The organism is Amycolatopsis sacchari, from assembly GCF_900114035.1.
Classification (GTDB): Bacteria; Actinomycetota; Actinomycetes; order Mycobacteriales; family Pseudonocardiaceae; genus Amycolatopsis_E; species Amycolatopsis_E sacchari.
Genome location: NZ_FORP01000013.1, coordinates 54,245 through 166,105 on the forward strand (window position 1 = coordinate 54,245; position 111,861 = coordinate 166,105).

The 111,861-nt window shown below is 71.8% G+C and carries 108 protein-coding genes and 1 pseudogene (2 of these 109 only partly in view); 52 read left to right on the forward strand and 57 right to left on the reverse strand.

The annotated features are described in order from the left end of the window. Together BMZ92_RS21430 and BMZ92_RS21435 are read right to left on the reverse strand one after the other, a co-directional pair. Positions 1-752: the 5' portion of an aldo/keto reductase family oxidoreductase gene (locus BMZ92_RS21430; protein WP_091510808.1), read on the reverse strand. The gene continues 118 nt to the left of window position 1, outside the view; 752 of the gene's 870 nt are visible here — the first part of the coding sequence; the start codon lies at positions 750-752; its stop codon lies off the left edge, out of view. Positions 753-856: 104 nt separating this feature from the next. Beyond that, the gene (locus BMZ92_RS21435; RefSeq protein ID WP_091510498.1) at positions 857-1,312 is read right to left on the reverse strand and encodes a MarR family winged helix-turn-helix transcriptional regulator; all 456 of its coding nucleotides are present in this window, start codon (positions 1,310-1,312) and stop codon (positions 857-859) included. Between the two features lie 107 nt (positions 1,313-1,419). Between BMZ92_RS21435 and BMZ92_RS21440 the strand changes: the two genes are divergently transcribed. Further along, positions 1,420-1,854, forward strand: coding sequence for a nuclear transport factor 2 family protein (locus BMZ92_RS21440; protein WP_091510500.1), 435 nt, complete (start codon positions 1,420-1,422; stop codon positions 1,852-1,854). 18 nt (positions 1,855-1,872) lie between these two features. Here BMZ92_RS21440 and BMZ92_RS21445 read toward each other — a convergent pair whose 3' ends face one another. Continuing rightward, positions 1,873-2,685, reverse strand: coding sequence for an SDR family NAD(P)-dependent oxidoreductase (locus tag BMZ92_RS21445; RefSeq protein ID WP_091510502.1), 813 nt, complete (start codon positions 2,683-2,685; stop codon positions 1,873-1,875). Positions 2,686-2,876: 191 nt separating this feature from the next. On the opposite strand from BMZ92_RS21445, the gene BMZ92_RS21450 reads away from it, so the two are divergent. After that, complete coding sequence (locus BMZ92_RS21450) at positions 2,877-3,134, forward strand: YrhK family protein (protein WP_091510505.1); 258 nt, start codon at positions 2,877-2,879, stop codon at positions 3,132-3,134. 15 nt (positions 3,135-3,149) lie between these two features. On the opposite strand, the gene BMZ92_RS21455 is transcribed toward BMZ92_RS21450, so the two are convergent. Further along, positions 3,150-3,590, reverse strand: coding sequence for a MarR family winged helix-turn-helix transcriptional regulator (locus BMZ92_RS21455; protein WP_245783184.1), 441 nt, complete (start codon positions 3,588-3,590; stop codon positions 3,150-3,152). Between the two features lie 37 nt (positions 3,591-3,627). Here BMZ92_RS21455 and BMZ92_RS38260 point away from each other — a divergent pair, with 37 nt between their 5' ends. The 5 genes from BMZ92_RS38260 to BMZ92_RS21480 all read left to right on the forward strand — a co-directional run bounded on the left by BMZ92_RS38260 (position 3,628) and on the right by BMZ92_RS21480 (position 9,928). Beyond that, the gene (locus BMZ92_RS38260) at positions 3,628-6,018 is read left to right on the forward strand and encodes an enolase C-terminal domain-like protein (protein WP_091510510.1); all 2,391 of its coding nucleotides are present in this window, start codon (positions 3,628-3,630) and stop codon (positions 6,016-6,018) included. Positions 6,019-6,031: 13 nt separating this feature from the next. Beyond that, the gene (locus BMZ92_RS21465; RefSeq protein WP_091510513.1) at positions 6,032-6,382 is read left to right on the forward strand and encodes a DUF6292 family protein; all 351 of its coding nucleotides are present in this window, start codon (positions 6,032-6,034) and stop codon (positions 6,380-6,382) included. After that, positions 6,370-7,428 (forward strand): glucose 1-dehydrogenase, encoded by a 1,059-nt coding sequence (locus BMZ92_RS21470; protein WP_091510515.1) that lies wholly within the window; start codon positions 6,370-6,372, stop codon positions 7,426-7,428. Before BMZ92_RS21465 ends, BMZ92_RS21470 begins: the two co-directional genes overlap by 13 nt. A gap of 4 nt (positions 7,429-7,432) precedes the next feature. Beyond that, entirely contained in the window at positions 7,433-9,241 is a 1,809-nt protein-coding gene (locus tag BMZ92_RS21475; protein ID WP_091510517.1) for a glycoside hydrolase family 15 protein, read from the forward strand. 63 nt (positions 9,242-9,304) lie between these two features. Continuing rightward, positions 9,305-9,928: a VOC family protein gene (locus BMZ92_RS21480; RefSeq protein ID WP_091510520.1), complete on the forward strand. Its 624-nt coding sequence runs from the start codon at positions 9,305-9,307 to the stop codon at positions 9,926-9,928. Positions 9,929-10,068: 140 nt separating this feature from the next. Here the strand turns inward: BMZ92_RS21480 and BMZ92_RS21485 are convergent, their stop codons facing one another. From BMZ92_RS21485 to BMZ92_RS21505, 5 genes are all read right to left on the reverse strand, one after another. Next, positions 10,069-11,067 carry an ABC transporter ATP-binding protein gene (locus BMZ92_RS21485; protein WP_091510811.1) on the reverse strand — a complete coding sequence of 333 codons (999 nt, stop codon included), beginning with the start codon at positions 11,065-11,067 and terminating at the stop codon, positions 10,069-10,071. A 14-nt stretch (positions 11,068-11,081) separates the two neighbouring features. Beyond that, positions 11,082-12,086 carry an ABC transporter ATP-binding protein gene (locus tag BMZ92_RS21490; protein WP_091510522.1) on the reverse strand — a complete coding sequence of 335 codons (1,005 nt, stop codon included), beginning with the start codon at positions 12,084-12,086 and terminating at the stop codon, positions 11,082-11,084. Continuing rightward, complete coding sequence (locus BMZ92_RS21495; protein WP_091510524.1) at positions 12,083-13,096, reverse strand: ABC transporter permease; 1,014 nt, start codon at positions 13,094-13,096, stop codon at positions 12,083-12,085. Before BMZ92_RS21495 ends, BMZ92_RS21490 begins: the two co-directional genes overlap by 4 nt. A 66-nt stretch (positions 13,097-13,162) precedes the next feature. Continuing rightward, positions 13,163-14,911, reverse strand: coding sequence for an ABC transporter substrate-binding protein (locus tag BMZ92_RS21500; RefSeq protein WP_091510527.1), 1,749 nt, complete (start codon positions 14,909-14,911; stop codon positions 13,163-13,165). 54 nt (positions 14,912-14,965) lie between these two features. Next, on the reverse strand, positions 14,966-15,901 hold the full coding sequence (locus tag BMZ92_RS21505) for an ABC transporter permease (protein WP_245783185.1): 936 nt from the start codon (positions 15,899-15,901) through the stop codon (positions 14,966-14,968). A 384-nt stretch (positions 15,902-16,285) separates the two neighbouring features. Here BMZ92_RS21505 and BMZ92_RS21510 point away from each other — a divergent pair, with 384 nt between their 5' ends. The 5 genes from BMZ92_RS21510 to BMZ92_RS21530 all read left to right on the forward strand — a co-directional run bounded on the left by BMZ92_RS21510 (position 16,286) and on the right by BMZ92_RS21530 (position 20,322). After that, positions 16,286-16,918 carry a quinone oxidoreductase family protein gene (locus tag BMZ92_RS21510; RefSeq protein ID WP_143249909.1) on the forward strand — a complete coding sequence of 211 codons (633 nt, stop codon included), beginning with the start codon at positions 16,286-16,288 and terminating at the stop codon, positions 16,916-16,918. Next, positions 16,819-17,136, forward strand: coding sequence for a zinc-binding dehydrogenase (locus BMZ92_RS21515; protein ID WP_091510533.1), 318 nt, complete (start codon positions 16,819-16,821; stop codon positions 17,134-17,136). The genes BMZ92_RS21510 and BMZ92_RS21515 overlap by 100 nt, the downstream gene beginning before the upstream one ends. Before the next feature lie 31 nt (positions 17,137-17,167). Continuing rightward, positions 17,168-17,761, forward strand: coding sequence for a TetR/AcrR family transcriptional regulator (locus BMZ92_RS21520; RefSeq protein ID WP_091510538.1), 594 nt, complete (start codon positions 17,168-17,170; stop codon positions 17,759-17,761). Positions 17,762-17,862: 101 nt separating this feature from the next. Further along, positions 17,863-19,605, forward strand: a complete 1,743-nt coding sequence (locus tag BMZ92_RS21525) for a cation:proton antiporter (RefSeq protein ID WP_091510541.1) — start codon at positions 17,863-17,865, stop codon at positions 19,603-19,605. Positions 19,606-19,761: 156 nt separating this feature from the next. After that, a complete protein-coding gene (locus BMZ92_RS21530; protein ID WP_091510545.1) occupies positions 19,762-20,322 on the forward strand; it encodes an ester cyclase in 561 nt (186 codons plus the stop codon). Between the two features lie 11 nt (positions 20,323-20,333). Here the strand turns inward: BMZ92_RS21530 and BMZ92_RS21535 are convergent, their stop codons facing one another. The 9 genes from BMZ92_RS21535 to BMZ92_RS21575 form a co-directional block, all read right to left on the reverse strand. Next, entirely contained in the window at positions 20,334-21,428 is a 1,095-nt protein-coding gene (locus tag BMZ92_RS21535; RefSeq protein ID WP_091510549.1) for an alpha/beta hydrolase family protein, read from the reverse strand. A 75-nt stretch (positions 21,429-21,503) separates the two neighbouring features. Then, positions 21,504-22,178 (reverse strand): GntR family transcriptional regulator, encoded by a 675-nt coding sequence (locus tag BMZ92_RS21540; RefSeq protein WP_091510552.1) that lies wholly within the window; start codon positions 22,176-22,178, stop codon positions 21,504-21,506. A 20-nt stretch (positions 22,179-22,198) separates the two neighbouring features. Next, positions 22,199-23,158 (reverse strand): 2-hydroxyacid dehydrogenase, encoded by a 960-nt coding sequence (locus BMZ92_RS21545; RefSeq protein ID WP_091510557.1) that lies wholly within the window; start codon positions 23,156-23,158, stop codon positions 22,199-22,201. Beyond that, entirely contained in the window at positions 23,155-24,036 is an 882-nt protein-coding gene (locus tag BMZ92_RS21550) for an HpcH/HpaI aldolase/citrate lyase family protein (protein ID WP_091510560.1), read from the reverse strand. Before BMZ92_RS21550 ends, BMZ92_RS21545 begins: the two co-directional genes overlap by 4 nt. Before the next feature lie 6 nt (positions 24,037-24,042). After that, positions 24,043-25,584, reverse strand: coding sequence for an aldehyde dehydrogenase (locus tag BMZ92_RS21555; protein WP_091510566.1), 1,542 nt, complete (start codon positions 25,582-25,584; stop codon positions 24,043-24,045). A gap of 22 nt (positions 25,585-25,606) precedes the next feature. Next, positions 25,607-26,725, reverse strand: a complete 1,119-nt coding sequence (locus BMZ92_RS21560) for a zinc-binding dehydrogenase (protein WP_091510569.1) — start codon at positions 26,723-26,725, stop codon at positions 25,607-25,609. Then, positions 26,722-28,062 carry an MFS transporter gene (locus tag BMZ92_RS21565; protein WP_091510574.1) on the reverse strand — a complete coding sequence of 447 codons (1,341 nt, stop codon included), beginning with the start codon at positions 28,060-28,062 and terminating at the stop codon, positions 26,722-26,724. The genes BMZ92_RS21560 and BMZ92_RS21565 overlap by 4 nt, the downstream gene beginning before the upstream one ends. Before the next feature lie 43 nt (positions 28,063-28,105). Next, entirely contained in the window at positions 28,106-29,392 is a 1,287-nt protein-coding gene (locus BMZ92_RS21570) for a CaiB/BaiF CoA transferase family protein (RefSeq protein ID WP_091510577.1), read from the reverse strand. Positions 29,393-29,457: 65 nt separating this feature from the next. Further along, positions 29,458-30,336: a LysR family transcriptional regulator gene (locus BMZ92_RS21575; protein WP_091510580.1), complete on the reverse strand. Its 879-nt coding sequence runs from the start codon at positions 30,334-30,336 to the stop codon at positions 29,458-29,460. Between the two features lie 165 nt (positions 30,337-30,501). Between BMZ92_RS21575 and BMZ92_RS21580 the strand changes: the two genes are divergently transcribed. Continuing rightward, positions 30,502-31,620 (forward strand): MFS transporter, encoded by a 1,119-nt coding sequence (locus BMZ92_RS21580; protein ID WP_245783186.1) that lies wholly within the window; start codon positions 30,502-30,504, stop codon positions 31,618-31,620. Position 31,621: 1 nt separating this feature from the next. Here BMZ92_RS21580 and BMZ92_RS21585 read toward each other — a convergent pair whose 3' ends face one another. The 5 genes from BMZ92_RS21585 to BMZ92_RS21605 are packed head-to-tail and all read right to left on the reverse strand — an operon-like array spanning position 31,622 to position 37,295. After that, positions 31,622-32,563 carry an MBL fold metallo-hydrolase gene (locus BMZ92_RS21585; protein ID WP_091510584.1) on the reverse strand — a complete coding sequence of 314 codons (942 nt, stop codon included), beginning with the start codon at positions 32,561-32,563 and terminating at the stop codon, positions 31,622-31,624. Then, complete coding sequence (locus BMZ92_RS21590) at positions 32,560-33,522, reverse strand: MBL fold metallo-hydrolase (RefSeq protein WP_245783187.1); 963 nt, start codon at positions 33,520-33,522, stop codon at positions 32,560-32,562. The genes BMZ92_RS21585 and BMZ92_RS21590 overlap by 4 nt, the downstream gene beginning before the upstream one ends. Further along, the gene (locus BMZ92_RS21595; protein ID WP_091510589.1) at positions 33,519-34,763 is read right to left on the reverse strand and encodes an MFS transporter; all 1,245 of its coding nucleotides are present in this window, start codon (positions 34,761-34,763) and stop codon (positions 33,519-33,521) included. The genes BMZ92_RS21590 and BMZ92_RS21595 overlap by 4 nt, the downstream gene beginning before the upstream one ends. Positions 34,764-34,813: 50 nt before the next feature. Further along, entirely contained in the window at positions 34,814-36,271 is a 1,458-nt protein-coding gene (locus tag BMZ92_RS21600) for a class I adenylate-forming enzyme family protein (protein ID WP_091510591.1), read from the reverse strand. Next, positions 36,261-37,295: a fumarylacetoacetate hydrolase family protein gene (locus BMZ92_RS21605; protein WP_091510594.1), complete on the reverse strand. Its 1,035-nt coding sequence runs from the start codon at positions 37,293-37,295 to the stop codon at positions 36,261-36,263. Before BMZ92_RS21605 ends, BMZ92_RS21600 begins: the two co-directional genes overlap by 11 nt. Before the next feature lie 113 nt (positions 37,296-37,408). Between BMZ92_RS21605 and BMZ92_RS21610 the strand changes: the two genes are divergently transcribed. Together BMZ92_RS21610 and BMZ92_RS21615 are read left to right on the forward strand one after the other, a co-directional pair. Next, entirely contained in the window at positions 37,409-38,026 is a 618-nt protein-coding gene (locus BMZ92_RS21610; RefSeq protein ID WP_091510596.1) for a TetR/AcrR family transcriptional regulator, read from the forward strand. A 45-nt stretch (positions 38,027-38,071) separates the two neighbouring features. Next, entirely contained in the window at positions 38,072-38,602 is a 531-nt protein-coding gene (locus BMZ92_RS21615) for a CGNR zinc finger domain-containing protein (protein ID WP_091510598.1), read from the forward strand. A gap of 15 nt (positions 38,603-38,617) precedes the next feature. Here BMZ92_RS21615 and BMZ92_RS21620 read toward each other — a convergent pair whose 3' ends face one another. Further along, entirely contained in the window at positions 38,618-39,481 is an 864-nt protein-coding gene (locus tag BMZ92_RS21620) for an alpha/beta fold hydrolase (RefSeq protein ID WP_091510600.1), read from the reverse strand. 98 nt (positions 39,482-39,579) lie between these two features. Further along, positions 39,580-39,894, reverse strand: a complete 315-nt coding sequence (locus tag BMZ92_RS21625) for a hypothetical protein (RefSeq protein ID WP_143249910.1) — start codon at positions 39,892-39,894, stop codon at positions 39,580-39,582. Positions 39,895-39,935: 41 nt separating this feature from the next. Here BMZ92_RS21625 and BMZ92_RS21630 point away from each other — a divergent pair, with 41 nt between their 5' ends. Together BMZ92_RS21630 and BMZ92_RS21635 are read left to right on the forward strand one after the other, a co-directional pair. Beyond that, a complete protein-coding gene (locus BMZ92_RS21630; protein WP_091510813.1) occupies positions 39,936-40,220 on the forward strand; it encodes an alpha/beta hydrolase fold domain-containing protein in 285 nt (94 codons plus the stop codon). Next, a complete protein-coding gene (locus BMZ92_RS21635) occupies positions 40,202-40,801 on the forward strand; it encodes a hypothetical protein (RefSeq protein WP_091510605.1) in 600 nt (199 codons plus the stop codon). Before BMZ92_RS21630 ends, BMZ92_RS21635 begins: the two co-directional genes overlap by 19 nt. An 11-nt stretch (positions 40,802-40,812) precedes the next feature. Here BMZ92_RS21635 and BMZ92_RS21640 read toward each other — a convergent pair whose 3' ends face one another. Continuing rightward, entirely contained in the window at positions 40,813-42,258 is a 1,446-nt protein-coding gene (locus BMZ92_RS21640; RefSeq protein WP_091510607.1) for an amidohydrolase family protein, read from the reverse strand. 130 nt (positions 42,259-42,388) lie between these two features. On the opposite strand from BMZ92_RS21640, the gene BMZ92_RS21645 reads away from it, so the two are divergent. Further along, positions 42,389-43,276, forward strand: a complete 888-nt coding sequence (locus tag BMZ92_RS21645) for a LysR family transcriptional regulator (protein WP_091510610.1) — start codon at positions 42,389-42,391, stop codon at positions 43,274-43,276. Here the strand turns inward: BMZ92_RS21645 and BMZ92_RS21650 are convergent. The 4 genes and pseudogenes from BMZ92_RS21650 to BMZ92_RS38270 form a co-directional block, all read right to left on the reverse strand. Next, positions 43,266-44,198, reverse strand: a complete 933-nt coding sequence (locus BMZ92_RS21650; RefSeq protein WP_091510612.1) for a quinone oxidoreductase family protein — start codon at positions 44,196-44,198, stop codon at positions 43,266-43,268. The genes BMZ92_RS21645 and BMZ92_RS21650 overlap by 11 nt on opposite strands. Then, positions 44,195-45,091, reverse strand: a complete 897-nt coding sequence (locus BMZ92_RS21655) for an NADP-dependent oxidoreductase (protein WP_091510615.1) — start codon at positions 45,089-45,091, stop codon at positions 44,195-44,197. Before BMZ92_RS21655 ends, BMZ92_RS21650 begins: the two co-directional genes overlap by 4 nt. Before the next feature lie 5 nt (positions 45,092-45,096). After that, entirely contained in the window at positions 45,097-45,567 is a 471-nt protein-coding gene (locus BMZ92_RS38265) for an ester cyclase (protein ID WP_245783188.1), read from the reverse strand. Between the two features lie 17 nt (positions 45,568-45,584). After that, positions 45,585-45,875 (reverse strand): annotated as a pseudogene (locus tag BMZ92_RS38270) (NADPH-dependent FMN reductase); the annotation flags it as partial. An 86-nt stretch (positions 45,876-45,961) separates the two neighbouring features. On the opposite strand from BMZ92_RS38270, the gene BMZ92_RS21665 reads away from it, so the two are divergent. After that, positions 45,962-46,426: a MarR family winged helix-turn-helix transcriptional regulator gene (locus BMZ92_RS21665; protein ID WP_091510616.1), complete on the forward strand. Its 465-nt coding sequence runs from the start codon at positions 45,962-45,964 to the stop codon at positions 46,424-46,426. Here the strand turns inward: BMZ92_RS21665 and BMZ92_RS21670 are convergent. The 3 genes from BMZ92_RS21670 to BMZ92_RS21680 all read right to left on the reverse strand — a co-directional run bounded on the left by BMZ92_RS21670 (position 46,423) and on the right by BMZ92_RS21680 (position 50,083). Then, complete coding sequence (locus tag BMZ92_RS21670) at positions 46,423-48,309, reverse strand: FtsX-like permease family protein (protein WP_091510619.1); 1,887 nt, start codon at positions 48,307-48,309, stop codon at positions 46,423-46,425. The two genes, BMZ92_RS21665 and BMZ92_RS21670, sit on opposite strands and share 4 nt — an antisense overlap. A gap of 3 nt (positions 48,310-48,312) precedes the next feature. After that, positions 48,313-49,047 (reverse strand): ABC transporter ATP-binding protein, encoded by a 735-nt coding sequence (locus BMZ92_RS21675; RefSeq protein WP_425425844.1) that lies wholly within the window; start codon positions 49,045-49,047, stop codon positions 48,313-48,315. Positions 49,048-49,147: 100 nt separating this feature from the next. Further along, positions 49,148-50,083, reverse strand: coding sequence for an MBL fold metallo-hydrolase (locus BMZ92_RS21680; RefSeq protein ID WP_091510623.1), 936 nt, complete (start codon positions 50,081-50,083; stop codon positions 49,148-49,150). 90 nt (positions 50,084-50,173) lie between these two features. Here BMZ92_RS21680 and BMZ92_RS21685 point away from each other — a divergent pair, with 90 nt between their 5' ends. After that, positions 50,174-51,061 carry an AraC family transcriptional regulator gene (locus BMZ92_RS21685; protein WP_091510626.1) on the forward strand — a complete coding sequence of 296 codons (888 nt, stop codon included), beginning with the start codon at positions 50,174-50,176 and terminating at the stop codon, positions 51,059-51,061. Between the two features lie 44 nt (positions 51,062-51,105). Here the strand turns inward: BMZ92_RS21685 and BMZ92_RS21690 are convergent, their stop codons facing one another. Genes BMZ92_RS21690 through BMZ92_RS21715 form a run of 6 tightly spaced genes read right to left on the reverse strand, consistent with a single transcriptional unit; the run spans position 51,106 to position 57,997 of the window. Continuing rightward, on the reverse strand, positions 51,106-51,843 hold the full coding sequence (locus BMZ92_RS21690; RefSeq protein WP_091510630.1) for an SDR family NAD(P)-dependent oxidoreductase: 738 nt from the start codon (positions 51,841-51,843) through the stop codon (positions 51,106-51,108). After that, positions 51,837-52,610, reverse strand: a complete 774-nt coding sequence (locus BMZ92_RS21695; RefSeq protein WP_091510631.1) for an alpha/beta fold hydrolase — start codon at positions 52,608-52,610, stop codon at positions 51,837-51,839. The genes BMZ92_RS21690 and BMZ92_RS21695 overlap by 7 nt, the downstream gene beginning before the upstream one ends. Next, positions 52,597-53,988, reverse strand: a complete 1,392-nt coding sequence (locus tag BMZ92_RS21700; RefSeq protein ID WP_091510634.1) for an MFS transporter — start codon at positions 53,986-53,988, stop codon at positions 52,597-52,599. Before BMZ92_RS21700 ends, BMZ92_RS21695 begins: the two co-directional genes overlap by 14 nt. A gap of 21 nt (positions 53,989-54,009) precedes the next feature. Beyond that, the gene (locus BMZ92_RS21705; RefSeq protein WP_091510636.1) at positions 54,010-55,299 is read right to left on the reverse strand and encodes an MFS transporter; all 1,290 of its coding nucleotides are present in this window, start codon (positions 55,297-55,299) and stop codon (positions 54,010-54,012) included. A 58-nt stretch (positions 55,300-55,357) separates the two neighbouring features. Then, positions 55,358-56,473 (reverse strand): NDMA-dependent alcohol dehydrogenase, encoded by a 1,116-nt coding sequence (locus BMZ92_RS21710; RefSeq protein ID WP_091510639.1) that lies wholly within the window; start codon positions 56,471-56,473, stop codon positions 55,358-55,360. Between the two features lie 27 nt (positions 56,474-56,500). Then, entirely contained in the window at positions 56,501-57,997 is a 1,497-nt protein-coding gene (locus BMZ92_RS21715; protein WP_091510640.1) for an aldehyde dehydrogenase family protein, read from the reverse strand. Between the two features lie 195 nt (positions 57,998-58,192). Here BMZ92_RS21715 and BMZ92_RS21720 point away from each other — a divergent pair, with 195 nt between their 5' ends. The 10 genes from BMZ92_RS21720 (at position 58,193) to BMZ92_RS21765 (ending at position 66,742) form a co-directional block, all read left to right on the forward strand. Then, entirely contained in the window at positions 58,193-58,609 is a 417-nt protein-coding gene (locus BMZ92_RS21720) for a Zn-ribbon domain-containing OB-fold protein (RefSeq protein WP_091510641.1), read from the forward strand. Further along, the gene (locus BMZ92_RS21725) at positions 58,606-59,760 is read left to right on the forward strand and encodes a thiolase family protein (RefSeq protein ID WP_218153518.1); all 1,155 of its coding nucleotides are present in this window, start codon (positions 58,606-58,608) and stop codon (positions 59,758-59,760) included. Before BMZ92_RS21720 ends, BMZ92_RS21725 begins: the two co-directional genes overlap by 4 nt. Then, positions 59,757-60,257, forward strand: a complete 501-nt coding sequence (locus tag BMZ92_RS21730; RefSeq protein ID WP_091510646.1) for an SDR family oxidoreductase — start codon at positions 59,757-59,759, stop codon at positions 60,255-60,257. The genes BMZ92_RS21725 and BMZ92_RS21730 overlap by 4 nt, the downstream gene beginning before the upstream one ends. Further along, a complete protein-coding gene (locus BMZ92_RS21735; protein WP_091510648.1) occupies positions 60,254-60,979 on the forward strand; it encodes an SDR family NAD(P)-dependent oxidoreductase in 726 nt (241 codons plus the stop codon). The genes BMZ92_RS21730 and BMZ92_RS21735 overlap by 4 nt, the downstream gene beginning before the upstream one ends. Beyond that, the gene (locus BMZ92_RS21740; protein WP_091510650.1) at positions 60,979-61,977 is read left to right on the forward strand and encodes a CaiB/BaiF CoA transferase family protein; all 999 of its coding nucleotides are present in this window, start codon (positions 60,979-60,981) and stop codon (positions 61,975-61,977) included. The genes BMZ92_RS21735 and BMZ92_RS21740 overlap by 1 nt, the downstream gene beginning before the upstream one ends. Before the next feature lie 47 nt (positions 61,978-62,024). Then, positions 62,025-62,699, forward strand: a complete 675-nt coding sequence (locus tag BMZ92_RS21745; protein WP_245783189.1) for a GntR family transcriptional regulator — start codon at positions 62,025-62,027, stop codon at positions 62,697-62,699. Positions 62,700-62,813: 114 nt separating this feature from the next. Continuing rightward, the gene (locus BMZ92_RS21750; RefSeq protein WP_091510653.1) at positions 62,814-63,971 is read left to right on the forward strand and encodes a thiolase family protein; all 1,158 of its coding nucleotides are present in this window, start codon (positions 62,814-62,816) and stop codon (positions 63,969-63,971) included. Further along, positions 63,968-64,327, forward strand: a complete 360-nt coding sequence (locus BMZ92_RS21755) for a Zn-ribbon domain-containing OB-fold protein (RefSeq protein WP_091510655.1) — start codon at positions 63,968-63,970, stop codon at positions 64,325-64,327. Before BMZ92_RS21750 ends, BMZ92_RS21755 begins: the two co-directional genes overlap by 4 nt. Positions 64,328-64,338: 11 nt before the next feature. Next, positions 64,339-65,901: a class I adenylate-forming enzyme family protein gene (locus BMZ92_RS21760; RefSeq protein WP_091510658.1), complete on the forward strand. Its 1,563-nt coding sequence runs from the start codon at positions 64,339-64,341 to the stop codon at positions 65,899-65,901. Beyond that, the gene (locus BMZ92_RS21765; RefSeq protein ID WP_091510660.1) at positions 65,894-66,742 is read left to right on the forward strand and encodes an SMP-30/gluconolactonase/LRE family protein; all 849 of its coding nucleotides are present in this window, start codon (positions 65,894-65,896) and stop codon (positions 66,740-66,742) included. Before BMZ92_RS21760 ends, BMZ92_RS21765 begins: the two co-directional genes overlap by 8 nt. A 28-nt stretch (positions 66,743-66,770) precedes the next feature. Here BMZ92_RS21765 and BMZ92_RS21770 read toward each other — a convergent pair whose 3' ends face one another. Next, complete coding sequence (locus tag BMZ92_RS21770) at positions 66,771-67,547, reverse strand: SDR family oxidoreductase (RefSeq protein WP_091510661.1); 777 nt, start codon at positions 67,545-67,547, stop codon at positions 66,771-66,773. Between the two features lie 228 nt (positions 67,548-67,775). Further along, on the reverse strand, positions 67,776-67,946 hold the full coding sequence (locus BMZ92_RS37480; RefSeq protein WP_177228812.1) for a hypothetical protein: 171 nt from the start codon (positions 67,944-67,946) through the stop codon (positions 67,776-67,778). Positions 67,947-67,965: 19 nt separating this feature from the next. Here BMZ92_RS37480 and BMZ92_RS21775 point away from each other — a divergent pair, with 19 nt between their 5' ends. Next, positions 67,966-68,355, forward strand: a complete 390-nt coding sequence (locus tag BMZ92_RS21775) for an SDR family NAD(P)-dependent oxidoreductase (protein ID WP_218153519.1) — start codon at positions 67,966-67,968, stop codon at positions 68,353-68,355. Between the two features lie 17 nt (positions 68,356-68,372). Here the strand turns inward: BMZ92_RS21775 and BMZ92_RS21780 are convergent, their stop codons facing one another. Then, a complete protein-coding gene (locus tag BMZ92_RS21780) occupies positions 68,373-69,329 on the reverse strand; it encodes a helix-turn-helix transcriptional regulator (RefSeq protein WP_143249911.1) in 957 nt (318 codons plus the stop codon). 112 nt (positions 69,330-69,441) lie between these two features. Between BMZ92_RS21780 and BMZ92_RS21785 the strand changes: the two genes are divergently transcribed. The 3 genes from BMZ92_RS21785 to BMZ92_RS21795 are packed head-to-tail and all read left to right on the forward strand — an operon-like array spanning position 69,442 to position 71,568. Next, positions 69,442-70,206, forward strand: coding sequence for a hypothetical protein (locus BMZ92_RS21785; RefSeq protein WP_143249912.1), 765 nt, complete (start codon positions 69,442-69,444; stop codon positions 70,204-70,206). A 22-nt stretch (positions 70,207-70,228) separates the two neighbouring features. Then, the gene (locus BMZ92_RS21790; protein ID WP_091510669.1) at positions 70,229-70,783 is read left to right on the forward strand and encodes a hypothetical protein; all 555 of its coding nucleotides are present in this window, start codon (positions 70,229-70,231) and stop codon (positions 70,781-70,783) included. After that, positions 70,780-71,568 carry a hypothetical protein gene (locus tag BMZ92_RS21795; protein WP_091510670.1) on the forward strand — a complete coding sequence of 263 codons (789 nt, stop codon included), beginning with the start codon at positions 70,780-70,782 and terminating at the stop codon, positions 71,566-71,568. Before BMZ92_RS21790 ends, BMZ92_RS21795 begins: the two co-directional genes overlap by 4 nt. A gap of 6 nt (positions 71,569-71,574) precedes the next feature. Here BMZ92_RS21795 and BMZ92_RS21800 read toward each other — a convergent pair whose 3' ends face one another. Further along, complete coding sequence (locus BMZ92_RS21800; RefSeq protein WP_091510672.1) at positions 71,575-73,110, reverse strand: purple acid phosphatase family protein; 1,536 nt, start codon at positions 73,108-73,110, stop codon at positions 71,575-71,577. A 260-nt stretch (positions 73,111-73,370) separates the two neighbouring features. Between BMZ92_RS21800 and BMZ92_RS37485 the strand changes: the two genes are divergently transcribed. The 6 genes from BMZ92_RS37485 (at position 73,371) to BMZ92_RS21830 (ending at position 82,100) form a co-directional block, all read left to right on the forward strand. Further along, positions 73,371-75,551 (forward strand): hypothetical protein, encoded by a 2,181-nt coding sequence (locus BMZ92_RS37485; protein ID WP_177228813.1) that lies wholly within the window; start codon positions 73,371-73,373, stop codon positions 75,549-75,551. Continuing rightward, positions 75,544-76,797 carry a hypothetical protein gene (locus BMZ92_RS21810; protein ID WP_091510676.1) on the forward strand — a complete coding sequence of 418 codons (1,254 nt, stop codon included), beginning with the start codon at positions 75,544-75,546 and terminating at the stop codon, positions 76,795-76,797. The genes BMZ92_RS37485 and BMZ92_RS21810 overlap by 8 nt, the downstream gene beginning before the upstream one ends. Positions 76,798-76,824: 27 nt before the next feature. Further along, entirely contained in the window at positions 76,825-77,343 is a 519-nt protein-coding gene (locus tag BMZ92_RS21815; protein WP_143249913.1) for a hypothetical protein, read from the forward strand. A 9-nt stretch (positions 77,344-77,352) separates the two neighbouring features. Then, the gene (locus BMZ92_RS21820) at positions 77,353-78,636 is read left to right on the forward strand and encodes a hypothetical protein (RefSeq protein WP_091510679.1); all 1,284 of its coding nucleotides are present in this window, start codon (positions 77,353-77,355) and stop codon (positions 78,634-78,636) included. Positions 78,637-78,641: 5 nt separating this feature from the next. Beyond that, entirely contained in the window at positions 78,642-79,910 is a 1,269-nt protein-coding gene (locus BMZ92_RS21825; RefSeq protein ID WP_143249914.1) for a hypothetical protein, read from the forward strand. A gap of 72 nt (positions 79,911-79,982) precedes the next feature. After that, complete coding sequence (locus tag BMZ92_RS21830) at positions 79,983-82,100, forward strand: AfsR/SARP family transcriptional regulator (protein ID WP_091510682.1); 2,118 nt, start codon at positions 79,983-79,985, stop codon at positions 82,098-82,100. 109 nt (positions 82,101-82,209) lie between these two features. Here the strand turns inward: BMZ92_RS21830 and BMZ92_RS21835 are convergent, their stop codons facing one another. The 4 genes from BMZ92_RS21835 to BMZ92_RS37490 are packed head-to-tail and all read right to left on the reverse strand — an operon-like array spanning position 82,210 to position 85,584. Then, positions 82,210-83,406: an ABC transporter permease gene (locus BMZ92_RS21835; RefSeq protein ID WP_091510684.1), complete on the reverse strand. Its 1,197-nt coding sequence runs from the start codon at positions 83,404-83,406 to the stop codon at positions 82,210-82,212. Continuing rightward, complete coding sequence (locus BMZ92_RS21840) at positions 83,403-84,089, reverse strand: ABC transporter ATP-binding protein (protein ID WP_091510685.1); 687 nt, start codon at positions 84,087-84,089, stop codon at positions 83,403-83,405. The genes BMZ92_RS21835 and BMZ92_RS21840 overlap by 4 nt, the downstream gene beginning before the upstream one ends. After that, on the reverse strand, positions 84,086-85,150 hold the full coding sequence (locus BMZ92_RS21845) for a peptidoglycan-binding domain-containing protein (protein WP_177228814.1): 1,065 nt from the start codon (positions 85,148-85,150) through the stop codon (positions 84,086-84,088). Before BMZ92_RS21845 ends, BMZ92_RS21840 begins: the two co-directional genes overlap by 4 nt. Next, on the reverse strand, positions 85,147-85,584 hold the full coding sequence (locus BMZ92_RS37490; protein WP_177228815.1) for a hypothetical protein: 438 nt from the start codon (positions 85,582-85,584) through the stop codon (positions 85,147-85,149). The genes BMZ92_RS21845 and BMZ92_RS37490 overlap by 4 nt, the downstream gene beginning before the upstream one ends. A gap of 98 nt (positions 85,585-85,682) precedes the next feature. On the opposite strand from BMZ92_RS37490, the gene BMZ92_RS21850 reads away from it, so the two are divergent. Further along, the gene (locus tag BMZ92_RS21850; protein WP_091510821.1) at positions 85,683-86,342 is read left to right on the forward strand and encodes a response regulator transcription factor; all 660 of its coding nucleotides are present in this window, start codon (positions 85,683-85,685) and stop codon (positions 86,340-86,342) included. Then, a complete protein-coding gene (locus BMZ92_RS21855) occupies positions 86,342-87,457 on the forward strand; it encodes a sensor histidine kinase (protein ID WP_218153520.1) in 1,116 nt (371 codons plus the stop codon). Before BMZ92_RS21850 ends, BMZ92_RS21855 begins: the two co-directional genes overlap by 1 nt. A gap of 21 nt (positions 87,458-87,478) precedes the next feature. Here the strand turns inward: BMZ92_RS21855 and BMZ92_RS21860 are convergent, their stop codons facing one another. Together BMZ92_RS21860 and BMZ92_RS21865 are read right to left on the reverse strand one after the other, a co-directional pair. Then, positions 87,479-87,904 carry a chorismate mutase family protein gene (locus BMZ92_RS21860; RefSeq protein WP_245783190.1) on the reverse strand — a complete coding sequence of 142 codons (426 nt, stop codon included), beginning with the start codon at positions 87,902-87,904 and terminating at the stop codon, positions 87,479-87,481. A gap of 313 nt (positions 87,905-88,217) precedes the next feature. After that, positions 88,218-89,816: a PucR family transcriptional regulator gene (locus BMZ92_RS21865; protein ID WP_091510689.1), complete on the reverse strand. Its 1,599-nt coding sequence runs from the start codon at positions 89,814-89,816 to the stop codon at positions 88,218-88,220. An 87-nt stretch (positions 89,817-89,903) separates the two neighbouring features. Between BMZ92_RS21865 and hisD the strand changes: the two genes are divergently transcribed. The 4 genes from hisD to BMZ92_RS21885 all read left to right on the forward strand — a co-directional run bounded on the left by hisD (position 89,904) and on the right by BMZ92_RS21885 (position 95,355). Continuing rightward, a complete protein-coding gene (gene hisD, locus BMZ92_RS21870; protein ID WP_091510690.1) occupies positions 89,904-91,217 on the forward strand; it encodes a histidinol dehydrogenase in 1,314 nt (437 codons plus the stop codon). Between the two features lie 109 nt (positions 91,218-91,326). Further along, entirely contained in the window at positions 91,327-92,862 is a 1,536-nt protein-coding gene (locus BMZ92_RS21875; RefSeq protein WP_218153521.1) for an APC family permease, read from the forward strand. Continuing rightward, positions 92,859-93,527 carry a ThuA domain-containing protein gene (locus BMZ92_RS21880; protein ID WP_091510694.1) on the forward strand — a complete coding sequence of 223 codons (669 nt, stop codon included), beginning with the start codon at positions 92,859-92,861 and terminating at the stop codon, positions 93,525-93,527. The genes BMZ92_RS21875 and BMZ92_RS21880 overlap by 4 nt, the downstream gene beginning before the upstream one ends. 40 nt (positions 93,528-93,567) lie before the next feature. Further along, the gene (locus tag BMZ92_RS21885) at positions 93,568-95,355 is read left to right on the forward strand and encodes a thiamine pyrophosphate-binding protein (protein ID WP_091510695.1); all 1,788 of its coding nucleotides are present in this window, start codon (positions 93,568-93,570) and stop codon (positions 95,353-95,355) included. 354 nt (positions 95,356-95,709) lie between these two features. On the opposite strand, the gene BMZ92_RS21890 is transcribed toward BMZ92_RS21885, so the two are convergent. From BMZ92_RS21890 to BMZ92_RS21905, 4 genes are all read right to left on the reverse strand, one after another. Continuing rightward, positions 95,710-97,104 carry an aspartate ammonia-lyase gene (locus BMZ92_RS21890; RefSeq protein ID WP_091510696.1) on the reverse strand — a complete coding sequence of 465 codons (1,395 nt, stop codon included), beginning with the start codon at positions 97,102-97,104 and terminating at the stop codon, positions 95,710-95,712. Next, positions 97,097-98,671: a GMC oxidoreductase gene (locus BMZ92_RS21895; protein WP_091510697.1), complete on the reverse strand. Its 1,575-nt coding sequence runs from the start codon at positions 98,669-98,671 to the stop codon at positions 97,097-97,099. Before BMZ92_RS21895 ends, BMZ92_RS21890 begins: the two co-directional genes overlap by 8 nt. An 87-nt stretch (positions 98,672-98,758) precedes the next feature. Next, positions 98,759-100,336 (reverse strand): GMC family oxidoreductase, encoded by a 1,578-nt coding sequence (locus BMZ92_RS21900; RefSeq protein WP_091510711.1) that lies wholly within the window; start codon positions 100,334-100,336, stop codon positions 98,759-98,761. A gap of 137 nt (positions 100,337-100,473) precedes the next feature. Further along, positions 100,474-101,538 carry a LacI family DNA-binding transcriptional regulator gene (locus tag BMZ92_RS21905; protein ID WP_218153522.1) on the reverse strand — a complete coding sequence of 355 codons (1,065 nt, stop codon included), beginning with the start codon at positions 101,536-101,538 and terminating at the stop codon, positions 100,474-100,476. 115 nt (positions 101,539-101,653) lie between these two features. On the opposite strand from BMZ92_RS21905, the gene BMZ92_RS21910 reads away from it, so the two are divergent. After that, the gene (locus tag BMZ92_RS21910; protein WP_091510715.1) at positions 101,654-102,637 is read left to right on the forward strand and encodes a glycoside hydrolase family 3 N-terminal domain-containing protein; all 984 of its coding nucleotides are present in this window, start codon (positions 101,654-101,656) and stop codon (positions 102,635-102,637) included. Positions 102,638-102,885: 248 nt separating this feature from the next. After that, positions 102,886-103,749 (forward strand): amidohydrolase family protein, encoded by an 864-nt coding sequence (locus BMZ92_RS21915; protein ID WP_091510717.1) that lies wholly within the window; start codon positions 102,886-102,888, stop codon positions 103,747-103,749. Between the two features lie 28 nt (positions 103,750-103,777). Here the strand turns inward: BMZ92_RS21915 and BMZ92_RS21920 are convergent, their stop codons facing one another. The 4 genes from BMZ92_RS21920 to BMZ92_RS21935 form a co-directional block, all read right to left on the reverse strand. Further along, positions 103,778-104,140, reverse strand: a complete 363-nt coding sequence (locus BMZ92_RS21920) for a thioredoxin domain-containing protein (protein WP_091510720.1) — start codon at positions 104,138-104,140, stop codon at positions 103,778-103,780. Between the two features lie 68 nt (positions 104,141-104,208). Next, on the reverse strand, positions 104,209-105,468 hold the full coding sequence (locus BMZ92_RS21925) for a metal-dependent hydrolase family protein (RefSeq protein ID WP_091510723.1): 1,260 nt from the start codon (positions 105,466-105,468) through the stop codon (positions 104,209-104,211). A 26-nt stretch (positions 105,469-105,494) separates the two neighbouring features. Continuing rightward, on the reverse strand, positions 105,495-106,256 hold the full coding sequence (locus tag BMZ92_RS21930) for an alpha/beta fold hydrolase (protein WP_091510726.1): 762 nt from the start codon (positions 106,254-106,256) through the stop codon (positions 105,495-105,497). 16 nt (positions 106,257-106,272) lie between these two features. Continuing rightward, the gene (locus tag BMZ92_RS21935) at positions 106,273-107,157 is read right to left on the reverse strand and encodes a fumarylacetoacetate hydrolase family protein (protein WP_091510728.1); all 885 of its coding nucleotides are present in this window, start codon (positions 107,155-107,157) and stop codon (positions 106,273-106,275) included. Between the two features lie 150 nt (positions 107,158-107,307). Here BMZ92_RS21935 and BMZ92_RS21940 point away from each other — a divergent pair, with 150 nt between their 5' ends. The 4 genes from BMZ92_RS21940 to BMZ92_RS21955 form a co-directional block, all read left to right on the forward strand. Continuing rightward, entirely contained in the window at positions 107,308-107,970 is a 663-nt protein-coding gene (locus BMZ92_RS21940) for a FadR/GntR family transcriptional regulator (protein ID WP_245783191.1), read from the forward strand. Positions 107,971-108,145: 175 nt separating this feature from the next. Continuing rightward, positions 108,146-110,497, forward strand: a complete 2,352-nt coding sequence (locus BMZ92_RS21945) for an FdhF/YdeP family oxidoreductase (protein ID WP_091510730.1) — start codon at positions 108,146-108,148, stop codon at positions 110,495-110,497. Continuing rightward, positions 110,494-111,846: a cytochrome ubiquinol oxidase subunit I gene (locus tag BMZ92_RS21950; RefSeq protein WP_091510733.1), complete on the forward strand. Its 1,353-nt coding sequence runs from the start codon at positions 110,494-110,496 to the stop codon at positions 111,844-111,846. The genes BMZ92_RS21945 and BMZ92_RS21950 overlap by 4 nt, the downstream gene beginning before the upstream one ends. Positions 111,847-111,850: 4 nt before the next feature. Then, on the forward strand, positions 111,851-111,861 hold the 5' portion of the coding sequence (locus BMZ92_RS21955) for a cytochrome d ubiquinol oxidase subunit II (RefSeq protein ID WP_091510734.1). 1,219 nt of this gene lie beyond the right edge of the window; only the first 11 of its 1,230 coding nucleotides appear in the window; its start codon is at positions 111,851-111,853; its stop codon lies beyond the right edge, outside the window.

Genomic DNA, 111,861 nt, shown 5'->3' on the forward strand with positions numbered 1-111,861 from the left:
GGGATGAGCAGGATGTTCGGTGACCGGTGCAGCAACCAGGCCAGCGCGACCGACAGTGGCGTCGTGCCCAGGCGGGAGGCGACGGCCGACAGCGCCGAGGACTGGAGCGGGCTGAACCCGCCGAGCGGGAAGAAGGGCACGTACGCGATGCCCTTGCCGGCGAGCTCGTCGATCAACGCGTCGTCGTGCCGGTAGGCGAGGTTGTACAGGTTCTGCACGCACACGATGGGCGCGATCGTCAGCGCTTCGGCGACCTGCTCCCTGGTGGCGTTGGAGACGCCCAGGTGCCGGATCAGGCCCTGTTGCTGGAGTTCGACCAGGGTGCCCAGCGCCTCGGCGAGCGAGCCCGGCCGCGGCCCCTGTGCGTCACCGAGCCGGAGGTTGACCAGGTCGAGCCGCTCGACGCCCAGGGTTTCCAGGTTCTCGTGCACGGAGCGGCGAAGGTCGGCGGGCTGCCGGGCGGGCGGCCAGCCACCCTGCTCGTCGCGGTCGGCGCCCACCTTGGTCGCGATGAGCAGCGGTTCGGGGTACGGGTGCAGCGCCTCGCGGATCAGCTCGTTGGTGATGCGGGGGCCGTAGGCGGCCGCGGTGTCGATGTGGGTGATGCCGAGTTCCACTGCCTTGCGCAGGACGGCGAGTGCGCCGTCGTGGTCGGCCGGCGGGCCCATGACCCCGGGGCCGGCCAGCTGCATGGCGCCGTAGCCGAACCGGGTGACGGTGAGGTCGCCCAGGGACCACGTGCCGCCGGGCAGGGGAACAGCTTGTGCGTTCGTGCTCCTGCCGCCGATCCTCCGCAGCGGTCGCGAAGACGGCCAACACCGATCCGGTACCTCGTGATACTCCCCAGGTATCACGCTCAGGGGTGCCGGTTGTGGTGGTCCAGCAGCCTGGACAGCAGCTCGGTCAACCGCTGCCGCTCCCTGGGGGACAGCGGGGCCAGCAGTTCTTCCTGCGTTTCGGCCAGCCGCTTCTCCAGCCGCCGGAGCTGCCGCCTGCCCGCGGCGGTCAGCGAGATGACGTTGCGCCGCCGGTCGGCGGGGTCGGGCGCGCGCTCGACCAGTCCGCGCTCGGCGAGGTCGTTGACCGTCGCGACCATGTCGCTGAGGTGGATGCCGCTGCGGCGGCCGAGCGTGGCCTGGCTGGCCGGACCGGACTCCTCCAGCGTCGCCAGCAGGCGGTAGTGGTAGCCGCGTGCCCCGACGGCCGAGAACCCGTCGGCCACCAGGCGGTGCGCGTGCTGGGCGGTCTGGGTGAGCAGCCAGCTGGGCAGGCTCTGCCAGCCGGGGGGCGGGTCCTCGGGCGGGTTCTCCACGGGGCGAGCCTACCAAATCGTTGGACCGGCCAACGATTGTGATATCGTTCGGTAGACAAACGTTAGCCGCCCAAACGGTTATCCGTGGCGCTGCCCGAGGAGGCCCCATGTCCACCACCGAAAACCTGACCTGTGAGCTCGCCGACCGCGCCGAACTCGCCGATCTGGTCGCCCGCCACAGCCTGTGGATCGACGAGAGCCGCTACGACGAGACCGCCCGGCTGTTCACCGAGGACGTCGTCGTCACTTCCCCGCGCGGGGAGGCCCGCGGTGTCACGGCGCTCATCGAACTGGCGCGCTCGGGCCACGACAGGTACGTCCGCACCCTGCACAACAAGTCCAACCTCGTCATCGAGGTCCAGGGCGACACCGCCGCGGTGCGGGCGCACGACGTCGCCGTGTTCGTGATCGACGACGCGACCGAGGCCATCGCGGCCGGGGTGCACCGCTACCGGGCACGCCGCACTGAGCACGGCTGGCGCTTCGACCACCTCGAGATCACCCCGGTCGCGCTGACCGAAGCCCTCGGCCGGGCTCTCTAGCGGGGCCGGGCCTCCGCTTCACCGCGCGGGCAAGCGGCCGGGGTCGAAGACGCGCGTCATCATCAGCGCGGTTCGCCGGCGGCTCAGCAGCCGGGTCGCGAGCACGCCGAACCTGTCCGAACGCCCGTCGATGACGACGGGGCCGGGGCCGCGGCTGTCGAGGTGGTTCAGCGCCGTGTTCACGACGTCGTCTGGCCGGCGTACTCGTCCAGCGGTCAGCACGGCGGCGTCCGGCCCCAAGTCGCGGGTGAATTCGGTGGCGGTGGCGCCGGGGCAAACCGCGAACACGGTGACCCCGGTGCCACGCAGCTCCGTCCACAGTGACTCCGTGAAGCTGAGCGTGAAGGCTTTCGTGGCGCCGTAGACCGCCATCCGGGGAGAGGGCAGGAAAGCGGACACGCTGGCGACGTTGACGACGAAGCCGTGGCCGGCGTGCACCATCGCGGGGAGGAACGCCGCCGTCAGCCGCATCGGCGCCAGTGCGCCGACGGCGATCTCGGCGGAAAGGGTGCCGGGATCGGAACCGGCGAACGGGGCGAACGACCCGGACGCGGCGTTGTTGATCAAGCCCGTGACCTGGATGCCCCGCTGGGCGACCGCTTGGCGGAGTGCGTCCGCGACGTCCGGGCGGGACAGGTCCGCGGGGAGCGCTTCGACGCGGACGCCGGTGGAGCGGCGGAGTTCCTCCGCCAGCGAGGTCAGGCGGTCCGCGCGCCGGGCGACGAGCACGAGGTCAGCGCCGCGTGCGGCCAGTGCCCTGGCGAACGCCGCCCCGATACCGGAACTCGCTCCGGTGAGCAGCACGGTCTGGGCGCGGTAGTCGGTGGTCATGGCACCCAGCGAACTCGCCGCCGGTCACCGCGTCCAAGACCTGTTCCGCACCTCGTCATGCGGTCCGGGTATGGCCGGGACGGTCCGAAGTGGACGCCGGCGACATCGTGACCCCGGTTGCCGTTTGCCGTGCCCGGTGCGCGGGAAGGTGTCAGGGACGAAGGATCGTGCCCGCAGCGGGAGGAGCAACTGTGCGTACCAAGGAGTTCATCCGCGAATTCCCGGCTGTCCACCTCGCCATCGGAGTGGTCGGCAACGTGATCTTCTTCGTCGGGAGCGTGCTGTTCCTCTGGAAGGCGGTCGAGCTCGTCGCGATCTGGCTGTTCATCGTCGGCTCGTTCGGCATGATGCTCGGTGCCATCGGCCAGGCGGTGTACATCCACGAGCGGCACCGCCTCAACGGTGCCCCGGGACGCCCGGCGCCCGCCGAGGCCGGCTTCCGTTCATGATCTTTGCGCGACGCATCAATGCTCGGCGGCGGCTGCGGTGAACTCGGCGAACGCGGCGACGACCGCGGCCCGGGTTTCCGGGCTCAGCCGGTCCAGCACCGCGCCGAGCACCTCCTGGCGGTCGGCGTCGACCTGGTCGACGATCTGGCGGCCCCGCGCGGTCGGGGCGAGCAGGGTCTCCCGCCGGTTGAGGGGGTTCTGCGCCCGGTTCACCAGGCCGAGCGCGACCAGCTTTTCGCAGGCCCGCGTCACGGAAGACGGGTTGAGCTCCAGTTCCTGCGCGACGCGGGTGATGGTCACGGGGGTGCGCTCGGCGACCGTGCGCAGCGCGCGGAACTGGGTGAGGGTCAGCTGGTTCGTCACCTTCGCGAGGGTGGCGTCCCCGATGGACACCATGGTGCGCAGGGCGGCCAGTGCCACCCGCGTGTCCTCGTTCGCCATGCACTTTTGCGTCACGCAAGTATTGTAGGGGTAGACGGACGCGGGAGGTCGGATGAGTACGACGAACCTGCCGGATCCGGTGATCCGGTATGAAAACGGACGAACGGACGTCGAGGCGCTCGCCGCGGCGCTCCGCGAGCGCGTGGACGGCGAGGTCCGGTTCGACCGCGGGAGCCGCGCGGCGTACTCGACCGACGCCTCGAACTTCCGGCAGGTGCCGATCGGGGTCGTGGTGCCCCGCACCCCGGAGGCGGCCGCGGAGGCCGTCGCGGTCGCGCGTGAACACGGCGCGCCGGTGCTTTCGCGAGGCGGCGGCACGAGCCTCGCGGGCCAGTGCACCAACACCGCGCTCGTGCTCGACTGGTCGAAGTACTGCCACCGGCTGGAATCCGTGGACGCCGCGGCCCGCACGTGCGTGGTGCAGCCGGGCATCGTGCTCGACGAGCTGAACCGGCGGCTCGCGCCGACCGGGCTGCGGTTCGGCCCCGAGCCCGCGACGCACCCGAACTGCACGCTCGGCGGCATGATCGGCAACAACTCGTGCGGGGCGACGGCCCAGCGCACGGGCAAGGTCGTCGACAACATCGCCGCGCTGGAGGTGCTCTGCTACGACGGCACGCGGTTCTGGTGCGGCCCCACGACCGACGAGGAGTACGCGGAGATCGAGCGCCGCGGTGACCCGAAGGCGGCGATCTACCGGCAGTTGCGGGCGTTGCGCGACCGGTACGCCGACGAGGTCCGCGCCCGCTTCCCGGACATCCCGCGCCGCGTGTCCGGGTACAACCTCGACTCCCTGCTGCCCGAGCACGGGTTCGACGTCGCGGGCCTGCTGGTCGGCAGCGAGTCCACTTTGGTCACGGTGTTGCGCGCGGAGCTGAAGCTGGTCCCCGTCGTCCGCGAGCGCACACTGGTCGTGCTCGGCTACCCCAGCGTAGACAGGGCGGCCGACGCGGTGCCCTCGATCCTGCCGCACGAGCCGATCGCGCTGGAGGGGCTGGACGCGAAGCTGATCCGCGACGAGCGCATCAAGCACCTCAACCCGCGGGCCCTGCGGGAACTGCCCGAGGGCAAGGCGTTCCTGATGGTCCAGTTCGGCGGGGACACCACCGACGAGGCCGACGAGCGGGCGCACCGGATGCTCGCCGCGCTCCACGACACCGAGCACGACCCGGCGGTCTCGTTCCTCGACGACCCGGACCGGGAGCACGAGCTGTGGCAGGTCCGCGAGGCCGGGCTCGGGGCGACCGCCCACGTGCCGGACCGCCCGGACACGTTCGAGGGCTGGGAGGACTCCGCCGTCCCGCCGGAGCGGCTGGGCGACTACCTGCGCCGGCTGCAGCGGCTGTACGAGGAGTTCGGGTACGCGAGCGACACCGGGCCCGCGCTGTACGGCCATTTCGGACAGGGCTGCGTGCACACGAGGATCCCCTTCGACCTCTACACCGCGGTGGTCGTCGTCCACGTACTGGCCGGCGGGGAAACGGGGCTGGGCTGGACCTACGCCGACGCCGCCGTGGCCGACGTCGTCACCGGGGTGCTCGCCCCGGTGGTCAAGGGCCAGGAGGTGCTCGACGTGCCGGCGCGGTGGGAGGCGATGCGCCGCCGGATCCGCAACCTCGGCCGCCCCGGGATCGTCTCCTGTGCACTGTCCGCTGTGGACATAGCGCTCTGGGACGCCGCCGCCAGGGTCGCGGGGCTGTCGCTCAGCCGCCTGCTCGGCCGGGTGCGGGACGAGGTCGAGCTGTACGGCAGCGGTGGTTTCACCAGCGAGAGCGTGCCCCAGCTGCGGGCGCGGCTCGACGGGTGGGTGCACCGGCAGGGCATCCCGCGGGTGAAGATCAAGATCGGGGAGGCGTGGGGCGGCGAACCCGAGCGCGACCTCGCCCGCGTCCGCGCCGCGCGTTCGGTGATCGGCCACGACGCCGAGCTGTACGTCGACGCCAACGGCGGCTACTCGATCGGCCAGGCCCGCCGGATCGCCCGCCGGCTGGAGGACCACGACGTGCGCTGGTTCGAGGAACCGGTGTCCAGCGACGACCTGGCGGGCCTGGCGGAGCTGCGCGCGAAGACCACGATGGACGTCGCGGCGGGGGAGTACGGCTACGACCTGCCCTACTTCGCGCGCATGGTGCCCGCCGTCGACTGCCTGCAGATCGACGTGACCCGGTGCGGCGGGTACACCGAATGGCGCCGCGCCGCGGCCGTCGCCGCCGCCGCGAACCGCGAGGTGTCGGCCCACTGCGCGCCGAACCTGTCCGCGCACGTGGCCGCGGCCACGCCGAACTTCCGGCACCTGGAATGGTTCGCCGACCACGACCGCATCGAGTCGCGGTTCTTCGACGGAGCGCTCGACCCGGCGTGCGGCCGCGTCGCGCCCGACCCGGGCGTGCCCGGGCACGGGCTCACGCTCAAACCCGACATCGAAGCCTTCGCGGTCGGCTGAAGCGGAGGAAACCGTGAAACCCGAACCGGAACACGCGCGGCGCGAGGCGCTGCGCCGCTACGTCGAGGCGGTCGCGGGGCTGCTCGGCGTCGAACCCGCGGCGTGCTGGAGCGAGCCCAACGCGCCGTCCACCGCCTACATCGCGCTCGCCGACCGTTCGCCGCGCCACCCGGGGCGGTTCCTGATGCTCCAGTGGAGCAGTGACGGCGGCTGGAGCCTGGCCGTCGAGCCGGAACGCAACGAACCGCCCGACGTCCTCGCGGCCTGGCCCGCGCCCGTCCGGCCGCGACCGGACAGGCTGGTGCGGAAGGTCCGGGCGGCACTGGAGCAACCCGAGGGAAGGAACCGGAAATGCGTGCGCTGACCGTCATCCCCGGCCACGGCGGCTCACTGGCCGTGTCCGAGGTGCCCGACCCGGAGCCGGGGGAGCACGAACTGCTCGTCGAGGGGCTCGCGCTCGGCGTGTGCGGCACGGACAAGGAGATCGCCCGCGGCGAGTACGGCTGGGCACCACCGGGCAGGGACCGGCTCGTGCTCGGCCACGAGTCGCTCGGCCGGGTCCGCCGCGCGCCGCGGGGCGGCGACTTTGCCGAGGGGGACCTCGTGGTCGGTGTCGTGCGACGGCCGGACCCGGAGCCCTGCGGCGCCTGCGCGCGGGGGCAGTTCGACATGTGCCGCAACGGCCGCTACACCGAGCGCGGGATCAAGGAGCTCGACGGCTACGGCAGTACACTGTGGACGGTCGAGGCCGACTACGCCGTCCGCCTGGACCCGGGGCTGCACGAGACCGGGGTGCTGATGGAGCCGACCACGGTCGTCGCCAAGGCCTGGGACGAGGTGCAGCGGGTGGGCGAGCGGGCCTGGTTCGAGCCCCGCCGGGCACTCGTCACCGGAGCGGGCCCGATCGGGCTGCTCGCCGCGCTGCTCGGCGTCCAGCGCGGGCTCGACGTGCACGTGCTGGACCGGGTGGAGGACGGGCCGAAGCCGGGCCTGGTATCGAGGCTGGGCGCCACGTACCACGCCGAAGACGCGGCGGCCGTCACCGAACGGCTCCGCCCCGACGTCGTGATCGAGGCGACGGGCGCGGGACCCGTCGTGTTCGACGTCATCAGCGGCACCGCGCCGTACGGCATCGTGTGCCTCACCGGCGTCTCCGCCACCGGCCGCCCGCTGCGCGTCGACGCCGGTTCGGTCAACCGGGACCTGGTGCTGGACAACGGGGTCGTGCTCGGCTCCGTCAACGCGAACCTGCGCCACTACCGCGCCGCCGCCGACGCCCTCGCCAAGGCGGACCGCTCCTGGCTGGAAGCGCTGATCACGCGGCGGGTCCCGCTCGAACGTGCGAAGGAGGCCTTCGACGGCGGCGAGGACGACGTCAAGGTGGTGCTCACGCTCGACGGGGAAGGCTGAGCCGATGGCGCTCATCGAGGACTACGCCCTGCTCGGCGACCTGCACACCGCCGCGCTCGTGTCCCGGGACGGGGCGGTGGACTGGCTCTGCCTGCCCCGCTTCGACTCGCCCGCGTGCTTCGCCGCGCTGCTCGACGACGAGAAGGCGGGCAGCTGGCGGCTGGCCCCCGCGTCGGGTGGCCCGGCGACCCGCCGCGGCTACCGGGGCGACACCCTGGTCCTGTCCAGCGAATGGGACACCCCGGAGGGCACCGTGCGGGTGCTGGACTTCATGCCCCCGCGCGGCGAGGCGCCGGACGTGGTGCGCATCGTCGAAGGCGTGTCGGGCCGGGTGCCGATGCGGATGTCGCTGCGGCTGCGGTTCGACTACGGCTCGATCGTCCCCTGGGTCCGGCGCCAGGACGGCGGACTGGCGACGGTCGCCGGTCCCGACGCCGTGTGGCTGCGCACCCCGGTGCCCCTGCACGGGGACGACTCGGCCACCACGGCGGAGTTCACGGTGGCCGAGGGCGAGCGCGTGCCGTTCGTGCTCACCCACCGGGAGTCCCACCTGCCGCACCCGAAGGTGGCCGACCCCGAGGAGTCGTTGCGGGACACCGAGCGCTTCTGGACGGAGTGGATCTCCCGCTGCCGGTACGAGGGCCCGTGGTCCGCCGAGGTCCGCCGCGCACTGGTCACCCTCAAGGCGCTGACCTACCGGCCCACCGGCGGCATCCTCGCGGCCGCGACGACGTCACTGCCCGAGCAGTTCGGCGGTGCCCGCAACTGGGACTACCGCTACTGCTGGCTGCGGGACGCCACCTTCACCCTGCAGGCGCTGCTGGGCACCGGGTACACCGACGAGGCCCGGCAGTGGCGCGAGTGGCTGGTGCGGGCGGTCGCGGGTGATCCCGCCGACCTGCAGATCATGTACGGCCTCGACGGCACCCGCCGCCTGCCCGAGTCCACTTTGGACTGGCTGGCCGGGTACGAGGGCTCCTCGCCGGTGCGCGCGGGCAACGCCGCCGCCGGCCAGTTCCAGCTCGACGTGTGGGGCGAGGTCCTCGACGGCCTGCACCTGAGCCGGGAGGCCGGGCTGCCCACGGTCGAGCCCGCGTGGGACCTGCAACGCGGGCTGCTCGACTTCCTCGAAGGCCACTGGGACCAGCCGGACAACAGCCTGTGGGAGGTCCGAGGCCCGCGCCGGCACTTCGTGCACTCGAAGGTCATGGCGTGGGCCGGGGTGGACCGGGCCGTCCGGACCGTCGAGCACCACGGTCTCGACGGTCCGGCGGATTCCTGGCGGAGCCTGCGTGACCGCATCTTCGACGACGTCTGCGCGCACGGCTACGACGCCGAGCGCGGCACGTTCACCCAGTTCTACGGCTCCCGCGGGCTGGACGCGGCGCTGCTGCTCATCCCGCGGGTCGGTTTCCTGCCCTGGTCGGACCCGCGCGTGCGCGGCACCGTCGACGCCGTGCGGAAGGAACTCGACCATGACGGCTTCCTGCGCCGCTACGACCCCGACGCGGACGGGGGAGTCGACGGCCTGGAAGGGCAGGAAGGCGCTTTCCTCGCCTGTTCCTTCTGGCTCGCCGACGCGCTCCACGGCACCGGCCGCACGGCCGAGGCGCGGCGCCTGTTCGAGCGGCTGCTCGACCTGCGCAACGACGTCGGCCTGCTGAGCGAGGAGTACGACACCACGCGGGGGCGCCAGGCGGGCAACACCCCGCAGGCGTTCAGCATGGTGGGCCTGGTCAACACCGCCCGCCACCTCACGGCCACCGACGAGCCGGTCGACACCAGGGCCGGGACGCGGCCGCCGCACCGGTGAGCGGGGGAGACCGGTCAGGAATCGAGAAGCGGCGGTCACGGCTGCGGACCTAGCGTTACCGGCATGACCTCAATCGACACGATCACCCTCGAGGTGGCCGATCCCGCGGCCGCCGAACGTTTCTACGCCGCCGCCTTCGGACTCGGCGACCGGCTGCGCCTGCGGGCGTCGCAGGAACCCAGCACGGGATTCCGCGGGTTCACCCTGTCGTTGGTGGCGTCCCAGCCCGCCGACGTCCGTGCCCTGGTCGACGCCGCCGTGGCCGCCGGTGCCACCACCCTCAAGCCGGTCGCGAAGTCGATGTGGGGCTGGGGCGGGGTGGTGCGGGCGCCGGACGGGACGATCTGGAAGGTCGCCACGCCGGCGAAGAAGGACACCGGCCCGGCCACCCGGCGGGTGGACAGCGTCGTGCTCCTGCTCGGCGTCGCCGATGTGGCCGCCAGCAAGCGGTTCTACACCGAGCACGGGTTCACGGTGGGGAAGAGCTTCGGCCGGATGTACGTCGAGTTCGCCGGGGCGGGTGCGGTCAAACTGGCCCTGTACCGGCGGAAGGCCCTCGCCAAGGACGCCGGGGTCTCCCCGGAGGGCGACGGCGCGCACCGGATCGCGATCGGCGGAGCCGGCGGCCCGTTCACCGACCCGGACGGGTTCGCGTGGGAGACCGCGCCGATGGCGGCGATGTCCTGATGTGCCTGCACCGCCCGCCACAGGAGCGGGAAGCGGACGTGCGCCGGAACCCGGCCGAGGAGGAGCTTCCAGAGGCGGAGCTTCCAGAGGCCGGCCTGGACCCGGTGCCGCCGGGCGGGCGCTGAGACAACCCCGCGGACTCACGCACCGGGCTCCCGGAGCTCGCCGCCCGCCGCGTTCTCCGGGAAGTGGCACGCCACCCGGCGGCCGGGGGACACCTCCGCCAGCGGGGGCTCCTGCGTACGGCACACGTCGCGGGCCTTCCAGCAGCGGGTGCTGAACCGGCACGCCGGGGGCGGCGACAGCGGGCTCGGGGTCTCGCCGGACAGACGGATCCGGTCGCGCTTCCGGCGGCGGCCGGGGTCCGGCACGGGGACCGCCGAGAGCAGCGCCACCGTGTACGGGTGGTGCGGCGTGGCGTAGAGCGCGTCGGCGTCGGCCAGTTCCACGATCTTGCCCAGGTACATCACGGCCACCCGGTCGGACACCTGCCGCACCACGGACAGGTCGTGCGCGATGAGCACGTAGGTCAGCCCGAGCTCGTCCTGCAGGTCCTCCAGCAGGTTGATCACCTGGGCCTGGATCGAGACGTCCAGCGCCGACACCGGCTCGTCGGCCACGACCAGCTTCGGCCGCAACGCCAGCGTCCGCGCGATCCCGATCCGCTGCCGCTGCCCGCCCGAAAACTCGTGCGGGTACCGGTTGTAGTGCTCGGGGCTCAGCCCGACCAGCTCCAGCAGCTCCTGCACCGCCCGCTTCACCCCGTGCTCCGTCGGCACCTTCTGCAGCCGGAACGCCGCGCCGATGATCGTGCCCACCGTGTGCCGCGGGTTGAGCGAGGAGTACGGGTCCTGGAACACCATCTGCACGTCCCGCCGCAACGGGCGCATCCGGCTCGGCGGCAGGTGGGTGATGTCGGTGCCGTCGAGCACGATCCGCCCGCCGGTCGGCTCCAGCAGCCGCGTCAGCAACCGTCCCGTCGTGGTCTTCCCGCAGCCCGACTCGCCGACGAGGGACAACGTCTCTCCCTTGTGGACAGTGAAGTCGAGCCCGTCGACCGCCTTAACCGAACCCGTCCGCCGCCGCAGTGGGCCGCGCCGCACCGGGAAGTGCTTGCGCAGTCCGGACACTTCGAGCATCGTCTTCCCCTCGGTCACAGCACCGGCCTGATCTCGTGCTCCCAGATCTCCCGCCGCGTCTCGAGCGGGAGGTGGCAGGCGGCCTGGTGGCCGTCGCCGGTGAGTTCCGGCACGACGGTCTCGCTCGCGCCACCGTTGCGGGAGGCGTAGGCGCACCGGGGGTGGAACGGGCACCCGGGCGGCGGTGTGATGAGACTCGGCGGCGTGCCCGGGATGGGCCGGAGCCGTTCGGCGCGGTTCCGGTCCAGCCGGGGCATCGAACCGAGCAGGCCCCACGTGTACGGGTGGCGCGGCTGCCGGAACACGTCGGCCGCCGTGCCGTACTCGACCGCCCGCCCCGCGTACATCACGAGGATGTCGTCGGCCAGCTCGGCCACCACGCCGAGGTCGTGCGTGATCACCACGACCGCCGAGTGGAACTCCTCCTGCAGGTCCCGGATCAGGTCGAGGATCTGCGCCTGCACGGTGACGTCCAGCGCGGTGGTCGGCTCGTCGGCGATGAGCAGCTCGGGATCGCACGACAGGGCCATCGCGATCATGGCCCGCTGGCGCATGCCGCCGGAGAACTGGTGCGGGTAGTCGTCGACCCGTGTCTTCGGTTGCGGGATCCCGACCCTGGCCAGCAGGTCGATCGCGTGCTCGCGGGCGGCCCGCTTGCTGACGTCGTTGTGCAGCCGGTACGCCTCGACGATCTGGCTGCCCACGGTGTAGTAGGGGTGCAGTGACGACAGCGGGTCCTGGAAGATCATCGCCATCCGCCTGCCCCGCAGCCGGCGCACCTCCTCGGCTGGTGCGCCGACGAGCTGCCTGCCGCCGAGCCAGATCTCGCCGGAGATGTGCGCGCCCTTGTGCAGCCCCAGTACCGCGAGGCTCGTGACGCTCTTGCCCGAGCCGGACTCGCCCACGATGCCGAGGGTGCGGCCGCGGTCCAGCGTGCACGACAGCCCGTCCACGGCCTTCACCAGCCCGTCGTCGGTCGGGAAGTGCACCCGCAGGTCCTTCAGTTCCAGGAAGCTCATGAGTACCGCACTCTCGGGTCGACGACGGCGTAACCGATGTCCACGACCAGGTTGGCCACGACGATGAAGCACCCGGCGAGCAGCGTCACGCCCATGATCGCGGGCAGGTCCTTGCCGTTGATGGCGACGATCGCGTAGTGCCCGAGGCCGGGCAGCGAGAAAGCGGTTTCCGTGAGCACCGCCCCGCCCAGCAGCAGGCCGAGGTCCAGACCGAAGATGGTCAGGATCGGCGTGAGCGTGGCGCGCAGGCCGTGCTTGAGCACGACGGTCCGCTCCGGCAGTCCCTTGGCGCGGGCGGTGCGGATGAAGTCCTCGCCGAGTGTTTCCAGCATCCCGGCGCGGGTGAGCCGTGCGTAGAGCGCGGCGTAGAGGAACGCGAGGGTGACCCACGGCAGCACGAGCGCCCAGAACCACCGCGCCGGGTTTTCCGCGAGCGGGATGTAGGTGCCCGCGTCGGGGAAGACCGGGAGGGTGTCGCGGAAGAGCGCGAGGCAGATCAGGGCCGTGAAGAACACCGGCAGCGACACCCCGGCCAGTGCCGTGCTCATCGCGGCGCGGTCGAACCACGACCCGCGCCGCAGCGCCGAAAGCACGCCGACGCCGACCCCGGTCACGACCCAGAGCACCGCCGCGCCGAGCCCCAGTGACACCGTCACCGGCAGCGCGTCGGCCATCTGCGGCCACACCGGCAGCTGGTTCTTGAACGAGTAGCCGAAACACGGCGCGGAGCAGTGCACGACCTGGGTACCGGTGTCGTAGTCCTCGCCGGCCACGACGCCCTTGACGAAATGCCAGTACTGCGCGTAGAGCGGCTGGTCGAGCCCGAGCCGCGCCTCGATCTGGTGCAGCACGTCGGGACCGGGGCTCTTGCCGACGAAGTTCGCGGCGAGCTGGTCGGTGGTCTGCCCGGCGAGCCGGGGGACCACGAAGAAGATCCCGAACGTCACCATGCTGACGACGATCAGCAGGACCACGGCCGAGATCAGCCTGCGGACGATGAACGTGATCACGAACGGCGGCGGCGGTGGCCGGCGCGGGACGCCCCGGCCACCGGTGCCTTCACCTGCTTCCGGGGACTACGAGGACTTCTTGCCGAGCTGGGTGTAGTCGTACATGCCGTAGGCCAGTGACACGAAGACGTTCGTCAGGTTCGGCCCCCGGTAGAACAGCGACCTCGCGTACAGCTCGGGCAGGATCACCGCCTGGTCCATCATGATGTGGTCGATCTGCGCGTAGAACCCGTTGCGGGTGGCGGCATCCGTGGCCGCCGCCGCCTGGTCCAGCAGGTGGTTCACCTGCGGGTCGTCGAGCATCTCGATGTTGGAGTTGCCCGCGGACCGGATCGCGCGGCCGTCGGCGATCTGCGACAGGTAGCCGAAACCCTCCGGCCAGTCGGCGGACCAGCCGTAGGTCGCCATGCCGATGTTGTGGTCCTTCATGAACTGCGGCGAGCCCGCGTAGCTCGTCCCGTAGTCGCCGGTCGGGTACTGCAGGATGTCGGTCCTGATGCCGACCTTCGCGAGCGACTGCTGCAGCGCCTGCGCGGTCTGGCCCTCCTTGGGGCGGTCGCCGCGGATCGCGATGTTGAACGAGAACCCGTCCGGCTGACCGCACTTGGCCAGCGCGTCCCTGGCCTTCGCCAGGTCACCGCCCGGCTGCGTCGTCGCCCCGTACAGGTCGTACTTCTGGTAGCCGATCACGCTCGGCGGCAGCACCGTGCTCGCGATGTCGCCGCCGGCCTCCGGGCCGCCGTAGGCGTTCTGGAACAGCGTCTTGTCCGCGGCGTACTCGATCGCCCTGCGGCACTCGACGTTGGGGATCACCTGCGTGTTGATGGGGAAGTACCACTCGAAGCCCGAGGGCGCGGCGTCGGCGTTCTTCTTCGTCGCAGGGTTGTTGAGCACCTTGGCGCGCCCCGCGGTCTGCATGCCGGTGCCGTACGCGTCGACGTCGAGGGAACCGTTGAGCAGCCTGTTGTCCAGGTCGTCACCGGAGACGTTGTAGGTCAGGTTGATCCGGTCCACCGTCTGCTTGACGCTCGGGGTGTCCGACTGCTTCCAGTTGGGGTTCTTCACCAGGCTGAGCCCCGTGCTGGGGTTGAACGAGCCGGGCTCGACCATGTACGGCCCGGACGAGACCGGGGCTGTCTGGTAGTTCGCGCCCGTGTCCTTGGCCTGCGGCACGGGGGCGGTCTGCGGGCTCGTGACGAGGTAGTCGAAGTCGGCGAAGGGCTGCGCCAGGTGGAACACGATCGTCGTGTCGTCGGGGGTCTCGATCGACGCCAGGCCGCCGGGGGACTTGTCCTTGTACGGCCCCTGGTAGCCCGACCCGCCCGCTAGGTACTGCGCGAAGTAGCTCGGCCCGTTGGCCAGCACGTCCTTGGCGAAGTTGCCGCGCTCGACCGCGTACTTGATCTGCGCGGTGGTGACCGGCTCGCCGTCGGAGAGCTTCATGCCGGACCGGATGTGGTAGGTCCAGGTGAGGCCGTTGTCGCTGACCTGCCCGAGCCCCGTCGCGAGGTTCGGGACCAGCTTGAGCCCGTCCGGTCCCGGCGCGGGGTTGTAGGTCAGCAGCGGGCTCGCGTACAGGCGCGAGAAGTTCCACATGAACGCGTAGTAGGTGTTGCCGGGGTCGATCGAGTCCGGGGTGTTGGTCATCCCGAAGTTGAGGGTGCCGCCGGTCGCGTCGGACGCGTTGACGACCGAGGTGTTGGCCGCGTTGTAGCCGGCGCTGCCGCCTCCGCCGCCGCTGCCGCCGCCGCAGGCCGTGAGCAGGCCGAGACCCGTCATGGCCAGTGCCACCGCGGTCAGGTTGCGTCGTTTCATCCGCGCACCACGCTCCTCGTACTCGATGGGATGGGGAAACCGGGAAGAACGGTGCTACCTCGCTCGCGGGTCGAGCGCGTCGCGCAGGCCGTCGCCGAGCAGGTTGAACGCCATGACCGTGACGAAGATGGCGAGCCCGGGGACCAGCACGTACTCGGGGTCGGCGGAGTAGGAGCCGCTGCTGACGGCGTCCGAGAGCATGCCGCCCCAGCTGGGGGCGGGCGGGTGCAGGCCGACGCCGAGGAACGACAGCGCGGCCTCGAACAGGATGTTCGTCGGGATCAGCAGCGTGGTGTAGACCAGGATCGGCGCGAGCAGGTTCGGCAGCAGCTCGCGCCGCAGGATGTAGCCGGTGCGGGCACCCAGGCTCCTGGCCGCGTCGACGAACTCGCGTTCCCGCAGGGACAGCGTCTGGCCGCGCACGATGCGCCCGAGGTAGGGCCAGTTGAAGAAGCCGATCACGAAGATCAGCACGGCGACGTGCAGCGCGTTGCCCGACAGCCCGAACGCCGACTGCTGCACCACGCCCGACAGGGCGATCGCGAACAGCAGCAGGGGGAACGCCAGGAACACGTTCATCAGCCAGCTGATCGCGCTGTCCACCCAGCCGCCCGCGAACCCGGCGACGAGCCCGAGCGTCACGCCGATCACCACGGACAGCAGCGTGGACCCGGCCGCGATGAGCAGTGAGAACTGCGAACCGACCAGCACGCGGGAGAGCAGGTCACGGCCGTTGCCGGGGTCGACGCCGAGGGGGTGGGCCCAGCTGATCCCGCCGAACGCGCCGACCGGGCGGCCGTACGTCGCGTCGATCAGCTCGGGGTGGTAGGTGTCCGGCTGCAGCACGCCGAGGGCGTTGAGCAGCAGCGAAGCGAGCGCGCCGAGAACGAGCAGGACCACGACGATGCCGCCGCCCACCGCCCATTTGTCCCTTTTCAGCCGGACCCAGGCGATCTGCCCCAGTGAACGGCCTTCGATCGCGCGTCCCATTCCGGCCGTGATGGATTCCGGTTGCGCGTCGGTGGGCGGAACATCGAGCGGAGCAGCCATCCGCTTCGGCCCCTTTCCCGGCGTCGTGCCGCAGCTTCCCGGGCGCCCGCCCGAAATCCCGGACAGCCTCTGCCGCCGTGACGGCGAAGGCCAGCCCGCGCCGGGCTTCGAGGCTCAATCGTGACCGGGAACCGGCTGAATTGCCTGAAAGTGCGGGAAAAAGGGGCCGGATGAACCTGGAAAACAGGACTGGACCACGTGTTTCCGTTTCTTGTCGGCGATGTTTCGCCGGGTATCGGCGGTTGTCCGGTTCGCCGGAGCGCGCAGTGTCCGCGACGGGAAGTTTGACAGGCGCCCCCGTCCATCGATGCGTTCCGATCCGGAATGAAACGTTATCGGTGGCGAGCGGTGGTCGTCGAGGCGCCCCAGCAGGTCGCCGTGGCCGATGTGCCGGAGCCGGTTCCCGGTCCCGCGCAGGCATTGGTCGAGGTCGAGGCGATCGGGGTGGGCTATGTGGACGTCATGGCGCTGAAGGTTGAGTACGCGCCCTTTCCCGGTGTCGGTTCGGTGCTCGGCCTGGAGGTCGTCGGCCGCGTGCGGACAGCCGGTTCCGGTGTCCCGCAAGAGTTGGGCGGGAAGCGGGTGCTCGCGCTGCCGGACTTCGGTGGCTACGCCGAACGGGTCGTCGTCGACGCGGCCAAGCTGCTTCCGGTGCCGGACGGCGCCGACCCGGTCGACGTCGTCGCGCTGGGCCTGAACGCGCTGGTCGCCGAGGGTGCGCTGAGCCGGACCGGGGTGGTGCCAGGGGAGCGGGTGCTCATCCGTGGCGCGAGTGGCGGGATAGGCGTGCTCGCCACGCAAATCGCCCACGCCAGGGGCGCCGAGGTCACCGTGGTCACACCGCGGCGGGCCCGGCGGTGGGTGAGCACCTGGCATTGCTGCGTCCCAACGGGCGGTACGTCCTCTGCGGAGGCGCGGGCGGAGCCCCGGGAACCGGCGTGTTCGAGGCGGTGCTGAACGGCTTCCACAACTCACCCGCGCTGTTCGCGTTCAGCCTGAACTCGCTCGCACCCGAGGCCCGCAGGCGGACCTGGGACAGGGTCGTCGCGCTGCTGGCCGAGGGCCGGCTCTCCGCAGTGCTCGACCGGACCTTCCCCCTCGCCGAGGCAGCCGCCGCGCTCCAGCGGGTGGAGCGGGGGAGGTCGTTCGGCAAGGTCGTCCTCCGCCGCGGGTAGGGTGATCCCGGATCGCGGGGGAGAGGATTCGATGGCACGCCACCGGGACGAGCGGATCGACCGATCGGTGCCGGCCGCCGTGATCGCGCTCCTGCGGGAGGCCGGTTACCCGGCGCTGACCATGGAGGCCGTCGCCCAGCGCGCGGGCACCACCAAGCCCGCCATCCGCCGCCGGTGGAAAAGCCTGAAGCACCTGGTGGTCGCGGCCTTGGCGGAGGAACGCGCCTGCGTGGTGGAGATGGACACCGGGTGCACCTACTGCGACCTCGTCGGCCATCTCGAAGCACTCCGGGCCGGGATGGCCGATCCTGCCATGAGCACCGTCCTCCCGGCCCTGACGGCCGAACTCGCGGATGATCCGGAACTGCGCGAGGAATTCCTCGCCGTGGTCTGGGAGCCCCGGCGGGAGGCGTGCGTCTCCTCGCTGCGCAAGGGCCAGGCACGCGGCGACGTCCGTCCCGGTCTGGACCTCGATCTGCTCATCGACCTCTTCGCCGCGCCCGTCGTGTTCCGCGTGCTGTTCGGGCACCGGGAACTCGACCAGCGGTTCGTCCGTGACGTGGTGAGCGGAGTCCTGTCCGGAGTGGGCGTGGCCGGGGAAGGCTCCTGCACCCACGCCGGGTGAGGCGCAGGTCGTCGTTTTGACAGGTCCGGTGCGCTCCTTCAAGATGCCCGTGGAACAGCATTCCATGATTGCTCGGTGCAGCTGGGAGGACGGGCGCGACCGTGGAACCGACTCTCTTCGCGGTGCTCGCGGTCGTCAGCATCGCGGTGGTCGCGGCGTTCTCCGAGCGGCTCAAGCTCGCCGCGCCGTTGAGCCTGGTGGTGGTCGGCATCGGCGCGAGTTTCCTGCCCGGTGTCCCGCACCCCGCGATCGCACCCGAGCTGATCCTCGCGGGAGTGCTGCCGCCGTTGCTGTATTCGGCCGCCGTCAACATGCCGGTCGTCGACTTCCGGCGCAACATCCGCCCGATCGGGGGCCTGGCCGTCCTCCTCGTGGTGATGTCCACGCTCGGCGCGGGCTGGCTCTTCCACTGGCTGATCCCGGGGATCGGCTGGCCCGCCGCGTTCGCGCTGGGCGCGGTGATCAGCCCCACCGACGCGGTCGCGGCGAGTTCGGTGGGGCGGCGGCTCGGCCTGCCGCCGCGGCTGCTCACCGTGCTGGAAGGCGAGGGACTGGTCAACGACGCATCGGCACTGGTGCTGCTGCGTTCGGCCGTGGCGGCCGTGGCCGGTTCGGTGTCCGTCTGGGGCATCGTCGGGGAGTTCGGCTACGCGGTCGTGCTCGCGGTCGGGATCGGGCTGGCAGTCGGCGTCGTGAACGTCCGCGTCCGCGCGCTGCTGAACAACGACGTGCTCAACACGGCGATCTCCTTCGTGGTGCCTTTCGTCGCGTTCCTGCCCGCTGAGGAGCTGAACGCTTCCGGTGTCCTGGCGGTCGTCGTCGCCGGCCTGGTGACGGGTCACCTCGGGCCGCGCCACGTGCGCGCGACGGACCGCATCGCCGAGGCCACCAACTGGCGCACGGTGGCGTTCCTCCTGGAGAGCGGGATGTTCCTGCTCATGGGCCTGAGCGTGCAGACGCTGCTCGACGAGGTACACGACGACGGCACCGGCGTCGCCCGCGCGCTCCTGATCGGGCTGGCGGCCTCGGCGGTCGTGATCCTGATACGCGTCGTCTTCGTCGCGCCGCTCATCGCCGGACTGCACCGCGAGCAACGGAAAGCGGCGCGCCTCAAGCCCCGCGTGGAAACGGCGCAGGCGGCGCTGCAGGGCGACGAACCGGACAGCGGGGTCGGGGCGCGACTGCGCCGGTTGTCGCCCCGGCGGCTGCGCCGGTTCCGGGAGCGGCTGGACCGGATGGCCGCCGACATCGAGTTCCGCCTCACCGAGACGCTGGGCTGGCGCGGTGGGGTGGTGCTCGGCTGGGCCGGGATGCGGGGCGCGATCACCCTCGCCGCCGCGCAGACCCTCCCGGCGGCCACCCCCGGCCGCGCCCAGCTCGTCCTGATCGCCTACGTCGTGGCGATCACGACCCTGCTGGCGCAGGGCCTGACGCTGCCGGCGGTCATCCGGGCGGCACGGGTGCCCCGGGAGGACCCGTGGCGGCTGCGCACCGAGTACGTCCGCCTCATGGGCACGCTCGCGGGGGTGGCGGAGTCAATTTTGGACGACCCGGAGCTGGAGGACGCCGACGGGACGCCGTTCGCCGGACGAGTCCTCGACCAGGTCCGTTCGGACACGCGCCTTCCCGCCGAGGCCACGACCGGCCCGCCTTCCCAGGAACAGATCGAGATCGCGCACCAGTACCTGCGGCTGCGGTTGCGCGTCCTGGCCGAACAGGCCGAGCGCCTCCAGCAGGCCAGGGCCAGCGGTGAGTACAGCTCCGCCGCCCTCAGCCGCGCCCAGACCGCTCTCGACGTGGAGACCGCGCGCTTCGAACAACTGGGGCAGGCGGAGCGCGGCTGACCGCGTCCGGGGACATCACCGCCCGCGGCCTGTGCACGGAAGGTCGCGTGCCCGATAGTCCCTGTCTTCGATCCCGCCTGGCCGGGCTCCCCGGGCACGGGCCCCGAGCCTGCTTCACTGTGGTGCGCCGCAACACAGGAACAGGAGTGCACCACCATGAGCGAGTTCGACATCCCCGGTACGGAGGTCCTGCGTGCCCGGCAGGAGGTGGTCCTGAACCACTTCCGCGACGAGGTCGCCCAGGACTGGGACGCCACGCTGTCGACGTTCCCGCACCCGCACTACGAGATCGTCCCGACCATGACGGTGCACGACGGGGACTCCGCCGTCCGCGGGTACTACCAAGACACGCGGCGGGCGTTCCCCGACCAGCACCACGAGCTGATCTCGCTGCGCCACAGCGAGGACGCGGTCGTGGTGGAGTTCTGGCTGATCGGCACCCACTTCGGCCCGTTCGGGAAGCTGCCGCCGACCGGTTCGGAGTTCCGCGTCCGGATGACCGCGTACTTCATCTTCGACGCCGACGAGAACCTCTCCTGCGAACGGGTCTACTTCGACTCGCTGTCGATGCTGAAGCAGCTCATCGGCGGCGTGGACAAGAAGAACCCGAAGAACTGGCCGTTGCTGGTGAAACTCGTGCGGGGCCTGCTGTCCATGTCCGCGGAGGCGCCGGACGAGCGGCTGCTGCGCACCGCCGAGCCGGTTCTGCAGAGCTGACGGGGAGCGGCTCAGGCGACGAACTCCATCGCCGGGTAACGCCGTGAAGGCCCGCCCAGCAGGTGGTCGTCCCGCCCGAGCAGCCACCGGTCGAAGAACGACGCCACGTAGGCGCGTTGCGTCCGCACGCTGGTCGCCGGGTCGAGGGTGCCCAGCCCGACGCCCAGTTGCGGCAGCAACGCCGCGGCGTCCGTGAAGGACGCGTGTTCGGCACCGCGGAGCCTCAGCTGCCTGGCCCAGCCGCGCGTCGCGGCGAGGAAGGCCGTCCAGCCGGGACCCGTGTCGGTCTCGCCGTCCTTGCCGACCAGCAGGAACGGCCGTCCCAGACCCTGCGCGGCGGGCGGCATCAGGCTGCCGTCGAGGTAGGTCAGGTTGCCGTCCAGGTTCACCCCCGCCACCACCCGCGGATCGGCGGCCATCGTCAGCGCGGCCGCCGAACCACCCATCGAATGGCCGAACATGCCGACGCGGCGCACGTCGAACCCGCGGGCGGCCAGCTCGTCCAGCACGAACCGCGTGTCGGCCACGCGCACGGCGAGTGCCTTGCGCACGAAGGTGTCCGGGTCACCGGGGTCGACCATGGTGCGCACGGAACCGTCGGGGAACTGCACCTCGGGGGACTCCCACGTGTGGTCGATGCTCACCACCACGTAACCCCGGCTCGCCAGGTCCTCCACGGCCGCGGTGGCCCACGTCCGCGGCTCTCCCAGCCCCGGCGAGTACACGATCACCGGCCGGTCGCCGGGCACCGGCACCGCGCCGCCGTACGAGCCGGTGCGCACGCCCGCCCAGTCCGTGCCGGCGGGCACACCGAGCCCGAGCAGGCCGTTCGCGGTCACCGCGGCGAAGTGCGCGGCCGCGCCCGGCAGCATGTACGGCATCCGCTCGTGCCCGGACCACGCGGGCCGGTGCACGCTGACCATCAGCTCCCGGGCCCCGCCACGCCACGGGTCCGGCCGTGACGCGTCCACCAGGTGCAGGTCGGTGCGGCCGACCGGGTATCGCCCGCTGGGCGCGGGCAGCGCGAGCCGCTGGGCGGCCGAGGCCGGCAGAGCCGTCGAGGCGAGCAGGGCGGTCGTGGCCAGCAGGAAGGATCTCCGGAGCATGGTGATCAAGTTAGTGACCGGGAACGCCCGGCGTCGTCAGGGAAATCCCCGAGGTCGTCCCCGGTTCGCGGCCGCTCAGCTCTCCGGGGCGCCGATCGCGCGCAGGTGGTCGATGGTGGCCTTCTTGCCCCGTTCGATGTGGTCGAGCATCGCGGCGGCCGCGGCATCGGGCTGGTGCTCGCGCAGCGCGTCGGTGACCACCTGGTGGTCGAGCACCGAACGGTGGCGCCGGTGGATGAACCAGATCGCCTGGTACGGCACGCCCGTCCAGAGCCGGTCGATGAACTCGTCGAGGAAGGCCGAGTGCGCCGCCTCGTACACGGCGCGGTGCCACAGGGCGTTGAGGTCCACGACCACGCCCTGCTCGCCGTCCTCCTTCTCCGCCGCGGCGCGGAACTCCGCGTGCAGGCCCTGGATCTCCTCCAGCTCGCGGTCGGTGGCCCGCTCGGCGGCGAGCCTGGTGGCCAGCGGTTCGAGGGTCTCGCGGAGCAGGTAGATCTCCTCGGCGCGGGGGATCGAGTACCGGGTCACCACGTGGCCGTGGTGGGGCCGGTACTCGACGAGACCGTGTGCCTGGAGCATGCGGAGCGCCTCGCGGATGGGCGTGAGGCTCATCTGCAACCCGTCCGACAGGCTCTGCAGCGTCAGCTTGGCTCCGCCCGGCAACGTCCCGCGTTCGATCTGCCACCTGATCGCGTTGAAGGCCTCCTCGGCCTTCGTCACCGAGCCCCGCTCCCGTTTCCCCGCCATCGGACCCCTTCCTGGTTCCCTCAGCAGGACAGTACCGAGACCGGCGTCGGGGCCGGCCTGCCGGAGAGCACCGCGACCACGTTCTCGACCGCGAGCTCAGCCATCCGGGTGCGGGTTTCGACGGTCGCCGAGCCGAGGTGCGGGGCCAGCACGACGTTGCCGAGGGTGCGCAGCCGCTCGTGGACCTCGGGTTCGTGCTCGTAGACGTCCAGGCCCGCGCCCGCGATGCGGCCTTCGGAAAGCGCTTCCGCGAGTGCCGCCTCGTCGACGATCGGGCCCCGCGCGGTGTTGATCAGGAAGGCCTCGCGCTTCATCGCCCGCAGTGCGCCCGCGTCGATCAGGTGCCGGGTTTCGGTGGTCAGCGGGCAGTGCAGTGACACGACGTCCGAAGTGGCCAGCAGCTCGTCGAGGGGAACCGCATCCGTGCCGGGGGTCGGCCGTCGCGAATGGTGGACCACCCGCATGCCGAAGGCCGCGGCGCGCGTGGCGACGGCCTTGCCGATGTGCCCGTAGCCGATGATCCCGAGCTGCTTGCCCTGGAGCCCGGTGCCGAGCATGAACGAGATGTCCCACGACCACGCCGCGCCCGACCGGATGAGCCGGTCGCCCTCGGCCACCCGCCGCGTGACCGCGAGCAGCAGGGCCATGGTCAGGTCGGCGGTCGCGTCCACCAGCACGCCCGGGGTGTTGGTCGCGACCACACCCCGGCGGGCCAGGGCCGGCACGTCGACGTTGTCGTAGCCCACGGCGGTGTTCGCGACGATCCGCAGGCCGCTTCCCGCCGCGTCGAGCACGCTGTCGTCGATGCGGTCGGAGAGCATGCTGATCACGGCGTCGGCACCCCGCACCGCGTCGCGCAGCTCGCCGGGTGCCAGTGGCCGGTCGTGCGGCGAGACCCAGACGGACCCGGCGGCGCGCAGTGGTTCCAGCGTTTTCGCCGGGAGCGCGCGGGTGACGACGATCCGGGGCGGCGCGGTCATGGCCGCCCCCGTTCGGCGAGCAGCGCGCGGGCGCGCCGCGCGACCGGGTAGTCGACGAACTCCCCGTCATCGAGCTGGATCGACGAGACCCCGTCCGCTTCGGCCGCGCGGAAGGCCTCGTCGACCCGGCGTGCCCAGCGCAGCTCCTCCTCGGTCGGCGCGAACGCCGCCGCGACGGCGGGGAGCTGGCGGGGGTGCAGCACCTGCTTGCCGCCGAAGCCCAGCGAGCGCGCGTGCGCGGCGGAGGTGGCGAGGCCCTCGTCGTCGGACAGGTCGAGGTGCGGCCCGTCGATCGGGCGCGGCAGCCCCGCCGCGGCCGCCGCGAGCACCAGCTGGGAGCGTGCGACGAACAGCTCCTGCCCGCCCGCCGTCGGCGTGACACCGAGTTCGCGGGAGAGGTCCGCGGGACCGAACGCGAGCGTCCGCACCCGTTCGGCGGCGGCCAGCTCCCGCACCGCGAAGATGCCAGCGGCCGTCTCGACGAGTGGCACGATCCCCGTGCTGCCCGGTTCCCGGTGCGCGTGCCGCTCGGCGCGTTCGAGCAGGGCGGCGACCGCGCGCACGTCGTCAGGACCGGAGCACATCGGGACGATCACGAGGTCGATGCGCGAGAGCACCGGCTCGAGCGCCTCGACGTCCGCCTCGGCGAGACCGGTGGCCACGCCGTTGATCCGCACCGTGACGAGCGGGCCACCAGGGGGCAGCGCGCCGAGCGCGGTCACGGCGCTGGCGCGCGCGGTTTCCTTGCGGGACAAGGCAACCGCGTCTTCCAGGTCGACCGCGATGGCCTCGGCACCCGCCGCCGCGGCCTTGGGGATCCGGTCCGGCCGGTCGCCCGGGACGAACAGCAGCGTGCGTGGTGTCGTCGTGAGGTCCACCGGCGCTCAGTCCTCGTACCAGTTCGGCAGCTCGTCCTGCATGTCCACCCACACCGACTTGACCCGGGTGTAGTGCTCCATCACCTGCAGCCCACCCTCCCGGCCGTAGCCGGACTGCTTGTAGCCGCCGAAGGGGACGAGGTGGTTGATGGTCCGGGTGGTGTTGATCCAGATCAGCCCCGCCTCGATCCCCGCGGCCACCCGGTGCGCCCTGGCGATGTCCCGCGTCCACACCGATCCGGCGAGCCCGTACTCGGTGTCGTTCGCCTTCGCGAGGGCGTCGGCCTCGTCGGTGAACGTCAGCACGCCGGTGACCGGGCCGAAGATCTCCTCCCGCATCATCCGCATCGTGTTGTCGACGCCGTCGAGCACGGTCGGCGTGAAGTAGTAGCCGTCCGCGAGCGCCGGGTCGGCGGGACGGGTGCCGCCGCAGACGAGCGTCGCGCCCTCCTGCGTGCCGCTGTCGACGTAGCCCGCGATCTTTTCCCGGTGCTGCGCCGAGATCTGCGCGCCCATCTGCGTCGAGTCCGCCAGCGGGTCGCCGACGCGGATGCGCCGCGCGAGCGCGGTGAAGCGGTCGAGGAACTCGTCGTGCACGGAGTCCTGGACGAGGATCCGGGACGCCGCCTGGCAGGTCTGGCCGGCGGCGGAGAAGATGCCGTACGCCGTGCGGTGCACCGCGGCGTCGAGGTCGGCGTCCGCGAAGATCACCGTGGGGGACTTCCCGCCGAGCTCGAACGTCACCAGCTTGAGGTCGTTCGCGGCGGTGGCGGCGATCTGCCTGCCCACCTCGGTGGATCCGGTGAACGCGATCTTGTCGACCCCCGGGTGGGCGACCAGCGCGGCGCCCGCCGCTTCGCCGAACCCGGTCACCACGTTGAAGACGCCGTCCGGCAACCCGGCTTCGGCGATCAGCTCGGCGAAGGCGATGGACGACACCGAGGTCTCCTCGGCGGGTTTGAGCACGATGGTGTTCCCGCCGGCGAGCGCCGGGCTGAGCTTCCAGGCGAGCATGAGCAGCGGCGAGTTCCACGGCACGATCGCCCCGACCACGCCGACGGGCTCCCGCCGCGTGTAGCTGAAGACCGTGGCGGCCTGCGGGTGCGTCTCCCCGAGCACGGTCTGGCACACGCCCGCGAAGTACTCGAAGTAGCGCACGATCGCGTCGATCTCGGCGCGCACCTCGCGCAGCGGCTTGCCGTTGTCGCGGGACTCGATGACGGCGAGCTCGTCCCGGTGCCGGTCGACGATCGCCGCGATGCGGATCAGGAAGCGTGCCCGGTCGGCGGCGCTCACCCGCGACCAGGCGCCGGTCAGCGCCCGGCGGGCCGCGGTCACCGCACGGTCGACGTCCTCGGCGGACGAGCGGGGCAGGGTGGCCCAGACCTTGCCGTTGCGGGGTTCGTAGGAATCGAACGTGCCGCCGTCGGCGGCTTCGGCCCACTGCCCGCCCACGAACGTGCGCAGCGCCACCGGCGCGCCGTGGTCGGTGTCGGCGAGGGTGCCGACGAGGTCGGTTCCGGGCTTCACGTGGTCTTGCACGGTCATCGTTGGTCTTTCTCCAGAGGGGTCAGGGCAGCAGGACGGGCTTGATCTCCTGGAAGGCCTGCATCCGGGTGATCACGGCGTTGACGTCTTCGAGCGGGTACCGGCCGCTGATCAGCCGGTCGAACGGCAGGCGGCGCGCGTAGCGGTCCAGGACCGTGAGCGCCTTGTGGTAGTGCGAAACGTCGCCCGAGAACGAGCCGATCACGGTGAGGTTCTTCTTGGTGATCGTGCCCGGCGCGATCGTGGTGGTGCCCGCGCCGAGCTGGCCGACCACGACGTAGCGCCCGCCGGGCGCGGCCAGGTCGACGCCCTCGGCGAACGCCGCCGGGTGCCCGGAGAACTCGGCCACGAGGTCCGCGCCGCGGCCGTCCGTGGCTTCGTGCACCCTGGCCAGCCGTTCGGCGGGATCGGGGGTGTCCTCCAGCGAGATCACCTCGTCGGCGCCGAACGCCGCGGCGAGTTCGAGGCGGGCGGCCGGTGCGCCGACCGTGACGACCCGGCCGGCGCCCGCCTGCGCGAACAGCCCGGTGGCGAGGATGCCGAGCGGCCCGGCGCCCTGGACCACCACGGTGTGCTCCGGTCCCACGCGGCCGGCCTGCTCGACCGCGTTGACCACCGAGCGCAGGGCGCAGCTGGCCATGCTGGCCAGCGCGTCCGGAACCGTGTCGGGCACCCGGACGCGGCCCGCGCCGGGGAGGACGTAGGCGTGCTGGGCGAAGCCACCCATCAGGTAAGGCCAGTCCTGCAAGGAAACGTGGCCGTAGGCCTTCCGGTTGAGGCACATCGCCGGCCGTTTGGCGGTGCACATCCGGCACCGCCCGCAGAAGGCGTGCGTCCAGATCACCCGGTCCCCGATCCGCAGCCGCTGCCCGACGGAGTCGTGGTCCGCACCCTCGCCGATGGCGACGATCCGGCCGACCATCTCGTGCCCGAGGATCAGCGGCAGCCGGATGTCCAGCGCCAGCGAGCCTTCCCAGCAGTGCACGTCCGTCCCGCACAGCGAGCACGCCACGACCTCGACCAGCAGGCCGCCGGCCTCGACCGACGGCGGTACCGGGACCTCCTCGATCGTGATCGGCTCACCGAACGCGCGGACCACGGCCGCGCGGGTGTGCTCGGGGATGACGCCGGTACCGGTCATGCTCGGATCTCCTTGTCGAGGTCGGTGGGGGAGGTGCTCGTGGCGGGGGCGGAGGTCCGCGTGCGGACCTGGCCCCAGATCCCGACCACGAGCAGGGTCAGCAGGCACAGGCCGACGATGTAGACGGCGACCGGCCACGGTTCGCCGTGGGCGCGCAACATCAGCGCGGACGCGATGAGCGGGGTGAACCCGCCGATCAGCGCGGCACCGAGCTGGTAGCCGAGCGAGGCGCCGCTGTAGCGGACCCGCGCGTCGAACAGCTCGGAGAAGTACAGGGTCTGCGCGCCGTACATGGAGGCGTGGCCGATCGCCAGTCCCGCGATCAGCGCGAGCCACAGCGCGGCCGCGGACCCGGTGCCGGCGAGCCAGAAGAACGGGAACGCAAAGACCGCCATGAACGCCGCGCCGAACGCGTAGACCGGCCGCCGCCCGAGCCGGTCGGCCAGGACGCCGAACACGCCGACCGTGGCGATCGAGACGAGGCTGGCGACCAGCACCCCGTTGAGCGCGACTCCCTGTCCCGGCCCCGAATCCCGGTTGGCCAGCGTCAGCGCGAAGACGGTGATCAGGTAGAACGTGCCGGTCTCGGCGGCCTTGGCGCCGAAGGTGACGAAGACACCCCGCCCGTTCGTGCGCAGCGCCTCGACGATCGGGACCCTGGCCGTCTCGCGGCTGCTCACCGTCTTCTCGAACTCGGGGGATTCGGTGATCGAGCGGCGCAGGTAGATCCCGACGATCACGAGCACGAACCCCAGCAGGAACGGGATCCGCCAGCCCCACGAGTGGAACGCCGCGTCGGGCAGCAGCATGAAGCCGCCGAGGACGAGGTTGGACACGACGATCCCCGCGTACACCCCCATCTGCGGCCAGGTGCCGTAGAAGGCGCGGCGCCCGCGCGGGGCGTGCTCGATGGTCATGATCGCCGCGCCGCCCCACTCGCCGCCGTGTGCCAGTCCCTGCAGCACCCGCAGGGCGACCAGGAGCAGCGGGGCACCGGTGCCGATCGACTCGTAGGTGGGCAGCAGCCCGACCCCGACCGTCGAGGCGCCCATCAGTGCGAGGGTCGCGATGAGCACGGACTTGCGGCCGACGCGGTCGCCGAAGTGCCCGGCGATGATGCCGCCGAGCGGACGGGCGACGAAGCCCACCCCGAAGGTCGCCAGCGCCAGCAGCGTGCCCACCGCCGGATCGCTGCTGTGGAAGAACAGCTTGCCGAAGATCGTCGCGGACAGCGCGCCGTAGAGGTAGAAGTCGTAGTACTCGAGCATCGTGCCGACGCTGCTGGCCAGTGCGACACGCCGGATCAGCCGCGGATCCGGGGGAGTGGACGTGGACATGGTGGCAGGTCCTCTCGTCGTTGAGATGGGGGCCGCGCGGGGTTCAGCCCGCGCGCAGGGAACCGGTGTCCGGAGTGGACGCTGTGGGTTTGGAGTCCTTTGTGGACCGCTCGCCGGTCGGGCCGACCACGCCGTCGGCCACGAGGCGCTCGAGCTCCTCACGTGAGCAGCCCAGCAGGTCACGCAGGATCTCTTCGTTGTGCTCACCCAGCGCGGGGCCCGTGCTGCGGATGCGGCCCGGGGTGCGGGTGAGGTTCGCGATGAGCCCCTGCATGCGCAGCGGTCCCAGGCTCGGGTGCTCGACGGTGGTGGTGCTGCCGCGTTCGGCGAAGTGCGGGTCCGCGGCGATGTCGTCGATCGAGTACACCGGGCCGACGGTGGCGCCCAGCTCCTCGAACGTCGCGAGCACCTCGTCGTTGTCCCGTGCCGCGACCCAGGCCGCGATTGCCTCGTCGATCTCGTCGCGGTGCGCGAACCGGCCGGTGATGTCCGCGAACCACGGCGCGTCGGCGAGGTCGGCCCGCTCGACCGCGCACAGGATGCGCCGCGCCGTGGCCGTGGTGGCCCCGGAGAGCGCGACCCAGCGCCCGTCACGGGTCTGGTAGCAGCCACGCGGGACGTTGAAGTCGGTGCGGCTGCCCTGGCGGCCGGGCACCAGGCCGAGCTGGTCGTAGGCGGACAGCTGCGCGCCGAGGATCCAGAACAGCGGCTCGTAGATGGACAGGTCGACGACCTGGCCCTCCCCGGTGCGTTCCGCGTGGCGCAGCGCCGTCATGGTGGCGAACGCACCGGCTAGCGCCGCGATGCCGTCCGCCAGCGGCCACTGCGGGAGCACCGGGGGACCGTCCTCGGGTCCGTTGGTGGCGGCGAACCCGGACATCGCCTCCGCGAGGGTGCCGAACCCGGGCCGCGTGCGGTACGGGCCGGTCTGGCCGAAGCCGGACACCCGGACGACGACGAGGCGCGGGTTGACGCGCAGCAGGTCCTCCGGGTCGAGCCCCCACCGTTCGAGCGTGCCCGGCCGGAAGTTCTCGACGAACACGTCGGTTTCGGACAGCAGGCGGCGCAGCAGGTCGGCACCGCGGGGATCGGACAGGGCGAGCGTGATGTCCCGCTTGTTGCGGCCCACGAGCGCCCACCACAACGATTCTCCGTCCTTGTGCCAGGCCCAGGAGCGCAGGCCGTCGCCACGCGGGTGCTCGACCTTGACCACGTCGGCGCCGAAGTCGCCGAGCAGCGTCGCGATCATCGGCCCGGCGTAGATCGTCGCGGCGTCGACCACGCGCACTCCGGTCAGCGGGAGCCGGCGGGAAGAGATCGTGTCAAACATTTGATAAAATGTAGCCGACGCGCTCGCCGGTTGGCAACCACCGGTGGATCTCGGCGGGGGCGTGGTCAGCGGTCCGGCAGGTCCAGCAGGTCGAGGAACGCGGTCGCCGCCGGGGTGCGCCCGGCGCCGCTCCAGATGAGGTACTCGACGCGCACGGGCGCGTCGGTGATCTCGATGGTGGCCACCCCGGTCAGCTGGGGAACGTAGGCCGAGGGCAGCAACGCGATCGCCAGCCCCTTCCGCACGAGCCGGGCCATCATGAAGTCCGCGGTGGTGACCTCGAACGCGACCTCGCGGCTCAGCCCCGCCGCGGCGAACGCCTCGTCGGACTGCGCGCGCGCCGGAGTGTGCGGTGGCAGGTCGATGAAGGTCTCGGTGGAGAGCCGGGCGAGGTCGACGGCCGGTTCGCCCGCCAGCGGGTGGTCGGGGGCGACGACGGCGACCAGCCGGTCACGGGCGAGTTCACGGGCGTTGACGCCCGCCGGTCGCGCGGTGGTGGGCAACCCGAGGAAGGCGACCTCGATCCTGCCCTGTCTGACCTGCTCGGTGAGTTCTTCGCTGCCCCCGACCCGGATGTTCAGCCGGACCTGGGGATACCGGGCGCGGAACCGGCTCAGCGCGTCCGGGATGTCGACGGCGGCCACGGTCGGGATGAGGCCGAGGGCGAGTCTGCCGCGCACCTCGCCGGTCACCGCGGCGACGTCGGCGACCGCCCGCTCCGCGGCGTTGAGGCTCTCGCGGGCCGCGGCCACGAACGCCTGCCCGGCCGGGGTGATGCGCACGTGGCGGCTGGTGCGGTCGAACAGCCGCGCGCCCAGTTCCCGTTCGAGGGCGGCGATCTGGCGGCTCAGCGCCGACTGGACGACCAGGCACCGCTCCGCGGCGCGGGTGAAGCTGTTCGTCTCGGCGACGGCGAGGACGTACCGCATCTGCTGGAGCTCCATGGATCAATGATCGCCCGGCATCGCTGAAGTGACAACAATGCGTTGGACTCATCGCTGTCCCGCCGTGAAACTCGGTTCGTGAGTTTTTCAAGGACATCCACAGTCAGTACTGAGCCACGCTCGCGGTTCCGGGCGTGGCTGGGCGTCGCGGCCATCACCGCGAGCTTGTTCGTCTTCGTCACCACCGAGTTGATGCCCGTGGGGCTGCTCACCCCGCTCAGCGCGGGACTGTCCGTCTCCGTAGGCGTCGCGGGCATGATGGTGACGCTGTACGGCATCTCGGCGGGCGCCGGGGTGCCGTTCCTGGTCGCGTGGAGCCGCAGGGTCGACCGCCGTGCGCTCCTCGCCACGCTGCTGGCGGTCATGGCGGCCGGGAACCTCGTCACCGCCGTGTCGCCGAACTTCCCGGTCGTCCTGGCCGCCCGGCTCGTCACCGGGTTCGCGCACGGCGTGTTCTGGGCGATCGGCGTCGCCATGGCGATGCGGCTCGTGCCCGGCGAGAAGGCGGGCAAGGCGGCCGCCGTCGTGCTTTCCGGCATGTCGATCGCCACCGTCGTGGGCATGCCGCTGGGCACGTTCATCGAAAGCCTCACCGGCTGGCGCGCCACGTTCCTCATCTGGAGCGGCCTGAGCGTGGCGGTCCTCCTCGCCGTCGTGCTCACGCTCCCGTCGCTGCCGTCCCGGAGCGCCATCCCGGTGCGGGAGGTGTTCGCGCTGCCTATCCGCAACGGGCGGCTGCGCGGCGTGATGACCACGGTGGCGCTGTACGTGCTCGGGCACTTCGGCGCGTACACGTTCATCCGCCCCTTCATGGAGCAGCGCGCCGGGGCGTCGGCGGCGTGGGTGACCGGGTTGCTGATCGTCTTCGGGATCGGCGGCGCGCTCGGCAACTTCGCCGCCGGGCACACGGCCGGCAGGAACCCGCGTGCGACGTTCGTCGTCGCCTGCACCCTGCTCGTCGTCTCGCTGCTGCTGCTCCTGGTGATCGGCGGCAGCCTGGCGGGCCTGGCGGTCGCCGTGGTGCTGTGGGGGACGTCGTTCGGCGCCGCCAACCTCTGCCAGGTGAACATGATGCTCGCCGCGGCCCCGGACACCTTCGAGGCCGCGATGTCGCTGAACACCATGGGCTACAACATCTCGATCGCACTCGGCGCGTTGCTCGGCGGACTGTTCGCGGGCGGCTTCGGGCCCGCCGGCGCGGTCTGGTTCGGCGTCGCGTTGACGGTGACCGCCCTGCTGACCGCCTTCGGCAAGCGCCGCGCACCGCGTGCGCGGCGCCCGTGACCTACGCCAGGCAGCTCAACGGCTTGCCGCCGTTGAGGGTCACCATGTCCGCCAGCGCGGCGGCCACGTCGACCGTGCCTCCGGTGAGGTCGGCGTAGGCGCGGTGCAGGTTGCCGGCGAGCCGTTCGGTGTCGGTGAGCTCACCGAACCGGCCGAGGTCGGCCTGGCGCGCGACGTCGAGCGGTGCCTCGCCAGCCGCCACGCCCTGTTCCGCCAGTCCCAGCACGAAATCCAGGTACGCCAGCACGTCGTCGATCACCTCCGGCCCGCACACGTCACCGTGGCCGGGCACGATGGTGGTGGCGGGGATGTCCTTGAGCCCGGCCACCACCTCCCGCGCGCCCGTCACGGACCCGGCGAGCAGGAACGGGGTGCCGCCGTTGAACAGCAGGTCGCCCGCGAAGAGCGTGCTGCGCTCGGGGATCCACACGACGCTGTCGTTGCTGGAATGCGCCGGGCGGCCGACGTGCCGGATCTCGCAGCGGAGGTCGTCGACGTGGAGCGTGACCCCGTCGGCGTAGGTGAGGAACGGTGGCGCCAGCTCCAGCTCGCCCCAGTGCACGTCCGTCCACGTGCCGCTGCGCACGAGCGCACTGGTGCCCGGCCGGCCCTCCGCGAGCATCTCCTCCCGGCACCGCTCGTGCGCGACGATCACGGCTTCGCCGAACAGAGCGTTGCCGTGGGTGTGGTCGCCGTGGTGGTGGGTGTTGACCAGCGTGCGCACGGGGTTGGGGCTCACCCGCGAGATGGCCTCGCGGAAGGCACGGGTGCGGGCCTCCGTGGCGCAGCTGTCGATCGCCGCCACCCGGGTGCTGCCGACGAGGAAGCCGGTGTTGTTGATCCACCACGTCCCGTCGGGCTGGATGTAGGCGAAGACGCCGTCGGCGACCTCGCGGACGGCCGGGGCACCCAGGTCACGCTGTTCGGTGAGCGAGGAGCTCATGAGAATCCCTCCAGTTCGGCGATGCGGCGGAACACCTCGCGGGTGTCCACGCGCTCCATCGCGGGGTCGAGTTCGTAGTAGACGGCCAGCACGTTCTGCGCGAGCCTGCCCCGCTCGTCGAGCGCGGCGTACCGGCCGAGCGAGATGTCCCGCATCGCGTCCTCGGGGGTCATGCCCCTCCGGTGCCGCTCGGCGGCCTCGTCCCGCACCCATTCGAGGTAGCCGCGGACCTGGCGCACCCCGTCCTTGGTGGTCACCGGGCCGTGGCCGGGCACGATGAACTCCACGTCCATCGCCAGCATCGCGTCGCACGCCGCGATCCAGTTCGACACCGGCCCGGCCCAGGTGATCGGGGTGCCGCCGATGAACAACAGGTCGCCCGCGTACAGCACCCCCTCGTCCGGCACGAGCACGACGCTGTCGCCCGCGGTGTGGGCGGGGCCGAGGCAGTGCACCTCCACCGCCGTGCCGCCGACCTCCAGCCGCAGGCTGCCGGTGAACGTCCGCGTCGCGAACGTGGGCGTGATCGACCCGAAGTCGAAGGGCTCGAAGATGTGCCGGGCGAAGCGGCCCGCCGCCCCCTCCTGGCCCAGCAGCCCGCGAATGAGCTCCGGCCCGTTCGTGCGCATCTCCTCGGCGGTGGGCGCCGACGCGATGATCTCCGCCTCCGCGACCAGCTGGTTGCCGAACCAGTGGTCACCGTTCGCGTGCGTGTTGACCACTGTGGACAGTGGGTTCCGGGCGAGCGGGCCGGCGAGGCCGTCGAGCATCTCGCGGGTCATCGGCACGTCGAACAGGGTGTCCACGAGGAGCGACTCGCCTTCACCGGTGATCAGCCCGGCGTTGCTCCACCCCCACGTCCCGTCCGGCACGAGCCACGCCGCGCAGTGCCGGGTGATCCGGTGCAGGCCCTTGGTGTACGGGATGTCCCGCGCCATGCGGGGAAGTCCGGTCTTCACAGCGCCTCCGCCACGTCGGCCGCCGGGGCGGGGGTGGTTTCGATCGCGGGCCGGGCGGGGTTGCGGCCGAACACGCCGACCAGTCCGCACACCAGCGAGATCCCGGCGAGCGCGACCCAGCCCGTGGTGAACCCGGCGGCGGGCACGATGTGCCCGAAGGCGATGGGCACGAAGAACCCGCCCACCCCGGCGAGGGTGAGCATCAGGCCCGTCGCGGTACCGATGTATTCGTGCTTGATCCGCGACACCCGGGCAGGCACCGCCGACCACGCGGCGAACCCGAAGATCACCGACGCGCCCAGCCCGATGCCCAGCACCCACAGCGCACCCGTGGGCACGAACGGGATCAGCACGAGGAACACCGCGGACACCACGAGCGAGCCGACGACGATCGCACGCAGGTTGCGGCTGCGGTCGGCGAGCAGGCCGCCGACGACGCTGCCGGGGATGCCCGCCAGCGCGATGAGGGCGGACAGCAGCCCGGCGAGGGACGCCGGGAACTGCCGTTCCTGCGTCGCGTACTCCGTGAAGACCTGGGAGGCGGTGAAGTACGCGCCGTAGCCACCCATCAGCGCGATCCCGTAGATCCACAGGTCCCGGCTCGCGACAGCGGCCCGCAGCGCCGGGCCCTCGAACCGCGTCCCGGCGAGCGCGGGCAGGCCCGCCGGGGTGTGGAACCAGATCGCCGTGGCGAGCGCGACCACCAGTTCGAACACCCCGGCGATGACCAGCGAGAGGTGCCAGCCGGTGGCGTGCTGCAGGTAGATCCAGACGTACAGCGCGAACGCCGCGCCCGCGCTGAACGCCGCGCCACCGGACAGCCCGAGTGCGAGGGTGACCGGCCCCTGCCGGAACCACACGATGACGGCCGCGAACGCGACCGCGATGAAGATCGATCCGCCGATCCCGCTGAGGGTGCGGAAGACCGCCAGCGCGGTGTACGAATAGGACAGTCCGGAAAGGACTCCCGCGACGCCCTGCACGACCAGTCCGAGCACGAGCGTGCGTTTCATGCCCATCGCCGTGGCGAGCAGGCCGCCCGGCACGTGCGCGAGCCCGTAGCCGATGATGAACAGGGAGATCAGCAGCGTCAGCTGCCCGATGCCGACGCCGAACTCCTCACCGATGAGGGGGAACGCGGCGGCGACGTCGAACCAGTTCAGGGTGAGCGCGACGAAGCCGAGGCTGATGAGCGCCAGCATCGGCCAGCGGCCGGTGGTGGCGCCGGTGGGCGTGGACATGGGGGACCTCCTGGCAAGAGCGTCGTTGCTGTGCAGGTGGCGGAAACGGATCAGGGAACCAGGGTGCGGAGCTCGGTCTTGCGGATCTTGCCGACGCTGGTGCGCGGCAGGGCGGGCAGGAAGTGGACGCGCGAGGGGACCTTGAACGCGGCCAGCCGTTCGCGGCACCACGCGAGGATCTCCTCGGCGCCGGGGTTCGTGCCGGGCGCGGGCACGACGACGAGCAGGACGGCCTCGTCGTGCACCGGGTCGGGGACGCCGACGGCGGCGCACTCGGCGACGGCGGGGTGCTCACCGGCGACCCGTTCCACCTCACCGGCCGAGATGTTCTCCCCGGAGCGCTTGATCATGTCCTTCGCCCGGTCGACGAAGTACAGGAAACCGTCGGCGTCGCGGCGGGCGAGGTCACCGGTGTGCAGGAGGCCGTCGCCGAAGGTGGCCGCGGTCGCCTCCGGGTTGCGCCAGTACCCGGCGGCGATCGTCTCGCCCGGCACACCACGGACCCGGATTTCGCCCGTCTGTCCGTCCGGGACCGGTTGGCCGTCCTCGCCGGTGAGCAGGACCTCGACGCCCGGCAGGGGACGGCCGATGCTGTCCCAGCGCCGGTCCGCCGAGTCCGGGTTCATGGTCGGCGGCAGGACGGTTTCGGTCATGCCGTACAGCTGCACCAGCCGGGTCGCGAAGCGCCGTTCGAACTCGGTGGCCTGCCTGGCGGACAGGTTCTGCGCGAACAGCACCGTGCGCAGCACCGCCTCGCCGTCGGCGGGCGGGTTGGCCAGGATCATCCGGATCGGCGCGGCGAACAGGCTGCCGAGCGTGGCGCCGAGCCGGGCGGCCTGGATTCCCCACCGCGACGCGGAAAACCGGGGCGCCACGGCGACGGAGGCGCCGCGCACCAGCGCCGACATCGTGCAGTAGTACTGGGCGTTGGCGTGGAACAGCGGCAGTGCGACGAACCAGCGGTCCGCCGCGGTGACCGACAGGTGGTCCGCCACCGCCCGGCCCACCGCGAGGTAGTTGGCGTGCGTGATGACGACGCCCTTCGGCCGGCTGGTGGTCCCCGAGGTGTAGAGGATCGCGGCCGGGTCGGTGGGGGAGACGTCCGCGGCGGGGACGTCGCCGTCCCCGGCGAGCGCGGCGGGCTGGACGACGTGGTGGCCCAGCGCCTCCAGCACACTCGCCGCCTCACCGTCGGCAATCGACACGCGGGGTTCGGCGTCGGTCAGCACGTGGGCGTACTCGTCGGCGGCCGACCGCGGGTTGGTCGGCAGCAGGATGGCGCCGAGGTGCGCGGTGGCGAACCAGACGTCGAGGAACTCCTGGCAGTTGGGCAGGCTGACGTGCACGCGGTCGCCCGGTCGCACGCCGAGCGAGGCCAGCCGCGCCGCGGTGGCCCGCAACCGGCGGTGCTGCTCGCCGTAGGTCACCGGGGCACCACCGTCCACAATGGAGAAAACCGCGTCCGGCGGTGCCGCGGCGACCAGGGCAGCGGTCGTCTCAGTGGTCATGGCGGACGTGGACCTCGGGTGACCCGGTGTAGGAGGGGAGCCCGGCGCCCTCGGGAGGCCGCCGCCGCTCGCCGACGGGGTTGCGCAGCACGCCGACCCCGGACGCCTCGAGCTCGACCACGTCACCGGGCTGGATCCAGCGGTCCAGTTCCAGCCCGCACCCGCCGCCCACGGTGCCCAGCCCGAGGAACTCGCCCGGGTACACGGTTTCGTCGAGGGACGCCCACGCGAGGACCTCGGCGAAGGAGAACTGGCGGTCCTTGGTGGTGCCCGACGCCCAGACCTCGCCGTTGACGCTGGCGGTCATCCGCACCGCCCACTCGTCGACCTCGTCCATGGTCAGCACGCACGGGCCCATCGCGGTGCAGAAGTCCTTGCCCTTGGACGGGCCGATGGTCAGGCTCATCTCGAAGAACTGGATGTCCCGCGCGCTGACGTCGTTGAAGATCGTCACGCCCGCGATGAGGCCGGCCGCCTCCTCCGGCGTCAGGTCCCGGCCGCCGCCCGAGGTGAAGAAACCCAGCTCCAGCTCGAAGTCGAGCTGGGCGGTGTAGGAGGGCCACAGCAGGGGCTCGTCCGGGCCGATCACCGTCTCGACGTTGCACTTGTAGCAGATCGGCATGGCCGAGAACGCGGGCGGGACGGCAAGCCCGGACCCGGCGGCGTGGTCGTTGTAGGTGAGGTAGTCGCGGATGCGGCGTGGCCTCGGCACGGGCGCGAGCAACCGCACGTCGTCCTGCGCGAGCACGGCGGGCACCCCGCCGTCGGTGAGCGTGTCGCCCCGCGCGGCGGCCAGGTCCGCGGCTTCCAGCGCCCGTTGGGCCAGGCCGCGGGCCTGGGCGCCGCCCTGGAAGAACGCGACCATCTCGGCCGGGACCTCGGGTGCCGTGGTCGCGGCGGTCTCGCCGCGCCGCTGCGCCCGTTCGGCCCGGAGCGCCCGGGAGGGATCGACCACGACGTCCTCGTGCAGGACGCCGAGCCGGGGCTGCGGGGAGGATCCGGATACGTACGTGACCAGACGCATGACGCCTCCTTGGATCAGCGTCCGAAGTTGGACTCAAGTCCATTGGGTCGGAAAGTTAAGCTAGACCGGGGTCCAAGTCAAGAGGGCCTCACGTGACTGGTTGACTACGGATCATGACGGCAGACGCGACGGGCTCACTCCACGTGACGGGGGACCGGAGGGCGCGCCACCGGGAGGCCCGGCGCGACCGCCTGTACCACGCCGCGGTCGAGTTGTTCGTGGAAAAGGGCTTCGACAACACGAAGATGGAGGAGATCGCCGAACGCGCCGACACCGCGCGCGCGACGGTCTTCAACCACTTCCAGCGCAAGACCGCCTTCCTCGACGAGTGGAGCCTGCGCCGCCGCCGCCGCGCGATGCACGCCATCGAGCTGGAGCACCTGGAGGACCGTCCGCTGAGGGACATCCTCGCCCGGTACCTGACCGAGCTGGCGCGGATCAGCGCGGACAGCAGGGCGGAGACCGTGGCGTGCATGGGCGCGGCGATCCGTTTCACGAACGTTTTCGGCAACCCCGAGCTGGCGCACCAGTTCGAGGGGTTCGTCGCCCGGGCCCAGAAGGCGGGCGAGGTCCGGCCCGGCACCGATCCCGAGCACGCGGCCCTGCTGCTCGCGAGTTCGTACTTCGCGACGCTGAGCGCGTGGATCGGCGAGGAGCCCGCCCCGTTCGACCTGGAGCGGCGGCTGCTGGAGACCCTTGCGATGATCCTGGACGGCATCCTCGGCAGGTGAGCTTTCCAACCGGTGTGGCGATGGTGAGCGGTTACACTGAGCCGCATGACCGACCCCCGTCCACTTCTCGGCGAACCACTGCCGCTGGATCTCGTGAACACCCGGTGGACCGAGCGCGGGGCTTCCCGCGACCTGCTGGACTCGCTCGACGGGCTGGCGGTCTGGATCGAGTCCAACGACCTCACGGCGGAGAGCACACCCGGCGTGCTCGAGGCGTTGCTGTACACACGTGACGCGCTGAACTCCTTGCTGTTGGGCGAAACCGGCGGACGGCGGCGCCTCAACGAGGTCCTCGAACACGGCCGGGTGCGCCGGACGCTCGGGCCCGGCGGCCCGGTCAGCGTGCCGGAGACCGACGAGCCCTCGTGGTACCCGGCGTGGCTCGCGGCGGACGGGTACCTGAAACTGCTCGACGAAGCCCCGGACCGCATCAAGTCGTGCGCCCACCCCGACTGCGTCCTGCACTTCTACGACGTCTCCAAGAACGGCACGCGGCGCTGGTGCTCGATGGCCGGTTGCGGGAACCGGTTCAAGGCCTCCCGGCACTACGCCCGCCAGCGCCACAGTGCCGGATGACTCCACTGTGGACGATCACAGGCGCTTGTCGAGGAAGTCGTGGATGAGTTTCGCGGCCTCGTCGAACTTGCTCTCCAGCAGGAAGTGACCGCCGTCGAGCAGGTGGATCTCGGCGTCGTCGACGTCACGGGCGAAGGCGCGGGCACCGTCCGGTCCGAAGATCGGGTCGTTCTCGCCCCACACGGCCAGGACGGGGACCTGCGTGTCACGCAGGTACTCGTGCAAGGCCGGGTACATCGGCGGGTTGGTCGCGTAGTCCAGGAACAGCTTCAGCTGCACTTCATCGTTGCCGGGGCGTGAGATGTACCGGTGGTCATGGCGCCACGTGTCAGGGCTGACGAGGCTCACGTCAGGCACGCCCGAGACGTACTGCCATCTGATGGCTTCTTCCGTGAGAGCTTCCCGCACGGGCGCTTCGGTTTCCGCGTTCTGCTCCGCGTGGTAGGCCCAGATCGGCTGCCAGAACTCCGGGACGAACCCCTCGTCGTAGGCGTTGCCGTTCTGGGTGACGATCGCGGTCAGCGCGTCGCGGTCCCGCAGGGCCAGCCGCCAGGCGATCGGGGCGCCGTAGTCCTGGACGTAGACGGCGTAGCGGCGCACGCCGAGCTGGTCGAGCAGCCCCGCGGTGAGGTCCGCCAGTGCGTCGAAGGTGTAGTCGAACTCGTCGGCGGACGGGGCGTCCGACAGGCCGAATCCCAGGTGGTCCGGCGCGATGACGTGGTAGCGGTCGGCCAGGTGGGGGATCAGGTGGCGGAACATGTGCGAGCTGGTCGGGTAGCCGTGCAGCAGCACGACCGCGGGCCCGTCGAGGGGTCCCGCTTCCCGGTAGAACAGCCGCCGGCCCTGGACGGTGGCATAGCGGTGGTGGACGTCGGGCATCGTTCTAACCTCCTGAGTGCATGACGATGGTTAGAGGCAAGCACGAGGCCTGTAACCTGTCAAGTATATGAAGGGGGTTAGAACAGGGGCGGCGTGGTTCAGCCGTCCGCCGAATCCATCGCCACGCCGGCCAGTTCGACGGGGAGCGGGACGACGACCTCGTCGCCGGTCCAGTCACCACGCTCCGAGATGGCCAGGCCGATCAGCGCCAGGGTGCCCGCGAGATGGCGGACACGGCGGTCCCCGAGCGGTTCCGGATCCACCAGCGGCACGGTGTCTTCGCGCTCCCAGGCCGCCACGGCGCGCCGCGCCAGGTCCTCGGGCAGCCGCACCAGCACCGGCGGTAGCACCGACGCCCGCAGCACCGCGCCCACCTCCGCGAGCGTGGCCGCCTCCGCTACTCGCACGTTCATGGTGTCAAGATCGCGGAACACGCGGGGTTCGCGCATCGGGGATCACCCGGACCTTTCCCCGGAAACGGCGTGACCCGAACTCGGACCCGAGGGTGAGTCCCTTGCGCCGCAACGACTTCCGGGGAGAACCGCCCACGTTCCTGGTTTCGTCGGGCCTCGACCCGTTCGTCCTGCAGAACCGCCGCTACGCCGCCGCGCTGGAACGAGCGGGGGTGCCGGTGCGGTACGTCGAGTACCCGGGCCTGCCCCACGGGTTCCCCGCCTCGGCGACCCGGTACGTCGTCAGCATCACACGATCCGCGAAGCCATGCGCGGGCTCAGCCTGATGGGCCTGGTCGAGGTGCGCCACGGCAGCGGCGCCTACGTGAAGGGGTCCGCGACCGGGGTCGTCGGCAGCTCGCTGCAGATGCTGCTGCGGTTCGAGCCCGTCGGGCTCGTCGACGTCGTCCGCCTGGCCGGGGTGCTGCACCGGCAGGTCGCCCTCTCGGGTGCCGAACGCGCGACCGATGCCGACCTCGCCGCGCTCGCCGCCGCCATCGACGCCATCGACGGCGAAGCGTCCGCCGCAGTGGCCGGACAGGTCGCTCGGTTCCTCGACGCGTTCGTCGCCACGGCGCACGACCCGCTGCTGGCGGCACTGTGCCACACGCTGGACCGCGTCGTCCTGAACGTCACCGCGGACGTGCTGTCGCCCGGTTCCACGGCCCTCGCCACGGAGATCGGCCACATCCGGCCGATCCGGCTCCGCCTGCTGCGGGCTTTGACCGACCACGACAGCGCCCGCGCCGTCGCCGCCGCGGACGAGTACCACGCGGTGTCGGAACGGATCGTGCTCACCCACCCCGAACTCGCGGGAGCCCGGCTGTCCGACCCCCGCTGGGCGCCGTTGCTGGCCGGGCTCGGCTGACGCTCCCGGCGTCACCGCTTCTTCGCCGTCTGCACGGCATGCTCGTGGAACTCGCGGGCCATGGGCTCGACCGCGGCCCACGCGCCCGGCGGGGTCCCGGGAAGCGCCCGGCCCGCGTCGCGGATCCGGCCGAGGATGCGCTCCGCGGCGGAGTCGGCCTCGGCGGTGAGGGTGGTCAAGTCGGTCGTCGCCAGTACGCCGTCGCGCTTGACGACCCTGCCGTCGACGAGCACGGTGCGCACGTCGGCTGCCGTGGTCTGGAAGAGAAGGGTGGCGTACGGGTCGACCACCGGGTGCTGCTCGACCGCGGGGCCGCCGACGAGCAGCAGGTCGGCGCGCTTGCCGGGGGTCAGCGAGCCGATCCGGTCGCCGAGGCCCAGCGCGTCGGCGGCGTTGACGGTGCTCCACCTGAGCGCCTCCCGGGCCGGGATCCCCACGCTGTCAGGCATCGCCCCGGCGGCGTTGACCGGTCCCAGCACGTCCTCCCGCGCGCAGGCGAGACCGAACCGCAGCTCGTGCCACAGGTCGCCGCTGTTGAGGGAAACCACGTCGACGGACAGGGTCGGGGCGATCCCGTGGCGCCGGCAGCGCTCGAAGACGGGACGGCCGAACCCCATGTTGAGCTCCGTTTCCACCGAAATCGACACCTTGCCCCCGCTGCGGGCGACCGCGTCCCACTCGGCGTCGGTGAACGCGTTGCAGTGCACGTGGACCATGTCCGGCCCGAGCAGCCCGAGCGCGTCCAGTTCCGTGATGCCGGTGCACAGGACGCTGCCGAAGACGCACCCGGCGTGGTTGACGAGCAGCGCGCGCCGCTCGCGGGCGGCCGCCAGTTCGTCGACGGTGTGTTCCCACGGCAGGCCGAACAGCTCCGACAGCGACACCCCGAGCGTGAGCAGGCCTTCGGACGCGAAGTACGTGTCCGCGATCCGGTGGAAGTCGGCGACGCGCGCCGCGTGGTCGCCGAACCGGCTCTCCTCCGGCGAGCTTTCGAAGAAGCCGTAGCAGAAAGCCGCGCGGATCCCGGCCTCCCGCAGGCCTTGGACGGCGGCGTCGGAGTGGTCGGGGGTGTTGTTGCAGTGGGAGAAGTCGAGGATCGTGGTCACGCCGGAGTTCAGCGCGTCGACGGCGCCGAACAGGTTGCCGAGGCGGACGTCGCCGGGCGTGTAGGCGGGGGAGACGCCGAGGCGGATCCCGAAGTAGTAGTCGGCGAGCGTCCAGTCGCCGCAGATCCCGCGGACCAGGGACTGCCAGGTGTGCCGGTGCGTGTCGATCAACCCCGGCAGCACGAGGTGCCCGGTCGCGTCGATGACCTCCGCGTCGGTCACCGGGAGGGAGGGGGCCACGGCGGCGATCACGCCGTCCTCGATCAGCACGTCCCCGGTGGGGAGGTCCCCGAGTGCGGGGTCCATCGTCAGGACGTGACCGTTGCGGACCAGGGTGCGGTGCGGGCTCATCGTCGATCTCCTTCAGCGTCGTTGCCGGGAAGAGCATCGCCTCGCCCGCGGCCGCCGATCATCAGCGGAAACGGTTGTGATGGGGAGGTTTTCCCGGGTTAGACTCCGCCCGCGCGGAAAGAGGTGGGACATGGACGTCCGGTCGTTGCGCTACGCCCTCACCCTGGCCGAGGAGCTGCACTTCGGCCGTGCCGCGCGGGCCCACTTCATCGCCGCGCAGGCCTTCGGCCGCCGGATCCAGGAGCTGGAACGGGAGCTCGGCACGAGGTTGTTCGACCGCACCAGCCGCCGCGTGTCCCTCACCGAGGCGGGGGAGCGGTTCCTGCCGCGGGCCCGCCGGGTGCTGGCGCAGTTGGACGCGCTGATGGAGGCCGCGGAGGGCGACCCGGCCGAGCCCGTCCTGCGGATCGGCGTCTTGGGTTACGGGCTCGCCGACCGCTGGCCGGTGACCCGCTCGGTCCTGGCCCGGTGCCGCCCCGACCTCGAGCTCACCTACGTCGAACTGGACTGGGCGAACCAGTACGACGCGGTGCGCTCGGGCGAGGTCGACGTGGCGATCGTGCACGACGTGGGCGGGCACGACGACCTGTTCGTCGAGACCGTCATGGACACCGGGCGCTACGCCGTCGTCCCGGCGGACTCGGACCTCGCCGACGCCGACCGGCTCACCGGCACCGACGCGTGGGAACGGCCGTGGGTCGCGCCGGTCGGCCAGCCGGGGCTGGCGGACTGGACCGGCGGCCGCACGGCCCGCAACCGGGTGGAGGTGCGCTCGCCGACGCACATCCCGATCGCCGTGGCGACCACCGGCTGCCTCGGGCTGCACGGAGAACCGGCCGCGCGCTTCTTCCCCCACCCCGGGGTCCGCTACCTGCCGCTGGAGGACGGTCCGCGCGCCACCGTCGCGATCGCCTGCCGGAAGCGTGACCGCCGCGGGACGGTCGCGGCGTTCCGGAACGCCGTGCACGCGAGCACCGCGGTCGATCGGCTGGCCCGGGACGGGGCGGTCAGAAGGTGATGACCACCTTGCCCCGGACGTGCTGACCGGCGAAGTCCAGCAGCGCCTGCCGGGCTTCGGCGAACGGGTACTGTGCGCTGATCTCGATGTGGAGCTCGTGCGCCGCGGCCGCCCGCGCGAGTTCGGCCAGGCGGCCGGAAGGCGTGGTCGTGCCCGTGTACACGGCGGTCACGCCGCAGTCGAACTCGGCGGGACCACCCCGCGGCGAGACCAGCACGCCGCCCGGTCTCGCCGCCGCCGCGGACGTGGCCAGGTCCGGCCCCGCCAGCGCAACGTCGATCACCGCGTCCACCCCTCCGGGCACCCACTCCCGTACCCGCTCGGCGACGTTCTCGCCGCGGTAGTCGAGCACCCCGTCCGCGCCGAGGCGCGTCAGGTAGTCGAGGTCGTCCTCGCGGCCGGTGGCGAACACGGTGGCCCCGGCGCGCTTGGCCAGCTGGACGGCGTAGCTGCCGAGGCCGCCCGCCGCGCCCACCACCAGCAGGGTCGAGCCGGCCCGCGGCTTCGCCTCGTCCAGCAGCGCCGACGCGGTCAGCGCGCCGGTCGGCAGCGCGGCTGCGCGCCGGGCGTCCAGGGCCGCCGGGCGCACGACCGCCGAATCGTCGGCGCGGACGAGCGCGTACTCGGCGAACGCCCCGGACGGCACCCCTGTCCACGCGATCACCGGGTCGCCCACCGCGAAGCGGTCCACACCGGACCCGACGGCTTCGACCACGCCACTGACGTCCACGCCGGGTACGAACGGGTGCGAAACCGGCAGGGCGTCGCGCATGCCGCCGGTGACGAGCACGAGGTCGACGGGGTTGACGGCCGCCGCCTCGGTGCGCACCAGCACCTGCCCCTGGCCCGGGACGGGCCGCGGCACTTCTGTCAGTTCGAGTTGGTCCAGCGGCCCGTACTCGCGGGCTACCAAGGCTTTCACCGGGTTTCTCCTTCCACAGTGGACAACGGCTCGAATGCCGGTACCCGCTTGCCGCGGACGTGGCGGGTGGCCGGGTCCCGGTACGCGTCGCGGACCTGGGCAACCGGGTAGACCCGGTCGATGGGGATGGTGAACTCGCCCGTCGCGGCGGATTCGGCGAGTGCCGCCCAGATGGCGGGCTCGTCGGCGATGGTGTTGATCCGGCCGGGCCGGACGTCCAGTTCGATCGCGACGTCCACGTTGCCGCCGCCGAACGTGTCGAGGTAGGCGTCGACGCCCTGCGGAGCCGCGGCGCGCAGCCGCTCCGCCAGCCCCGGTCCGTAGGTCACCGGCGAGATCCCGAGGCCGTGCAGGAACGCGAAGTTGCCCTCGCTCGCCGTGCCGATCACCGTGGCCCCGCGCAGTTTCGCCAGCTGCGCCGCGATGACACCGACCCCGCCCGCGGCGGCCGAGACCACGACGGTCTCGCCGGGGCGGGGATCGACCGCGCGGACCCCGGCCCACGCGGTCGCGCCGGCGCCGGCGATGCTCGCCGCCTCGGCCCAGCCCAGCGCGGCGGGCCTGGGCGCCAGGACATCCGGTCCCACGACGACGAACTCGGCCTGGGCCGCACGCGGAGCGAAACCCAGGACCTCGTCGCCCACCGCGAACCCCTCGACGCCCTCGCCGGTTTCGGCCACCCGCCCGGCGAAGTCGTTGCCCTGGCCCTCGGGGAAGTGCGCGGGCCAGATGCCGGCGAACACGCCTTCCCTGATGCCGGTCTCGCCGGGGTTCAGCGCCGCCGCGACGACGGCCACGACGATCTGCCCGCGCCCGGCGCGGGGCCGGGGGACCTCGGCCAGCTCCAGCACTTCCGGACCGCCGTAGCGGGAAAACCGCACCGCTTCGGGCATGGCCGTCACTTCCCCGCGCCGGTGGGCAGCGCGCCCACCTGCTGCAGCACCGAATACAGGTTCGCCACGCCCCAGTGCTCGGTGATCCGGCCGTCCCGGACGCGCATCGCGTCCACCGTCCCGAACTCGACGTGCTTGCCGGTGGGGGCGAGACCGAGGAGTTCGCCCTCGTGCGTGCCGGAGTAGGTCTTGAAGGTCGTCACCACGTCGCCTTCCACCGTCTGCCAGTGGATCTTCGCGGAGAAGTCGGGGAACGCCGAGCGCAGCGCGTGGTACAGGACCCGGACGCCGTCCTTGTCCGGGGTGCTGCCCGGCTGCGGGGTGTGGTCGGTGAAGTCGTCGGCGAACAGCGACAACGCGACCTGGTTGCGGACGTCGGCCACCTGCAGCTCGCCCATGACCAGCCGGAGGTGCTCGACGGCGCGGGTGCCGCCCACGCTGCCGTAGCTGACGAACCCGGCGCCTTGTTGTTCCACTCGCCGTAGAGGAGGTCGATGGCGTTCTTCAGCGCGCCGGAGGTCGAGTGGTTGTACTCCGGCGTCACGAACACGTAGCCGTCGAAGGACGCGATCTTCTCCGCCCACACCTTCGTGTGCCCGTGCGCGTACTGCCCGAGCAACGGGGGAGCGGCCTCGTCGAGGTGCGGCAGGTGGTAGTCGGCGATGTCGACCAGTTCGAACTCCGCGTCACCGCGCGCCGAGGCGAGCTGGTGGACCCAGCGGGCCACCGCTTCCCCGTTCCGGCCCGGGCGGGTGCTGCCCAGGATGATCGCGACCCGTGTCATGTCCGTCTCTCTCCGTGAGTTTGGTGATGTGTCCACAAAGTAGCCAGATTTTGGTGACGCGTCAACAGAGGGCGTACGCTGGGCCCATGGCTGACCCCCGATGGCTCGACGACCGCGAAGCCCGGCTCTGGGAGGCGTACCGGGCGCTGTCCCGGGAACTGCAGCGGGCCTTCGACCGCCAGCTGGAGCGCGACGCGAGCCTGTCCGGGGCCGAGTACGCCGTGCTGGCGCCCGTGTCGGAGGCCGAGGACGGGCTGATCAGGATGCGTGAGCTCGGCCGCCAGGTCGGCTGGGACCGCAGCCGCCTGTCCCACCAGGTGAAGCGGATGGAGAAGCGGGGACTGGTCGCGCGGGAGGACTGCGCCGAGGACGCGAGGGGGGCGATGGTGCGCATCACCCCCGCGGGCCGCGACGCGATCGAGGCCGCCGCCCCCGAACACGTCGCGACCGTCCGCCGCTACTTCTTCGACCAGCTGTCGCAGCGCGACCAGGCGACGCTGACCCGGATCTTCGAGCGCATGCTCGACCGCCTGCACCACGACGAGGTCTAATCCCGCGCCCGCAACAGCGACACGGGGCTCGGCCGCGTCGCCGACCAGGACGCGAGCAGGCTGCTGACGCCCGTGATCACCCCGGCGCCGACCACCACGCCGGCGACGAGCGACCACGGCACGGCGGCCGTCGCGCTGCCGGTGACCGCGGCGGTCGAGGCCAGTGCGGCCACCAGCGTGCCCGCCGCGGCCAGCAGCCCCAGCACCAGGCCCGCCACGGTGACCGCGGCCGACTCCAGCAGCGCAGCCCGGACCACCTGACCGCGCGTCAGCCCGGTCACCCTGGCCGTGGCGAACTCGCGGCGGCGTTCGCCGGTCGCGATCACCACCGAGTTGACCACGCCGATCGCGGCGAACAACGCGCCCAATCCCAGCACCACCAGCAGCACCCCAGTGGTGCTGTCGTCCTGCGCTGTCGCGTTCGCCGTCAGCCACTCGTCCAGCGGCTGCACGGGCCCCAGTGCGGACAGCGCGGCGGCGACCCGCGCGTGGTCCGCGCCGGGCTCGACCGCGACGAACGTCCGTACCGCGGCCCCGGCCAGCTGGTCGGCGGGCAACAGCCCGCTGGGCAGCAGCACGGCGGGGCCGCCTCCGGCGCCTGCGGGCACCTCGGCGACCACCGGGAGGCGTCCGAGATCGAGGTCGCCGAAGCGGACGCCGACCTCGTCCCCGGCCGACACGTCGTCCCCGCCGGGATCGGCGGCGGCGACGTGGCCGCGCAACGCGGCGAGCGAACCGGAAGCGGGATGAACCCGTTGGTATTCCGCGGGATCCACGAGGAGCGCGGTGCGGGTTTCGGTGTAGGCCATTTCTCCGGTGCCGACGGTGAGCACGACCGGCACCTCTGTTTCGGTCGAGACCGCCGCCACGCCGGGCAGCCCGGCAGCGACGGGAGCCGCCACCACGAAGTCGGCCACTGTGTCCCGCTCGGCCTGCCGTTGACCCGCGTCGGCGAACGAGGCCACCGCGGTGGACTGGCCCAGCACCAGTCCGGTCAGCACGATCAGCGGGGCCGCGATCGACGCGCTGCGGCGAATCCCGTCACGGAGGTTCGCCGCCGCCAGCCGCCCGAGCACACCCCGCGTAGGCAGCGCCCGAGCCAGTGCGGGCACCAGCACCGGGCTGATCGCGGTGAACGCCATCGAAGCGCACACGCTGACCGAAATTGCCATCGCCTGCCCGCCCGCCGCGCCGCCTGCCGGCGCGAGCACGACCAGTGCGACCGCGCCCGCCGCGGACAGCGCGAAGAACCACCAGCGCCCCCGCGTCATCGCCCGGGCGGCCGCACCGGTCTCACGCAGCGCCTCCAGGGGCCGCACCGCCGCCGCGCGCCGCGCCGCCACCAGCACGCCCGCGACCGCGAGCGCGACACCGCAACCCAGTGACGCCGCGGGCACCCACGACACCCAGCCGGCCTCGAAACCCGCGGGGACGAACCCGAATTGCCGCAGCAGCCGCGTCTGCGCCGCGAGGACGGGCACCCCTGCCGGGACACCGACCAGTCCGCCCACGGCGCCGAGCAGCACCGCCTCACCGGTCAGCACGCGCCGCAGCTGCCGCCGCGACCCGCCCACGAGCCGGAGCAACGCGAGATCGCGCCGCCGCTGCGCCACCGTGAACGCGAACGTCGAGCTGATGATGAACACGGCGAGGAACGCGCCGAACCCCAGCGTCACGCCCATCAGCGCGACACCCGTCTCGCGGGCCGCCGCCACGTTCATCGCCGTCACGGCGGAAGCACCCGGCGCGGCCCGCAGGCCGGCCACCGCGAGCAGCAGCAGCAACGACGACTGCACGAGGGCGACCCCGAGCGCCGTGGTCACGATCGCCCCGGCGAACAGCGGCCAGCGTTCGCGGAACCCGGCCCAGCTCAAGCGGATCACCGGTCAGTCCTCCAGTGCGACGAGGCGGTCGGCGACCGTGGCGGCGTCGGCGCCTTCGAGCCGGCCCGCCAGGCGCCCGTCGCGGAGGAACACCACCGCGTCGGCGCGGGCCGCGGCGGCCGGGTCGTGGGTGACCATGAGGATGCTCTGGCCGCCGGTGGCCATGGTGCGCAACAGATCGAGCACCAGCTCCCCCGAGCGGGTGTCGAGCGCGCCCGTCGGCTCGTCGGCGAAGAGGATCTCCGGCCGCGTGATCATCGCCCTGGCGATCGCCACCCGCTGCTGTTGCCCGCCGGACAGCTCCCGCGGCCGGTGGTGCACGCGGTCGGCGAGCCCGACGGCGCCGAGGATGCCGGTGACCTCCGACCGGGCCGGTTTGCGGCCGGCCAGCCGCAACGGCAACGCGACGTTCTCGGCCGCGGTGAGCGACCCGACGAGGTTGAAGGACTGGAAGACGAACCCGATCCGGGTCCGCCGCAACGCCGTCAGCTCGTCGTCGTCCGCGGCGGTGATGTCGGTGCCGCCCAGCAGCACCCGTCCGCTGTCCGCCTTCTCCAGGCCCGCCGCGAGGTGCAGCAGCGTCGATTTCCCGGAACCCGAGGGCCCCATGACGGCGGTCCAGCCGCCGCGCGGGAAGCCGATCGTCACGTCGTCGACCGCGCGGACCGCGGCGGAGCCGGAGCCGTAGGTCCGGCTGACACCTTCGAGTGCGACGGCCGCGGTCGCGGGCGTCGCCAGAGTCGTCACGGTGCGGGGTGTCCTCTCACTGGGGTGATCACAGTTTTGTTGATGTGACCACAAGCTAACCGTGGAATGTGGATGCGTCAACAAAGATGAACTAGGAGTGGACCTCCGGTGGCGTGAACGGGGCCCACCGCCGGACCTCGAACGCGCTGCCGGTGCGCCTGATCTCGGCCGCGCCCGCGCCGGGGAAGTGGGCGGGGAAGACCAGCGCGTGGTGCTCGGCCGCCTCGCCGAGCACGCGGATGCGGGACCTGGCCGCCTCGGCCTGGTCCTCACTCAGGCACGTGTCGCAGTCGGGGTGGGTGAACTGCAACGGCGTGTGCACCACGTCCCCGACGAAGAACGCCCGGTCGGTGCCGGACTCCAGGCGCACGACGGTCGAACCCGGGGTGTGCCCCGGCGCGAGTTCGAGTGTGAGGTTCCGGTCGATGCGGTGGCTGGTGCCCTCCCACAGCACGGTCTGCCCGGCCTCGTGCACGGGGTCCACGCTGTCCTCGAACGTGCTGCCGTTCGCAAGCCGCGCGTTGATGCCGTTGACCGATCCGCGTTTGGGGATGTCGTTGCGGGGGTTCCAGTAGTCGAAGTCCGGGCGGGCGATGAGGTACGTGGCGTTCGGGAACGTCGGCACCCACGCGCGGTCGGCGAGGCGGGTGTTCCAGCCGACGTGGTCGGAGTGGATGTGCGTGTTGATCACGAGGTCGACGTCCTCCGGGCGGACCCCGGCCGCGGCGAGGCGGTCGAGGAAGTCCCCGTCGCGGTGCCGCCACGCGGGCATGTACGACCGTTCCTTGTTGTTGCCCACGCCGGTGTCGACGAGGACGATCTTGCCCTCGCTGCGCAGCACCCACGTCTGGACCGCGGCGAGGTACTCATCGGTGCCGGGGTGCCAGAAGTGGGGGGTGAGCCGCCCACCGTCCGCGCGCCAGCCGTGTCGTTCGAGATCCGGGAACAGTGCGGGCATCGGGGCGATCGGGCCCTGCCACTCGACGACCCGGGTGATTTCGACGTCGCCAAGGTTGATGGTGTCCATGCCTGCACGGTAAGTGCTACGGGGAGCACGAACGATAATCTGAAGTGTCGTTCCCATACGCGATCGTCTCGCCCGGCGTACAGTCGTGGCGTGGATGTGCTGAGCGACGTGATCGGCGCCGTGCGGACGGGACGGCCGTTCGCGAACCGGGAGGACCGGCACGGCGTGTGGCGAACCGACTTCGCCGCCTTCTCCGGGATCGGGTTCCACCTGGTGCTGGAGGGCAGCTGCCGGATGGTCACCCCGGGTGCCGCGCCCATCGTGCTGCACGCCGGGGACGTGGTGCTCACCCCGCGGGGCACCGCCCACGCGCTCACGGATCCCGGCACCGGCGTCGACGAGACCGCACAGCTGCTGTGCGGGGCCTACCAGCTCGACCGGACTCGCCTGCACCCGTTGCTCGGTGACCTGCCCGAGGTCTTCCACCTGCGGGCGCGGGCGGGCGGCCACCCCCAGGTGTCCGCTGTGGTCGCTCTGCTGGGCGGCGAGCTGACGGCGCCGGGGCTGGGCGCGGACGCCGCGATTCCCGGGTTGCTGGACCTGCTGCTGTTGTTCCTGCTGCGGGAGTGGCTCACCGAGGAACCGGGCCGGGACGCGGCCGGGTGGTGTGCCGCGCTCACGGATCCGGTCGTCGGCGAGGCGCTGCGCTGCGTCCACGGCGACCCCGTGCGGCAGTGGACGGTGGAGGAGCTCGGCGCCAGGGCGGGGCTGTCGCGGGCGGCGTTCTCCCGCCGGTTCGCCGCACTGGTCGGGCAGCCGCCGATGGCCTACCTGACCTACTGGCGGCTCACGATCGGCGCGCGCCTGCTGCGGGAGACCGACCTGCCGCTCCCGGCGGTCGCGCAGCGGTGCGGGTACTCCTCGCCGTTCGCCTTCGCCACGGCCTTCAAACGCGAACACGGCGTCGCTCCCGGGCGGTACCGCGCGCGGCACCAGGCGGAGGACGACGTCCAGGACTGGTCGGGCTCGGCGGGCTGAGGCGGGCGTGCCGCACCCGGGACGGCGGCGGCCTGACGTCCGGCTCACGCGGCCAGCCCGCCGTCGACGACCAGCTCCGCCCCGGTGACGAAGGCACTGGAGGGTGAGACCAGGAACAGGACGGTCTCCGCGACCTCCTCGGCAAGGCCGCGCCGTCCCAGCGGGGTGGCGGCGAGGACCTGCTCGTTCCACTCGTCGGTGATCACGTCGAGCATCTCGGTGTCGATGAAGCCGGGGTGCACGGAGTTGACCCGGATGCCGTGGGCACCCAGTTCGACCGCCGCGCACTTGGTCATCCCCCGGACCGCCCACTTGGTCGTGGCGTAGGAGATCTGGTTGGGGTACGGGCGGTGCGACGCGATCGAGGAGATGTTCACGATCGCGCCGCCGCCCGCGGTCTTCATCGGCCCGGCGACGGCACGCATGCCGAGGAACGTGCCGCGCTGGTTGACCCGGTAGTGCTCGTCGAAGTTTTCCGGCGTGGTGTCCGCTACGTCCGGACCGGGGCGGTAGATCCCGGCGTTGTTGACCAGGATCGTCGGGGCGCCGAAACGCGCGGACACCCGCGCCAGCAGGTGGTCCCAGGACCGCTCGCAGCCGACGTCGTGGGATTCGTAGACCGCGTCGCCGCCCAGCTCGTCCGCCAGCGCCCGCCCGTCGGTCTCGCGCCCGCCCGCGATCACGGTCGCCGCACCGGCCCCGGCGAGCGTGCGCACGATCGCGGCGCCGATACCCCGGGCGCCGCCGGTCACGACGGCCACCTGCCCGTCGAGGCTCACCACGGCGCGATCCCGTCCACAAAGGACCGCAGCGCGCGGTTCACGGCTTCGGGTGCCTCCTCGGTGACGAGGTGGCCGCTGCCCGGTACGCGGACGAACGTCGACCGGGGGAGCCGGGCGTGCATGGCCTCCGCGCGGGCGATCGGGATACCGCCGTCCTCCTCGCCGTGGACGATCAGCGTCGGCAGGGTGATCTCGGCGAGCCGGCCGAGACGGTCCTCGCGGTCGATCCAGGACCGGTACTCGCCCCACACGGACCGGGACGGCCGCGCCCGCCACTTCCGCACCCACCGCTCGACGTGCCCCGGGTTTTCGGAGATCGTGCGCGGGCCGAAGATCACCGGGACGAACGCCTCGGCGAACTCCGCCGAAATGGGCTCCTCGGTGTTCATCGGTTCCAGCAGGGCGCCGAAGCGGGCGCGTTCCTCCGGCGTGTACGCATCGGCCATCGTGGACACGAGCACCAGCCCCGCGAGCCGCTCGGGGTGTTTCAGCGCCAGTTCGATCGCCATGAACCCGCCGACCGACATGCCGACGAGGACGAACCGGTCGATGCCGTCGACGACGTCGAGGCAGTCGGCGACGAGATCGTCAAGCGAGCGCTCGGTGCCGTACCGCGAAGTGCCGGCGCGGCTGGTGTACGCGATGGTGCGGTAGGCGTCCCCCAGCGCCGCGATCTGCGGGTCGAACATGGTGCGGTCCAGCAGGGTGCCGTGGCTGAACACCACGGCGGGGCCGTGCCCGCGGTCGAGGACGTCACTGTCGCGCATGGACTTCTCCTGCCGGGATCGGTGCGGTTTCGGCGGCGAACACCTGCTCCAGTGTCTTGCCGGTGACACGGGGGCCGAACAGCCGGATGACGAGCCCGCCGAGCGCCAGCAGCGCCGCCATGACCGCGAACACGCCGCCGAACCCGATCGAGCCGAACGTGAGCCCGATGACCACCGGCGCCGCGAGCCCGCCCGCGTTGCCCGCGGTGGAGGCGAGACCGGCGCCGGTCGCGCGGATGGCGGTCGGGTAGACCTCGGAGCAGTACGGGAACACGATGCCGGAGATGCACGTGATGCAGACCGACAGCACCATCCCGATCAGCAGCAGCGCGACGCTGTCGCGGGGCACGATCCCCAGCGCGATCGACGCCAGCGCGGCGAAACCGAAGAACGTCACCAGCAGGGTGCGGCGCTCGAACCGGTCGCTCACGGCGATCGCGACGAGGTACCCGATCGGCTGGGCGACGAAGAGGAAGAAGCTGTAGGTCGCCGCGATGCCGGGGTCCACGCCGATCTCCAGGAACAGGGACGGCATCCACGTGAAGAACCCGAAGAACGCGAACAGGAACACGAACGACCCCAGCCACGTGGCGACCGAGACCCTGGCGAGCCCGCCGCGCCACACCCGCAGCGGCGACCACGACACCGCGGGCGCGGCCGGGGCGACGACGGCGGCGGGCGGCACCGGCGGCAGTGCGGCGCCGTGCCGCGCGGCGGTCACGCGTTCCTCGAGCCGGGTCACGACGGCGTCGGCGTCGGCGACGCGGCCCTGGCTGAGCAGCCACCGCGGCGATTCGGGCAGGGAACGCCGCCACCACAACAACACCAGCACGGGCAGGCCGCACACGACCGCGGCGATGCGCCACCCGCCGGGCAGGGGCACGACCAGCGAGCCCAGCACCGCGGCGACCACGTTGCCGAGGGAGAAGAACAACGTCACGCCGCTGACGAACCGGCCGCGGTTGCGCCCGGTGGCGAACTCGGAGATGTACGGCGAAACGATCGCCGCCTCCGCACCCGCACCGAGCCCGCCGACGACGCGGACCGCGAGGATGAACGCGAACCCGTTGGCGAAGGCGAGCGCGATCGAGGCCGCGCAGAACAGCGACAGCGCGTAGAGCATCACGCGCTTGCGGCCGAACCGGTCGCCGACGACGCCGGCGAGGACGGCGCCGATGATCATGCCGACCGGTGCGGCGCCGCCGATGAGCCCGATCTGGGCGTTGTCGAGGCCGAACTCCGCTTTCAGGTGCGGGAGCATGAAGCCGATGATCACGATGTCGAGTGCTTCGAACAGGTGGCCGAGGCCGCCCGCGAAGAGGATCCCGTACTGGGGACGGCTCATCGGGAGCCGTTCGAGTCTGGCGAGGATGGACATGGCGGTCTCCAGGAAAGGGGGTCAGAGCGAGCGTGCGGGGGCCGCGGCGGTTTCGCCGAGCGGCCTCGCCGACGTTTCGGGGAGCCTGCGCAGCAGCACGAGGCCGACGACGAGGGTGATGACGCCGAGGTAGAGGGCCGGGGCGAGCGGGCTGTGCGTGGCGGCGGCGAGTGCCGTCGCCACGAGCGGGGCGGTGCCCGCGACGGGGCCGACGCCGAGGCTGAAGGCCACGGCCGAGCCGCTTGAGCGGGTGCGGGCCGGGAAGAGTTCGACCAGCACGATCGAGGACATGACGTTGAGCCCGGCCTGGGGGAGCGCGAACAGGCACAGCCCGAGCAGCTGCGGGAGCGGCGCGCCCGAACCGATCAGGAGCAGCACCGGCACGGCCAGCACCGCGTGCGCGAGCGCCCCGCCGACGTAGACCGGCCGCCGACCGATGCGGTCGGACAGCCACCCGGCGACCGGGCAGAGCGCCGAGTAGAACAGCAGCGCCAGCGAACTGACGAGCAGCGCCGACGTCCGGTGGCCGCCCGCCGACATCGCGTTGGTGAAGTACGTGGTGAGGTAGTAGAAGCCGATGCCGGTGGCCGAGGCGCACGCGAAGGCGAGCACCATCGTCCGGCGTTCGGTCCGCAGCGCGGTGCGCAGCGGCGTGGCCGAGACCTCGTGCCGTGCGCGCAGGTTCCGGTACACCGGGGTTTCGTCCAGGCGCAGGCGGAGGTACAGGCCGATCAGCCCGAGCGGCGCGGCGGCCAGGAACGGCAGCCGCCAGCCCCACGACTGCATCTGCGCCGGGCTGAGCAGGGTTTCCAGCAGCAGCACCGATCCGGTGCCCGCGACGATGGCGAGCCCGCCCGTGGCGGAGATCAGGCTGGCGCGCAGGCCGCGGCGGCCGGGCGGGGCGTACTCGGCGAGGAACGCCGACGCCCCGGTCCACTCGCCACCGGCGGACAGGCCCTGGACGCAGCGCAGGAGGACCAGCAGCAGCGGGGCCCAGAACCCGATGGTGGCGTAGGAGGGCAGCACGCCGATGAGGGTGGTGGCGCCGCTGATGCCGATCACGGCGAGTGACAGCGCGGTGCGCCGGCCGCGGCGGTCGCCGAGCGAGCCGAGCAGCGCGCCGCCCAGGGGGCGGAAGACGAAGGCGATGCCGAACACCGCCAGCGACGCGAGCAGTGAGGCGACGGAGTCGCCGGTGGGGAAGAAGACGCGGCCGAGGGTGACGGCGACGGCGCCGTAGACGGCGAAGTCGAACCACTCGGTGAAGTTGCCGACCAGGGTCGCCGCGACCACTGTGGACGGTGAGCGCATCGGTGAGCTCCCAGGGGAAGCGGGGTGGCCGGCCCCCGTCCGGCCACCCCGGCGTTGCCTACTCCGAATAGTCGATGATGCCGCGGATGATCTTGCCGTCGCGGAGGTCCTGGTATCCCTCGTTGATCTCGTCGAGGGTGTAGCGCGCGGTGATCAGCTCGTCGAGCTTGAGCTTCCCGGCGTCGTACATGCGCAGCATCTTCACGATGTCGTACTGCGGGTTGGACGAGCCGAACAGCGTGCCCTTGATGGTCTTCTGGTTGAACACCAGGTCCGAACCGGACACGTGCACGGTGAGGTTCGCCGGGTTCGCCACCCCGGTGACGACGACGGTGCTGCCCTTGCCGATGACGGCGAAGGCGTCGGCGACGACCTTCTCCGTCATCACCCCGACCACGCAGATCGCCTGGTCCGCACCCTCGCCCCAGGTGAGTTCGTTGACGGCGGCGGCGGCCTCCTCCGCGGTGGCGAACACGTGCGTGGCACCGAACTCCAGCGCGGTGTCCCGCTTGAACGCCACCGGGTCCACGCACACCACGTTCTTCGCGCCTGCCTGGACCGCGCCCTGCACGGCGTTGATGCCGACGCCACCGATCCCGTAGATCACCGTGGTGTCACCGGGTTTGACCTCACCGGCGTTGACGGCGCTGCCGTAGCCGGTCGGCACCCCGCAGCCGACGAGGACGGCCTTGTCCAGCGGCAGCCAGTCGTCGACCTTCACGCACGACAGCTCCGAAACCGTGGCGTACTCGGAAAACGCGCCGAGCATGCAGAACGCGCCGATGTCGCCCAGCTCCGGGTCGTGCATCCGGAAGGTGCCGTCGGGCATGCTGCCCTCGAGGATGGTGGCGCCCATGTTGCACAGGTTCTGCCTGCCGGTGGAGCAGTAGCGGCACTTGCCGCAGCTGGGGATGAAACTGCACACGACGTGGTCGCCCTCGGCGACCCTGGTGACGCCGGGGCCGACGCGTTCGACGATCCCGGCGGCCTCGTGACCGCCGACGATCGGGAACCGCACGACGTTGTCGCCGTCCATCATGTGCAGGTCCGAGTGGCACAACCCCGCGGCGGATACCTTGAGCAGCACCTCGTTCGGGCCGGGTTCGTCGAGTTCGACCTCCCGGACCTGGAAGGGCTGGTGGTAGCCGGTCAGCACGGCGGCGCGAGTCTTCATCGTCTTTCTCCTCTTCGGTGGGCGGGGTCAGCCGTGGAAGGTCCACACGGACTTGGTCTCGAGGTAGCCGTCGAGGCTGTCGGGGCCGAGGTCGCGGCCGTAGCCGGACTGGGCGAAGCCGCCGAACGGCGCGGCCGGGTCGGTCAGGCCCCAGCCGTTGACGTAGACCGTTCCGGCGCGCAGCTTGCGGGTCATGGCGTGCTCGGTCGTGACGCTGCCGGTCCACAGCCCCGCGGCGAGCCCGTAGTCGCTCGCGTTGGCGCGCTCCGCGACCTCGTCGGCGTCGTCGAAGGGCAGCACCACCACGACCGGACCGAAGATCTCCTCGCGCGCGCACTCCATGTCGTCGGTGGCGCCGGCGATGACGGTGGGCGGGAAGAAGTTCCCGCCGCCATCCGGCAGCTCACCCGCCTGGTGCACCTTCGCGCCCTCCGCGGCGGCGCGCTCGACGTAGCCGCGCACCCGCTCGACCTGGCGCGCGTTCACGAGCGGCCCGAAGTCCACACCCTCGTCGAGCCCGTGCCCGATGGTCAGCGCCGCGGCCTCGGCCAGCAGGCGGTCGACCACCTCGTCGTGGATGTCCCGGTGCACGAACAGCCGGGACGGCGCGCTGCACGTCTGCCCGGAGTGCCAGAAGATCCCGCCCGCCGAGCCCGCGACGGCGGCGTCGAGGTCGGCGTCGGGGAAGATGATGTTGGCGCTCTTGCCGCCCAGTTCCAGCGTGACGCGCTTGATCCGCTCCGCCGCGCCCCGCGCGATGCGGCGGCCCACCGCGGTGGAGCCGGTGAACGTCAGCTTCCGCACGCCGGGATGGGCGATGAGCGCTTCGCCCGCCTCGGCGCCGTACCCGGGAACGATGTTGAGCACGCCGTCGGGCAGGCCGGCTTCGGTGGCCAGTTCGGCCAGCCACAGCGCGGACAGCGGGGTCTCCTCCGACGGTTTGAACACCACCGGGCACCCCGCCGCCAGCGCGGGCGCCATCTTCCACGCGCACAGCAGGAGCGGGAAGTTCCACGCCGTGATCGCCCCGACGACCCCGGCCGGTTCCCGCTCGGTGCGGACGTGGACGCCGGGGTGCGACACCGGCACGGTGGTGCCCTGGATCTTGCTGGGCCAGCCTGCGAAGTAGAGGAACGTGCGGGCCGCGAACTCGACGTCGATGGCGCGGGCCGCGCCGCGGACCTTGCCGGCGTCCAGCACTTCCAGTTCGGCGAAGGAGTCGGCGTTGGCGTAGATCGCCTCGCCGATGCGGGACAGCACGCGGCCCCGCTCCAGCGGGCTCATCCGGCGCCACTCGGAGCGCTCGTCGAAGGCCCGGACGGCAGCGGCCACCGCGGTGTCGACGTCATCGCGCCCGGCGCACGCGGTGGTCGCGATCTCGTCGCCGGTGGCGGGATCCAGGACGGGGAGGGTCTGCCCGCTGCGCGCTTCGGTGCGCCGTCCGTCGATGAACAGGTGCGGTTCGGCGGCCAGCCGCGTGGCCACGGCGGGGGAGGTGCTGCGGGCGGGTGTCGTCGTCGACATCTGCGTGCCACCTTTTCAATATTTGATACAAACTGGTGTGACGGAGGCTACGACAGCACCGCGACGAAAGTCCAGACCTGGGCGGAAATGCACAGAACTCGCAGGTGAGGGTCCAGCAGCTGACAGAGCGACTTGTCGGATCATGTATCAAACTTGTACGGTGCGGACATCCATCGAAGACCGCTGGAGGTCCCCATGTCCGCCGTCGCCGCGGCCCGCCCGTTCCGGGAGGGGCTGCTCGAGCTGGCGCCGCCGCGTCTGCTCGGTTCCCGCTGTGGCCGCTGCGCCACCGTCGCCTTCCCGCCACGGGAGTTCTGCCCCGCGTGCCGCGCCACCACCGGGATCACCGGGACCGCGCTGCCGGCCGAGGGCGTCGTGTACAGCTTCACGATCGTCCGCCAGGCCCCGCCCGGGATCGAGGTGCCGTACGTGCTCGCCTACGTCGACCTGCCGGACGGCGTCCGCGTGCTCGGCCAGGTCGCCGGGATCGAGCCGGACGAGGTGGCGATCGGGCTGCCCGTCCACCTCGAGCTGACCCCCTTCGGCCGGGACGACGACGGCACCGAACTCGTCGGCTACCGCTTCCGCGCGACCGGGAAGGAGGAGGCGTGACACTCGCTCCCGCCCACGTGGCCGGTGCCGGGATGATCCGGTTCGGCAAGTACCCCGCGGACGTGACGCTCGAGCGGATGGCCGTCGGCGCCGCCCGTGCGGCCCTGGCCGACGCCGCTGCCGACCTCACGCGGATCGACGCGCTCTACGTCGGGCACGTCTTCGGCGGTCCCGTCGCCGGGCAGCGGATCGCCGCGCAGCTCGGGCTCGACGGCCGCCCGGTGTCCAACCACGAGAACTACTGCGCCAGCGGCGCGACCGCGTTGCGCGAGGCGTGGGTGGCGCTGGCCGCCGGCCTGCACGACGTGGTGCTGGTGATCGGCGTCGAGAAGATGACCGACCGGGTTTCCGGTGGGGTGCGGCCGGACCCGGGTGACCTGGACGCCGCCGTGGGCTACGTGATGGCGGCCGGCCACGGGCTCAGCGCCCGCCGGTACATGGCCGACCACGGTGCGACGCGCGAGCAGATCGCCGCCGTGGCGGTGAAGAACCACGCCCACTCCGTGCACAACCCCTTCGCCCAGTACCAGCGCCCGGTCACCCTCGCCGAGGTGCTCGCCGCCCGGCCGATCGCCGAGCCGCTGGGCCTGCTGGACTGCAGCCCGATCTCCGACGGGGCCGCCGCGATGGTGCTGTGCTCGCCCGCCGGGCTGCGCCGGCTCGGCCTGTCCGCGCCGGTGCCGCGGATGCTCGGCTGCGCGCTGGTCAGCGGCGGCGTGCGGCCTGGCACCGGCGACGTCAACGAGGAGGACGTGTCGCGGCGCGCGGCCGAGGAGGCGTGGAAGCTCACGGGGATCGGCCCGGAGGACGTCGACGTGGTCGAGATGCACGACTGCTTCACGATCGCCGAGATCGTGCGGATGGAGGGGCTCGGCCTGATCCCGCGAGGCGAGGGCGGGCGCTGGACCGAGTCGGGCGCCACGTCGCTGGGCGGGCGCCTGCCGGTGAACCCCAGTGGCGGCCTGCTGTCGCGGGGGCACCCGGTCGGCGCGACCGGCGTCGCCCAGGCCGTCGAGCTGACGTGGCAGCTGCGCGGCACGGCGGGTGGCCGTCAGGTGGAGGGCGCGCGCACCGGGCTCGCCTACTGCAAGGGCGGCACGGTCAACGGCACGGACGGGGGCTCGGTGACGACGCTGGTGATGGCGCGATGACGGCGGGTCTCACCGCGCGGATCGACAGCGAGGCGCTGCGTTCCTCGCTGTCCACTGTGGAATCGCCGCACCCGGTCCTGTTCGTGGCGCCGCGGATGCCGGAGGACCGCGACTTCGCGGAGCTGTCCGACGAACTGCTCGACGCCGAGATCGGCGCCGTGCTCGCGGACGTGCTGGCCGACGTGCAGCGCGCGCTGCCCGGGCTGACCGGCCACAGTGGACGGATCGTGTTCCTGCTGCCGCACGACGTCGCGCTGGGCCGCCCGCACGCCACCGCGGCGGGCGCGGTGGCCGGGGCACTGCTGTCGATGGCCCGCACGCTGGCGATCGAACTCGGCAGGGACGGCATCACGGTGAACACGATCCTCTACGCCGAGGGCACCGAACCCGCCGTCGCCGGGCAGGTCGCGGCGCTCGTCGCGCCCGCGGGGGACGCCGTCACCGGTCAGGAGATCTACGTGACGGCGGGCAGCGGACTGGGGAGGTTGCGGCCATGAGGACGGCACTGGTCACCGGTGGCGCCGGGGGCATCGGCCGGGGGATCTGCGAGCGGCTGGCACGCGAGGTGGACGTCGTGTTCGTCGCCGACCTCGATCCGTACGCGGCCGCCGGGGAACTCGGGCCGTGGGCGCGACCGCTCGAACTCGACATCACGTCACCGGAATCGCGCGAAGCCGCGGCGGAGGATACCGGCGGCGTCGACATCCTCGTCAACTGCGCGGGAGTGCTGAAGGACGCGAGGGTGGGCGCGCTCGATCCGGAGTTGTTCCGGCGTCTGCTCGCGATCAACCTGCTGGGCCCGCTCGCGCTGACCCGGCTGCTGCTGGAGCCGATGGCGCGGCGGGGCGGGGGAGCGGTGGTCAACATCGCCTCCCGCGCCTGGCTGGGCACCTTCGGATCCACCGCGTACTCCAGCGCGAAGGGCGGCCTCGTCGGCGCCACCCGGGCACTCGCGCTGGAGGTCGCGCCCCAGGGCATCACGGTCAACTGCGTCGCGCCGGGGTTCGTCGCGACCCGCATGACCGACGGCCTGCCCGGCAAGATCCGGGAGCGGACGCTGGAGGCCATCCCGGTCGGCCGGGCGGGCAAGCCCTCCGACGTCGCCGAAGCGGTCGCCTACCTCAGTGGCGCCTCCTACGTGACCGGGCAGGTGCTGGTGGTCTGCGGCGGCCGCAGCATCGGCGACCCCTACCGGCAGCCGGCGGGAAAGGACAGCTGATGCGACCGCTGCACGGACTCCGCGTCGTCGAGTTCGCCGGACTCGGCCCGGCGCCCTTCGCCGCGATGATGCTCGCCGACTTCGGTGCCGAGGTCGTCCGCATCGAGCGACCCGGCGCAGGACCGGCCGGTGGCATCGTCGAGCGCGGCCGGCACACCGTCCACCTGGATCTGAAGTCGGAGCCGGGGCGGGCCCGCGCGAAGGAGCTCGTCGCCTCCGCCGACGTGCTGCTCGAAGGCTTCCGCCCCGGCGTGATGGAGCGCCTCGGGCTCGGCCCGGACGTGTGCCTGCAGCTCAACCCGGAGCTGGTCTACGGCCGGATGACGGGCTGGGGCCAGACGGGGCCGCGCGCGGACCAGGCCGGGCACGACATCAACTACCTCGCGCTGACCGGCGCCCTGCGGTCGATCGCGCGCCGGGGACAGGCGCCCGTGCCCCCGCTGAACCTCGTCGGGGACTACGGCGGTGGCGGGATGCTGCTCGCCTTCGGGGTGCTCGCGGCGCTGCGCGGCGGTGGGGGACAGGTCGTCGACGCGGCGATGGTGGACGGCGTCAGCCTGCTGATGTCGGGGGTCTGGAACCGGGCTGCCGTCGGCCGCTGGTCGCCGGAACCCGGCACGAACGACATCGACACCGGTGCGCCCTTCTACGACGTCTACGAGACCGCGGACGGCGAGTACATGGCGGTGGGCAGCATCGAGCCCCAGTTCTACGAGCGGCTGGTGCGGGGCCTCGGCCTCGACCCGGCGCAGCTGCCGGAGCAGGGGGACCGGTCCTCGTGGCCCGCGACGAAGAAGCTGTTCGCCGAGGTCTTCGCGACCCGCACCAGAGCCGAGTGGACCGCGGTGTTCGAACCGCTCGACGCGTGCGTGACCCCGGTGCTGAGCATGGCGGAGGCGGCCGCCGACGCGCACCTGACGGCACGCGGCACGCTGCGCACGGCCGGCGGCCGCGTCGAACCCGCCCCGGCCCCGCGCCTGTCCCGGAAGGGGGAGTAGCGTTGATAAAGTATCCGGCAACGCGCGCATGGGGACGAGGTGGCGGGATGGCCAGGGCGGTGCCGCCCAAACGGCGGCGGAGCATGAGCGACGAGGTCGCCGACCACATCCGGGAGCGCATCTTCGACGGCAGCCTCGCCCGCGGCCAGCGGGTGCCGCAGGACGCGATCGCGGCGGAGCTGGGCGTGAGCAGGCTCCCGGTCCGCGAAGCGCTCATCACGCTGGAGACCGAGGGCCTGGTCGACTCCGAACCGCACCGCGGCACGTTCATCGTGCCGATCCGGCAGGAGGACATCGAGGACCACTACCGGATCTACGGCATGGTGCAGGGGCTGGCCACGGCCCGCGCCGCGACCCGGATCACCGAGCCCGTGCTGCGGAAGCTGGAGGAGCTGCACGAGCAGATGCAGCGCAGTGCCGACGGCGACGAGCTGCACGACCTCAACTGGGAGTTCCACGCGCTGATCAACAAGACCGGGGGCAGCCGCAGGCTGCTGTCGGTGCTGCGGCAGCTGTCGCGCAACCTGCCCCGCTCGGTCTACGAGGTGCCCTCCGACGGGGGGCAGGAGGCGAACAAGGGGCACGCCCGGATCCTCGAGGCCCTGCGTGACGGCGACGCGGCCGCGGCGGACGCCGCCAGCCGCGAGCACGTCCGGCTGGAGGGCGACCACGTCGTGCGCACCCTGCGCGAGCAGGGCGTACTGGCCGACGACGCGTTCTGAGGGCGGCTGCGCGCCCACCTGCTCCGCCGGGCAGGACCGCGGGGCCCCGCGCTCGAGGCTTGTCTCCGCACATCAATTTGATACATTATCAATTCTTCTGACAAGGGAGTCGTGATGAGCCAGGGCCGTGCTCCCCTCGCGGCGATCGCCGGGGTCGGGACGACCCGCTTCGGCAAGCTGCCGGGGTACTCGCCCGACGACCTGGCGGGCTGGGCGCTGCGGGAGGCGCTCGCCGACGCGGCGTTGCCGGTCGGCGCGATCGACGGACTGGTCGCCTGCCGGGTCAGCGGTTACGAGAGTTTCTCGGCCGCGTACGGGCTCCAGCCCCGCTGGTGCGTGCAACTGCCCGCCGAGGGGCGGATGTGCGGCGCCGCCATCGAACTCGCCACCGCGGCGCTCGCCGCCGGGCTGTGCCGCACGATCGCGCTGGTCTACGGCAACGACGGCCGCTCCGCCGGAGCCACCTACGGCGCGGGCGGCACCGGCTACACCGCGGCGGGCGAGGGCTACGGCACCCGCCCCGAGCTGACGCGCCCGTACGGGATGACGTCGCCGGGCGCCTTCTCCGCCCTGATGTTCCAGCGGCACCGGCACGAGTACGGCACCACGGCCGAACAGCTGGCACAGGTCGCGCTCACCTTCCGCCGGCACGCCGCCCTCAACCCGGCGGCCGTCCTGCGGGACCCGCTGGACCTGGACACCTACCTGGGCTCGCGCTACATCGTCGAGCCCCTGCACCTGTTCGACTACTGCCTGATCAACGACGGCGGCGTCGCCATGATCCTGACCGTGCCCGAGGCGGCACGGGATCTGCCCCAGCCCCCGGTCTACGTGCTCGGGGCGGCGCAGCGCGCGCAGTTCCTCGGTTCCGACTTCCCCCCGGAGGACTACTGGCGCGGCGCCCTGCGCGAGGTGGGCGACGCCGCGCTGCGCCAGGCGGGCCGGGAAAGGTCCGAAATGGACGGTCTGATGAGCTACGACAATTTCAGCCCCAACGTGTTGTTCACCCTGGAGGGACTGGGTTACTGCGCGCCGGGCGAGTCCGGCCCGTGGATCGGGGACGGCGGCATCGGGCTTGGCGGGCAGCTGCCCGTCAACACCTCCGGCGGCCACCTGTCGGAAAGCTACCTGCAGGGGTGGGGCCTCAACGTGGAGGCGGTGCGGCAGCTGCGGGGCCAGTGCGGCGAGCGGCAGATCCCCGGCGCCGCGCACATCCAGTACGCCTGTGCGGCGCCCCTGGTCTCCTCGGTCGTCTACGGGAACCAGCCGTGAGCGCCGCCGACCTCACCCCGCATTTCGCCGGGCTCGAAGCGGGGGAGCTGCGGGTCTCCCGCTGCGGCGCGTGCGGCGCGCCGCGGTTCCCGCCGACGCCCGTGTGCCCGCACTGCCGGGTGGACGGTGCCCTGGAGTGGATCACCGCGGCGGGCACCGGGACCGTGTGGTCGTACGCGGTCTTCCACAAGGCCTATTTCCCGCCTCCGGGGCCTCAGCCCCCTTACGTGGTGGCCGTGGTGCTGCTCACCGAAGGCATCAAAATCCTCACCAACGTCATCGGGGACGGGGTGCGGGTCGGCCTGCCCGTCCAGGCCGTGTTCGACGCCGCCCTGGTCCGTTTCCGGGCCGTCTGAAGGAGCTTGCGATGGATCACTACCGACTGCTCGACCAGGACACGCTGCCCGGCGTGCTCCGCGCGCTGGGCAAGCATTTCGCCGACCACGAGGCCGTGGTCGCCGCAGACGGGCGCGTGTCGTTCGGCGACTGGCTGCGCGCGTGTGAACGCGTGGCGGCGGGTTACGCGGCGGCGGGGCTGCGGCCGGGTGAGCGGGTCGGCGTTCTGCTGCCCAACGGACTGCGCTGGCTGACCGCGACCCTCGGCGCGCACCTGGCCGGCCTCGTCGCCGTGCCCGTCAACACCTGGTACCGGTCCTCGGAGTACGCCTACGTCATCGAACGCGCGCGGCTCAGCACGATCGTCGTGGACGCCACGCTGTTCGGCCGGAACGTGCTGGCCGATCTCGCCGAAGCCGGGTACGGCGGGTTGTTCGACGCCTCGCGGGACGGCTACCGCGGCGCCCTCACCTGGCCCGCGGGGGAGGACCTGCCGCCCGCGCTGCCCGCGGGTCCTCCCGTCGAGGTGCCCGTCGCGCCGGACGACCTCGCCCTCATCCTGTTCACCAGCGGCAGCACGGCGAAACCCAAACCCGTGCCGTTGCGCCATGGGCACCTGGTCGCCAACCCGCGGGAGATCGGCAGGCGCCAGCACCTGCGGCCCGGCGACCGGTTGTGGATCTCGGCGCCGTTCTTCTTCGGCTACGGCTGCGCGAACGCGCTGCCGGTGGCGCTGACCCACGCCACGACGCTGTGCCTGCAGGAACGGTTGGACGGCGACGAGGCGCTGGCGTTCATCGAGCGCGAGCGGTGCACCGTCTACTACGGACTCGCGCCCACCACGCGGGCGCTGCTGGCCGCGCCGACGTTCGGCACCAGGGACATCTCGTCCCTGCGCACCGGCACGTGTGGGTTCACCGCCGAGGACAAGCGGCTGGTGATCGAGGAACTCGGTGTCACGCAGGTGTGCAGCATGTACGGGCTGACCGAGGGCTACGGGCACTCCGCGGTGAGCGACGCGCTCGACCCGGTCGACGTCAAGCTGCAGACCTGCGGCACGGCGCTGCCCACCCAGCGGATCCGGATCACCGACGAGCGGGGGCGGCCCTGCCCGGCCGGGGTGACCGGCGAGATCGAACTGGCCGGCGCAGTGATCGACAGCTACCTCGGTTCCGCCGAACTGGACGCCGGCGCGTTCCGGGACGGCTGGTTCCGCACCGGGGACCTCGGCTGGCTCGACGAGCACGCGCGGCTGCATTTCGCCGGACGGCGCAAGGAGATGATGAAGATCAAGGGCATCAACATCGCGCCGGCCGAGGTCGAGGACGTCCTCATCGGACACCCCGCCGTCGACCAGGCCTTCGTGATGGGACTGCCCGGACCGGAGGGCGAGGTCATGGCGTGCGTCGTGGTGCCCCGTGAGCCGGTGCCCGACGAGGACGCCTTCGTGCGGGACCTCGTGGCGCACATCCGCTCGCGGGCCGCGAGCTACAAGGTGCCCTCGCGGTTCCACCTGATGGCCGGTGCGGACCTGCCGTTGACCGACACGGGCAAGGTCAGCAAGCTCAAGCTGCGGGAGGTGCTCGATGCGTGAATTCCGGTTGCTGGCGGAGGGGATCGGTTTCACCGAGGGTCCCTTGTGGACTTCCCTCGGACGGCTGCTGGTGACCAGCGTCTCCCGGGGGCAGGTGCTGGAACTGGACCCGCGCGACGGCTCCGTGCTCCGGCGGATCGAGACCGGTGGTGGCCCCAACGGGCTGGCCGAGGACGAGCACGGTCGCGTGTGGGTGGCGCAGAACGGCGGCTCGGTGCGGCCCAGCAGCTCGTCCCGGCCGGTGGCCGCGGGTCTGCAGACCCTGTCCGGTGACACGGTGCTGGACGCGCTCGCCGCCGGCGTGCGTGCGCCCAACGACCTGGTGCGCGGGCCGGACGGGCGCATCTGGTTCACCGATCCCGGCAGCCCGCACGATCCGGTGCCCGGGCAGGTCTACGCGTACGAGCCGCGCACGGGCTTGCTCGAACGTGTCGCCGACGGGATCGACTTCCCCAACGGGCTGGCCTTCGACCTGGCGGGACGGCGGCTGTACGTCGCCGCGACCCGTGCCCGCGCGATCCTGCGTTTCGACTGGGACGGCGCCGCACTGCGCCCGGCGGGCGTTTTCGCCCGGGTACCGGGAGGCCCGGACGGGCTGGCGTTCGACGCGGACGGTCGCCTGTACGCGGCGCTGCCCGACGCCGACCGGATCGCCGTGCTCCGCCCGGACGGCACCGGGGAGGACGCGATCCGCTTCCCCGGCGGTACCTTTCCCACGAACCTGTGCTTCGCCGGAGCCGGGCGGGAAACGCTCGTCGTCACCGCCGCGAAGGGTGGTCGGGTCCTGGCGCTCGACGGCGTCGCGACCGGACCGCGGCAGCTCGTGCCCGCCACGTCGTGAAACCGCGCCATCGCGTGGTTCCGCTACCTCACACCGCCTGCGCGGTCGGCAGGATGGTGATCTCGCTGAGGTTGACGTGCCGCGGCACCGACGCGATGAAGGCGATCGTCTCGGCCACGTCGGCCGGGCTGAGGCACTCGATGTCGCGGAGCAGGTCTGCCATGAGCTTGCTGGCGTCGGGATCGGTGACGTGGTCGGGCAGTTCGGTGTCGACCATGCCCGGTTCGATCGCCGAGACGCGCACCATCTTGCGGCCCAGCTCCACCCTGGCCAGCCGGGTGAAGTGGCTCAGGTACGCCTTGGTGCCGGAGTAGACGGAGAACTTCTCCAGGATCCGGGTGGCCGCGATCGAGGAGGTGGTGATCAGATCGGCGGGACCGCCCGCCGCCGCGGCGTCGACCAGCTGCGGCAGGAACGCGCCGAGGACGTTCATCACGCCGGTGATGTTGAGGTCGATCTGGCGCTGCCAGTCGTCGACCTTGAGGTCCTCGATGGGCGAGATCAGCTGCACGCCGGCGTTGTTGACCACCAGGTCGACGCGGCCCAGCCGCTGCTGGACCTGCCCGGCCGCGGCGGTCACGGCGTCCCGGTCGGTGACGTCGAGGGGCAGCGCGAGCGCGGTGCCGCCGGCGGCGGTGATGCGTTCCGCGAGCGCGTCGAGGTTTTCCTTGCGCCGCGCGGCGATCGCGACCTTGGCGCCCAGTGCGGCGAGGCGTTCGGCGGTGGCGGCGCCGATGCCACTGCTGGCCCCGGTGATGGCGGCGACGCGGCCGGCGAGAGGTGTGTTGCCGATGATCTGGGACATCATGTTTTCCTTTCCCGGTAGGGGTTTCTGTTCGGCACCACCAAGAAACCAGTTCCGGGGGAGGAAAAGGGGGTCGAAAAGCGCCCCCGCTGTCGGGGGACAAGCTGACCCCCCTTCAGGCGCTCAGCTCCCGCGCCCACAGGCGTGCGGCGGCCTGGTCGAGACCACGGGAAAGCTGCCGCCGGTACGTGCTGAACGACAGGCCGAGCCGCCGTGCCGCTCGTCCTCCTAGCCGTACTCGGTCACGGCCCGCGGGTTGGCGGCCAGCTCCGCGGGGCGGTGCAGGCACTTGTACGCGTCGCGGACGGCGGCGGCGAACTCCTCACGCGAAAGGACGGTGGCCCCTGCCGCGCGCTCGCGGACCGTGGATTTCCAGTGGACGCCCGCGTTGTTGAACACCAAAGGTGTGTTCCTGTCGATGAAGTACGAGATCGCCCACATGCGTGCCGCGGGCGGTGGCGCCATCGTCAACACGGCCTCGATCGCCGGGCTGATCGCCGATCCGGGCATGTCGCCCTACGTCGCGGCGAAGCACGGGGTGGTGGGCCTGACCAAGGCCGCGGCGATCGACTACGCCACGGAGGGGATCAGGGTCAACGCGGTCGCGCCGGGCCTGGTGCGCACCCCGATGACGCAGGGCTGGCTCGACGACCCGGAGATGCGGGAGACCGTGCTCGCCGGTTCGCGGATGGGGCGTGCCGCGGACCCGGAGGAGATCGCCGGGGTCGTGCTGTACCTCGCCTCACCGCTCGCGTCGTTCGTCACGGGCGCGGTGTTCACAGTGGACGGTGGGCAGACCGCTCATTGACCGCCGGGGCCTCTTGCTCAGCCGAGCCGGGCGTGCAATTCGTGGCAACCGGTGACCCCGGTCTTGCGGTAGATCGACCGGAGGTGGTCGTGCACGGTGTGCAGGGAGAGGTTCAGCCTGCGGGCGATCTGCTTGGCCGGCAGTCCGGCCGTGACCTGGCGGACGACGCCGAGCTCCGCCGGGGACGCGCCGTACCACGCCGCCAGCACGGGCAGCAGGAGCTCGCCGCGTGCGGGCTCGATGGTCACGCCCACCGCGGCGGAACCGTCCGGTTCGAGCGGTTCCGCGTGCACCGCCAGCCACCCGTCCGGTGTCGGCAGCCGGCTCACCGTGTGCCGGCCCGCTTGACGGGTGAGGTGGACCGAGTTCCAGAGCACGCTGACCAGCCGCCGGTCGTCCACGGCGGAGTTGTCCGGCCACAGCACGCGGAGGGTGTCCCGGGCGGTCGGCGTGATCCCGAGGAGTGTGTGGTCCGTCCCGACGGTGACCACACCCGGCGCCGTCGGGGGCGGCGGGGGCAGTGAGGTGCCGGCGATGAACCGCCGCAGGGCTTGCGCCACCGGCCCGGAGAGGGCAGCCGCACGAGCCACCTCGTCGCCGCTGAACGGGCACGCGCCGGTGCGGACCAGGGTGAGTGCGCCGAGGGTGTGGCGACGATCGGCCAGCCTCGTGATCAGCCGGTGTGGCCGCTCGCAGACCCGGGGCCCGGCCGGCTCGGCCGAGCCGGTTCCGTACCAGTACAGCGGGGTGTCGATCCGGCACACCCGGCCGATGAGTTCGGCGAGGTAGGCCTGGTCGGCCAGCCAGAAGCAAATCGCGCCGGTCACCGGGTCCTGACCACTGATCAAATAGGAATCGTGCGGTATCCAGTGCCGGACCAGCCCGGGCACCTCCTCCGCGAATTCCTTCGCGCTGCTCGCCTCGCAGGCCGCCAGCAGCATGGCACGACCGGTCGCCCCCAGTTCATCTTTCACAGCATCCAGTATCGCCGTGTCAACCCCTCATGTCTCGGGATTTCCCTGACGCACCGGAAAGGAAAGACTCGGCTCGTTCCGGATTTCTGCCCGGATGGGCGAGGGGGTTGTGATGACGGACTTCACGGCGCGGCTGTTCGAAGATCGCGCACTGCGGACGGTCGTGAAGCCTTCGTTTCCAGTGGTCGAGGTTCCGCCCGATGCTGGCGGAACGGCCCTGGGCGGACTGTTACCGCCGACTGGGTCCGTCGTGGTGTATTTCGGCGATCCCACGGCACCGGCCTGGCGGGACCTCCGCGACGCGGTCACGCGGCAGGACTGGGAAAAGCTGCGTGACTCGACGGCGAGCCGGGTGGCGAAGGGCTGGACCGACGACGACGTACTCGCCAGCCCGGTGTATTTCGACGTGCGTTGTGCGGGCAGAACCTTGATCCAGCAAATGGCGCTTCTCGCGGGCCACCCGTACGGCACGCTGACGTTTCCCTACACCGGCGGGCTGATCGAGGACACCGACTTCGAGATCGTCGAATACCACCGGACCCGGGACGTGTCCTCCTTGGGTTATGTTTTCGCGCGCCGGGCGCCTGAGCTGACGCCGCTGGAACAACGGCTGGTCGCCACGCTCGGCCCGGATCTGCGGGAGCTCAATGTCGGACCGCACCTGCCGTGCCAGACGACGACGTTCGACCAGGTGTGCGAGGTGGTCGAACAAGCGGCTCGCGCGGAGCTGACCCGCAGGCACGGTTGTGTCGACGCCGAGGGCCCGGCCAAGAGGCTGCCCGACGATCTCGTCGAGGCGATCGCCGGCCAGCCAGGCGAGCCTGCCGTACCGGTGGCCGAACTGCTCGCCATCCGGCGCCGGATCCTCGGCGGCTGACCGGGTTCCGCGGGAGGAACGGATGATTTCCTGCCTGGTTGCCGCTCTGCCGGGCGGCTGGCTGCTGCTCACCGTGCTCGCGGCCTTGCCCCGCGTGGGCCCGGTGCTCCGGCTCCGGCTGCCGCGCTGGCTCTCCCCGCTGGTCCCGACCTGGACGTTCTTCGCCCCGCACCCCGGGACGGTCGACCACGTGCTCTGCTACCGCGACCGGCTGGCCAACGGCACGGTCAGCGCGCTGCGGGAAGTGTGGCCGGCGGGCAGGCCGAGGGGGCGGGCGGGCAAGGCCGTGGACGACGCCGTTTCGCTGCTGATCCAGGCGAACGGCGTCATCGAGCGTGCCCGGCTGGCGGGCACGCTGACCCCGGCCGAGGTGGAGACCCGGCGAGCGGGCCTGCTGATCAGCACGTCGTACCTGCTGCTGCTCACCGCGGCGTCGCGCGTCCCGCACGACGCGACCGCGGTCGGTGTCCAGTTCTGTGTCGTCGCCACGAGCCGGCGGGACGAACCACCCCGGCTGGTGTACGCGTCGGCAGTCCACCAAGTCGATGCGCGTCCGCGGTGGGCGGGTGTGTCATGACCGAGTACGAGGCCGCACGCCTGGTGCTGGCCGTCAGCGGTATCGGGCTGGCCTGGACGGCCCTCCGGGACCTGCGGACCGGCGGTGAATTCACCGGCCGTGGCGTCCTGTCCTGGGATCTCGTGGGTGTCGGCCGGTTACGCCGCCTGCCGTGGCTCGGCCGGTTGATGGGCTGGCCCGGTCACCGGCTGGTGCTGGCGGCGCAGCTGGTGGCCGGGCTCGCCGCCCCGGTCGTGGCGGCGAGCCCGGGTGCCGGCTCCGCGGTGGTGGCGTGCGTGCTGCTCACGACCGTGCTGCTCACCGTGGAGCGCACCGGGTACGGGCTCGACGGGGCGGATCAGATGGTCGTGCTGGACCTGATCGCGGCGGCGGGGACGCTCGTCGTCGGTGGCGTGATCGGCCGGCTGCTGCTGGCCTTCCTCAGCGCCCAGCTGCTGCTCAGCTACACGATCTCCGGCGCGGCCAAGCTGGTCTCACCGGTGTGGCGCGACGGGAGCTGCCTGGCACTGATCCTGTCGACCGACTCGTACGGCTCGCCCCGCCTGGCCGCGACGTTGCGGGCACGGCCCGCACTGGCGCTGGCCATGGCGTGGTTCGTCATCGTGCTCGAGGTGACCTTCGCCGGGACGCTCGTGTTGCCCGCGCCTGCCCTGTGGTGCGTCCTGGCGGCTGCCTTCGCGCTCCACCTGGGCATCGCCGTCACGATGGGGCTCGTCAACTTCCTGTTCGCCTTCACCGCCGCCTATCCGGCGTTGACGTACACCATCTCCGCGTACCTGCACTGAACCCCGTCAGCCGTCCGAGCGACGGCGCCGGAGCGTGAACCGCTCGAAAACCGAAAGTTCTCCTGAGGGCTTGTTGACGTTGTAGTACGTGACGTACATCGAGGTGGTGTCCCCGGGGTGCCGGCCGGGGTCGACGGTGAAGGCTGCGAAGCCGTACGGGTGCTCCAGGTCGCGCACGGCGCTCCAGACGGCCTCTTCCTTGACGTAGACCGATGTGCGCTTGCCCCCCGAGGGGTTCGGCGTGACCGCGGTGATCACCTTCGCCGTGCCGTCCTTGAAGAAGCTCTGGTTGGTCGTCCCGGAAACACCGCCGCCACCGAGGATCATGTGCACGGTGCCGTGCGTGGTGTCGATGACGTCGGTGCGCGAGGACACCGGGTTCGGCGTCAGCGTCTCGCTGCCCGAGACCACGCCGCGGACCGCCAGCGAGCGCTCGTAGTCGTGTTCGTGCCCGCACAGGACGAGGTCCACGCCGTAGCGGTCGAACAGCGGGCCGTACTTCTCGCGCAGCCCGAGGTCGGCGCCGTTGGCGTCGGAGGAGCTGATCATCACCTGGTGCATCGCGACGACGACCCAGTCGACGTCCCGTGACGAGCGCGCGGCCCGCAGTTCCCGCTCCAGCCACGCGAGCTGGCGGCCGCCGGAGTAGCCGTTGATGTAGACGTCTCCGCCGTCCTGCAGGCAGTTGTCGTCGTTCTGCAGCACGATCACGTGCACCGAGCCGACGGTGAACGAGTACCACAGCCCGGCCAGCTCCGGGTCGGTTTCGGTGGACGGCAGCCGGAAGTACGTCTGGTACGCGGCCAGCCCGATCGGGCCGTTCGCGCGTTCGATCTCGTGGTTGCCGGCGGCGGGCATCCACGGGCGGAAGCGCGCGGAGCGGGTGTTGTTGGTGAAGAAGTTGTTCCAGGTGCGGACGCGGTCGACGTCGAGGTTGGCGTAGCAGAGGTCGCCGTTGAGCAGGTGGAACAGCGGGCCGACGGTCTCGATCCCGGTGACGATGTCCTTGGTCGCGGGGGTGGAGTTGGCGTCGAGGCCGACGCTGCCGTTGGCGGCCCACGTGACCTGGGGCGCGGACTGGTCCCCGAAGCTGGTGAAGGTGAACGGCGCGCGGCCGGCCGGAGCGGTGCGGAACGTGCCGGCGTCGGGCGTCGCGCCGTCGTGGGAGACGGCGTAGATGTAGTCGGTGCCGGGGTGCAGGCGGTCGAGCGCGGCGTGGTGGACCCACACCGTGCGGCCCGACGTGCCGTCGACGTAGGTGCGGGTCTCGGCCTGCGCGACCGCGCCGAAACCGCCGTCGAGCGTGCCGTAGGTGACGCGCGGCCGCCGGACGGCGGCGTCGGTGATCCAGGAGGCGACCATCTGGCGCGCGGGGTCCTTGCCGAACTGCAGGTGCAGGCCCTGCACGGGCGTCGAGCCGGTACCGGTGACCGGTGAGACGGGTGCGGCGGCGGCCACGGCCCCGCCGAGCAGCGGGCTCGCGGCGGCTCCGGCGCCGAGCAGGCCCAGGGCGCTGCGGCGGGTGACGGACTGCTGGGACATGGGTGGCCTCCTCGCAAGATCGAAGGAAACCTAGGTTCGCCCGTCGACGCCGGGGTGAACATCCGCGGAACGCGGTCTTTTCCTTGTGGGACAAGGGAAAACGGACAATCGGGGTGAGGTGTGCCTGGTGGGGCGAACCGGGCGCCGTCGAACTCCGCCCGGCTGCCGCGGTTTCCCGCCAGAACCGCACTGTCGACGGATTGTCGACGGCCGGTGCGAGGGTGAGGGCCGTTCTGGGGAAGCGATCCAAGGAGGTCCAGATGAGTATGTCCGTGCTCAGGCCGTACGGCCTGGACAGCGCGGCGGGGGACGGCGAACGATCGGCCTCGCCCTTCGCCCCGGCCGGGCTCGCCGCCGCCGAAGCGCCGGTGGCCGCTCCCGCACAGGTGCTGAACTCCCCGTTCGCCGAGGCGGCCGTCGCCGCCGGGGAGGCCGGACGCGGGGCCGAAACCGCCGGTGCGCTGCTGGCCGAGCTCGACGACGAGGAGTTCGCCGAGACGCTGGACGTGCTGGTGGACGAGGCCGCCGCGCGGCACCTGCGTTCCGTCGGCACCTGGTCCTCCGCCTCGGAAGCCCCGGCGCTGGCGAGCATCGACACCGGGCAGTGGCTGGAGGAGCTGGCGCGGGAGTCCGACCGCGTGCTGCGCGGGCTCGAAGCGCACTTCGGTGAGCGGCCCGCGGGTTCCTTGCAGGACGGGGAGATCGAGGCAGTGGCGGGTCTTCCCGCGATGGACGGCTTCACGCATCCGCTCGACGCGCAGCAGCTGTTCCTCGGTGGCCTGCTGGACAAGGCGAAGAAGCTCGCCAAGGGCGTCGGCAAGCTCGCGAAGAAAGGGTTTTCCGCACTCGGGAACCTCGCGCTGGGCCCGCTGTTCGCCACCCTGCGCAAGCTCGTCCGGCCGCTGCTGAAGAAGGTGCTCGACACCGCGATCGGCAAGCTGCCGGAGTCACTGCGCCCGCTGGCCGGGCAGCTCGCCGCCAAGCTCAACGGCGAGACGGGTCTCGCCGAGGAGTTCGACGAGGCCATCACGGAGGCGGTCACGTTGCGGAAGGACACCCTCGAAGAGCACCCCGCCCTCGACGGGTACGAAGCGGTGGGCAACGACCTCGACGAGGCCCGCGCGCGGCTCAACCGCGAGCTGTCCGCCGCCGACCCCGAGGTACCGCCGACCGAGCAGCTGCAGCAGTTCCTGCCCGTCGTGATGGCGGCGCTGCCGCTCGTGCGCACCGCGGTGAAGGTCGTCGGCCGGGACCGGATCGTGAACAAGATCGCCGAGCTGATCGCCCGGCTGATCCAGGGCATGGTCGGGCCCGAGGCCGCGAAACTGCTGTCCCGCCACATCGCGAGCACCGGGCTCGGCCTGCTCGGGCTGGAGACGTCCGAACCCGAGTCGCTCGGCGCCGAGGCGATGGTGGCCGCCACCGAGGACACCGTGCGCGAGGTCCTGAAGCTCCCGCCGGAGTCACTGGAGAACGACCTCGTGCTCGAAGCCGCGGTGCAGGACGCCTTCGCCGAGTCGGTCGCCCGGCACATGCCCGCCGCGGTGCTGCGCAGCGAGCTGGTCGAGCGCGAGTTCGACGGCGAGCACGGGGTGTGGGTGCTGATGCCGCGCGCGACGCGGCCGTGCTTCCGCTACAAGAAGTACAGCCACGCCATTCCGGTCCGGGTGTCGCGGCCGATCGCGCGAGCGGTCGTGTTGTCGAGCGGCGAGACCCTGGAGCGGCGGCTGCTCGACGACGGTACCGAGACCTGGCCCGTCGAGGGCGAGGTGGAGCTCTACGAGCTGCTGCCGGGCGGCACGCTCGGGCACGTCGCCGCGTTCGAATCCGACGACGGCGCGGTGAGCGAGTTCGAGGTGCTGACGGAAAGCGCCGCGGGCACGCTGATGGGCCGTCCGCACTGGGGCCACAATGGACACCGCGTCGGCTCACGACGGCCGGGCAGCCGGTTCTTCCGCTTCCACCACCGCGGACGGCCGCTGCACCACCGGCACTTCTTCGCGCTCGGGTTCGACCTCACCGCGCCGCAGCCGGTGCTGCGCGTCAACCTGCCGATCGGCGAGCGCGACAGCCACGAACTGGTCGCCCAGCTGCAGCGCCGCCAGCTCGTGCAGGTCGTGTCGACTGTCCGCAAGCTGCTCGGCGAACCCGCGGTGGCCGCGCTCGGCCGGCGGCTGGAGCACCTGATGTCCAAGCACGGCATCGCCGCGCCCGCCGGTGCCGCGCAGGCGCTCGCGGGCACGCTCGCCGGAGGCATGCTGCGGTCGCTGGCCCAGCAGCTGCCCGCCGCCGCGGCCACCCTCGCCCAGGCCGCGCAGGACCCGGCGTCCGGCGTCACGCTCACCTTCACGTTCGCCTTCACCGACCGCGCCGCGGTCGCCGCGGGCACCCCGGCGGGCGACCCGGCGCTGACGGTCCGAGCGGGGCAGCACCGTGACTGAGCAGGTCCTCGACCGGCAGACCGAGGCCGAGCTGGTGCACTGGCGGCTCGCGGCCGCCGGCCTGGCCGACCTGTCCATGGTGGCCGCGCCCGAGGCGTGGCAGGCGCTGGAGGACTACCTGCAGCGCCGGGTCCGCGGCAGGCTGCGCGAGGTCGTCGCCGTGCTGGTGTCGGAAGCCGAGGCGCTGCAACGGAAACTGGGGGAGGACGGGGAGGCGGTGCGGGCGGGCGTGCTCCGGCTGCGCACCCGCTACCTGCAGGTCGAGACGATCCTCGACTTCTACGGCGACGCGGTGAACAGCCGCACCAACCCGGCGCTGCGGGCGCTGCTGCGCGGGTACGACGCGCTGGCCGGGGACAGCATGGCCGCGGTGCTCACCCGTGTCGGCATCGAGCCGCCGCCCGCGCTGGTCTACCTCGACGGCGGGCTCGGCGCGGCGATCCTGCGCGCCGGGATCAGGCTGTGGGACTCCAGCCACCCGTCGCCGGCCGCGGCGATCAAGCTGACCCGGCACAACCTCGCACACCCCACGGCGCTGCTGCACGAGACCGGACACCAGGTCGCGCACCTGACGGGCTGGCACCAGGAACTGGCCGACGCACTCGAAACCCGGCTCGCGCCGCGTTCGGCGGAGCTGGCGGCGGTGTGGCGGGGCTGGGCGAGCGAGGTCGCGGGGGACGTGCACGCGTTCGCCCAGGCGGGCTGGGCGCCGGTGGCCGCGCTGGCCAACGTCGTCGACGGCACGACGGAGGCGGTCTACCGCATCGGTTTCGGCGATCCGCACCCCTTCGGGTTCCTGCGGGTGCTGTTCAACGTCGAGCTGTGCCGCCGCTGGTTCGGCGGCGGGCCGTGGGACGACCTCGCGGCGGCCTGGCAGCGCCGGCATCCGGTGGAGCGGGCCCCCGCCGACGTCGCGGCGCTCACCCGCGCCAGTCTCGCGGCGCTGCCCGACATCGTCGACGTGTGCACGTGCCGGCCGATGGCGGCCTTCGGGGGCGCCCCGCTCTCGGCGCTGCTCGACCTGCGCCGCGTGTCCCCGGCGGCGCTGCACGCGCTGGCCGTCCAGGCGGGGGAGTCCCTGCTGACGTCGGCCTACCTGCGGCGGCGGGAACCGCTGCGGATCCTGGCGCACCTGTCCACCCGCGCGGTGCTCGACCCGGGCGCCGCGGCACAGCACCAGGCGGCGCTGCTGGCGTGGGTCACCGACGTCGGTGCCGACGCCACGCCCGCCCGGCGTGCTGCCTGAGCGGAGCAAACAAGAGGAGGGAAACCCATGGCAGTGTCAAAAACGGTGTCCACAACGGACGGTGCGGAGCGCAAGGAGCCCGCGCCGGTGGCACCGGACCCGGTGCTGGACCAGCTCGTCTCGCTCACCCGGTCGATCTCGGACCTGGTGCGGCAGAACGCGGAGGTCCAGGACACCACCACCACGGCGGCCGACGCCGACGAGCAGGCGAGGGTCGTGTTCGCCTACGACTTCCTCGGCGTGGTGCTCGGCCGCCGCGCGCCGAGCGTGTTCCAGCTGACGAAGGTGACCGTGACCCGCAAGCCGGGCACGCTGACGTTCACCGGCCTGGGCGGCGCGACGGCCGCGAAGATCCGCGCGGCGAACAACGTCACCCAGCTGCTGCAGGGGCTCGCCGAGGGCGTGCCCGTGCGCATCGACCAGGGCGCGAACGCGATCCAGGACGACCAGCGCATCGATTCCATCGTCACGTTCACCGCGGTCGGCGGACTCCCCGTCGCCCTCGGCCCCTGCCTCGACGCCGTGTCCGGCCCGATCGTCGTTTAGGAGAAACCGATGTTCTTTCCCTTGGCCAAGGCGCTGGGCACGCAGGCGGTCTTCCGCCTGCACCCCGCGCAGATCGCCGCGCTGCTCGACGAGATCTGGGACGGCGCGCGAAGAACCCCGCAGATCCCCGACCCGTCGGGGGAGAAGGACCTGGTCTTCTACGCCACGTTCTTCGACGACACCGTGCTCAACGCGCTCGACCTGCCGACGCAGCCGGGCGACGACCCGTTCACCTCGACCGACGGGCTCAACGCCTTCCTCGCGCCCTCCGGCGTGAACGCGGGCGGGCGGTTCGAGTGGAGCGGCAGGCCCAACAACCTGTTCTGCCCGCCGCTGCTGTGGCACCACCTGGCCTACGCCTACGTGCTCGAAAGCACCGGCATCGTCGAGATCTTCGCCGAGCTGGTGCGGCGGCTGGTCGTCGGGGAGACGCTCGGGGTCCTCTCGCCGGACAGCATCGCGTGGCTGCGCGCCACCGAACAGCTGTTCTTCCGCGACCTGCCGACGTTCTCGGTGGCGAGCGTGCTGTCCGACGTGCGCCCGTACGACCGCACCAACCGCCGCAACGCCTACTGGCGCATGTTCGGCCTCGACCTCGCGCACGCGGTCCCGCCGCTGTGGGCCGGGCACGGGCCGCTCGCGGACTGGAAGGAGCTGACCGGGCCGGTCAACGTCGACTTCCGCAAGAACTGGAGCGAGTTCCTGCGCCAGATCTGGATCGGCGTGGAGAACCGGGACAACCGGACCGGCGCGAACCCGACCGACCCCAGCTACATCGCGCTGCTCGCCCGCGCCATCAGGGACCTGCTCGGCAACCGCCGCCGCGGTGGTGCGCTGGCCCGTGAGGAGTTCGCCTACGTGACGATGCTGAACTGGTTCCACCTCACTGTGGACACCGACACGTCGGTGGTCGTCGACCTGCAGGCGCAGGCCAGCAACCCGGCCGACCGGCTCGGCGCGCTCGGGCAGAAGGTCGGCATCGTCCCGGCGCTGCGCTCGCGTGAGCTGTTCGACCTGTCCGAGCCGATGTCCACGCTGCTGCGCGGCGTCGAGCTCGGGCTGTTCGACACGGAGGAGACCGCGACGACGTTGTTCACCGCGAACAGCAACATCTTCCGCGACGTGCTCGACACGATCAACAACTGGCAGTCGGCCACCGGCGAGCGGATCAAGGAGAGCCCGGCCCAGCAGCAGCTGGCCCGCGCCTCGCAGCCGCTGCACGTGCCGGTCCCCGCGCCGGGGGTGCCCGCGACGAACGGGTCGGCGGCGCCCGCGTTCAGCGGGAAGGGGTGAGCCCGGTGCGGTCCCAGCGCCAGGACCAGCGGGCGTGGACACTGCCGGAGCTGCTGGCGAACGGTGACACCACGGCCTACGAGCCGGAATCCCGGGAGGACGACCGCGAGCTGCTCAGCCCGTTCGCCGCCCCCGGGGGGTTCTCCGTGGACAACGAGCTGGAGAACTGGGCGGACACGCTGCGGAAGCTGCCCACGCAGGTCAACGAGGCGCTGCGGAAGGGCAACGTGCCGCTCGCGGTGCAGCTGCTCGTGGCGGGCGGCAAACGGGACGAGAACTGGCTGACCGACCTGGTCTTCCACTTCCGCCACCCGGAGCTGCACGGGCGGGACATCCGGCCGGGGGAGACGAAGCTGGCCGGGGACTGGGTGGAGCTGCGCACGAAGTTCGTGCGCCCGCTGCTGGCGGCGGCAGGGGCGCCGCCAGCAGCGATCCCCCAGAAGCCGCCGAGCCCGCCGTTCCAGGGGCAGCCGAGGCTGTCGCCGGCGGACTGGCGGCACCGCGCGCTCACCGAGGCCGGTATCGACCCGAACACCTGGAAACCGGTCGACGGGTTCGAAAAGCTCCGCTCGGTCTGCGACAAGGTGTACGCGTTCTACGCGAAGATCTACCTGCAAGAGGACAAGAACATGCGGTGGGCGGGGCTCGCGAAGCTGGCCGGCGGCGAGATCCTGTACGCGTTGCGGACCTCGCAGGCGCTCATCGACTTCGCGAAGTCGCCGCCGGTGCTCAGCGTGGACAAGGGGTTCGCGGTGCTGCCCAGCGTCGCCGCGGCGTACGCGGGTGAGCTGCAGGTGCTCGTCCTCGAAGGGCAGAAGGCGGTCTTCTGGGACCTCGCGTGGCAGATGCAGGCGTACGTCACCGCGGGGCTGCCGGAGCTGGAGGCGCAGCGCGCGGCGGGGGCGGACGTGCCGATCGAGGCGTGGCGCGACATGGCCTCGGGCGACGAGGACCGGATCTGGCGGGGCACGGCGGGGATCGCGCACCACGAACAGGAGATCGTGCTGGGGCCGTTCTTCAAGGCGGTGCGGGACATCCAGGACTTCGACCGGATCCCGGCGCAGATGTCGGCCACGGCGCGCTCGCCCGTCCCCGGCGGGAAACCGTTCGCCGAAGTCCTGCCGGACGGGGACATCACGGTGTTCGCCGACCGGTGGCGCTGGATCGAGGCGGACATGCTCCCCGCGTACCGGCGGCTCACCCCGCAACGCCGCCGCCAGCTGGTCAGGCTGCCGCTCGCCGACCTCGCCGACCACCGCTATCCGCCGGAGTGAGCCCGGCTCGTATCTGTCCCCCGGGTTCCAGGCTCTTTTCCCGGAAGGGTCCGGCCGAACCCGGGGGACAGGATGAGCGGTATCCCGCGGACCGCCGACTTCCGCGTGCTGGGCGCGCTGGAGGTCGTGGCAGGCGAGCACGTGCTCGCACTGGGCGGCCCGCAGCTGCGGGTGCTGCTGGCCCTGCTGCTCGCGGCCGGCGGGCGGGCCGTGGGGGTGGGCACGCTCGTCGACGAGCTGTGGGGCCCGCACGCGCCGCACGACGCCGACCGGACCGTGCGGACGTACGTGTCGCGGCTGCGGAAGTCGTTGCAGCCCGCCGCGGGGGCCGCGGTGATCGTCACCCGGGCACCCGGCTACGCCCTGCTGCTCGACCCCGACCTCCTCGACGCGGGCCGGTTCGAACGGCTCGCGGCGGCGGGACGCGCGGCGCTCGGCGCCGGGCGGCCAGGGGAGGCAGCCGAGCAGCTTGCCGCGGCGCTGGCGTTGTGGCGAGGCGCCGCGTACGACGGGTTCGACGAGACCCCGTCGCTGCGGACCGAGGCGCACCGCCTGACCGAGCTGCGGGACAACGCGCTCGAGGACCGGATCGACGCCGACCTCGAGCGGGGTCTCGGCCGGGAACTGGTCGGTGAGCTGGAAGCGCTTACCGCCGCGCACCCGGACCACGAACGGTTCTGGGCACAGCTCATGAAAGCGCTTTACCGCGCGGGCAGGCAGGCGGACGCGCTGCGGACGTTCCGCCGCGCGCGGCAGCTGCTGCTGGAGGAGGCGGGGGTCGAACCGTCCCCGCTGCTGACCGGGATCCAACGGCAGATCCTCGCCCACGACACCGCGTTGCTGGCCTCGGCCGACGAAAGCGGGCCGCTGCCGGCGGGGACGCGGGCGCTGCTGGACGACGGGGACCTGCGCACGAGCAGGCGGCACTTCGAGATCGCGTACGAGCGCGCGGAACGGGCGGGTGACGCGAACGTGCTGGCGCGCGCGGCACTGGGCCTGTCCGGCCTGTGGGTGCACGAGCACCGCACGGCGACCGGCGTGCACCAGATGCGGGAACGGCTGCACCATGCGCTTTCCGTCGTCGCCGACGACGACTCGCTCGCGTTGCGGCTGCGGGTGCGCCAGGCCGGGGAGGCGGACTACCGCTCGGGCGGGCACGCGGAAATCCTGGCGCTGTTGGAGGAAACCCGTGTCGCGGGCGATCCGGTCGCGCACGCGGAGGCGCTGAGCATCGCGCACCACTGCCTGCTCGGCCCGGAACACGGGCGGCTGCGGCAGTCGCTCGCGTGGGAGCTGATCGGGGAGAGCCTGCGCACGGGGCGGCGGGCCGACCGGCTGATGGGGTTGCTGTGGCACACGGTCGACCTGTTCCTGGCCGCCGACCCGCACGCCGAACGGCGGCTGGTAGAGCTGGAGGAAGCGCTGGCCGAGCGGGACAACCTCGCCGTGGGGTTCGCGGCGGCGGCGATGCGGGTGATGCTGACGATCCGGTCCGGGCGGTTCGAGGAGGCGGAGAAGCAGGCGCAGGCGTGCGCCGAGCTCGGTGACGCGGCGGGCGACGCGGACGCGATGGGCTGGTACGGCGCGCACCTCGTGGCGATCCGGTGGTTCCAGGGGCGGCTGGGGGAGCTGCTGCCGATGCTGGACGAACTGGTGCACTCCTCGAGCCTGAGCACGATCGACAACTCCTACTTCGCGGCACGGGCCGTCGCGGCGGCGGTCGCGGGCGACCGCCGGAAGGCGGCGAGCTCCCTGGCGCGGCTGACCGGCCGCGACGTGGCGGGCGTGCCGCGGTCGAGCACGTGGCTGGTGGCGATGAACGGGGTGGCGGAGACGGCCTTCCGGCTCGGCGACGCCGCGGCGGCCGCGGAGGTGTACGCACTGCTCAGCCCCTACGCGGACCTGCCGATCATGGCGAGCCTCGCGGTCGCCTGCTTCGGCTCGGCGCACTACGCGCTCGGTGTGGCCTCGCTCGCGGCGGGCGAGCTGGATCGCGCGGTGTGGCACCTGCGGACGGCGGTGCGGCACAACCTGGCGCTGGGGCACTGGCCGGCGGTGACGGTCTCGCGGGCGCGCCACGCGGAGGCGCTGACGTTGCGGGACGCGCCCGGGGACGCGGCGATGGCGGACACCGAACTGTCGGCCGCGCACCGGGACGCGTGGCTGATGGGGATGTCCTTGGCCCGCTGACGGCTTCGCCGCCGTCAGCGGGCAGGATCCCGCACCGAGGACAGCGACCTCGATGAGCCGGTCCGAGGCCATTGTGGACGGTCGTTTCGCGACTCAAACGTCGCCCCGGTCAGCCCGCCTGCAGGACCGTGTTGGGCGGCATCCGCGCCGCCCTGGCCGCCGGGAACCACCCCGCGACGGTACCGATGACCACCGACGCCCCGACGCCCGCCGCGATCGCCGTCGCGGGCAGCACGACCGGCCAGCCGCTCGTCACCGAGTAGCCGATGCTCACCCCCAAGCCCAGCAAGACACCGAACAGCCCGCCCAGCCCGGACAGCAGTACCGCCTCGGTGAGGAACTGCGTGCGCACCTGGCCGCGGCTGGCGCCCAGCGCCCGTCGCAGCCCGATCTCGGACCGCCGCTCCAGCACGGAGATCACCATCGTGTTGGCCACGCCCACGCCGCCGACCAGCAGCGCCACCGCCCCCAGCCCGAGGAACAGCGAGAGGAACGCCGTCTTGGCGGCCAGCTGGGCCTGCAGGGCGTCGGACGGGCGGCTGACCGCCACCTCCTCGGGGTGCTCGGGGTTGATGCTCGCCGCCAGCACCTGCTGCACCTCGGCGACCGCCTGGTCGTCCGACCGCTCGTAGACGGTGGTCGGACGGCCGTCGAAACCGAGCTCGGAGACGGCCGCGTCCCAGCCGATCAGCGCGCCGATGTCCAGCTCCGGAGCCAGCGTCACCGGCGCCAGGACGCCGACCACCGTGAACCACTTGCCGCCGAGGTAGACCTGACGCCCCGGCTGGTCGATCCCGAGCAGCCGGGCGGCGGTCGAGCCCAGCACGACCGCCGGGTACCGCTGGCTGGCCCCGTTGAGCCACTGGCCTGCCGCGAGCCGCCCGCTCACCGTGGGCAGCAGGTCCAGCTTGGCGGCCAGCACGGCAATGCCGCTGGTGTCGCGCGGGTCGACCCAATCGCTGCGGTACACGTAGCGTTTCTTCACCGCACCGGTACCGCTGGCCGCGGTGACCGGTTTGATGCGCCTGACCATCTCGATGGCGTTGGCCGGCAGCTGCGCGGCCTCGCCGAACAGGGTGTCGCCGGGTGCCGCGCGCAGCAGGTTGGTGCCCAGTGACGCCAGCTGCGCGGACAGCCGGGCCTGGCTTGCCGTGGTGATCCCCAGGACGGCGACCATCGCGGCGACGCCGATGCCGATGCCCAGCGCGGACAGCACGGCTCGCGCGGGCCGGCCGATCACCCCGGTGAACCCGGCGCGCACGAGGTCGGACAGCCCGAGCCTGGCGGGCGCAGGCAGCGCGCTCATCGCACCACCACCGCCGCGGTGTCCTGGCTGATCCGGCCGTCGAACAGCTGAACCTGGCGCGGCATGTCCGCCGCCAGGGCGCGGTCGTGGGTGATCACGGCGATGGTGGTGCCGTCGCCGTTGAGTTCCCGCAGCAGCGCCATCACCTCCTCGCCCGACCGGGAGTCCAGCGCGCCCGTCGGCTCGTCCGCCAGCAGGATCGACGGCCGCGCGACCAGCGCCCTGGCGATGGCGACCCGCTGCCGCTCGCCGCCGGACAACTCCTGGGGGCGGTGGGACACGCGGTGCCCGAGACCGACCTGGCGCAGCGACTGCTCGGCCAGCCGGAGCCGGACCGAACGGCGGAGGCCGTGGTAGAACAGGCCGTTCGCGACGTTCTCCACAGCGCTGAGGTACGGCGTGAGGAAGAACTGCTGGAAGACGAAGCCGATCCAGCGTGCCCGCACCGCCGACAGCCACCGGTCCGGCAGCGCCAGCACGTCGTGCCCGTGCACGCGGACGGTCCCGGTCGACGGCCGGTCCAGCGTGCCCATCAGTTGCAGCAGAGTGGACTTGCCGGACCCCGAGGGCCCGACCACGGCGAGCAGTTCCCCGGCGTGGATGCTCAAGGTCACCTCCCGCAGCGCCCGCACTTCGCCGTAGTCGCGGGAGACATCGGTCAGCTCGATCACGGGTGTGGTCACGACCCCACCGCCTTCACCGCCATCCCCTCGTGGATACCGGCCCCGCTGACCTCGACCAGGCTGTTCGCGAACAGCCCGAGTTCCACCGGCAGGAGACGGCCGTCGACGGTTTCCACGGCGTAGCCGCCCTCGGGCGTGGCGAGCAGCGCGCCCACCGGGACGGTCAGCACGTTGTCCTTCTGCTCGCTGGTGAACGCCACGGTGACGGGGGCGCCGTCGAGCTTGCCGACCGCGTCCGGGTTCTTCGGCGTGACCTGCACGTCCACCGTCGGCTCGTGGCCCGAGGCCGGGTTGCCGCCGTTGGGATCCGGCTCCCTGGCCACCGTGCCGACCGAGGTGATCGTGCCGGGGGTGTGCGTGCCGTCCAGCAACGTGATGTCCACTTCGGACCCGGCGACCGCCTCGGACTGCTTGCTCACCGGCATTTTCACCGTCACCACACGCCCGGTACCGGAGGCGTCGAGGATCTTGCCCTGTGCCGCGGCCCCCGGGACGCCGGTCACCGCGGTGACCCGGATGTCGGTGGGGAGCACGACGACGCTGCCGGGTTCGACCTTCCCGGTCTCCTCCAGGCCGAGCGCCTTCTGCCAGTTTTTGATCGCCGCGGCCGTGGCGTCGGTGAACTTCCGGTCCACCGCACCGCGGAAGTAGCCGAGGTCCTTCAGGTTCTGCTCCAGTTCCCGCACGTCGACACCGGCCTCCACCCCGGGTTCGAGCGGCCGCCAGAACGGCGTGTCCCCGTGCCAGAGCGGCACGGGCCTGCCGTCGAGGTGGAACACCGCCTTGCCCTGCGTGATGACCTGCCCGACCGGGGGCAGCCCGGTCAGCACACCCGGCCTGTTCCCGGTGACGTGGTATTCACCCGCGTAGCCGAGCGTGCCGGACTGGCGGTCGGACACCACGAGTTTCTGCCGCTTGACCTGTGCGGTCGCGGTCGGTGCGGACTGCCCGGCGCCGGGGTCGTCCGCCGGGGGCGTCGCGACGACGAACGCGGTGCCCAGGCAGGCGACGGACACCGCGAGCACGGCGCCGCCGCCGATCAGCCAGGTCTTCCGGTTCACTTGCGGCACGCCTTCAGCGCGTCCCGCAGCTTGTCGGCGGGGCCGTCGAGCGCAACCGCGCCGCCGCCGGTACCCGGGTCGGGCATGTCGATGCCGTGCTCGCGCATGCACTTGGCGAACGCCGCATCCTCGGCCTGCGCCGCCGGGTCGTCGGGGTTGGCGATGTTCGGCGGTGCGTACTGCCGGCACGCCGCCATCGCCTTTTCGGCCTTGCCCGCGTCGCCGGCGCGGATACCGGGCATGGACGTCCCGTCCCCGTTCGGCTCGGGGTCGGGCATGTCGACCCCGTTTTCCCGCATGCACTTGGCGAAGGCCAGCATCTTCTGGTGCGGGTCGGTGGGCACCTGGCCGGGGTCCGGGTCCTGCTGTCCGCCGCACGCCGCGATCCCGAACAGCACGAGCGCGACGGGTACCGACCTGAGAAGTGATTTCATGCCGTGATTCCTAGTGGGACGGCCGTTTCCGGAACGTTGCCGAGACCGGAAAGGTTCTGGAAACAGCGGGCACACTAGACAGTGCCGGGGAGGTGGGGATGCGCGTACTGGTGGCCGAGGACGAGCGGGCGCTCGCCGATCTCGTCGCACGCGGCCTGCGTGCCGCCACGATGGCGGTGGACGTCTGCTACGACGGGCTCGCCGCGCAGGAGCGGCTGGCGGTCCACGACTACGACGTGGTGGTGCTGGACCGGGACCTGCCCGGCGTGCACGGCGACGTGCTGTGCCGGGAGCTGGCCGGCACCGGCGCGCGCACCAGGGTGCTGATGCTCACCGCGTCGGCCACGCTGGACGAACGGGTGGACGGGCTGGAGCTGGGTGCGGACGACTACCTGACCAAACCGTTCGAGTACCCGGAGCTGCTGGCGCGGGTCCGCGCGCTGGGCAGGCGGACGCAGGCGGCGTTGCCGCCGGTGCTCAAGGCCGCCGACCTCGTGCTGGATCCGGCCACTCGCACGGTGACCAGGGGCCGCCGGGGGATCCGCCTGACGCCGAAGGAGTTCGCGGTGCTGGAGGTGCTGCTGCGGGCGCGCGGCGCGGTGGTGAGCAGCGAGCAGCTGCTGACGCAGGCGTGGGACGAGTTCGCCGACCCGTTCACCAACGCGGTCCGGGTCGCGATGTCCAAGCTGCGCGGCAAGCTCGGTGAGCCGCCGCTGATCGAGACGGTCCCCGGTGCCGGCTACCGGATCGCGCCGTGATGACCGTCCGCACCAGGCTGACGCTGCTCTACAGCCTGATGGTGATCGCCGGCGGGTTGCTGCTCGTGCTGGCCATCTACCTGTTGCTGCGGGCCAACCTGGTCAACCAGCTCCAGGTGACCGTCGCGCAGAAGCTCCCCGCGGCCGCCGAGAGGCTCCCCGCGGCACAGCCGGCGCAGCCCGCGGCGCAGGCGGTGGCCGTCGTCTCGTCGAACACGGTGCTGGCGAAGCTGCTGCTCGTCTCCGGGATCTCGCTGCTGACGCTCGCCGTGATCGCCGCCGCGGTCGGCTGGTGGGTGTCCGGCCGCGTGCTGCGCCCGCTGCACCGGATCAGCGCCACCGCCCGCAGGCTGTCCTCGGACAACCTGCACGAGCGCATCGCGCTGGCCGGGCCCCGGGACGAGCTGACCGAGCTGGCGGAGACGTTCGACGAGATGCTGGACCGGCTGGAGGCGGCGTTCGACAGCCAGCGGCGGTTCGTCGCCAACGCCTCCCACGAGCTGCGGACCCCGCTGGCGATCCAGCGCGCCGCGGTGCAGATCGGCCTGCCCGACGCCGATCCGGAGATCGTGGCGCGGTTGCTGGCCGCCAACCGGCGCAGTGAACTGCTGATCGACGGCCTGCTGCTGCTGGCCCGCAGCGACCGCGGGCTGGAGCACCGGGAGCCGGTCCCGCTGCACGAGGTCGCGCGCGAGGTGCTGGCCCAGCACGCCGACGACATTGCCGCTGGCGGCCTGCGTGTGACCGGGGAGTTGGGGGAGTGCTGGGTGTCGGGTGATCCGGTGCTGGTCGGGCAGCTGGTGGACAACCTGGTCGGCAACGCCGTGCGGTACAACGAACCCGGCGGCGAACTGTGCGTGCGCACCGGTGAGGGAGACGGGCTGTGCGTGCTGAACTCCGGCAGGCAAGTGGCGGAGGGCCAGGTGCCCGAGCTGTTCGAGCCGTTCCGCCGGGGATCGGGCCGCGGCAGCACGGACGGCGGGTCCGGGCTGGGGCTGTCCATCGTGCGGTCGATCGTCCAGGCACACGGCGGCTCGGTCAGTGCGGAAGCGCGCCCCGGCGGCGGCCTCACCGTGCACGTGACGCTGCCCGAAAGCACACCCGTCGCACCGTGACGGCCGTCACTCCATTGTGGATCAGCCGCAGAGGGCGCCGACCGCTCCGTGCAGGGCGCGTTGGTGGAGCCGGTCGAGGTCGTAGCGGAGGTCGGTTTTCGCCTCGGCCACGACGAGTGCGATCGTGCAGCGCGGGGTCGGGCGGCGGAGGTCCGCCGTGGCGCCGAGGTGGTCGATGAACGCGCCCGTGATCCGGTCGAGCTGCGGGCGCACCTCGGTGGCGAGGTCGGGCCGCGCCGTCGGCGCCAGCTCCGGGTGCTGGGTCCACTTCTCGTACAGCCACCGTTGCGCCACCTTGTTCATCTCGATCTGGGCGCGGAAAAACTCGACGGTGTCCGGCACGTCGAGGCCCGCCGCGCCCGCGAGCGACGCCGCCTGGTCGAGCACCTGCCGCTCCCGCGCCGGGTCGTCGATCGGCGTGCTCGTGCCGAACTTGGCCGCGGCCACCTTGTCGGCGAGCAGGATCCGCTCGGCGGCCAGCCCGACCAGCGGGGCCAGCCCCTCATTCGCCTGGGTCGCCGCCGCCGCGGGTACCCCCGGCGACGACGACGCCGCAGACCATGAGTGAGGAAAGCCCGGCTCGCAGCACGGAGGAGCGAGAGACGTTCACGAACGAGGACCTGCCTTTACCTGAGGTGCCAAGGAAAATGGATGCCTCGATACCGCTCCGGCCGTCGAGGCACGCCAGGCAACCTAGGGAATCCACCCCCGGCCGCACAACGGCTCCGGCGGAAAGGAAGCCTTGCGCCTGGGGAAAGGTTCAGGCCAGCCGGGGGCTGGGGCGCCGCAAGAGGTCGTGGCCCCGCACCGCCAGTTGGAGCCGCTGGTGGGTGTCCGGTTCGGACAGGTCGAGCCCCAGGATCTCCTCGATCCTCTGCAGCCGGTGGTAGAGGGTGCGCCGCTGGATGAACAGCTTGTCCGCGGCGCGGGCCTTGTTGCCGTTGCAGTCCAGGTAGGCGCGCAGCGTCGGCAGCAGCGGGTTGCTGCTGACCGCGTCGTGTTTGAGGAGCACTCCGAGCTCGTCCTCGACGTAGCGGGTGAGCTCCGGTCCCTCGGACAGGGCGACGAGCAACCGCAGCGCGCCGAGGTCGTCGAAGCGCCGCATGCCCTGCTCGGCCGAGGCCAGCGCGACCGAGGCGGCGTTGCGGCTCTGGCGGAGAGCCAGCGGGAGCCCGGCCGGGGTGACGACGCGGCTCGCCCCGCCCCGCACCCCCTCACCGGCCAGCAGGTCCAGCACCGCCTGTTCCTCGTCCGCCGCGCGCAGCCCGACGACAGCCATGTCGTAGTCGCCGATGTCGCCGACGACAGCGGGCCAGCCCGCGTCGTGCAGCACGCGGGCGAGGTCCTGGTCCCCGAACGGGCGCTCGCCCGCCGTGCGCCCGGTGACCACGACCAGGAGCTGCCGGTCACGCAGGTCCTGGCCGAGCGCGAGGCTGCGGCCGACGAACTTCTCGCCCGTGATGTCGCCCAGCAGCAGGCGGTTGAGCAGCGTGGCCTGCCGCTGGGCCGAGCGCGCCCCGCTCTCGCGCTCGCTGAGCAGCGTGATCGCGATGGCCGCCGCCGCCCGCTCGAGCGCGCGCAGATCCGACGTGCTGGGCTGCACACCGCCGTGCAGCAGGTGCAGCCACCCCCAGGACTCGCCCCGCAGCACGACCGGGCGGCGCGCGCACGCGGCGACGTCGCTGAACGACACGGGCGTGCGGCGCGCGCCGGTCAGCAGGTTCTGGTGGCTCTCGTGGATCGCCCGGGAATGGACGTCCCACCGCGCCACCGTTTCATCCCCCTCCGGGGTGGCGCCCCCGTAGGCGAGCATCCGGTGCGCGATGTCTTCGAGCACGACGGGACAACCGGTCCGCTTCGCGAGTTCCCCGACCATGCCGACGTAGTCCTCGTCCGCGAGCAGGAGGTCCATGAAGGCCTGTCCCGTGGCCTCCTCGGTGATCAGCTGCCGCACCCGCTGCTCCACGAGGACCTCGTGCACCTGCGCCGAGGCCACGGCGAACGGGATCTCGTCGGCGAGCCCGACGAGCGGCAGGCCCAGCGCGCGGGCCTCGTCGATGACGGCCTCCGGCATCGACTCGAACATGCGCCCGGCGAGTTCGACGACCAGTACCGCCGCCCCGGCCTCCGCGAGCCGCCGGATGTAGGCGCGCTGCGGCGCCGCCGTGTCCCCCATGCCGAGACCGGCGGTCAGCAGCATCTCCCCGCCGGAGAGGAACCGGTGGATGTCGGGGATCTCGCCGGTGTGCACCCACCGCACGGGGCGCTCCAGCTGGTTTTCCCCGGCGTAGACGTGGACCGTGGTCCGGTGGAAGACCTCGAGATCCAGCGCGGTGCGTACGGTCAGCGCTTCGGGCATCGGATCTCCACTGTGTGCAACGAACGGTTCGGATATTACACAGGTTGTGCCTGTCGTCGGCAGTGCCGGTTCGCTGAGACTGCGTGAATGAACACCGTTGTGAAGCAACCGATCGCGGCGGCGACCGGGCGGAGCACCCCGCCGGAGATCGCCGATCGCGTCGCCGAGATCATCGCCGACGTGCGGCAGAACGGCGACGCCGCCGTCCGCCGCTGGTCGGAGAAGTTCGATTCGTGGAGCCCGGACTCCTACCGGCTCGGGCCCGCCGAGATCGCCGAGGTCGTGGCGTCGGTCCCCGAAACCGTGCTCGACGACCTGCGGTTCGTGCAGCGGCAGGTGCGCGGGTTCGCGCAGGCGCAACGGGATTCGCTCGCCGACTTCGAGGTCGAGACGCTGCCCGGCGTCTACTTGGGACAGCGGAACATCCCGATTGGCGCGACGGCGGCGTACGTCCCGGGTGGACGGTACCCGCTGACGGCGTCGGCGCACATGACGGTCGTGACCGCGAAGGTCGCCGGTGTGGACCGCGTCGCGGCGACGACCCCGCCGGACCGCGGCGCGCCGCCGCCGGTGAGCGTCGCGGCCATGCACCTCGCCGGCGCGGACGAGATCTACGTGATGGGCGGGGTGCAGGCCGTCGCGGCGCTCGCGCTCGGCACCGAGACCATCGCGCCGGTCGACATGCTCGCCGGGCCCGGCAACGCCTACGTGGCCGAGGCCAAGCGGCAGCTGTTCGGCGAGGTCGGGATCGACCTGTTCGCCGGGCCGACCGAGGTGCTGGTCATCGCGGACGAGACGGCGGACCCGTTCGTGGTCGCGACCGACCTGCTGTCGCAGGCCGAGCACGGTCCCGACTCACCCGCCGTGCTGATCACGACGTCGGAAACCCTGGCCGCGCGGACGATCCAGCGCATCGAGGAGCTGCTGCCCGGCCTGCCCACCAAGGAGGTCGCCGGAGTCGCGTGGCGCGACCACGGCGAGGTGATCGTGGTGCCGGACCTCGACGCGGCGTACGCGCTGGCCGACGAGTACGCCAGCGAGCACGTGCAGGTCCTCACCGCCGAGCCGCGCGTCGCGCTGCACCGGATGCGCAACTACGGCGCGCTTTTCCTCGGTGACAAGACGTGTGTCGCGTACGGCGACAAGGTGATCGGCACCAACCACGTGCTCCCCACGCTGGGCGCCGCGCGCTACACCGGCGGGCTCTGGGTGGGTAAGTACCTGAAAACGGTGACCTACCAGGAGATCCGGGACGCCGCGTCGAGCGCCGAGCTGGGGGAGATCTGCGGCCGGGCGTCCCGCCTGGAGAACTTCGAAGGACACGCGCGCTCCGGCGACATCCGCGTCGCGCGGTACGGCGGCGCACGGCTGGAGTGGACCGACCACTTCAGCCACTCCTGAGTCCTGATCCCACCCACCAACCCCCCGGCCAACGGAGGTCGTCATGTCAGCTACGGAGAACGCAGCAAGAGCGGTGAAGGGGAGTGCTTCCGCCTCACCGCAAGGACCGGTGTCGTCCCGAGAGGACGCGGAGCTGCTCGCCGCACTCGGCTACGAGCAACGCTTCGACCGGAAAGTCAGCCTGTGGGGGAATTTCGCGCTCGGCTTCGTGTACCTGTCCCCGCTCGTCGGGGTGGTGTCGCTGTTCGCCGTGGGGCTGTCCGCGGCGGGCGGCCCGTCGATCTTCTGGATCGTGGTCATCGGGCTCGGGCAGCTGCTGGTCGCGCTCGTCTTCGGCGAGGTGGTTTCGCAGTTCCCGCTCGCGGGCGGGCTCTACCAGTGGTCGAGGCGGTTGTGGAACGGGCGCTACGCCTGGTTCACCGCGTGGACCTACATCTGCTGCATCACCATCGGCATCACCAGCACCGCGTTGTTCAGTTCGGACTTCGTGGCGAGCCTGTTCGGCGGCACGGCGGAGGAGCCGGGGATCTCGTCCTCACCGGGCCAGCGGCTCGTCATCGCCGTCGCCGTGACCCTGGTCTGCCTCGTCTGCAACAGCTTCGGCACGCGCACGCTCGCGCTGATCTCCAAGATCGGGCTGGCCGCGGAGCTGATCGGGATCATCCTCGTCGGCCTGTACCTGCTGATCTTCCAGCGGCACAACTCCGTGTCGATCTTCTTCGAGGGCATCGGCACCGGTGACGGAGGCGGCTACCTCGGCGCGTTCCTCGGCGCGTCGCTCGTCGGCCTGTTCCTGTACTACGGGTTCGAGGCGTGTGGCGAGGTCGCCGAAGAGGTGCCCAACCCCGCCCGCAGCATCCCGAAGGCCATGCAGCTGACGGTGGTCGTCGGCGGGCTCGCGGCGTTGTTCGCCTTCGCCGGGTACGCGCTCGCCGCACCCGACCTCCAGTCGATCATCGCGGGGCAGGACGCCAACCCGATCCCCGCGATCCTGCAGGCCTCGCTCGGCACGGTCGGCACCAAGATCGTCCTGGCGGTCGCCATCACGTCGTTCATCGCCGGGGTGATGAGCCAGCAGGCCGCGGCCAGCCGGATCGTGTTCTCCTTCGCCCGCGACGACATGTTCCCCGGCTCGCGGCTGTTCTCGCGCGTGACTCGCAAGCACCGCGCGCCGAGGAACGCCCTGCTCGCCGTGAACGTGGCGCCGCTGCTGATCTTCGTGTTCGTCTACTTCTCCCCGGACTCGCTCGTGCGGATCGCGGCCTTCCAGGTCCTCGCCGGGTACGCGGCGTTCCAGCTGGTCGTCCTCGCCGCGCTGCGGATGCGGCTGAAGGGCTGGCGGCCCGCGGGCGCGTGGACCCTGGGCCGGTCGGGACTGGCGATCAACGTCGCCGCGCTGGTCTACGGGGTGCTCGCGATGATCCTGCTGGCAGCGCCGACAGGGGACGCCGACACGCCGTTCGTCGACCGGTGGATCGCGTTGATCGGCTTCCTCGTCGTGTCCGCGGTGGGGCTGGTGTACCTGCTGGTGGCCAAGCCGGAACGGAAGTCGACGGCCCCGGAGGGGGACGCCATCGAAATCGCGGAGCGGCTTCGCGCCCGGGCGGCGAGGATGGCGGTCACGGCAGAAAGGAAGCAACCATGACCCGTGTGCTGTACCTCTACGGCGGCTGGCCGGGGCACAAGCCCTACGAGATCGCCGAAAAGTGGGCCAAGCCATTGTTCGCCGAGCTGGGCTTCGACGTGGAGGAGACCAACGACATCTTCGCGCTCGACGCGGACCTCACCGGCTACGACCTGATCGCGCTCAACTGGAACAACGCCCTCCTCGCGGAAGGACTGTCCGCGGCACAGGAGCACAGCCTCCTGTCGGCGGTCGAGGCGGGCACCGGGATCGCCGCGTGGCACGGCGCCGCCGCGGCCTTCCGGCTGAGCATCAGGTACCACCTGCTCCTCGGCGGGAGCTTCCTGGAACACCCCGCCGGGGAAGGGGTCAAGCACCCCTACCAGGTGTCCATTGTGGACAAGCAACACGAGATCACGCGCGGGGTGCTGGACTTCCGGGTGGCCTCGGAGCAGTACTACATGTCGGTCGACCCCAACAACACCGTGCTGGCCGAGACCACCTTCGACGGCGAGCACCTGCCGTGGCTGGCGGGCCGCACCATGCCGCAGGCGTGGACGCGCACGTGGGGGAGCGGCCGCGTGTTCTACAGCGCGGTCGGGCACGACCTGGACGACCTCCAGAACCCCGCCGTGACGCGGCTGTGCGCCCAGGGCTTCGCCTGGGCGGCCCGCAAGGGCGCATGACGAGGAACACCGAACACCAGAGCGAGTTGGGAGCAACCCCATGCCTGTCCTCACCGGAGGTCAGATCGTCGCGCAGACGCTGCGCAACTACGGCGTCGACTACGTGGCCGGCATCCCCGGCCACGGGATCTGGTCGCTGACCGACGCCTTCCTCGACGAGGAGTCGAAGATCCCGTTCGTGCAGACGTTCCACGAGCAGAGCGCCGTGCACCTGGCGGACGGTTTCTACCGCGCCACCGGGCGCCCGATGGCGGCCGTGACCTCGATCGGCGCCGGCGCCAGCAACACCGTCATCGGGATGGGCACCGCCTTCACCGACTCGACCAGCGTGCTGGTCATCACCGGCGGCCCGCCGACCCACATGCGGGGCCACGGCCTGCTGCAGGAGCTGGAGCGCTACACCGCCAACGACTTCCCCAAGGTGGCCGAGGCGGTGAGCAAGCGGCACTGGGTGGTCACCCGGGTCGAGGAGCTGCCGTTCGTGCTGCACCGGTGCTTCAACTCGATGCTCACCGGCAGGCCCGGCCCCGTCCACCTCGAAGTGCCGATGGACGTGCAGGCCGAGGCCGCCGAGGTCGACCTGCACGACCTGCGGCGCCGGATCCCGGTCGGGAAGCAGCACCCGGACCCCGAGGCCGTGGACAGCGCGGTGTCGGTGCTGCGTGAGGCACGCCGTCCGGTGATCGTCGTGGGTGGTGGCGCCATCACCTCGGACGCCGCGGACGACGTGCGGGCGCTTGCCGAGCGGTGGCGCATCCCGGTGGTGACGACGTGGAACGGCAAGAGCGCGTTCCCGGAGGACCACGAGCTGTTCGCGGGCAGCGTCGGCCAGACCGGGACGCTGGTGGGCAACGCGGTGGCCAGTGCGGCGGACGTCGTCGTCGCGATCGGCTGCCGGTTCACGGACTGGTCGGCGTCCAGCTACGCCAAGGGCGTGAGCTTCTCCATCCCGCCCGCGAAGCTGATCCACATCGACATCGATCCCCACGAGATCGGCAAGAACTACCCCGCCGAGGTGGGCATCGTGGCCGACGCGCAGCGCACGGTCGCCGCGATCGTCGACTCGCTGCCTTCCGCGTCCCCGGACCGGTCCGAGTACCTGGCAGAACTCGCCGGGCTCAAGAGGGACTGGGAGGAGAAGCTCGCCATCCGGCGTGACAGCGACCGTTTCCCGTTCACCTCGCAGCGTCCGCTGGGCGCGCTGCGCTCGGTGCTCCCTGGGGACGCGATCGTGGTCGTCGGCTCGGGCAACACGCAGGGCGCGGTGAAGCAGACGTTCCCGGTGTACGAGCCGCGCACGCACCTGACGTCCGGCGGGTTCTCCAGCATGGGCTGGGCGGTTCCGGCGGCGGTGGGGGCGAAGCTGGGCAGGCCGGACCGGACCGTGGTGTGCGTCCTCGGCGACGGGGACTTCCTGATGACGGCGCAGGAGATCGCGCTGAGCGTGACGACGGGCGCGCCGGTGGTGTTCGTGGTGCAGAACAACGCGGGGTACATGTCGATCCGGGGCGGGCAGCGCAAGCAGACGTCGCGGCACATCGGCACCGAGTTCTCGCACCCCGACGGCACGCCATACAGCCCGGACTTCGCGGCGCTCGGGCGGTCCTTCGGCATCGAGTCGTGGAAGGTCACCGACGCCGATTCGCTCGAACCGGTGCTGAACAAGGCCGTCCAGTCCGGCGGCCCCGCACTCGTGGAGGTCCCCACCGACCGCGACGCGGCCGGCCCGTGGGTCCCGGGCTGGTGGGATTTCCCCGTGCCCGCCTACGTGACCGACGAACGGCAGGACGAGTACCGCCAGACGAGGGCCACGGAACAACACCTCTGACGGGACACTGATCGAGGCGATCCCACAGCCGTAGCCTCCACGGGTGTGGGATCGCCTTCTCGATGCCGGGGAGTTTTGTTCCCGCGCGGGGAAACACACACGAAGGGGCGGGAACCCGGATCGGGTTCCCGCCCCTTCGCGCTTCACCGTTCGGTGAGTGGTCCGGGGTTGTGAGCACCAGCAGCTTCGCAGCTCCGAACTTGGGCTGGGGCGTCAAGCTGGTCCCTCAACGCCCACAGCTCACCCGCCTCCCCGCACGGACCAGGCGCCTTCCGGATACACCGAACCGCTCCCCGGAGGGCCGGAGCTGGGGTTCCCAGCGCGGCTTCCGGGGAGCGGTTCGGCTGCACTCCTTCACCGGCCCGTGAGGGCCTCCGGTGTCGTGAGCGCCAGCACCTCCTCCTCCGTGAGCAGGGCGCGTTCGCGGACGAGGTCGAGTGGCGGCCTGCCGGTGTGGTGCGCTTCGAGCGCGATGGCGCTCGCCGTCTCGTAGCCCAGCGCGGGGCCGAGCGCCGTGACCAGACCCGTCGAGGACGCCACGATCTCCCGCAGCCGGTCGCTGTTCGCGGTGATACCCCGCACGCAGCGGTCCGCCAGCACCCGCGCCCCCGCCGTCAGGTGGTCCAGACTCGCCGTGAGCGCGCGGGCGATGATCGGTTCGAACGCGTTGAGCTGCAGCTGCCCGCCTTCGGCCGCGAGGGTCACTGTCAGGTCGTTGCCGATGACCTCGAACGCGATCTGGTTGACCGCCTCGGGGATCACGGGGTTGACCTTGCCGGGCATGATCGACGACCCCGCCTGCCGCGCCGGGAGCCCGATCTCGCCCAGACCCGCCTGCGGCCCGGAGGACAGCAGCCGCAGATCGTTGCAGATCTTGGACAGTTTGACCGCCACCCGCTTGAGCACCCCGGACAGCTGCACGAACACGCCGACGTCCTGGGTGGCCTCGATGAGGTCCGGTGAGGACACCAGCGTCGGGATGCCGGTGAGGGAGCGCAGGTGCGCCAGCGCCGCCGCGCGGTATCCCGGGCGGGCGTTGAGACCGGTGCCGATCGCCGTGCCGCCCAGGTTCAGCTCGTGCAGCAGCAGCCTCGCCTCCGCGAGCCGCTGCTCGTCCTCTCCGATCGTGGCCGCGAACGCCCCGAACTCCTGGCCGAGCGTCATCGGCACGGCGTCCTGCAGCTGCGTGCGGCCCATCTTCAGCACGTCGGCGAACTCGCCCGCCTTGGCCGCGAACGCCGCACGCAGGCCGCCGAGCGCGCCGAGCAACTCGCCGACATGGCTGTCCAGGGCCAGCTTCACCGCTGTCGGGTAGACGTCGTTCGTGCTCTGCCCCAGGTTGACGTGATCGAGCGGGTGCAGGACCGAGTACTCGCCGCGCCGGTGGCCCAGCAACTCCAGCGCACGGTTCGCGATGACCTCGTTCGCGTTCATGTTCGTCGACGTCCCGGCACCACCCTGGATGAGGTCGACGACGAACTGGTCGTGCAGCGCCCCGTGCCGGATTTCCGCGCACGCGACGGCGATCGCCTCCGTGCGCGTGCGGTCGAGCGCGCCGACCTCACCGTTGGCCCCCGCGGCCGCCTGCTTCACCGTGGCGAGCGCGGTGATCAAGTGCGGGCGGGCGCGCAACGTCTCCCCGCTGAGGGGGAAGTTGGTCAGCGCCCGCACGGTGTGCACGCCGTAGTACGCGTCGGCGGGCACTCTTACGTCACCCAGCATGTCGTGCTCGACCCGGTGGTCAGCCATCGAGACCATCCACAATGGACGGGGCGATGCGCAACGCGTTGGCCCCGATCGTCAGCGCCGGGTTCAGCGCCGCGGACGACGGGAAGAACGACGAGTCGGCGAGCCACAGGTTGCCGACGTCGTGGCTGCGGCACTGGGGATCCAGGACGCTGTGCGCCGGATCGGTGCCCGCCACTGCGGTGCCGCACATGTGCGAGTTCGTCTCGATCCCCATGCGCTGCGTGAAAGTCAGCGGGTACCCGGACCGGCGCACGAGCTTCGTCACCCGCGACACGAGTTCGTGGTGCGCACGCAGGTTGTTCGGCTGCCAGTCGATGATGATCCGGTCGCCATCGACGCGCACCCGGTTGTCCCGCGAGGGCAGGTCTTCGCTGGTGAGGTAGATGTCGATGCTGCGGGCCGACATGAACTTCAACGCCCACATCGGCGCCCACGGGCGGGCTGGTTTCAGCATCGGGGCTTGCAGCTTTCCGAGCATCTGCAGGTTTCCCAGCGGATAGGGGACCCCGTTGCCGGCCTCGTAGAAGTCGTTGAGCCCCAACGTCTTCTGCCACTTCGTCCGGTTGGTGCGCAGCGGGTTCACCCCGACGAAGAACGTGCTGTTGTGCACCATGTAGTTCCGGCCGAGCAACCCCGACGAATTGCCGAGACCCTCGGGGTGCTGGTCCGAGGACGACTTCAGCAGTAGCGCGGCGGAGTTGACGGAACCGGCCGCGAGCGCGAACCGGTGGGCGTTGATCCGGATGGTGCGCCCCTCGTGCTCGACCTCCGCGGCGACGACCTTCGTGCCGTCCGCCGACGTGATCAGCCTGGTCGCGCGTGCGTGCGTCAGGAGTTGCACGCCCGCGTTCAGGGCGGGGATCAGCAGCCGGTTCTCCGCGTCGGACTTCATGCCCGTGTTGTCGGGACACCCGTCCGCCGCGGTCACCGCGGCCCGGTCGGCGAGCGTGGTGACGTTCATGGCGTTCGGCGTGTGGAAGGGGTGCATCCCTTGTCGCCGCAGGGATTCCGAGAAGCGTTCGATCACCGGCTCGTGGGGCAGGGCCGGGTGCGGGTACGGCGTCGAGTGCGGCGGTTCCGTCGGGTCCTCGCCGACCTGCCCGTGCACCTGCAGCACCCGCTCCATCTCACCGTAGTACGGCTCGAGGTCGTCGTAGGTGAACGGCCAGGCCTGCGACACGCCTTCCGCGTGCGGCACCTCCATGAAGTCGCTCCGCCGGAACCGGGGGAGCATCGCGCCGTAGAACCGGGTGTTGCCGCCGACCCAGTAGTACGTCCCCGGCGCGAACGGGCGCCCGGTGGAGCCGTCGTACCACGAGCCGGCGTTCTTGTAGCGGCCCTTGAGGTGCATCTCCTCCGGCCGGGAGTTCTCCGGCTCACGCGGCAGGAAACCGCCGCGCTCGACCACGAGGACCCGCGCACCCGAGTTCCGCAACGCCCAGGCCAGCGCCGAACCGCCCATGCCGGAACCGATGATCAGCACGTCGGTGTCGAGCTCGCCGTCCACGGTCACCAGCGAACCGGGGTCGACGTCCTCGGGCAGGTAGTCCCGCATCTGCTCAGTCATCTCCTTCGAGGATGTTGTGAAAGTGGCATGTGTAGCGGTGCGGGTGGCGGTGCCGGTCGACGGCGCGGGAGCAAGCGGCTCCGCCGCTTAGGAAACAGCTTCGAGGATGAACGACGCGGCCCGTTCGCCGATCATGATCGCGGGCGCGTTGGTGTTGCCGGTGACCAGCGTCGGCATGATCGACGTGTCCGCCACGCGCACGTTCTCCAGGCCTTGGACCCGCAGGCGGGAGTCGACGACCTTGCCCATCATGCAGGTGCCGGACGGGTGGTAGAACGAAAACGCCTGGCTCGCGATGTACTCGTCGATGTCGGCGTCGCGGTCGGACCGCGGGGCGAGACCGGCCTCGGCCGCCGTCTTCAGGTTCCCGTCGACGAGGTCGGTCAAGGGAGCCTGGCGGGCGATCTCGAGGCACATCCGCACGCCTTCCCGCAGCCGCGCCCGGTCGTCGGGGTCGGCGAGGTAGTTGTGGCGGATCCTAGGCTTGGCGTACGGGTGCGAGTGGCGCAGCGTCACGCTGCCCCGGCTGGCGGGACGCGCCACGTAGGGCCCGAAGGACATACCGGGTTCCAGCGGGGCGGCGAGCCCCTGGTCCCGGACGATGCCCAGCGCGGCGTGCACCTGGATGTCCGGGGCGGGCAGGTCGTCGCCGGACCGCAGGAAGCCACCGACCTCGGTCCAGGCCATCGGGCCGGTGCCCTCCTCCCGCAGCCGCCGCTCCTCCGCGGAGGTGTCCGGGCCGAGCACCGGGGGAGTGCTGCTGAAGAAGCTGAGGAAACAGCCCGCGTGGTCCTGCATGTTCCGGCCGACGTCGGGGAGGTCGTGCCGGGGCGCGACACCCGCGGCACGCAGTTCGTCCGCCGGGCCGACTCCCGACTGCAGCAGCAGGTGCGGCGAGTTGTACGCACCGAGCGACAGCACGACCTCGCGGTCGATCCCGATCCGCCGGACCGTGCCGGCGTGGTCGACGTCGAGTCCGGTCGCGCGGTCGCCGTCGAAGTGCACCCGCAAGGCGAGTGTGGACGGCAGCACGGTCAGGTTCGGACGTCCGGCGGCCGGGCCGAGGAACGCCACGGCGCTGCTGCACCGGAGCCCGCCGCGCTGGGTCACCTGGTAGTAGCCGACCCCTTCCTGCTCGGCGCCGTTGAAGTCGGAATTCGGGGCGTGGCCGGCGTTCTGGGCGGCCTCCACCCACGCCGTGAGCAGCGGGTGGACGGACACGGGATCGCTGACGGTCAGCGGACCGCCCACGCCGTGGAACTCGTCGGCGCCGCGCTGGTTGTCCTCGGACTTCTTGAAGAACGGGAGCACGTCCTCGTAGGCCCAGCCCTTGTTGCCGAGCCGTTCCCACGTGTCGTAGTCGTAGCGGTGACCGCGCACGTACAGCATCGTGTTCATCGAGCTCGTCCCGCCGACGACGCGCCCGCGTGGCAGGTAGGCGCGGCGGCCGCCGAGGTGCGGTTCGGGCTCGGTCTCGAAATCCCAGTCGTAGAACGTCTTGAGCTGCTGGGAGAACAGGGCGGGGATCTCGAACAACCGCCCGGCAGGCATCGGTCCCGCCTCCACCAGCGCGACGGTGACGTCCGGGTTCTCCGACAACCGTGCCGCGAGTGCGCACCCGGCCGATCCCGCTCCGACCACGACGTAGTCGTAGGTTTCGGTCATTCGGCTCTCCTCAGTGGATGGTCGTGGTGTGTCGTCCGCAGCGTAAGGAGACGAGGCCGAGGGGCGGGAGGCACGAGGTGTGCAATGATCGGCGGCGCGGCTGCACACCTTGTGGCGTCGCGGGTTATTCGTATCACTCAGCGGCGTCGCGGAGGCGCTGTGCTGCCGCGGACCACGAGTTCGGTGGGAAGCGTGACCGCGGTGGCCTGCTCGCCCGCGATGACGTCGAGCAGCAGCCGTGCGGCCTGACGTCCCTTCTCGACGAGGGGTTGCCGGACCGTGGTGAGATCCGCTTTGGCCGCCTCGGCGATGTCGTCGAACCCGGTGACGGACAGGTCGCGGGGGACCCGCAGGCCGAGCTCGGTGGCCGCGTCGATCGTCGCGAGGGCGAGCACGTCGGTCGCGGCGAGCACCGCGGTCAGCGACCGGTCCCGCAGCAGCGCGGCGGCTGCCGCGCGGGAGGCCGCGTAGTCGAAGCCGCCCGCCTCGATCACGGTCGTCTCCCGCCGGCTGACCCCGGCTGAGCGGAAGGCCGAGCGATAGCCCGCCAAGCGTTCCTTGTTCACCAGGTCGCGTGCCGCGCGTTCGCGGGCCGGGGTGACCGGGCCCGCGGCGCCGTCCGGCACCAGGCGGTCGACGAGGACGCCGACGCGCCGGTGGCCGAGGCCGAGGACGTGTGCGGCGATCTCGCGCGCCGCCTTCCGGTCCGGGATGCCGACCCGGGGGAGGTGCCCGAGATCGGAGCCGTCGATCACCACGATCGGCAGGCCGCGCGCCACGACGGTCGCCATGCCGGGATGCCCGTCCGGCATGGCGTAGGCGAGGAACCCGTCCACCGCGCCGCGGACCAGGACGCCGCCGCCTTCGGTGAGGCGGGGCGATTCCAGCGGGCAGGGGAGCAGGGTGAGGGCGACCTCCGCGAACTCGCCGACCTCGGAGATGCCCTTGAGCAGCTGCACCGCCGCGGGGTCGTCGAAGGCGTACCCCAGGGTGTCGGTGATCAGCAGGCCGATCGCGCCGACGCGCCCGGTGCGCAGGGTGCGCCCGGCGGGGTTCGGCCCGGCGTAGCCGAGTTCGGCCGCGACCGTGAGGATGTGCTCGCGCCGCGCCGCCGACAGCTTGTGCGGCTGGTTGTACGCGTAGGACACGGCTGCCTGGGAGACCCCCGCCGCTCGCGCGATGTCGTTCATCGTGACTGTCACGCCTGCTCCCCTTCGTGCCGGCCGTCAGCTTACCGCTGTGCTTGCGGGGCAAAGGATCCGTGCGTACGCTGCCGTCTAGTTAATCGTATAACCAACCCTTGGGGAAGAGGCGGCCATGACCGCGCACGAACGAGACGCGCACACCGTCCTGCTGCCCGTGGCGGGTGAACTGGCGGTCGGGCCCTGGCTGCGGGACCTGCTGCGGCGGGGCACCCGGTCGGTGCTGATCGGCGAAACCCGCGAGGAGTACGTGGCGCGGGAGATGACGCCCCAACGGCGCGCGGAGGAGACCGCGGAGGACTTCCGGAAGTTCGTCGCGGCGGTCGAAGCGGAGGCCGGTGCGCCGGTGCTCGTCGCGGTGGACCAGGAACCGTGGGGCATCGCGCGGCTCCACGACCTGGTTCCCGCGTTTCCTGCTGCGGATTCGCTGCGTGGGCTGCCCGACGAGGAGATCGCCACGGCCGCCGCCGCGGTCGGCCGGGCCGCCCGCGCCCTCGGCGTGAACATGTTCCTGGCGCCGGTCCTGGACGTCCTTTCCGGTGCCAACTCCTGGCTGGAGGGCAGGACGCTGCCGTTCGACGAGGAGGAAGTGGCGCGCATCGGCGCCGCGTTCGTGTCCGGTGTGGAGAGTGCGGGTGTGCTCGCGGTGGCCAAGCACTTCCCCGGCCATCCGGAGCTCGCGGCGGACCCCGCACTGCACGACGTGACGTCCACCGGCGAGCGCGTGGCGGACACGCCGTTCCGCCGCGCCATCACGGCAGGACTGCGCGGGATCATGACCGGCCCGGTCGTCGTGGCGGCGAGCGATCCGGCCGAACCGGCGTCGACCTCGCCCGTGATCGTGCGGGAACTGCGTGAGGAGCTGGGTTTCGACGGCCTCGTCGTCAGCGACGACCTGGACACCCCGAGCACGACGCACGGCCGCGGCCTGCTCGACACCACGCTTGCCGCCGTCGACGCGGGAGTGGACCTGCTGCTGCTCCCGGGTGGACCGGAACTCGCCGGGATCGCCGCGCGCGCGGAAGCCGACAGCACCTTCGCCGCCCGCCTGGCCGAGGCCGCGGGCCGGACTCGTGCCGCCATCCCGCGCGCGGCGTGAGATTAAGCCACTTCTTGACACGGTGCTATAGCAAAAGTAGCGTGGCGCTTCCACTGACACCGGAGGGAAGGTCACGCCGATGACGACGGTGACCACGCAGCACGTCCCCTCGCACCGTTCGTCTCGCCTCCGGCGCGGAGCTGGTCCGCGAGGTGCACGGTGCGCCCGGTGGTCGGTTTCGGCGCGGCAGTGCTCCCGGATGCTCGACGAGATCTGGCACATCGACCGCGCCGCGGACCGGTGAGGGCATGACCGGGGTCCCCTACACCACCCAGACGGCCCCGCCCGCACTGCGCGCCGGGCCGCTGGCCACCGACACCCACCACCACATCTTCGACGACCGCTTTCCCGGCAGCGGACCGAAACCGCCGCAGGCCACCGCCGAGGACTACCGGTCGTTCCGCACGTGGCTCGGCTTGTCGCGGTCGGTCGTCGTCGCGCCGTCGAACTACGGCACCGACCACCTCAACGTGCTGGAGTCGATCGCGGAGCTGGGGCCGGACGTCACCCGGGGCGTGGTCATCGTCGACCCCGACGTGGATCTCGCGGAACTGTGGGACCTGCACGCCGCGGGTGTTCGCGGTGTTCGGGTGTACCTCACGAAGAACCGCGTTCCCACGGCCGACGAGTTGCGCGTCCTCGCGCGCAAGGTGGCCGATCGCGGCTGGGTGATGCAGCTCGTCGCCGGTTCCGGTGAGGAGGTCCTGCCCCGGTGGGAGGACGTCGTCGCCGCGCTGCCGTGCCGCGTGGTCATCGACCACCTCGGGTGGACGCCCCAGCCGGCGGGTGCGGACAGCGCCACCGCCCACACCCTCTTCCGGCTCGCGGAGCGCGGCCACGTCTACGTGAAGATCTCCGGCTTCTACCTCTCCTCGGTGACCGGGCCGCCGACATACTCCGATGTGGACACTTTCGCCGCGACCGTGTGCCGCCGTGTTCCCGAGCGGGTGGTGTGGGGTACCGACTGGCCGCACCCGGTCGCGTTCCTGCGGGGCGAGACCCTGCCCGACGACGCGGCACTGCTCGACCGGCTGGCGGTCTGGCTGCCGGACGAGGCGGACCGCGAACGCGTGCTGGCGGACACGCCGACGTCCCTGTACTGGTGCGACTGACCCGGCGGTGGTGCCGAGGCCGCCCGGCTCAGTCGCCGGGAGGGCCGGTGGGCCGCCGTTTGAGGGTGATGGAGCTGATGCGGTCCTGCAGCGCGGCGGGGATTTCCCAGTCGCCCGGGGCGCCGGTCAGGCAGGCGTCGTGGGCGCGGGCCGCCTCGGCCAGTACATCGGCGTCGTCGGCGGTGAGGCCGGTGAAGCGGACCCGCGCCTTGCCAGGGCCGTCGACGGCGGCGACGCCGTCGTCCGGGCAGCCGCCGAGGCACTGCACGTACCGCACGTCGCCGGGTGCGGTGCCCGCGTTCCGCTCGAAGGCCGCGCGGAGGGCGTGGCAGAAGGTGCCGGTGGCCGCGCTGTCGTAGCGGGGACAGGTGCGGCAGACGAACAAGGCCATGGGTTTCCTCGATGCTGGGCGAAAAGGGGTGCGGGACTCAGACGGTGGCCCCGCACCCCGTGCACCTGTCAGACGGGCTGCGGCAGGCTGGCCGGCGCTTCGCTGGCCTCCTTGTGGAACCGGCCGTCCTTCATGATGTAGTTCAGCCGGGTCTGGTCCTGGAGGATCGTGATGTCGGCGAGCGGGTCGCCGTCGACCAGCAGCAGGTCGGCCAGGTAGCCGGGCTGGACCTTGCCCAGCTCGTGCGGGCGCATCATGATCTCGCCGCCCTGTGCGGTGGCGGCGATGATCGCCTCCATGGGCGTGAAGCCGAGCAGGTCGACGAAGTGCGCCAGATCCCGGGCGTAGGTGCCGTGCGGGGTCCACGCGAACCCGTAGTCCCCGCCGGGCAGCACCCGGATCCCGCGCCGGTGCATCTCCCGCAGGCCCTCGACGGCGGCGTCCAGTTCGATCTTGTAGCCCGCCGCCTCCGCGGCCTCCTGCGGGTAACCGAAGGACTCGGCCTCGTACAGGGTCGCGATCAGCCAGTTGATCGCCGGCGCCACGAACACCCAGTCCTTGTTGGCCTCCAGCAGGTCCATGCCCTCGGCGTCGGTGAAGCTGGCGTGGTAGATGATCTCCACCTTGTTGCGCACGCACATCTTCACGCTTTCCGCGCTCCGCGCGTGCGCGCACACCCGCTTGTTGAACCGGTGCGCCTCCGCCGCCGCGGCCGCCAGCTCCTCCTCCGAGAAGAAGGTGTCGTTTGCGTGCAGGTCGCCGGTGAACTCCTCCCCGGTCATGGACAGCTTGATCTGGTCCACGCCGATCGCCACCAGCTCCCGCACGGCCTTGCGCATGCCCTCCGGCCCGTCGGCGAACTTGGTGATGGACTTGACGATCGCGCCGCCGGTCACGGCGATCTCGGGCCCGTTCGCGAGGTAACGCGGCCCGGGGAAGCGGCCGGAGTCGATGGCGTCGCGGGTGACGACGTCTAGCCGTTCCTTCGCCGACGCCGCGCCGAGGCACATGGTGTAGCCGGAGTCGAGGTAGGTGCGCGCGGACTCCAGGCAGAACAGCAGGTGCTCCTCGACCGGGGTGTTGCCGAGCCCTTCGAGGTCCGCCGAGTTGTTCCAGGACAGGTGCGTGTGCGCGTCGCACAGGCCCGACATCAGCGTCCGGCCGCGTCCCTCGACGACGCGCGCGCCCTCGGCCCTGGCCGCCTCGACCGTGCCGACCGCGGCGATGCGGTCGTCCTCGACCAGCACGTCGCCGGGATAGGGCTCCGCGCCGGTGGAGTCGAGGATGCGCACGTCGCGGAACAGGATCTTGCTGGTGGTCGTGGGCATCGGTGCCCTCCTCCTCGTTGAGGTTGTTACAGGAACTTCCGCAGGTGCTCGGTGACGGCGTCGGCGGCTTCGAGCGCGGTCCAGTGCCCCACGCCGGGCAGGACGTCGACGGTCGCGTTCCCGTGGGCGTCCGCCAGTTCGTGACTGGCCTCGGGCGGCCCCACCTTGTCCTGGTCGCCGGTGAGCAGGAGCAGCGGGAGCGCCGGGTCGACCGGACCGGGGTCGGTGGCGGCGGCGAGCGCTTCGCAGTTGCGGGCGTAGCCTTCGGCGTCCTGGCGCATCACCAGTTCCCGGACGAAGGCGGCCACCTCGGGCTTGTCCCGCCGCGTGGTCTCGGACAGCGCGTTCGCGACCACCCCGGGCGCGACCGCGGCGGTGCCCTTTTCCCGCAGCACGGCCGCCCGGTCGCGCTGGGCCTGGCGCCCGGCCTCGGCCGGTTCGCGCACCGCGCCCAGCAGGGCGAGTGCGGTGATCCGGCCGGGGTAGGTGTTCGCGAAGACCCGCGCGACGAGTGTCCCCATGGAATGGGCGACCACCGCGGCGGATTCGGCACCGAGGGCGTCGAGCACCCCGGCGAGGTCGTCGGCGTGGGACTCCACGCTGATGCCGTCGGCGAGGCCGGAGCGGCCCGCGCCCGCGGAATCGACGCGGATCACGCGGTGCGTGGCCGCGAGCGCGCCGGCCTGGATCTGGTAGAAGTTCGAGGTGCCGCCGAGGCCGTGCACGAACAGCACCGCCGGGCCCTCGCCCTCGACCTCCACGGCCAGGTCCTTACCGTTGATTCGCATTGCTTCTCCTTGCTGGTCAGGCGACGCGGTTGCGCAGGACGCCGAGCCCGGTGACCGCCACCTCGACGACGTCGCCGCTGCGCAGGAACTTCGGTGGGGTGAAGCCGATGCCGACCCCGACCGGGGTGCCGGTGGCGAGCACGTCGCCGGGCAGCAGGGTGATCCCGGCCGACAGCGTCGAGATCAGGTCGGGGATGTCGAAGATCAGGTCCTTCACCAGCGCGAGCTGCCGGTTCTCGCCGTTGACCGTGGTCTCCAGTTCGAGCCCGGCCACGTCGGCGACCTCGTCGGCGGTCACCGCGTAGGGCCCCATCGGGCAGTGGGTGTCCAGCGACTTGCCCAGTACCCACTGCTTGTGGTCGCGCTGGAGGTCGCGGGCGGTGACGTCGTTGAGGATCGTGTAGCCCCACACGTGCTGGTAAGCGTTTTCCCGGCTGATCCCGCGCCCGCCGGGGCCGATGATCACCGCCAGCTCGCCCTCGTAGTCGAGCTCGCTCGTCACGCCGTGGTGGGGGTCGATCTCGGCGTCCGGTCCGATCACCGCGGTGGTGGCCTTGGTGAAGAAGATCGGCTTGTCCGGCAGCTCCTCGGAGCGGCTCGGGGAGTCGTACCCGCTGCGCCCGAACTCCGCCGCGTGCTCGCGGTAGTTCTTGCCCACGCAGAACACGTCCCGCCGCGGCACCGGGATGGGGGCCAGCAGCCGCACCGACTCCAGCGGCACCGCGGGCAGGTCCGCCGCCCCGGCGGCGAGCACCGGGCCCAGCTCGTCCCACCGCTCGATCACGTCGAGCAGGCCGGTCCCCGCGGGGAGCAGGCCGCCCGCGTCCCGCACCAGGCCGGCCTCCGGATCGGCGACGCCGACCCGGGGTGCGTCCCCGGCGGCGAAGGTCACCAGCTTCATATGCTGAACCAATCTTAACCAATAATTACCAATCTGACCACCAGGACCCTACGCGAACAAGTGGTCGCGAGGCTAGAGCTGCGAAGAAAAAGGTTGCTGCCGCACCAATTGGTCTCGATTGGTCAAATAGCGGTGCGGTACAGTGTGCCGGTGACGACGGTGGAGCAGGCGCTGCGCGCGCTGGTGAGCGCGGGGACCGCGGAAGGGACCCTCGTTCCGGGGGGCAAACTGCCCACCGAGCGGGACCTGGTGGGCCGGCTCGGCGCCCCCCGCAGCGCGGTCCGCCGCGCACTGGAGGCCCTCGAACGGGAGGGGCTGGTCGTCCGGCACGTCGGCCGGGGCACGTTCCTCACCGAGCAGGCGTCGCGGCAGCTCGACGGCGCGCCCGCGGACACGAGCCCGGCCGAGATCATGCAGGTGCGCCAGCTGCTGGAACCGCAGGTGGCGACGCTCGCGGCCAGGGTGGCCACGCAGGCCGACCTCGACCGGATCAGGGAATGCCTCGCCGCGGGCGGCGCCTGCGACGATTTCGACGGTTTCGAGCGCTGGGACGCCAGGCTCCACCGGTCCATCGCCACGGCCGCGCACAACGGGCTGCTGATGAGCATGTTCGACGTGATGAACACGGCCCGGTCGCTGCCCGTGTGGGGCAGCCTCAAGCGCCGCACCTCCACCCCGGAACTGCGCCGCTGCTACCACCGGGAACACACCGGGATCGTCGAGGCGCTGTGCGACCGCGACCCGGACGGCGCGGGCGAGGAGATGCGGAAGCACCTCCAGCACGTCGCCGACTCGCTCCTCGGCCGTCAGTGAGCCGCGTGCGGCGAAGGTTTCCAGTCCACTGAGGACGGCCGAGCGCCGGTTCCGTCGTCGCGTGTGGGGATAACCCCACGCACCGCTGTGGGGCGCGCGTAATGGCGTCCGCACCTGCTCGCTTCGAGGATCGAGGGGGCGGACTTCCCATGCGTGACACAGAGGGGACGAGACCATGACGCTGGAACCGGACGCTCTTCGTGGGGACGAACTCGGCCGCGGCGCGCCTGGCGAACCGGCGCGCGGGCGGGGTCCCAACCGCGACGAGCCGTTCTCGCAGAAGGACGATTCCGCGCCGGCGGCCGGGTGGGGCGCCGCCCGCAGCGTCCTCAACGTGGTCGCCAAATCGGGGGAGTACGTGGCCGCGCCCCGCGCGATCCTCCGGATGAACCACGAGAACGGCGGTTTCGACTGCCCCGGCTGCGCCTGGCCCGACGACCGGCACGGCCTGCACCTGGACATCTGCGAAAACGGGATCAAGCACGTCACGTGGGAGATGACCCGCAAGCGGGTGGACCGGTCCTTCTTCGCCCGGCACACCGTGAGCGAGCTCGCGGAGTGGACCGATTTCGCGCTGGAGGACCAGGGCAGGCTGACCGAGCCCCTGACCTACGATCCCGCGACCGACCGTTACGTCCCGATCTCGTGGGACGACGCCTTCGAGCTCGTCGGGTCCACCCTCCGCGGGCTGGACAGCCCGCACGAGGCGTCGTTCTACACCTCGGGCCGGCTGTCCAACGAGGCCACGTTCCTCTACCAGCTGTGGGTGCGCGAGTTCGGCACGAACAACCTGCCGGACTGCTCGAACATGTGCCACGAGGCTTCCGGCCGGGCGCTGACCGCGGCGCTCGGCACCGGCAAGGGCACGTGCGACATCGACGACTGGGACCTGGCGGACCTGATCGTCGTGATGGGGGTGAACGCCGCTTCGAACGCGCCGCGGATGCTGACCACGCTCGCCGGGGCGCACCGGCGCGGCGCGCAGATCGTGCACGTCAACCCCTTGGTGGAGGCGGCTTCCCGGCGCACGATCGTGCCGCACGAGTTCCTGGCGATGGGCACGTTCCACGCCACCCGGACCGGCACGATGAACGTGCAGCCCCGCATCGGCGGCGACCTGGCACTGCTGCGCGGCGTGGCGAAGGCGGTGCTGGAGCACGCCGAAACCGATCCGGGGGCGCTCGACGAGCAGTTCATCGAGCGGTACACGGAGGGCTTCGACCGCTACCGCGAAGCCGTGCGGGCCACGGCGTGGTCCGAGCTGGTCCGGCAGTCGGGCGTGCCCGAGCGGCAGATGCGTGATCTGGCGCGGCGCTACGTGGCCGCGCACCGCACGATCATCGCCTGGTGCCTCGGGGTCACACAGCAGGAACACGGCTGCGACACCGTGCGCGAAATCGTCAACCTGTTGCTGCTCAAGGGAAATCTCGGGCGTGAAGGGGCGGGCGTGTCACCCGTGCGCGGGCACAGCAACGTGCAGGGCAACCGCACCTGCGGGATCGACCACCGGCCGGGGGAGGACTTCCTGGCCCGGCTGGACGAGGTGTGCGGGATCCGGTCGCCCCGCGAACACGGTCTGGACACCGTCGGCACCATCCAGGGCATGCTGGCCGGCCGGGTCAAGGTTTTCGTCGCGCTGGGCGGGAACTTCGCGCTGGCGGCGCCCGACACCGCCACCACGTTCGCGGCGCTGCGCAACACCGAGCTGACGGTGCAGGTCAGCACGAAGCTCAACCGCAGCCACCTCGTGCACGGGAAGCGGGCACTGATCCTGCCGTGCCTCGGCCGGACCGAACGGGATGTGCAGCGCGCCGGCGAGCAGGGCGTCACCGTCGAGGACTCGATGAGCATGGTCCACCTCTCCTACGGCAAGCGCACGCCGCCTTCGCCGCACCTCAAGTCCGAATGCGCGATCCTCGCCGGGATGGCCCGTGCCACGCTGCCGGACTCCGCCACCCCGTGGGAGTACTACGTCGAGGACTACGACCGGATCCGCGACACCATGGCGAAGGTCCTCTTCGGCTTCGAGGACTTCAACCGCCGGGTCCGCCGTCCCCTCGGTTTCCGCATCCGCCAGCCCGCGCGGGAGCGGGTGTTCCAGACGCCGAGCGGGCGCGCCGGGTTCCACGCCGCACCGCTGCCGGACGTCGTGCTGCCGCCCGGGCGCCTGATGCTGTCGACGATGCGCTCCCACGACCAGTGGAACACCACGATCTACTCGGACAACGACCGGTACCGCGGCGTGCGCAACCTGCGGACGCTGCTGTTCATGAACGCCGAGGACATGGCCGAGCGGGGGCTGGGCGAGTTCGACCTGATCGACATCACCAGCTTCGCCAGGGACGGCAGCACCCGGTCGGTGTACGGGTACCGGGCGGTGGCGTACGACCTGCCGCGCGGCAGCGTGGCCGGGTACATGCCGGAGCTGAACGTGTTGTGCGCCCTCGGCGACTACAGCAGCCAGAGCGACCAGCCGCTGATGAAGCACGTGGTCGTCGAGGTCGTGCCTGCCGGGAGCGCGTCGTGATCCCCGGGCCCGAGTACCTGGACCAGGCCCGGCAGCTCCAGGCGCTCTCGTTCACGGTCCACATCCCGTTGGTGTGCTTCGGTATCGCGTTCCCGGCGATGGTCCTGTGGGCGGAGTGGCGTTATCTGCGCACCGGGGACGCGGTGTGCCGGGTACTCGCCCGGCGCTGGACGAAGGTGATGGTGGCGCTGTTCGCGGCGGGCGTGGTCACCGGGACCGTGCTCAGCTTCGAGATGGGCCTGCTGTGGCCGTCGTTCACCGCGACCTTCGGCAGCGTGTTCGGGCTGGCGTTCGCGATCGAGGGCTTCTCGTTCTTCGTCGAGGCCATCTTCCTCGGGATCTACGCCTACGGCTGGGACCGCCTGTCCCCGCGGCTGCACTTCGCGTCGGGCATCCCGGTCGTCCTCAGCGGGCTGACCGGATCGTTCATGGTCATCGCCGTGAACGGGTGGCTGAACCACCCGCAGGGGTTCCGGATCGAGAACGGGCGCGTGGTGGACGTGCAGCCGTTGACCGCGTTGTTCGGCAACTCGTACTTCTGGCACGAGTTCGTGCACATGTACCTCGCCGGGTACCTGGTCGCCGGGTTCGCCGTCGCGGCGCCCTACGCGTTCGCGCGCCTGCGCGGCCGATGGGACCGCTACCACCGCACCGCGTTCGCCATCCCGTTCACCGCCGCGGCGGTCACCGCACCCCTGCAGGTGCTGGTGGGCGACTGGGTGGCCCGCGACGTGGCCGTCCAGCAACCGGTCAAGCTGGCCGCGATCGAAGGGCTCGGCACGACCACGGCCGGGGCTCCGGAGCACCTGCTGGGTTACTACACCGACGGGCACGTCATCTGGGGCATCGAGATCCCCCGCCTGCTGTCACTGCTGGCGTTCCACGATCCCGGCGCGACCGTCACCGGCCTGGACTCGGTGCCGCTGTCGGACCAGCCGCCGGTGAACGTCGTGCGGTACGCCTTCCAGACCATGGTCGGCGGTGGCACGCTGCGGGCCCTGCTGGGGGTGGTCTTCCTCGTCCTGGTCCGGCGGTCGCGGCGGTTGCCGGAGACGCGCTGGTTCTACCGGGCCGCGGTGGTCAGCGCTCCGGTGGCCTACGTGGCGCTGATCGCGGGCTGGGTCACCACGGAGGTCGGCCGGCAGCCCTGGGTGGTGTACGGCGTCATGCGGACCGAGGACGCCGTCACCGGTGCCACGACGGTCCCGTTCGGCTACGGCGCACTCGCCGCGGTGTACGCGTTGCTGATCGCCGGGCTGATCTGGGTGCTGCGGGTCCTCGCTCGTGCCCCGCTGCCCGCACTGTCCATTCCGGACGCGCCGTCGGTGCGCCAACCAGGAGGAGCGTGATCCGATGGCGGTGCT

Bases quoted from the DNA above. Each gene is read 5' to 3' on its own strand.
- BMZ92_RS21440 (WP_091510500.1), top strand. From the start codon at position 1,420: ATGTCCACCACCGAAAACCTGACCTGTGAGCTCGCCGACCGCGCCGAA.
- BMZ92_RS21445 (WP_091510502.1), bottom strand. From the start codon at position 2,685: ATGACCACCGACTACCGCGCCCAGACCGTGCTGCTCACCGGAGCGAGT.
- BMZ92_RS38260 (WP_091510510.1), top strand. From the start codon at position 3,628: ATGAGTACGACGAACCTGCCGGATCCGGTGATCCGGTATGAAAACGGA.
- BMZ92_RS21470 (WP_091510515.1), top strand. From the start codon at position 6,370: ATGCGTGCGCTGACCGTCATCCCCGGCCACGGCGGCTCACTGGCCGTG.
- BMZ92_RS21475 (WP_091510517.1), top strand. From the start codon at position 7,433: ATGGCGCTCATCGAGGACTACGCCCTGCTCGGCGACCTGCACACCGCC.
- BMZ92_RS21480 (WP_091510520.1), top strand. From the start codon at position 9,305: ATGACCTCAATCGACACGATCACCCTCGAGGTGGCCGATCCCGCGGCC.
- BMZ92_RS21485 (WP_091510811.1), bottom strand. From the start codon at position 11,067: ATGCTCGAAGTGTCCGGACTGCGCAAGCACTTCCCGGTGCGGCGCGGC.
- BMZ92_RS21490 (WP_091510522.1), bottom strand. From the start codon at position 12,086: ATGAGCTTCCTGGAACTGAAGGACCTGCGGGTGCACTTCCCGACCGAC.
- BMZ92_RS21500 (WP_091510527.1), bottom strand. From the start codon at position 14,911: ATGAAACGACGCAACCTGACCGCGGTGGCACTGGCCATGACGGGTCTC.
- BMZ92_RS21505 (WP_245783185.1), bottom strand. From the start codon at position 15,901: ATGGGACGCGCGATCGAAGGCCGTTCACTGGGGCAGATCGCCTGGGTC.
- BMZ92_RS21510 (WP_143249909.1), top strand. From the start codon at position 16,286: ATGAAACGTTATCGGTGGCGAGCGGTGGTCGTCGAGGCGCCCCAGCAG.
- BMZ92_RS21520 (WP_091510538.1), top strand. From the start codon at position 17,168: ATGGCACGCCACCGGGACGAGCGGATCGACCGATCGGTGCCGGCCGCC.
- BMZ92_RS21530 (WP_091510545.1), top strand. From the start codon at position 19,762: ATGAGCGAGTTCGACATCCCCGGTACGGAGGTCCTGCGTGCCCGGCAG.
- BMZ92_RS21535 (WP_091510549.1), bottom strand. From the start codon at position 21,428: ATGCTCCGGAGATCCTTCCTGCTGGCCACGACCGCCCTGCTCGCCTCG.
- BMZ92_RS21540 (WP_091510552.1), bottom strand. From the start codon at position 22,178: ATGGCGGGGAAACGGGAGCGGGGCTCGGTGACGAAGGCCGAGGAGGCC.
- BMZ92_RS21545 (WP_091510557.1), bottom strand. From the start codon at position 23,158: ATGACCGCGCCGCCCCGGATCGTCGTCACCCGCGCGCTCCCGGCGAAA.
- BMZ92_RS21555 (WP_091510566.1), bottom strand. From the start codon at position 25,584: ATGACCGTGCAAGACCACGTGAAGCCCGGAACCGACCTCGTCGGCACC.
- BMZ92_RS21560 (WP_091510569.1), bottom strand. From the start codon at position 26,725: ATGACCGGTACCGGCGTCATCCCCGAGCACACCCGCGCGGCCGTGGTC.
- BMZ92_RS21565 (WP_091510574.1), bottom strand. From the start codon at position 28,062: ATGTCCACGTCCACTCCCCCGGATCCGCGGCTGATCCGGCGTGTCGCA.
- BMZ92_RS21570 (WP_091510577.1), bottom strand. From the start codon at position 29,392: ATGTTTGACACGATCTCTTCCCGCCGGCTCCCGCTGACCGGAGTGCGC.
- BMZ92_RS21575 (WP_091510580.1), bottom strand. From the start codon at position 30,336: ATGGAGCTCCAGCAGATGCGGTACGTCCTCGCCGTCGCCGAGACGAAC.
- BMZ92_RS21585 (WP_091510584.1), bottom strand. From the start codon at position 32,563: ATGAGCTCCTCGCTCACCGAACAGCGTGACCTGGGTGCCCCGGCCGTC.
- BMZ92_RS21595 (WP_091510589.1), bottom strand. From the start codon at position 34,763: ATGTCCACGCCCACCGGCGCCACCACCGGCCGCTGGCCGATGCTGGCG.
- BMZ92_RS21600 (WP_091510591.1), bottom strand. From the start codon at position 36,271: ATGACCACTGAGACGACCGCTGCCCTGGTCGCCGCGGCACCGCCGGAC.
- BMZ92_RS21605 (WP_091510594.1), bottom strand. From the start codon at position 37,295: ATGCGTCTGGTCACGTACGTATCCGGATCCTCCCCGCAGCCCCGGCTC.
- BMZ92_RS21610 (WP_091510596.1), top strand. From the start codon at position 37,409: ATGACGGCAGACGCGACGGGCTCACTCCACGTGACGGGGGACCGGAGG.
- BMZ92_RS21615 (WP_091510598.1), top strand. From the start codon at position 38,072: ATGACCGACCCCCGTCCACTTCTCGGCGAACCACTGCCGCTGGATCTC.
- BMZ92_RS21620 (WP_091510600.1), bottom strand. From the start codon at position 39,481: ATGCCCGACGTCCACCACCGCTATGCCACCGTCCAGGGCCGGCGGCTG.
- BMZ92_RS21625 (WP_143249910.1), bottom strand. From the start codon at position 39,894: ATGAACGTGCGAGTAGCGGAGGCGGCCACGCTCGCGGAGGTGGGCGCG.
- BMZ92_RS21635 (WP_091510605.1), top strand. From the start codon at position 40,202: ATGCGCGGGCTCAGCCTGATGGGCCTGGTCGAGGTGCGCCACGGCAGC.
- BMZ92_RS21640 (WP_091510607.1), bottom strand. From the start codon at position 42,258: ATGAGCCCGCACCGCACCCTGGTCCGCAACGGTCACGTCCTGACGATG.
- BMZ92_RS21645 (WP_091510610.1), top strand. From the start codon at position 42,389: ATGGACGTCCGGTCGTTGCGCTACGCCCTCACCCTGGCCGAGGAGCTG.
- BMZ92_RS21655 (WP_091510615.1), bottom strand. From the start codon at position 45,091: ATGCCCGAAGCGGTGCGGTTTTCCCGCTACGGCGGTCCGGAAGTGCTG.
- BMZ92_RS21665 (WP_091510616.1), top strand. From the start codon at position 45,962: ATGGCTGACCCCCGATGGCTCGACGACCGCGAAGCCCGGCTCTGGGAG.
- BMZ92_RS21680 (WP_091510623.1), bottom strand. From the start codon at position 50,083: ATGGACACCATCAACCTTGGCGACGTCGAAATCACCCGGGTCGTCGAG.
- BMZ92_RS21695 (WP_091510631.1), bottom strand. From the start codon at position 52,610: ATGCGCGACAGTGACGTCCTCGACCGCGGGCACGGCCCCGCCGTGGTG.
- BMZ92_RS21700 (WP_091510634.1), bottom strand. From the start codon at position 53,988: ATGTCCATCCTCGCCAGACTCGAACGGCTCCCGATGAGCCGTCCCCAG.
- BMZ92_RS21705 (WP_091510636.1), bottom strand. From the start codon at position 55,299: ATGCGCTCACCGTCCACAGTGGTCGCGGCGACCCTGGTCGGCAACTTC.
- BMZ92_RS21710 (WP_091510639.1), bottom strand. From the start codon at position 56,473: ATGAAGACTCGCGCCGCCGTGCTGACCGGCTACCACCAGCCCTTCCAG.
- BMZ92_RS21715 (WP_091510640.1), bottom strand. From the start codon at position 57,997: ATGTCGACGACGACACCCGCCCGCAGCACCTCCCCCGCCGTGGCCACG.
- BMZ92_RS21720 (WP_091510641.1), top strand. From the start codon at position 58,193: ATGTCCGCCGTCGCCGCGGCCCGCCCGTTCCGGGAGGGGCTGCTCGAG.
- BMZ92_RS21730 (WP_091510646.1), top strand. From the start codon at position 59,757: ATGACGGCGGGTCTCACCGCGCGGATCGACAGCGAGGCGCTGCGTTCC.
- BMZ92_RS21735 (WP_091510648.1), top strand. From the start codon at position 60,254: ATGAGGACGGCACTGGTCACCGGTGGCGCCGGGGGCATCGGCCGGGGG.
- BMZ92_RS21740 (WP_091510650.1), top strand. From the start codon at position 60,979: ATGCGACCGCTGCACGGACTCCGCGTCGTCGAGTTCGCCGGACTCGGC.
- BMZ92_RS21745 (WP_245783189.1), top strand. From the start codon at position 62,025: ATGGCCAGGGCGGTGCCGCCCAAACGGCGGCGGAGCATGAGCGACGAG.
- BMZ92_RS21750 (WP_091510653.1), top strand. From the start codon at position 62,814: ATGAGCCAGGGCCGTGCTCCCCTCGCGGCGATCGCCGGGGTCGGGACG.
- BMZ92_RS21760 (WP_091510658.1), top strand. From the start codon at position 64,339: ATGGATCACTACCGACTGCTCGACCAGGACACGCTGCCCGGCGTGCTC.
- BMZ92_RS21765 (WP_091510660.1), top strand. From the start codon at position 65,894: ATGCGTGAATTCCGGTTGCTGGCGGAGGGGATCGGTTTCACCGAGGGT.
- BMZ92_RS21770 (WP_091510661.1), bottom strand. From the start codon at position 67,547: ATGTCCCAGATCATCGGCAACACACCTCTCGCCGGCCGCGTCGCCGCC.
- BMZ92_RS21775 (WP_218153519.1), top strand. From the start codon at position 67,966: ATGAAGTACGAGATCGCCCACATGCGTGCCGCGGGCGGTGGCGCCATC.
- BMZ92_RS21785 (WP_143249912.1), top strand. From the start codon at position 69,442: ATGACGGACTTCACGGCGCGGCTGTTCGAAGATCGCGCACTGCGGACG.
- BMZ92_RS21790 (WP_091510669.1), top strand. From the start codon at position 70,229: ATGATTTCCTGCCTGGTTGCCGCTCTGCCGGGCGGCTGGCTGCTGCTC.
- BMZ92_RS21795 (WP_091510670.1), top strand. From the start codon at position 70,780: ATGACCGAGTACGAGGCCGCACGCCTGGTGCTGGCCGTCAGCGGTATC.
- BMZ92_RS21800 (WP_091510672.1), bottom strand. From the start codon at position 73,110: ATGTCCCAGCAGTCCGTCACCCGCCGCAGCGCCCTGGGCCTGCTCGGC.
- BMZ92_RS37485 (WP_177228813.1), top strand. From the start codon at position 73,371: ATGAGTATGTCCGTGCTCAGGCCGTACGGCCTGGACAGCGCGGCGGGG.
- BMZ92_RS21815 (WP_143249913.1), top strand. From the start codon at position 76,825: ATGGCAGTGTCAAAAACGGTGTCCACAACGGACGGTGCGGAGCGCAAG.
- BMZ92_RS21820 (WP_091510679.1), top strand. From the start codon at position 77,353: ATGTTCTTTCCCTTGGCCAAGGCGCTGGGCACGCAGGCGGTCTTCCGC.
- BMZ92_RS21830 (WP_091510682.1), top strand. From the start codon at position 79,983: ATGAGCGGTATCCCGCGGACCGCCGACTTCCGCGTGCTGGGCGCGCTG.
- BMZ92_RS21835 (WP_091510684.1), bottom strand. From the start codon at position 83,406: ATGAGCGCGCTGCCTGCGCCCGCCAGGCTCGGGCTGTCCGACCTCGTG.
- BMZ92_RS37490 (WP_177228815.1), bottom strand. From the start codon at position 85,584: ATGAAATCACTTCTCAGGTCGGTACCCGTCGCGCTCGTGCTGTTCGGG.
- BMZ92_RS21850 (WP_091510821.1), top strand. From the start codon at position 85,683: ATGCGCGTACTGGTGGCCGAGGACGAGCGGGCGCTCGCCGATCTCGTC.
- BMZ92_RS21855 (WP_218153520.1), top strand. From the start codon at position 86,342: ATGACCGTCCGCACCAGGCTGACGCTGCTCTACAGCCTGATGGTGATC.
- BMZ92_RS21865 (WP_091510689.1), bottom strand. From the start codon at position 89,816: ATGCCCGAAGCGCTGACCGTACGCACCGCGCTGGATCTCGAGGTCTTC.
- hisD (WP_091510690.1), top strand. From the start codon at position 89,904: ATGAACACCGTTGTGAAGCAACCGATCGCGGCGGCGACCGGGCGGAGC.
- BMZ92_RS21880 (WP_091510694.1), top strand. From the start codon at position 92,859: ATGACCCGTGTGCTGTACCTCTACGGCGGCTGGCCGGGGCACAAGCCC.
- BMZ92_RS21885 (WP_091510695.1), top strand. From the start codon at position 93,568: ATGCCTGTCCTCACCGGAGGTCAGATCGTCGCGCAGACGCTGCGCAAC.
- BMZ92_RS21890 (WP_091510696.1), bottom strand. From the start codon at position 97,104: ATGGCTGACCACCGGGTCGAGCACGACATGCTGGGTGACGTAAGAGTG.
- BMZ92_RS21895 (WP_091510697.1), bottom strand. From the start codon at position 98,671: ATGACTGAGCAGATGCGGGACTACCTGCCCGAGGACGTCGACCCCGGT.
- BMZ92_RS21900 (WP_091510711.1), bottom strand. From the start codon at position 100,336: ATGACCGAAACCTACGACTACGTCGTGGTCGGAGCGGGATCGGCCGGG.
- BMZ92_RS21910 (WP_091510715.1), top strand. From the start codon at position 101,654: ATGACCGCGCACGAACGAGACGCGCACACCGTCCTGCTGCCCGTGGCG.
- BMZ92_RS21915 (WP_091510717.1), top strand. From the start codon at position 102,886: ATGACCGGGGTCCCCTACACCACCCAGACGGCCCCGCCCGCACTGCGC.
- BMZ92_RS21920 (WP_091510720.1), bottom strand. From the start codon at position 104,140: ATGGCCTTGTTCGTCTGCCGCACCTGTCCCCGCTACGACAGCGCGGCC.
- BMZ92_RS21925 (WP_091510723.1), bottom strand. From the start codon at position 105,468: ATGCCCACGACCACCAGCAAGATCCTGTTCCGCGACGTGCGCATCCTC.
- BMZ92_RS21930 (WP_091510726.1), bottom strand. From the start codon at position 106,256: ATGCGAATCAACGGTAAGGACCTGGCCGTGGAGGTCGAGGGCGAGGGC.
- BMZ92_RS21935 (WP_091510728.1), bottom strand. From the start codon at position 107,157: ATGAAGCTGGTGACCTTCGCCGCCGGGGACGCACCCCGGGTCGGCGTC.
- BMZ92_RS21945 (WP_091510730.1), top strand. From the start codon at position 108,146: ATGACGCTGGAACCGGACGCTCTTCGTGGGGACGAACTCGGCCGCGGC.